Annotated in this window: 95 protein-coding genes and 1 tRNA gene (2 of these 96 running past the window's edge); 60 read left to right on the top strand and 36 right to left on the bottom strand. The window is 70.9% G+C overall.

Annotated elements, in window-relative coordinates; all coding sequences use genetic code 11:
* The 7 genes from WME90_RS26595 to WME90_RS26565 all read left to right on the top strand — a co-directional run.
* On the top strand, window positions 1-142 hold the final stretch of the coding sequence (locus WME90_RS26595; RefSeq protein WP_437274803.1) for a PQQ-dependent sugar dehydrogenase. Its footprint begins 1346 nt before the window's first position; the window shows 142 of its 1488 coding nt (coding positions 1347-1488); its start codon lies off the left edge, out of view; it ends in the stop codon at window positions 140-142.
* A gap of 235 nt (window positions 143-377) precedes the next feature.
* A complete protein-coding gene (locus tag WME90_RS26590) occupies window positions 378-569 on the top strand; it encodes a hypothetical protein (RefSeq protein WP_437274802.1) in 192 nt (63 codons plus the stop codon).
* A complete protein-coding gene (locus tag WME90_RS26585; RefSeq protein ID WP_437274801.1) occupies window positions 566-2785 on the top strand; it encodes a hypothetical protein in 2220 nt (739 codons plus the stop codon). The genes WME90_RS26590 and WME90_RS26585 overlap by 4 nt, the downstream gene beginning before the upstream one ends.
* A gap of 162 nt (window positions 2786-2947) precedes the next feature.
* Window positions 2948-4456: an FAD-binding oxidoreductase gene (locus WME90_RS26580; protein ID WP_437274800.1), complete on the top strand. Its 1509-nt coding sequence runs from the start codon at window positions 2948-2950 to the stop codon at window positions 4454-4456.
* Between the two features lie 4 nt (window positions 4457-4460).
* Window positions 4461-5000 carry a crossover junction endodeoxyribonuclease RuvC gene (gene ruvC / locus WME90_RS26575; protein WP_437274799.1) on the top strand — a complete coding sequence of 180 codons (540 nt, stop codon included), beginning with the start codon at window positions 4461-4463 and terminating at the stop codon, window positions 4998-5000.
* A gap of 278 nt (window positions 5001-5278) precedes the next feature.
* A complete protein-coding gene (locus tag WME90_RS26570; RefSeq protein WP_437274798.1) occupies window positions 5279-5968 on the top strand; it encodes a LolA family protein in 690 nt (229 codons plus the stop codon).
* A gap of 751 nt (window positions 5969-6719) precedes the next feature.
* Entirely contained in the window at window positions 6720-8165 is a 1446-nt protein-coding gene (locus tag WME90_RS26565; protein WP_437274797.1) for a PrsW family glutamic-type intramembrane protease, read from the top strand.
* Between the two features lie 200 nt (window positions 8166-8365).
* On the opposite strand, the gene WME90_RS26560 is transcribed toward WME90_RS26565, so the two are convergent.
* Window positions 8366-8947 carry a serine O-acetyltransferase gene (locus WME90_RS26560; protein WP_437274796.1) on the bottom strand — a complete coding sequence of 194 codons (582 nt, stop codon included), beginning with the start codon at window positions 8945-8947 and terminating at the stop codon, window positions 8366-8368.
* A 342-nt stretch (window positions 8948-9289) separates the two neighbouring features.
* On the opposite strand from WME90_RS26560, the gene WME90_RS26555 reads away from it, so the two are divergent.
* From WME90_RS26555 to WME90_RS26525, 7 genes are all read left to right on the top strand, one after another.
* Window positions 9290-9997 (top strand): response regulator, encoded by a 708-nt coding sequence (locus tag WME90_RS26555; protein ID WP_437274795.1) that lies wholly within the window; start codon window positions 9290-9292, stop codon window positions 9995-9997.
* Window positions 9998-10174: 177 nt separating this feature from the next.
* Window positions 10175-10945, top strand: coding sequence for an energy transducer TonB (locus WME90_RS26550; RefSeq protein WP_437274794.1), 771 nt, complete (start codon window positions 10175-10177; stop codon window positions 10943-10945).
* Window positions 10946-11002: 57 nt separating this feature from the next.
* Window positions 11003-11713, top strand: coding sequence for a MotA/TolQ/ExbB proton channel family protein (locus WME90_RS26545; RefSeq protein ID WP_437274793.1), 711 nt, complete (start codon window positions 11003-11005; stop codon window positions 11711-11713).
* On the top strand, window positions 11664-12125 hold the full coding sequence (locus tag WME90_RS26540) for an ExbD/TolR family protein (protein ID WP_437274792.1): 462 nt from the start codon (window positions 11664-11666) through the stop codon (window positions 12123-12125). The genes WME90_RS26545 and WME90_RS26540 overlap by 50 nt, the downstream gene beginning before the upstream one ends.
* Window positions 12126-12135: 10 nt before the next feature.
* Window positions 12136-12567: an ExbD/TolR family protein gene (locus tag WME90_RS26535; protein ID WP_437274791.1), complete on the top strand. Its 432-nt coding sequence runs from the start codon at window positions 12136-12138 to the stop codon at window positions 12565-12567.
* 204 nt (window positions 12568-12771) lie between these two features.
* The gene (locus WME90_RS26530; protein WP_437274790.1) at window positions 12772-15708 is read left to right on the top strand and encodes a TonB-dependent receptor domain-containing protein; all 2937 of its coding nucleotides are present in this window, start codon (window positions 12772-12774) and stop codon (window positions 15706-15708) included.
* A gap of 101 nt (window positions 15709-15809) precedes the next feature.
* Window positions 15810-17216: a T9SS C-terminal target domain-containing protein gene (locus WME90_RS26525; RefSeq protein WP_437274789.1), complete on the top strand. Its 1407-nt coding sequence runs from the start codon at window positions 15810-15812 to the stop codon at window positions 17214-17216.
* Between the two features lie 117 nt (window positions 17217-17333).
* Here the strand turns inward: WME90_RS26525 and WME90_RS26520 are convergent, their stop codons facing one another.
* Window positions 17334-17981: a hypothetical protein gene (locus WME90_RS26520; RefSeq protein WP_437274788.1), complete on the bottom strand. Its 648-nt coding sequence runs from the start codon at window positions 17979-17981 to the stop codon at window positions 17334-17336.
* Between the two features lie 206 nt (window positions 17982-18187).
* Here WME90_RS26520 and WME90_RS26515 point away from each other — a divergent pair, with 206 nt between their 5' ends.
* Complete coding sequence (locus tag WME90_RS26515) at window positions 18188-19576, top strand: sigma 54-interacting transcriptional regulator (protein WP_437274787.1); 1389 nt, start codon at window positions 18188-18190, stop codon at window positions 19574-19576.
* Between the two features lie 977 nt (window positions 19577-20553).
* The gene (locus WME90_RS26510) at window positions 20554-21858 is read left to right on the top strand and encodes a GRAS family protein (RefSeq protein WP_437274786.1); all 1305 of its coding nucleotides are present in this window, start codon (window positions 20554-20556) and stop codon (window positions 21856-21858) included.
* A gap of 178 nt (window positions 21859-22036) precedes the next feature.
* Here the strand turns inward: WME90_RS26510 and WME90_RS26505 are convergent, their stop codons facing one another.
* The 4 genes from WME90_RS26505 to gltB all read right to left on the bottom strand — a co-directional run bounded on the left by WME90_RS26505 (window position 22037) and on the right by gltB (window position 29666).
* Window positions 22037-22447: a hypothetical protein gene (locus WME90_RS26505; protein WP_437274785.1), complete on the bottom strand. Its 411-nt coding sequence runs from the start codon at window positions 22445-22447 to the stop codon at window positions 22037-22039.
* A 174-nt stretch (window positions 22448-22621) separates the two neighbouring features.
* Window positions 22622-23617: an MDR/zinc-dependent alcohol dehydrogenase-like family protein gene (locus WME90_RS26500; protein ID WP_437274784.1), complete on the bottom strand. Its 996-nt coding sequence runs from the start codon at window positions 23615-23617 to the stop codon at window positions 22622-22624.
* Window positions 23618-23626: 9 nt separating this feature from the next.
* Window positions 23627-25066, bottom strand: coding sequence for a glutamate synthase subunit beta (locus WME90_RS26495; RefSeq protein WP_437274783.1), 1440 nt, complete (start codon window positions 25064-25066; stop codon window positions 23627-23629).
* Window positions 25059-29666, bottom strand: a complete 4608-nt coding sequence (gene gltB / locus WME90_RS26490) for a glutamate synthase large subunit (protein WP_437274782.1) — start codon at window positions 29664-29666, stop codon at window positions 25059-25061. The genes WME90_RS26495 and gltB overlap by 8 nt, the downstream gene beginning before the upstream one ends.
* 227 nt (window positions 29667-29893) lie before the next feature.
* Here gltB and WME90_RS26485 point away from each other — a divergent pair, with 227 nt between their 5' ends.
* Both WME90_RS26485 and WME90_RS26480 read left to right on the top strand, forming a co-directional pair.
* Window positions 29894-30739 carry a metallophosphoesterase family protein gene (locus tag WME90_RS26485; RefSeq protein WP_437274781.1) on the top strand — a complete coding sequence of 282 codons (846 nt, stop codon included), beginning with the start codon at window positions 29894-29896 and terminating at the stop codon, window positions 30737-30739.
* Window positions 30740-31480 (top strand): 4'-phosphopantetheinyl transferase family protein, encoded by a 741-nt coding sequence (locus WME90_RS26480; protein WP_437274780.1) that lies wholly within the window; start codon window positions 30740-30742, stop codon window positions 31478-31480.
* Between the two features lie 126 nt (window positions 31481-31606).
* Here the strand turns inward: WME90_RS26480 and WME90_RS26475 are convergent, their stop codons facing one another.
* Window positions 31607-33235 (bottom strand): metallophosphoesterase, encoded by a 1629-nt coding sequence (locus WME90_RS26475; RefSeq protein ID WP_437274779.1) that lies wholly within the window; start codon window positions 33233-33235, stop codon window positions 31607-31609.
* Window positions 33236-33506: 271 nt separating this feature from the next.
* Between WME90_RS26475 and WME90_RS26470 the strand changes: the two genes are divergently transcribed.
* The 5 genes from WME90_RS26470 to WME90_RS26450 all read left to right on the top strand — a co-directional run bounded on the left by WME90_RS26470 (window position 33507) and on the right by WME90_RS26450 (window position 39619).
* Complete coding sequence (locus WME90_RS26470; RefSeq protein ID WP_437274778.1) at window positions 33507-34736, top strand: YncE family protein; 1230 nt, start codon at window positions 33507-33509, stop codon at window positions 34734-34736.
* Entirely contained in the window at window positions 34733-35488 is a 756-nt protein-coding gene (locus WME90_RS26465; RefSeq protein WP_437274777.1) for a c-type cytochrome, read from the top strand. The genes WME90_RS26470 and WME90_RS26465 overlap by 4 nt, the downstream gene beginning before the upstream one ends.
* Window positions 35485-36174, top strand: coding sequence for an endonuclease III domain-containing protein (locus WME90_RS26460; protein ID WP_437283661.1), 690 nt, complete (start codon window positions 35485-35487; stop codon window positions 36172-36174). The genes WME90_RS26465 and WME90_RS26460 overlap by 4 nt, the downstream gene beginning before the upstream one ends.
* A 166-nt stretch (window positions 36175-36340) precedes the next feature.
* Window positions 36341-37402 carry a 3-oxoacyl-ACP synthase III family protein gene (locus WME90_RS26455; protein ID WP_437274776.1) on the top strand — a complete coding sequence of 354 codons (1062 nt, stop codon included), beginning with the start codon at window positions 36341-36343 and terminating at the stop codon, window positions 37400-37402.
* 555 nt (window positions 37403-37957) lie between these two features.
* The gene (locus WME90_RS26450; protein WP_437274775.1) at window positions 37958-39619 is read left to right on the top strand and encodes a protein kinase domain-containing protein; all 1662 of its coding nucleotides are present in this window, start codon (window positions 37958-37960) and stop codon (window positions 39617-39619) included.
* Window positions 39620-39694: 75 nt separating this feature from the next.
* Here WME90_RS26450 and WME90_RS26445 read toward each other — a convergent pair whose 3' ends face one another.
* A complete protein-coding gene (locus WME90_RS26445; RefSeq protein ID WP_437274774.1) occupies window positions 39695-40387 on the bottom strand; it encodes a BON domain-containing protein in 693 nt (230 codons plus the stop codon).
* 307 nt (window positions 40388-40694) lie between these two features.
* On the opposite strand from WME90_RS26445, the gene WME90_RS26440 reads away from it, so the two are divergent.
* Both WME90_RS26440 and WME90_RS26435 read left to right on the top strand, forming a co-directional pair.
* The gene (locus WME90_RS26440; protein ID WP_437274773.1) at window positions 40695-42488 is read left to right on the top strand and encodes a MutS-related protein; all 1794 of its coding nucleotides are present in this window, start codon (window positions 40695-40697) and stop codon (window positions 42486-42488) included.
* A gap of 49 nt (window positions 42489-42537) precedes the next feature.
* A complete protein-coding gene (locus tag WME90_RS26435; protein WP_437274772.1) occupies window positions 42538-43521 on the top strand; it encodes an aldo/keto reductase in 984 nt (327 codons plus the stop codon).
* A 16-nt stretch (window positions 43522-43537) separates the two neighbouring features.
* Here the strand turns inward: WME90_RS26435 and WME90_RS26430 are convergent, their stop codons facing one another.
* Both WME90_RS26430 and argG read right to left on the bottom strand, forming a co-directional pair.
* Window positions 43538-43897 (bottom strand): phage holin family protein, encoded by a 360-nt coding sequence (locus WME90_RS26430; protein ID WP_437274771.1) that lies wholly within the window; start codon window positions 43895-43897, stop codon window positions 43538-43540.
* 264 nt (window positions 43898-44161) lie between these two features.
* The gene (gene argG / locus WME90_RS26425; RefSeq protein ID WP_437274770.1) at window positions 44162-45514 is read right to left on the bottom strand and encodes an argininosuccinate synthase; all 1353 of its coding nucleotides are present in this window, start codon (window positions 45512-45514) and stop codon (window positions 44162-44164) included.
* A 270-nt stretch (window positions 45515-45784) separates the two neighbouring features.
* Here argG and WME90_RS26420 point away from each other — a divergent pair, with 270 nt between their 5' ends.
* A complete protein-coding gene (locus WME90_RS26420) occupies window positions 45785-46612 on the top strand; it encodes a GNAT family N-acetyltransferase (protein WP_437274769.1) in 828 nt (275 codons plus the stop codon).
* Between the two features lie 471 nt (window positions 46613-47083).
* On the opposite strand, the gene WME90_RS26415 is transcribed toward WME90_RS26420, so the two are convergent.
* The 3 genes from WME90_RS26415 to WME90_RS26405 all read right to left on the bottom strand — a co-directional run bounded on the left by WME90_RS26415 (window position 47084) and on the right by WME90_RS26405 (window position 52905).
* Window positions 47084-49237, bottom strand: a complete 2154-nt coding sequence (locus WME90_RS26415; RefSeq protein WP_437274768.1) for an anthranilate synthase component I — start codon at window positions 49235-49237, stop codon at window positions 47084-47086.
* Window positions 49238-49328: 91 nt separating this feature from the next.
* Window positions 49329-51527: a chorismate-binding protein gene (locus WME90_RS26410; RefSeq protein ID WP_437274767.1), complete on the bottom strand. Its 2199-nt coding sequence runs from the start codon at window positions 51525-51527 to the stop codon at window positions 49329-49331.
* A 97-nt stretch (window positions 51528-51624) separates the two neighbouring features.
* Window positions 51625-52905: an isochorismate synthase gene (locus tag WME90_RS26405; protein ID WP_437274766.1), complete on the bottom strand. Its 1281-nt coding sequence runs from the start codon at window positions 52903-52905 to the stop codon at window positions 51625-51627.
* Window positions 52906-53630: 725 nt separating this feature from the next.
* On the opposite strand from WME90_RS26405, the gene WME90_RS26400 reads away from it, so the two are divergent.
* The 3 genes from WME90_RS26400 (at window position 53631) to WME90_RS26390 (ending at window position 56934) form a co-directional block, all read left to right on the top strand.
* On the top strand, window positions 53631-55037 hold the full coding sequence (locus tag WME90_RS26400) for an ABC transporter substrate-binding protein (protein WP_437274765.1): 1407 nt from the start codon (window positions 53631-53633) through the stop codon (window positions 55035-55037).
* A gap of 87 nt (window positions 55038-55124) precedes the next feature.
* Window positions 55125-56057: a carbohydrate ABC transporter permease gene (locus WME90_RS26395; RefSeq protein ID WP_437274764.1), complete on the top strand. Its 933-nt coding sequence runs from the start codon at window positions 55125-55127 to the stop codon at window positions 56055-56057.
* Window position 56058: 1 nt separating this feature from the next.
* On the top strand, window positions 56059-56934 hold the full coding sequence (locus WME90_RS26390) for a carbohydrate ABC transporter permease (RefSeq protein ID WP_437274763.1): 876 nt from the start codon (window positions 56059-56061) through the stop codon (window positions 56932-56934).
* A gap of 25 nt (window positions 56935-56959) precedes the next feature.
* Here the strand turns inward: WME90_RS26390 and WME90_RS26385 are convergent, their stop codons facing one another.
* Genes WME90_RS26385 through WME90_RS26375 form a run of 3 tightly spaced genes read right to left on the bottom strand, consistent with a single transcriptional unit; the run spans window position 56960 to window position 58559 of the window.
* Window positions 56960-57496: a hypothetical protein gene (locus tag WME90_RS26385; protein ID WP_437274762.1), complete on the bottom strand. Its 537-nt coding sequence runs from the start codon at window positions 57494-57496 to the stop codon at window positions 56960-56962.
* Entirely contained in the window at window positions 57493-58122 is a 630-nt protein-coding gene (locus tag WME90_RS26380; protein ID WP_437283660.1) for a DUF4166 domain-containing protein, read from the bottom strand. Before WME90_RS26380 ends, WME90_RS26385 begins: the two co-directional genes overlap by 4 nt.
* Window positions 58123-58181: 59 nt before the next feature.
* The gene (locus tag WME90_RS26375; RefSeq protein ID WP_437274761.1) at window positions 58182-58559 is read right to left on the bottom strand and encodes a hypothetical protein; all 378 of its coding nucleotides are present in this window, start codon (window positions 58557-58559) and stop codon (window positions 58182-58184) included.
* A 271-nt stretch (window positions 58560-58830) separates the two neighbouring features.
* Here WME90_RS26375 and WME90_RS26370 point away from each other — a divergent pair, with 271 nt between their 5' ends.
* The 5 genes from WME90_RS26370 (at window position 58831) to WME90_RS26350 (ending at window position 65091) form a co-directional block, all read left to right on the top strand.
* Window positions 58831-59976, top strand: coding sequence for a hypothetical protein (locus tag WME90_RS26370; protein ID WP_437274760.1), 1146 nt, complete (start codon window positions 58831-58833; stop codon window positions 59974-59976).
* Window positions 59976-60698: an RNA polymerase sigma factor gene (locus WME90_RS26365; RefSeq protein ID WP_437274759.1), complete on the top strand. Its 723-nt coding sequence runs from the start codon at window positions 59976-59978 to the stop codon at window positions 60696-60698. The genes WME90_RS26370 and WME90_RS26365 overlap by 1 nt, the downstream gene beginning before the upstream one ends.
* The gene (locus tag WME90_RS26360) at window positions 60695-61867 is read left to right on the top strand and encodes a hypothetical protein (protein ID WP_437274758.1); all 1173 of its coding nucleotides are present in this window, start codon (window positions 60695-60697) and stop codon (window positions 61865-61867) included. Before WME90_RS26365 ends, WME90_RS26360 begins: the two co-directional genes overlap by 4 nt.
* Window positions 61868-62333: 466 nt before the next feature.
* Window positions 62334-64169 (top strand): hypothetical protein, encoded by a 1836-nt coding sequence (locus tag WME90_RS26355; protein WP_437274757.1) that lies wholly within the window; start codon window positions 62334-62336, stop codon window positions 64167-64169.
* A 277-nt stretch (window positions 64170-64446) separates the two neighbouring features.
* The gene (locus WME90_RS26350; protein WP_437274756.1) at window positions 64447-65091 is read left to right on the top strand and encodes a hypothetical protein; all 645 of its coding nucleotides are present in this window, start codon (window positions 64447-64449) and stop codon (window positions 65089-65091) included.
* A gap of 67 nt (window positions 65092-65158) precedes the next feature.
* On the opposite strand, the gene WME90_RS26345 is transcribed toward WME90_RS26350, so the two are convergent.
* Window positions 65159-70099, bottom strand: a complete 4941-nt coding sequence (locus WME90_RS26345; RefSeq protein ID WP_437274755.1) for a translocation/assembly module TamB domain-containing protein — start codon at window positions 70097-70099, stop codon at window positions 65159-65161.
* A 365-nt stretch (window positions 70100-70464) separates the two neighbouring features.
* Entirely contained in the window at window positions 70465-70629 is a 165-nt protein-coding gene (locus WME90_RS26340) for a DUF1328 family protein (RefSeq protein WP_012237660.1), read from the bottom strand.
* 458 nt (window positions 70630-71087) lie between these two features.
* On the opposite strand from WME90_RS26340, the gene WME90_RS26335 reads away from it, so the two are divergent.
* The 3 genes from WME90_RS26335 (at window position 71088) to WME90_RS26325 (ending at window position 73231) form a co-directional block, all read left to right on the top strand.
* A complete protein-coding gene (locus WME90_RS26335; RefSeq protein ID WP_437274754.1) occupies window positions 71088-72395 on the top strand; it encodes a DUF362 domain-containing protein in 1308 nt (435 codons plus the stop codon).
* A 163-nt stretch (window positions 72396-72558) separates the two neighbouring features.
* Window positions 72559-72825, top strand: a complete 267-nt coding sequence (locus WME90_RS26330) for a hypothetical protein (RefSeq protein ID WP_437274753.1) — start codon at window positions 72559-72561, stop codon at window positions 72823-72825.
* Entirely contained in the window at window positions 72806-73231 is a 426-nt protein-coding gene (locus WME90_RS26325; protein WP_437274752.1) for a type II toxin-antitoxin system VapC family toxin, read from the top strand. The genes WME90_RS26330 and WME90_RS26325 overlap by 20 nt, the downstream gene beginning before the upstream one ends.
* Window positions 73232-73376: 145 nt before the next feature.
* Here the strand turns inward: WME90_RS26325 and WME90_RS26320 are convergent, their stop codons facing one another.
* Window positions 73377-73817, bottom strand: coding sequence for a hypothetical protein (locus WME90_RS26320; RefSeq protein WP_437274751.1), 441 nt, complete (start codon window positions 73815-73817; stop codon window positions 73377-73379).
* A gap of 376 nt (window positions 73818-74193) precedes the next feature.
* Window positions 74194-76245, bottom strand: coding sequence for a B12-binding domain-containing radical SAM protein (locus tag WME90_RS26315; protein ID WP_437274750.1), 2052 nt, complete (start codon window positions 76243-76245; stop codon window positions 74194-74196).
* Between the two features lie 166 nt (window positions 76246-76411).
* Here WME90_RS26315 and WME90_RS26310 point away from each other — a divergent pair, with 166 nt between their 5' ends.
* The 4 genes from WME90_RS26310 to WME90_RS26295 all read left to right on the top strand — a co-directional run bounded on the left by WME90_RS26310 (window position 76412) and on the right by WME90_RS26295 (window position 82610).
* Window positions 76412-78307 carry a DUF2169 domain-containing protein gene (locus WME90_RS26310; protein WP_437274749.1) on the top strand — a complete coding sequence of 632 codons (1896 nt, stop codon included), beginning with the start codon at window positions 76412-76414 and terminating at the stop codon, window positions 78305-78307.
* A gap of 215 nt (window positions 78308-78522) precedes the next feature.
* Window positions 78523-80661: a type VI secretion system Vgr family protein gene (locus tag WME90_RS26305; RefSeq protein ID WP_437274748.1), complete on the top strand. Its 2139-nt coding sequence runs from the start codon at window positions 78523-78525 to the stop codon at window positions 80659-80661.
* Between the two features lie 216 nt (window positions 80662-80877).
* Window positions 80878-81360 (top strand): DUF6484 domain-containing protein, encoded by a 483-nt coding sequence (locus WME90_RS26300; RefSeq protein WP_437283659.1) that lies wholly within the window; start codon window positions 80878-80880, stop codon window positions 81358-81360.
* The gene (locus tag WME90_RS26295) at window positions 81357-82610 is read left to right on the top strand and encodes a TIGR02270 family protein (protein ID WP_437274747.1); all 1254 of its coding nucleotides are present in this window, start codon (window positions 81357-81359) and stop codon (window positions 82608-82610) included. Before WME90_RS26300 ends, WME90_RS26295 begins: the two co-directional genes overlap by 4 nt.
* Before the next feature lie 123 nt (window positions 82611-82733).
* On the opposite strand, the gene WME90_RS26290 is transcribed toward WME90_RS26295, so the two are convergent.
* The 6 genes from WME90_RS26290 to WME90_RS26265 all read right to left on the bottom strand — a co-directional run bounded on the left by WME90_RS26290 (window position 82734) and on the right by WME90_RS26265 (window position 87678).
* On the bottom strand, window positions 82734-83501 hold the full coding sequence (locus tag WME90_RS26290; protein WP_437274746.1) for a hypothetical protein: 768 nt from the start codon (window positions 83499-83501) through the stop codon (window positions 82734-82736).
* A gap of 20 nt (window positions 83502-83521) precedes the next feature.
* Window positions 83522-84103: an imm11 family protein gene (locus WME90_RS26285; RefSeq protein ID WP_437274745.1), complete on the bottom strand. Its 582-nt coding sequence runs from the start codon at window positions 84101-84103 to the stop codon at window positions 83522-83524.
* Between the two features lie 9 nt (window positions 84104-84112).
* Window positions 84113-84940: an AHH domain-containing protein gene (locus WME90_RS26280; RefSeq protein ID WP_437274744.1), complete on the bottom strand. Its 828-nt coding sequence runs from the start codon at window positions 84938-84940 to the stop codon at window positions 84113-84115.
* Complete coding sequence (locus tag WME90_RS26275) at window positions 84937-86031, bottom strand: hypothetical protein (protein ID WP_437274743.1); 1095 nt, start codon at window positions 86029-86031, stop codon at window positions 84937-84939. Before WME90_RS26275 ends, WME90_RS26280 begins: the two co-directional genes overlap by 4 nt.
* Window positions 86032-86096: 65 nt before the next feature.
* Window positions 86097-86570: a DUF4150 domain-containing protein gene (locus tag WME90_RS26270; RefSeq protein WP_437274742.1), complete on the bottom strand. Its 474-nt coding sequence runs from the start codon at window positions 86568-86570 to the stop codon at window positions 86097-86099.
* Window positions 86571-86595: 25 nt separating this feature from the next.
* Window positions 86596-87678: a DUF2169 family type VI secretion system accessory protein gene (locus WME90_RS26265; protein WP_437274741.1), complete on the bottom strand. Its 1083-nt coding sequence runs from the start codon at window positions 87676-87678 to the stop codon at window positions 86596-86598.
* A gap of 235 nt (window positions 87679-87913) precedes the next feature.
* Here WME90_RS26265 and WME90_RS26260 point away from each other — a divergent pair, with 235 nt between their 5' ends.
* From WME90_RS26260 to WME90_RS26215, 10 genes are all read left to right on the top strand, one after another.
* On the top strand, window positions 87914-88948 hold the full coding sequence (locus WME90_RS26260; protein ID WP_437274740.1) for a synaptic vesicle VAT-1 family membrane protein: 1035 nt from the start codon (window positions 87914-87916) through the stop codon (window positions 88946-88948).
* 611 nt (window positions 88949-89559) lie between these two features.
* Complete coding sequence (locus WME90_RS26255) at window positions 89560-90543, top strand: extracellular catalytic domain type 1 short-chain-length polyhydroxyalkanoate depolymerase (protein ID WP_437274739.1); 984 nt, start codon at window positions 89560-89562, stop codon at window positions 90541-90543.
* A gap of 165 nt (window positions 90544-90708) precedes the next feature.
* The gene (locus tag WME90_RS26250) at window positions 90709-90987 is read left to right on the top strand and encodes a hypothetical protein (RefSeq protein WP_437274738.1); all 279 of its coding nucleotides are present in this window, start codon (window positions 90709-90711) and stop codon (window positions 90985-90987) included.
* 293 nt (window positions 90988-91280) lie between these two features.
* Window positions 91281-91613: a transcriptional regulator gene (locus WME90_RS26245; RefSeq protein WP_437274737.1), complete on the top strand. Its 333-nt coding sequence runs from the start codon at window positions 91281-91283 to the stop codon at window positions 91611-91613.
* Entirely contained in the window at window positions 91610-92170 is a 561-nt protein-coding gene (locus tag WME90_RS26240; protein ID WP_437274736.1) for an RNA polymerase sigma factor, read from the top strand. Before WME90_RS26245 ends, WME90_RS26240 begins: the two co-directional genes overlap by 4 nt.
* A gap of 328 nt (window positions 92171-92498) precedes the next feature.
* Window positions 92499-93164: a DUF4145 domain-containing protein gene (locus WME90_RS26235; RefSeq protein WP_437274735.1), complete on the top strand. Its 666-nt coding sequence runs from the start codon at window positions 92499-92501 to the stop codon at window positions 93162-93164.
* 163 nt (window positions 93165-93327) lie between these two features.
* Entirely contained in the window at window positions 93328-93909 is a 582-nt protein-coding gene (locus tag WME90_RS26230) for a hypothetical protein (protein WP_437274734.1), read from the top strand.
* A 379-nt stretch (window positions 93910-94288) separates the two neighbouring features.
* Window positions 94289-95401, top strand: coding sequence for an IS1 family transposase (locus WME90_RS26225; RefSeq protein WP_437274733.1), 1113 nt, complete (start codon window positions 94289-94291; stop codon window positions 95399-95401).
* A gap of 39 nt (window positions 95402-95440) precedes the next feature.
* Window positions 95441-95614, top strand: a complete 174-nt coding sequence (locus WME90_RS26220; RefSeq protein WP_437274732.1) for a hypothetical protein — start codon at window positions 95441-95443, stop codon at window positions 95612-95614.
* A 290-nt stretch (window positions 95615-95904) separates the two neighbouring features.
* Window positions 95905-96858 carry a hypothetical protein gene (locus WME90_RS26215; RefSeq protein WP_437274731.1) on the top strand — a complete coding sequence of 318 codons (954 nt, stop codon included), beginning with the start codon at window positions 95905-95907 and terminating at the stop codon, window positions 96856-96858.
* Between the two features lie 120 nt (window positions 96859-96978).
* On the opposite strand, the gene WME90_RS26210 is transcribed toward WME90_RS26215, so the two are convergent.
* The 5 genes from WME90_RS26210 to WME90_RS26190 form a co-directional block, all read right to left on the bottom strand.
* A complete protein-coding gene (locus WME90_RS26210) occupies window positions 96979-97329 on the bottom strand; it encodes a DUF5615 family PIN-like protein (protein ID WP_437274730.1) in 351 nt (116 codons plus the stop codon).
* Window positions 97330-97578 carry a DUF433 domain-containing protein gene (locus WME90_RS26205; RefSeq protein ID WP_437274729.1) on the bottom strand — a complete coding sequence of 83 codons (249 nt, stop codon included), beginning with the start codon at window positions 97576-97578 and terminating at the stop codon, window positions 97330-97332. It abuts the gene before it with no gap.
* Between the two features lie 75 nt (window positions 97579-97653).
* Window positions 97654-98148: a hypothetical protein gene (locus WME90_RS26200; RefSeq protein ID WP_437274728.1), complete on the bottom strand. Its 495-nt coding sequence runs from the start codon at window positions 98146-98148 to the stop codon at window positions 97654-97656.
* A 334-nt stretch (window positions 98149-98482) separates the two neighbouring features.
* Window positions 98483-99217: a sigma-70 family RNA polymerase sigma factor gene (locus WME90_RS26195; RefSeq protein ID WP_437274727.1), complete on the bottom strand. Its 735-nt coding sequence runs from the start codon at window positions 99215-99217 to the stop codon at window positions 98483-98485.
* On the bottom strand, window positions 99214-99522 hold the full coding sequence (locus WME90_RS26190; protein WP_437274726.1) for a hypothetical protein: 309 nt from the start codon (window positions 99520-99522) through the stop codon (window positions 99214-99216). The genes WME90_RS26195 and WME90_RS26190 overlap by 4 nt, the downstream gene beginning before the upstream one ends.
* 209 nt (window positions 99523-99731) lie before the next feature.
* Here WME90_RS26190 and WME90_RS26185 point away from each other — a divergent pair, with 209 nt between their 5' ends.
* The 4 genes from WME90_RS26185 to WME90_RS26170 all read left to right on the top strand — a co-directional run bounded on the left by WME90_RS26185 (window position 99732) and on the right by WME90_RS26170 (window position 103611).
* Window positions 99732-101312: a serine/threonine-protein kinase gene (locus WME90_RS26185; RefSeq protein ID WP_437274725.1), complete on the top strand. Its 1581-nt coding sequence runs from the start codon at window positions 99732-99734 to the stop codon at window positions 101310-101312.
* Between the two features lie 285 nt (window positions 101313-101597).
* Window positions 101598-101867 carry a hypothetical protein gene (locus WME90_RS26180; protein ID WP_437274724.1) on the top strand — a complete coding sequence of 90 codons (270 nt, stop codon included), beginning with the start codon at window positions 101598-101600 and terminating at the stop codon, window positions 101865-101867.
* Entirely contained in the window at window positions 101864-102988 is a 1125-nt protein-coding gene (locus WME90_RS26175) for an AAA family ATPase (RefSeq protein ID WP_437274723.1), read from the top strand. Before WME90_RS26180 ends, WME90_RS26175 begins: the two co-directional genes overlap by 4 nt.
* Window positions 102985-103611 (top strand): hypothetical protein, encoded by a 627-nt coding sequence (locus tag WME90_RS26170; protein ID WP_437274722.1) that lies wholly within the window; start codon window positions 102985-102987, stop codon window positions 103609-103611. Before WME90_RS26175 ends, WME90_RS26170 begins: the two co-directional genes overlap by 4 nt.
* Before the next feature lie 88 nt (window positions 103612-103699).
* Here WME90_RS26170 and WME90_RS26165 read toward each other — a convergent pair.
* The 3 genes from WME90_RS26165 to WME90_RS26155 form a co-directional block, all read right to left on the bottom strand.
* Window positions 103700-103771 (bottom strand) — tRNA-Thr (locus tag WME90_RS26165).
* Between the two features lie 48 nt (window positions 103772-103819).
* Window positions 103820-104863 carry an alpha/beta fold hydrolase gene (locus tag WME90_RS26160; protein ID WP_437274721.1) on the bottom strand — a complete coding sequence of 348 codons (1044 nt, stop codon included), beginning with the start codon at window positions 104861-104863 and terminating at the stop codon, window positions 103820-103822.
* A gap of 102 nt (window positions 104864-104965) precedes the next feature.
* The gene (locus WME90_RS26155) at window positions 104966-105727 is read right to left on the bottom strand and encodes a peroxiredoxin (protein WP_437274720.1); all 762 of its coding nucleotides are present in this window, start codon (window positions 105725-105727) and stop codon (window positions 104966-104968) included.
* Window positions 105728-105805: 78 nt separating this feature from the next.
* On the opposite strand from WME90_RS26155, the gene deoC reads away from it, so the two are divergent.
* The 3 genes from deoC (at window position 105806) to WME90_RS26140 (ending at window position 109321) form a co-directional block, all read left to right on the top strand.
* On the top strand, window positions 105806-106759 hold the full coding sequence (gene deoC, locus WME90_RS26150) for a deoxyribose-phosphate aldolase (protein ID WP_437274719.1): 954 nt from the start codon (window positions 105806-105808) through the stop codon (window positions 106757-106759).
* Window positions 106760-106823: 64 nt separating this feature from the next.
* Window positions 106824-108350, top strand: coding sequence for an aldehyde dehydrogenase family protein (locus tag WME90_RS26145; RefSeq protein ID WP_437274718.1), 1527 nt, complete (start codon window positions 106824-106826; stop codon window positions 108348-108350).
* A gap of 131 nt (window positions 108351-108481) precedes the next feature.
* Window positions 108482-109321, top strand: a complete 840-nt coding sequence (locus tag WME90_RS26140) for an aldehyde dehydrogenase family protein (RefSeq protein WP_437283658.1) — start codon at window positions 108482-108484, stop codon at window positions 109319-109321.
* 107 nt (window positions 109322-109428) lie between these two features.
* Here WME90_RS26140 and fmt read toward each other — a convergent pair whose 3' ends face one another.
* A complete protein-coding gene (fmt, locus tag WME90_RS26135; RefSeq protein WP_437274717.1) occupies window positions 109429-110361 on the bottom strand; it encodes a methionyl-tRNA formyltransferase in 933 nt (310 codons plus the stop codon).
* A 77-nt stretch (window positions 110362-110438) separates the two neighbouring features.
* Window positions 110439-111263: a formylglycine-generating enzyme family protein gene (locus WME90_RS26130; protein WP_437274716.1), complete on the bottom strand. Its 825-nt coding sequence runs from the start codon at window positions 111261-111263 to the stop codon at window positions 110439-110441.
* A 459-nt stretch (window positions 111264-111722) separates the two neighbouring features.
* On the opposite strand from WME90_RS26130, the gene lon reads away from it, so the two are divergent.
* Entirely contained in the window at window positions 111723-114176 is a 2454-nt protein-coding gene (gene lon, locus WME90_RS26125) for an endopeptidase La (RefSeq protein ID WP_437274715.1), read from the top strand.
* A gap of 204 nt (window positions 114177-114380) precedes the next feature.
* Window positions 114381-115343, top strand: the 5' portion of a protein-coding gene (locus WME90_RS26120) for an FHA domain-containing protein (RefSeq protein WP_437274714.1). Its footprint extends 183 nt past the window's final position; the window shows 963 of its 1146 coding nt (coding positions 1-963); it begins with the start codon at window positions 114381-114383; its stop codon lies beyond the right edge, outside the window.

Here is a 115343-nt window from a genome sequence, read left to right as displayed (position 1 = left end):
CGCGCCGAACGCTCCGGCATTCGCGCGTCAGGGCAACCTGCCGACCTTCAACGCGCTCACCGCGATCGTCGAGGACAACGACGGCGAGCTCTACTTCATCGCGAATCGCAACAGCCTGGTGAAGGTCGTTCCCGGGACCTGACCGAGCCTGTCCAGGGCGCGGGGGCGGGAGCGCCTGCGCCTCGCGCCCGGCCCTGGATCCAGCGCGCGATCGTCGGCGCGTGGGCGCCCACACGCGCCCGCTCCGCCTCCGCCGACACTGCCAACCCCTGCGCTGCAGCCGTCGCTCCGCCTCCGATGGCAGCGGACGGCGCGCCCCCCTTTCGAGCGCCCTGTGGATGTGCTTCGCTTGCGCCGCTCATTTCAGGAGGAGCCCCATGAAGAACATCTTGACAGTGCTTGTGGCGCTCGGCGCCGTTGGTCTCTTCGGCTGCGAGGGCAAGCCCCAGGCGACGCCTGAGGCGAAGCCCGCGGCCACCAGCGAGGCGGCGAAGCCCGCGCCCAAGGACGAGCCGGCGAAGGCGGCGCCGGCCGAGACCGCGAAGCCGGCGAGCACCGGCGGCTGGTGATCGGCGCGGCGGCTCGGCCCGCTGCCCCGCGGCGCAGGCGCACGGTCGCGGCCCGCGTCGCGCTCGCGCTTGCGCTCGGCCTCGCCGCCGTGGCGTGCGACGGCCGCCCCGCGCCGCCGGTCCAGGGGGGGGCCCCCGATCCGGACCCGCTCGATCCGCTGCGTCGCTTCGAGGCGGCGCGCCGCGCGGCGGCCGATTTCTCCCGCGTCCCCAGCTCCGACCGGCTGTTCGGTCCCGACCCGATCGCGCTCCGCCACTTGGATCCGCTGGGTCGCCCCGCCGCGCCGGGCGCGCCCGCGCTGCTCTCGCCGCTCCGTGGCCGCGACGCGCTCGTCCTGCTCGACGCGTCGCTGCGCGAGCTCTCCCGCGCCCCCGCTCCGGCGTCGCCGACAGGGGTCGCGGTCATGCCCTCCGGCGAGATCTTCGCGAGCGGCGAGGCGTCGCCCGCGCTCTTCCGGTACGCCGTCCGCGGCGCCTCGCTCGAGCCCGCCGGGCGCATCGAGCTCGCGGGCCTCCTCGGCGTCCGAGACGTCGCGGCCGGCCCGGAGGGCGTCCTCTACGCGCTCGACGAGCGCACCGGCACGCTCGTCACGCTGCGCCCCGGTCACGCCGGCGCGGACGGGCGCATCGAGGTCGAGCGCTGGGACGAGCCGATCGGCGCTGGCCCATTCCGCGTCGTGCGCCTCGCGCGTCACCTGATCGTCGATTGCCTGCTCGACCACACGCTCGTCGTGCTCCCGGTCGGCGCCGACGGCCGCCCGCTCTCGGGACGCGCGGCGCGCATCCGCCACGACGGCCCGATCTGGAGCTTCGACGCGCTCGAGACGGGCGGCGCCGATGGCGCGCTCCTGCTCGCCGCGGGCGGGGTCGAGGATCACCCTCTCGACCGGACCGGCGGCTCGTTCGGTTACATCGACTCGTTCGTCTTCCTCTACCGCGTCGCCACGGGCGCCCGGCCCGAGGTGACGCGGCTCTCGGCCGTGAACGTCTCGGAGCTCGGCGTCCTCACCCCGAAGGCCGTCGCGCTCTCGGCGATTCCCGGCTCCAGCGACGTGCGCGTGATCGCGACCGGTTACGGCGGCGATCGCCGGGCCGAGCTCCTCTTCCACCCCACGGAGTCCGGTCTCGCGGGCGCGCCGGAGGTCTCCACGCGCCCGCTCGCACCCGGCGTCGCCGCCATGGCCGCGCTCGGCGGCGGCGCCTTCGCGTACGCGAACCCATTGCTCGACGCGTGGCTGCTCGACGCGGGCGACGGCGCGGTCGCGAAGCAGCCGGTCCGGGATGGCGGCGAGGACGCCCGCTCCGACGAGATCCGCCTCGGCGAGGCGCTCTTCTTCACGTCGCTGATGGCCCCCTGGAACAGGACCGACGGCCCGCTCAGCCGGTTCACGTGCGAGACGTGCCACTTCGAGGGCTACGTCGACGGCCGCACGCACCACACGGGCCGAGGCGACGTGCGCGCCACCACGAAGCCGCTGCTCGGTCTGTTCAACAACCGCCCCCACTTCTCTCGCGCCCTCGATCCGGATCTCACCACGGTGGCGGACAACGAGTTCCGTGTCGCCGGCGCGCTGAGCGGCCACGACCCGTGGTTCTCGATCTCGAGCGAGGGCGCGCCGTGGCTCGCCGATCTCGGGCTCGCCGACGCCGGGCGCTCCGCGCGGCCGCCCGAGGCGCTCCGCAGCGCGCTCATGAGCTTCCTGATGGCGTTCTCGCACCGCACGAACCCCGCCGTCCTCGGCCGCACGGGCTTCACCCCGCTCGAACGCGACGGCGCCCGGGTGTTCCGGGACCGCTGCGCGCGCTGCCACGCGCCGGTGCTCCTCAGCGACGACCCTGGCTCCGCGGTGCCGTTCGAGCGCTGGGAAGAGCTGGTGCTCGCGCCCGAGGGCGCGATCGTGTGGGGGAGGGCCGGATACGAGAAGACCGGCGTCGTGCCGTACGTGCACGAGGACGGCGCGCGGGTGCCGTCGCTCCGGCGGCTCTACAAGAAGCGGCCGTACTTCACGAACGGCTCGGCGAAGACGCTGCGCGATGTGCTCGAGCGGGCGCGCTTCGACGACGCGGGCGGCCGCATCGCCGGCGAGCGGCGCGGCACGGCTGCCGCCGCCGCGCCGGGCGCTTTCTTCCACGACGGCGCGCCCGTCGACGAGGGCCTCGCCGCGCTGGACGCCGGCGCGATCGAGGCGCTGCTCGCCTTCCTCGATCTGCTCTGAGCGGGCGGCGCATCGCCGCGCCTGGAGGCAGGTCGGTAGACAGAGGGCCCGCCGTGCGGAGCGCTCGGGCGCGTGTGCCCGGATTCCCGGCGGGCGCCAGCCCCGAGGCCGCCCGCGCGGATCCCTCCAGCATCGCCGCGCGATCCGCGGTAAATGGGGGAGATGCGACGTCACCCCACGTTCCCCCGCCCGTCGGCGTCGGCCATCGACAAGGCGCGCCGGCTCCTCGAGCGCGCGCTCGGCCCCTCGAAGGTCATCACGTCGGCCGAAGGGTGCGCCGCTTATGCGGGGGACGAGTCGGATCAGCCGCCGGTGAGCCCGGATGCGGTCGTGCTCGCGTCGTCGGCGGCCGACATCGAGAAGGCGGTGAGGGCGGCGAGCGAGGCGGAGGTGCCGGTCGTGCCGCGCGCCGCCGGCAGCGGCAAGTCGGGCGGCGCGGTGCCGGTCGGGGGCGGGATCGTCATCGCCACGATCGGCATGAGCTCCATCAAGGAGATCAGCCGCGAGGAGCAGATCGCGGTGGTCGAGCCGGGCGTCATCCTCGCCGATCTGCACGCGGCGGTGGAGGCCGAGGGGCTCTTCTACCCGCCCGATCCGAACTCGCTCAAGATGTGCGCGCTCGGCGGCAACATCGCCGAGAACGCCGCCGGTCCGCGCGCCTTCAAGTACGGCGTCACGCGCGAGTACGTGCTCGGGCTCGACGCGATCCTCATCGATGGCACGCGCCTCCGCACCGGCCGGCGCACGGTGAAGGGCGTGACGGGGTACGACGTCACGGCGCTGCTCGTCGGCAGCGAGGGCACGCTGGCGATCACGACGGAGGCGACGCTCCGGCTCATCGCGAAGCCCCCGTCGGTCATGACGCTGCTCTGCCTGTTCCCGGACGTGCGCGCCAGCGGGCGCGCGGTGAGCGCCCTCGTCGCCGCCGGCGTCGTGCCGCGCTGCCTCGAGCTGCTCGATCGCCCCACGCTCGACGCGGTCCGCGCGCGCGGCGTCGGGGTCGACGAGCGCGCAGGCGCGATGCTCATCATCGAGGTCGACGGCGAGCCCGCGGACTGCGAGGTCCAGGCCGAGCGGGTGGGGGAGGTCTGCATGGACGCCGGGGCGCTCGACGTGCTCGTCGCGCAGGACGAGGCGCAGCGCGAGCGGCTCTGGGAGGCGCGCCGCCAGCTCTCGCCCACGACGCGCGCCATGGCGCGCTATAAGATCTCGGAGGACGTCGTGGTCCCGCGCGACAAGATCCCGGCGCTGCTCGACGAGGTCGCGGAGATCTCGGCGGCGACCGGCGTCCGCATGCTCACGTACGGCCACGCCGGGGATGGCAACCTCCACGTCAACCTGCTCTGGAACGAGCCGGACCTCGTCCCCCAGGTGGAGACGGCGCTGTCGCGCCTGTTCCGCGCGGTGATCGGCATGCGCGGCACGCTGAGCGGCGAGCACGGCATCGGGACGTCGAAGGCGGAGTTCCTCGCGCTCGAGCAGTCGCCGGAGCTCATCGCGATCGAGCGCAGGATCAAGGCGGTGTTCGACCCGAAGGGCCTGCTCAACCCGCACAAGATCTTCCCGCGGCGCGCGCTCGAGGCGGCCGAGCGAGGCGAGCGCGACGGGGGATCCGAGCGCTCGCCGGGCTTCCCGACCCACGTCACGGCGCCCTCGCACGGGGCCTGCTGAGCCGATGCGGGTCCTCGGCATCGATCCCGGCTCGCGCCACCTCGGCTGGGGCGTGCTGGTGCGGCAAGGCACGCGCATCGAGCACGTCGCGCACGGCGTCATCGACATCGACACGAGCGGGACGTTCGCCGGCCGGCTCGTGGAGATCGACGACGAGCTCGGGAAGGTGATCGCGTCGCACGCGCCCGACGCGGCGGCGGTGGAGAGCCTGTTCTTCGCGAAGGACGCGCAGAGCGCGGCGAAGCTCGGTCACGCGCGCGGGGTCGTGCTGCTGCGGCTGGCGCGGGCCGGCGTGCCGATCTCGGAGTATCCGCCGGCGCTGGTGAAGCGGACCATCGTCGGCCGGGGCGCGGCCGAGAAGGCGCAGGTGGCGCAGGTGATGACCGCGGTCCTGCGCCTCGCTGCGCCCCCTCGGCCGGACGCGGCCGACGCGCTGGCCATCGCGATGACCCACCTCAGCGCCGCGGGCTTCGCGGCCGCGCTGGCGGCGTCGGGCGCGCCCGTCCCGCGCCGAGCCCGGCCGCGACGGGCGCGCGTCGGCTGAACGTCGGTCGACGCGGGGTTGCACGTGGGGGACCGCCGGGCGCGGCGCCTCGGTTGCGTGAGGGCTGGCTGGCGCGGCCTGGGCGGTCCGGGCGCACACACCGTGTGCTATGGAGCCTGCATGGGACGCCCCCACGCCGCGTCCAACATGAACATGTGCGGCGCGCCCCGGCTTCAGCGAGGGCGCGGCTGCCAGGGAACCGGCGGAGAATCGCCGGCATCCCTGTCGCCGACGAGCAGGGGCGACACGCCTCTGGACATCAAAGGAGATCGGGAAGGATGACGCGAACCTCACTCAACCGCCTCGCCGCCGCGTGCCTCATCGGGCTGACGGCGCCCCTCACGGTCGTGCTCGCGACCGCCGGCGAGTCCCAGGCCGCGGGTCCCACCGCCGAAGAGCTCGGCAGGCGCGTCCAGCAGTTCTACGACTCCACGAAGACCTTCAAGGCGAGCTTCACGCAGACCTACACGATCAAGGTCCAGGACGTGAAGAAGGTCTCCACCGGCAAGGTGACCTTCGAGAAGCCCGGCAAAATGAGCTGGATCTACGACGCGCCGAACGGAAACCGGGTCGTCTCCGACGGCGACACGATCAAGGTCTACGAGAAGGACAACGAGCAGATGTTCGAGACCCCGGTGAAGGGCTCTCAGTACCCGGCGGCGCTCGCGTTCCTCATGGGCAAGGGGCAGCTGACGAAGGATTTCTCGCTGCGCCTGCTGGATTCTGGGCAGATGAAGTTCGAGGGCGGCTATGTCCTCGAGGGGACGCCGAAGGAGGCGACCCCTGCGTATCAAAAGATGCTCCTCTACGTGGACGGGCAGACCAACCAGGTCCGCCGCGTGCTGATCCTCGACGCTCAGGGCAACCGGAACCGGTTCGATTTCACGTCGCCGGTCGTCAATCAGCCGGTCGCGAAGACCGAGTTCGATTTCACGCCCCCGCCGGGCACGCGCGTCGTCCGCCCCTGACGGTTTTCAGCCACGTTTCCGACGCGGAGAAGCTGTCGCCGCGTCACCCCGCCGACAGCCCGCGGAAGCGGAGCGTCACAGCCCCCTCAGTCCCTGCGCTCCTCAGCCGGCGGCGCGCCGCGCCAAAGCTGCTGGGATATATGCCCGGCGCGTCCCCGCCGTGGTAGAAATATTGCGTGATACTTCGATCCTGCGGGCATGAGCGGCAGCTCCGAGGCTGTCGTCGCCCGACACGGATCGTCACCGCTGCTTTCGGCTCCACGCGCGCGGCGGGGATTCGCCTCGGCTGAACGGTCACCCGCGTTCACGAGGATTTCGCGAGAGCGCTCGATCTATGAACAACCCCCACGGACATCGTCCCGATTCCCCAGGCGTGCCGCAACAACCCCGGCCGGCGGAGCGCCTGAGCGAGCGCGCGCAGCCTGGGGGCGGGCAGGTCGCTTCGGGGTATCCCGCGCAAGGTGCGGGGCAGAGCCCGATGGGACAGCCGCCGTTCGGGCAGCAGGGCTACGGGCCTGGGCCGCAGGGGCACGCGGTTGTGCACGCGCCGCAGGGGTACGGGCCTGGGATGCAAGGGCACGCGGTTGTACAGGCGCCGCAGGGCCACGGGCCTGGGATGCAGGGGCACGCGCATGCGCAGGGCTACGGACCTGGGCCGCACGGACACGCGCATGCGCAGGGCTACGGACCTGGGCCGCAGGGGCACGCGCATGCGCAGGGGTACGGGCCTGGGCCGCAGGGGCACGCGGTTGTGCACGCGCCGCAGGGTTACGGGCCTGGGCCGCAGGGACACGCGCATGCGCAGGGTTACGGGCCTGGGCCGCAGGGACACGCGCATGCGCAGGGTTACGGGCCTGGGCCGCAGGGACACGCGCATGCGCAGGGTTACGGGCCTGGGCCGCAGGGGCACGCGCATGCGCAGGGTTACGGGCCCGAGCCGCAGGGGCACGCGTACGCGCAGGCGCCTCAAGGTTACGGGCCTGGGCCGCAGCGGCACGCGCATGCGCAGGGCTATGGGCCTGCGCCGCAGGGGCACGCGCAGCACCACGCAGGCTACCCAGCGGTCGTTCGGAGGCTCGATCCCGACCGCCGGCTGCGCATCGCCGGGCTGTGGCTGTGGGCCGCCGGCCTCATCGCGGGTGCGGTCCTCAACGTCTTCTTCACGCTCCTCGGCGTGATCGAGTCCGGCGGGAGCATGCTGGGAGCCATGCTCATCGGGGCGCTCTTCGCGTTCCCTCCGCTCGCCCTCTACCTCTTCGTCCCGATGGTCATCGATCGGTACGATCCCGAGCCGTGGTGGTGCCTGCTGATGGCGTTCCTCTGGGGCGCGCTCGCGGCGACCGGCTTCTCGATCCTGATCAACACCGGCGTCCATGTCGGCGTCTCCAGCAACTTCGGCGAGTCGATCGGCGAGCTCGTCAGCGCGTCGGTCAGCGCGCCGTTCGCAGAGGAGCTCTTCAAGGGGCTCGGCGTGTTCGGCTTCTTCTACTTCCTGCGCCGGGAGTTCGACGGCATCGTCGACGGCATCATCTACGCCACGTTCTGCGCGCTCGGCTTCGCCGCGGTGGAGAACGTGCTCTATTACGCGCGCGCCTCGATGCAAGGCCAGGACGCGCTCGCCGGCACGTTCGTCCTGCGGGGCGTCTTCACGCCCTGGCTCCACCCGCTGTTCACGTCGATGACCGGCCTCGGCTTCGGGCTCGCGCGGGAGTCGTCGAAGACCTGGGTGCGCGTAGCGGCCCCGATCGGCGGCTACCTGCTCGGCGTCGCGCTGCACGCGGTGTGGAACTTCCTCCCCACCGCGCTGGGGCGCGCGATGGGGGACATCTTCATTCCGTGGCTCCTGCTCTGGCTCTGCTTCGTCGCGACGTTCTTCGGGATCATCGTGGCGCTTGTGATCCGCAAGGGCTGGGTGATCCGGGATCATCTGCGCGATGAGGTCGCGCTCGGCATGCTCACCCAGGACGAGCTCGAGCTCGTTTGCTCGCCGATCGGCCGGCTCCGGTGCACCCTGGGCTGGCGCGGCGCCACGGGGCGGAGCTTCATCCGCGCCGGCGCGCGGCTCGCGCTCAGCAAGTGGCACACGGCGCGCGCGATGCAGGGGCGGAACCGGACGCTGAGCGCCGATTTCATCGGCCCGCTCCGGCACGAGATCGCGCAGCTCAGGCAAGAGCTCCTAGCCCGATCCCCCCGCTAGAGCGGCGGTCCCCCGCGTCGGAGACGAGCCCACCTCGACGTTTTCGGTGCTCAGCGCCCTTTCGTGCGCTTCCGCGCCGAAAACGCCGATCTGGGCCCGTCTCCTGTGCGGGTGACCGCCGCTCTGGAAACGCAAGCGCCGCGGTGGCGGCCGGGGCAGCTGCGCGAGGTGTTGATCGGAGGCGCGGCCGTGGCGCCGGGTCAGCTGCGCGAGGTGTTCGTTTCGTCCGTGGCAGGGCGCGCGGCGGGCTGGGCGGCTCGATCCTCGCGTCGCTGCACGGGCTTCGCAGGGATGCCCACGACCGTGGTGTTCGGCGCAACATCGTGCACGACCACGGCGTTGGCGCCGATCTTGGCGCCGTCGCCGACCGTGACACCGCCGACGATCTTCGCCCCAGCGCCGATGAAGAGGTCGCTCCCGAGCACCGGTGTCTGCCGCCGATCGGCGCCGATCGTCACCTGATGCTCGATGAGCACGTTCGATCCACCGCGGACGTTGCCGTTGATCACGACGCCGTTCGAGTGGATGAGCACGAAGCCCGGCCCGAAGTCCGCTCCGCGCCCGATGACGCAGCCGCCGGCCAGGTTGGTCGCCTTGTTGAGCACCATCTCGAGCACCGGCATCCGGTGGGCTCGCGCGGCCTGCGTGAACCGGTAGAGGACCATCGCCGCCGTGCCGTCCGTCGCCAGCGTCTTCAGGATGGTCGGCAGTGGATCGCTGCCGTAGCACCATGTGGCCTTCTGGCGCACGTCGGCCGCGATGAGTCGCAAAGTTCGCAGCATCCCGACGAGACTAGCGCATCTCGCCCCGCCCGTGCGGACCTTTCGCAGCGCGCACGGGCGCGCGACAGCTCGTCGCGCGCCCGCCGCGTCTCGCCGTCTGCGCGTCTGCGCGTCTGCGCGTGTGCGCGTGTGCGCGTCTGCGCGTCTGCGCGTCTGCGCGTCTGCGCGTGTGCGCGTGTGCGCGTCTGCGCGTCTGCGCGTCTGCGCGTCCGTGCGACATCTCGTCGCGCGCCCGCGCGTCCGCTGCGCCCGCGTCCCCGTGCGGTCTTTTCACTGCCGCACCGCCCTGTTGCCATATGGTCATCGGTCCGTCACATCGCTCGGGTACACGCGCTCTTCACCATGGCGCGGATTTTAGTCATCGAGGACGAGCCGGCGCTCCAGAAGGTGCTCGATTACAACCTCAGGCAAGCCGGGCATGAGGTGCTCCTGGCGGGGCAGGGGGGTGAGGGGGTCCGGTTGGCGCTGGACCAGCGGCCCGATCTCGTCCTGCTCGACCTCATGCTGCCTGACATCTCGGGGACCGAGGTGTGCCGCGCTCTCCAGCAGAGCGAGGACACCCAGCGGATCCCCGTGATGATCGTCTCGGCCCGAGGGGACGAGGTCGACCGCATCGTCGGCTTCGAGCTCGGCGCCGTCGATTACGTCGTCAAGCCGTTCAGCGTGCGAGAGCTCGTGCTGCGAGTGCAAGCTGTCCTCCGCCGCGCGAAGTCCTCCGAGGACGGGGAGCGGAGCATCGAGTTCGGGTGCCTGCGGATCGACGAGGGCGCTCACCGCGTGTGGGTCGAGCGCGAGGAGGTCGAGCTGACGCTCCTCGAGTTCAAGCTCCTCGTCGCGCTGTACGAGGCGCGCGAGCGCGTGCAGACGCGCACCGCGCTGCTCGATGGCGTCTGGGGCATCGACGTGAGCATCACGACGAGGACCGTGGACACCCACGTCAAGCGGCTTCGTGACAAGCTGCGCCGTGCGGGCGATTACATCCAGACCGTCCGCGGTATCGGCTATCGATTCGCCGCCTCCCCCGATCTCCCCGAGAGCCGCAGCGCCTGAGCGTCCTGCCGGGCGAGCACGACAATCGTTGCCCCACCGTCACCGGGTCGCAACGACGGTCAGTGTACCGTGCAGACGGTGATTCACATGCTGGGCGATACCGTTGGAGCCGGCCGGTCCATCTCATGAGGTCCAGTGGAGCTCTGGTGTTGTCGCCAGCGGGCGCCGGGAGCCGCGATGCACCTTGAGACGTGGAATGCGGGGGAGGCCGATCCTGACCGGGTGAAGCGCCTCGCGATCGGGTACGCGGCAGGGCTCTTGCTGTTCGCGGCCATCGCGCTGACTGCAGCGCGCCTGAGCGGCGCGATCGCGCCTCCTCCGCCCGAGGAGGAGGTGGTCGACGTCAAGCTCGCTACGCGGCTCCCTGACGCGCCGCCCCCCGCGCCGGCGCCCGCGCCCCCGCCGCCCGCCGCGGAGGCTCCGGCGCCTCGTCCCGCGGCGCCTAGGCGCCCGGCGCTCGTCGCGCCGACGGCGGTGCCCAGCGAGGCGCCGGCGGAGGCGGACCCGGGGCAGGCCAAGCCGAGCGACGACGACACCTACGGAGAGCCGGGAGGCGTACCGGGCGGCGTGCCCGGCGGGGTCCCCGGCGGCACGGGAACGGCCGCCGTGGCCGCGCCACCGGCGCCGCCAGCACCGCCTCCTCCGCCACAGCCGAGGGGGCCGATTCACCTCCCCGAGAACGCGACGCCGCCGGTCGCGCTCTCCAATTCGCTCCCTCCCATCCCTGAAGCGGCGCGGAGCGCGGGGATCGAGGCGACGGTGGTCGTCAGGTTCGTGGTGACCGAGACGGGCGAGGTCACGAACGTCACCATCGTCCGCGGCCATCCGCTGTTCAACGACGTGGTGCTCGCGACGGTGAAGACGTGGCGCTACCGGCCGGCGATCCACGAGGGGAGGCCGGTGTCGACCTTCAAGACGGTCAGGATCCCGTTCAAGGCGAAGAGATGACGTCGAGCGCGCGGCCGCGGACGCGGCCTCTCGCGAGAGGAACGAAGGAGGTTAGCCATGATGCAGTTTGATCTCGGGCACATCTGGGCGACCATGGGGCTTTTGAGCAAGCTCGTGGCGTTCGCCCTCGTGCTCATGGCGCTGGCGAGCGTCGCCGTCGTGGTGGAGCGGCTCATCGCGCTCGCGCGCCAGGCGTCGGAGACCCGGCGCTTCGCGAAGGAGGCGCGGCCCGTGATGGAGGCGTGGGACACCGCGCAGCTCGTCTCGATCGCCGACGGGTACGGGCGCTCCGCGCTCGCCCGGCTCGTCGGCGCGGCCGTGCGCCGCTTCCAGCGCGCCGTCGAGGCTGGCGAGGGCGGCGTGCCTCCGGTGGAGCTCGCGCGCCGCGAGGTGTCGCGCCGTCGGGAGGCGATCTCCGCCGACTTGCGCCGCGGCCTTTCGGTGCTGGCGACGGTGGGCTCGGTGGCCCCGTTCGTCGGGTTGCTCGGCACGGTCGTCGGCATCATCACGGCCTTCCAGACCATCGCCTCGACCGGCTCGGGCGGCCTCGGCGCCGTGAGCGCCGGCATCGCCGAGGCGCTCATCGTCACCGCGCTCGGGCTCGGGGTCGCCATCCCGGCGGTGCTTTGCTTCAACTACCTCACCACCCGCATCGCCGCGGTGGAGCTCGCGCTCGAGCGCAGCGCGGGTGAGCTCATCGACGAGATGGAGAACGAGCATGGGCGTTCGAGCGGAGAGCAGTCGCTCGGGTCGGCAGCAGCCGCCTGAGCCGGAGATCAACGTCACGCCGCTCGTCGACGTGGTGCTCGTGCTCCTCATCATCTTCATGGTGATCGCGCCCCAGATGGAGCACGGCGAGCGGGTCGAGCTCCCGGCGGTGTTTCAGCCGGATCCGAAGTCGAAATCGAAGCTCGATCCGATCTACGTGACGATCACCGGCGCAGGCACCGTGTTCCTCGAGAAGGAGGCCGTCGCGGATCTCGGGCTGCTCGGCGAGCGGCTGCGGGCCATCCGCGCCGCCGAGCCGGAGCGCCGGGTGGTCATCAAGGGCGACTCCTCGGTGAGGTACGGCCGCGTGAGGGAGACCTTCGCGTTGTGCCAGGAGGTCGGCTTCGCCGGGATCTCGCTGCAGGTGAGCCAGCGGGGCGGCGGGGCGTCAGCGGAGCCGGAGGAGGGATAGCGCCGTGGGGATGAGCGTTCCGCAGGGCGGTGGCAAGAAGGGCGGCGTCGCGCCGAGCATGAACGTGACGCCGCTCGTCGACGTGGTGCTCGTGCTCCTCATCATCTTCATGGTCGTGACGCCGCTGCTCGCGAAGCAGTTCTGGCTGAACCTGCCGAAGAAGGACGACACCGCGAGGCTCGCGCCGCCTCCCATCGACGCCGATAAGCCCGTGGTGCTCACGGTGGACCAGCGCGGCGTCCTCCGCATCAATCAGGCCGAGGTGCAGCGCGCGGAGCTGAAGGAGCGGCTCGCCCGCATCTTCGCGGCGCGCTCGGACAACGTTCTTTACTTCGACGCGGATGACGAGGCGGTCTATGCGATCGCCGTGGAGGCCATGGACGCCGCGCGCATGGGCGGCGCCAAGACGATCGCCGTGCTGACCGAGAAGCCCGCGCGCTGAGCCAGCGCAGAGGCCCGATGAGGCCGAGTCGAGGCGCGCGCGGGAGCCGCCGCGCGCCGCTCGAGCGCGCGATCGCGGCGGGGTGCACGGGAGAGGGCGGTGGGGAGCTGGCTCTCCGCTCTCCTCATCAGACGGGCGCGGGTGCGCCCAGCCATCGAATCGAAAGTCGCGCCCCGGGCTCGGAGCGCGCGAAGGGACAGGTGCATGATTCGCAGAAGGATCTCGGGGGTAGTCGCAGCGCTGGTGACACCGCTTTGCTGGGGGGCCACGGCCCTCGCGCAGGGCGACCCCGGAGCCGCCGCGCCGCCGCCGGATGGCGCGGCGCCCCAGGCCGGCGGCCCTGCGGCGGAGGACGCCGCGGGGCTCGACGAGCCGAGCCCGTCGCGCCCGCCGCCCGCGGGGAAAGGCGTGGTGTGGGGCGTCGTCACGGACACCGCCACGAAGGAGCCCCTGCTCGACGCCCAGGTGTCGGTCGTCGGGACGAAGCTCAAGGCCATCGCAGACCTCGACGGGCGGTTTCGCCTGGAGCTGCCGCCGGGGACCCATCAGCTGCGGGTCTGGTACGAGGCGCACAAGCCTCAGCGCGTGCAGGACGTGCGGGTGACCGCAGGGCAGGTGATCCAGGTCGATGTCGGCCTCGATCCAGATCAGCAGACAGAGGAGGTCATCGAGGTCGAGTTCGAGCCGGAGCGCGCGAGCGTCGCGGCGCAGCTGCTCATCCGGAAGAACGCGGCCCACGTGGGCGACGCCGTCGGCGCGAAGGAGATCGCCAAGACACCCGATCGCAACGCCGCCGAGGCCGCGAAGCGCATCGTCGGCGCGACCGTGGTCGACGGCAGGTACGTCTACGTCCGCGGCCTGGGCGAGCGCTACACGAACGCGCTCCTGAACGGCGCCCCGCTGCCGAGCCCCGAGCCCGACCGGCAGGCCGTCCCGCTCGATCTCTTCCCGTCGCTGGTCCTCAGCGACATCACCGTCGTCAAGACGTTCACGCCCGATCTCCCCGGCGACTTCGTGGGCGGCTCGGTCCAGATCAACACGCGCGAGCTCCCGACCGAGTTCCTCTTCCAGGGATCGCTGTCGCTCGGGCTGAACAGCCAGGCGACGTTCCGCGATCGCCTGAGCTACGAAGGATCGAGCACCGACTGGCTCGGGATCGACGGCGGCGCGCGCGCGCTCCCCCGCGAGATCCCCGATTACAAGGTGGTGCGGCTCGGCTCCAAGCCGGGCGGCGGCACCATCTCCAGGGACGAGATGACGGCCTATGGACGGGCGATCAACTCGTCGATGGCGACGAAGCGGTCGTTCACCCCGCCCAACGGGAGCGGCAGCGTGGTCGTCGGCGACACCCTGAAGCTCGGCGGCGAGCAGCGCCTCGGTTACATCGCCACCCTGAGCTATGGCCGGAAGTTCGCGCCGCGCGCTGACGAGCACACCGGCACCTTCGAGCCCGATCCTCTGGGCGGCGAGCCTGAGCGCACCATGGACGCCAGCACCGGGAGCATCCGTGATCAGGTGTCCTGGGGCACCTTCGCCAGCGTCACCTACAACCCGGATCAGAACCACAAGGTGACGATCACCGGACTCCACAGCCGCTCGTCGGAGGATCTGGCCAGCGAGATCAGCGGGGACCCTCTGGACGGCAGCAGCGCGTTTCGCGACACGCAGCAGCGGTTCATCTCGCGCGCCCTCACCCTGGGTCAGCTCCAGGGGGAGCATCGCTTCGGAGCGCTGGACGGCGGTAGTCTCGACTGGAAGGCGTCCATCTCCCGCGCGTCCTCGGACGAGCCCGATACGAGGGAGACCGTCTACATCCGGGACGATGCGAGCGGCGCCCTCTCGTGGGACGAGGGCACGCTGAGCGGCGCCCACTTCTTCAGCGATATGACCGACACGAACTACGGCGGGCAGCTCTCCTATACCCAGCCCCTCGTACGCGGGGACACCCCGACCCGGCTGAAGTTGGGCGGTCTGTTCAACCTTCGAGAGCGCGAGTTCAACGCGCGCCGGTTCCGGTTCAAGCAGCGCCCGGGCTCGGACCCGACGATCCTGCGCCAGGAGCCGGGCCAGCTGTTCTCCGACGAGAACATCGGCACGGCGCTCGAGCTCGAGGAGATCACGCGCGAGACCGACTCCTATACGGCGAACAGCGATCTCTACGCCGGTTACGTGATGACGGACGCCGCCATCACACGATGGCTCCGCGCGGTGCTCGGCGCCCGGATCGAGGCTTCCACGCTGTCGCTGAGGGCGTTCGACAGGTACTCTCCGGCGAGCCCCGAGATCGAGGCCGACAGCGATAAGGTCGATCTCTTGCCTGCGGCCAACATGATTATCAAGGCGAGCCCGAGCTCGAATGTCAGGCTCGGCGTGTCCAAGACGCTGGCTCGACCCCAGCTCCGCGAGCTCAGCCCGACCTTGTATCAGGAGGGATACAGCGGGCTGGAGGCGCGAGGCAATCCGGAGCTCAGGCGGACGAGCGTCGTGAACGCCGATCTCCGCTTCGAGATCTTTCCGACCGCCGGCGAGGTGGCCGCGGTCAGCGTCTTCTACAAGCACTTCCAGGATCCGATCGAGGAGATCATCGTCCCCAACAGCGGCAGAGGCAGGCTCAGCTACGTGAACGGAGACGCTGGTTATGTGGCCGGGGTCGAGCTCGAGCTCAGGAAGGGCCTGGGCTTCATCGCCCCGCTGCTGCGGGAGGTCACGGCGCTCGGAAACATCACGCTCGTGCAGTCAGAGGTGACGGTCGACCCCGAGGACACCGAGGGAGGGGTCACCATCCAGAGCAACCCGACGCACCCGCTCCAGGGGCAATCCCCCTTCGTCGTGAACCTAGGGCTCGACTACGCCAGAGAGTCGACCGGGACGAGCGCCCGGCTCCTCTACAACGTGTTCGGCGCCCGGCTCAAGAGGGTGGGTAAGAGCGGGCTGGCGGACGAGTACGAGCAGCCACGGCACCAGATCGATCTGACGGTGGCCCAGCGCCTCGGCGAGCACATGGAGCTGAAGCTGGCCGGCGAGAACCTCATCGACGCGCCCGTCCGCGTAACCCAGGGCAGCGACGACGATGAGGGCAAGATCGTCAGCCAGTACAGCGTCGGGACGACTGTGACGTTGAGCGCTGCGTTCACCTACTGAGCAGCTGCCATTGAATCGTCACGCGGCGCTCGTCGCGAGTTTTCCTGCATACGCCATGTTGGGGAAGGAGGTAGAATAAATTGCGTACATTCAAATTGGGCTTGGTTTGCGCCTCGGCGCTCTCCGTCGCGGCGTTCGCCGCGTGCGGCGATGACGACACGGTCTCTCCGGTCACGACCAGCACCTCGTCCACGAGCAGCTCCGCCAGCGGCGGCGACGGCGGCGGTGGCGGCGAGGGCGGCGGTGGCGACGGCGGCGGCGGTGGCGATGCCGGCGCCGATTGCTCCACCCCGGTGGAGGTCAGCGAGGCGATCACCGCCAGCACGAAGTGGACCGCCGACAAGTGCTACCTCATGAAGGGGATCATCTTTGTCGAGCGCGGCGCGACCCTGACCATCGAGCCCGGCACGAAGATCATGGGCGAGAAGGTGAGCCTCGCCACGCTCGTCGTGAAGCCCGGCGCCAAGATCAACGCCAAGGGCACGGCGAGCAAGCCCATCGTGTTCACGAGCCAGGGCGAGAAGGGTGATCGCGCCGCCGGCGACTGGGGCGGCGTCATCCTGCTCGGCGAGGCGCCCGTCAACGTCGAAGGCGGCAAGGCCACCGTCGAGGGCATCACCGGCGAAGGCACCGAGTACGGTGGCGACAAGCCGGCGGACAACAGCGGTGTCCTCGAGTACGTGCGCATCGAGTACAGCGGGATCCTCCTCTCCCAGGACAATGAGGTCAACGGCCTCACCTTCGCCGGCGTGGGCTCCGGGACGACCGTCGATCACGTGATGGTGCACCACACCCTCGACGATTGCTTCGAGTTCTTCGGCGGCACCGTCAACGCGAAGCACCTCATTTGCGCGCAGAACGGCGACGACGGCTTCGACTTTGACCTCGGCTACACAGGCAAGCTCCAGTTCCTCGCGCTCCAGCAGGATCCGTCCGTGGCCGACGAGACGAACGGCTTCGAGAGCGATAATGACGCCGACTCGTCGGCCAACACGCCCGTCACCGAGCCGACGATCTACAACGCGACTCTGTGCGGCAAGAACAAGGACGTCGACAAGCAGCAGTACGGCATGCTGCTCCGCCGCTCGACCAAGGCCCACATCTTCAACACCATCGTGACCGGCTTCGAGGCGGGCGTGGATCTCCGCAACGAGCTCACCGAGGTCGAGCTCGCGAGCTCGATCTTCTCCGGCAACATCGAGGCGAACATCGCCTACGAAGAGACCGACGCCAACGCAGCGACCGAGTCGAAGCTCGATGACGACGACGACGCTGGTCAAGACGAGATCGCGTGGTTCGAGGGCGAGGCGACCAACAGCGCCGAGGATCCTGGGCTCGCCGACTGCTTCGCCGCCACGCCCGACTTCCGGCCTGCGGCCACGCTCGCCGAGAACGCGGCGAGCCCGCCCGATGACGGCTTCTTCGATGCGGGAGCGAAGTACATCGGCGCGTTCAAGGCCGATGACACCTGGGCTACGGGCGCCTGGGTCTCGTTCGACGCGAACTGACGCCGCGCCGTCCACGCCGGGCGACGGGCGGACCGGATCCGTAGCGATAGAAATGACGAAGGCCGGCTCTTCAGCCGGCCTTTATCGTCTCGAGCGTCACGACTCCGCCGCAGGCGCTCAGCGCACCCGCGGCGTAAACCCGGACACGCTGCTCCGATGCTCGCCGCATACGCCTCGCGCGTCCGGGGTCTCCTTGAATGACACCCTTCCGCACACCTCGCAGATGCACAGGTGTGCGCGATAGAACTCCCTATCGAGCAGGATGTCGGCAGCGAGCAAGCTGAGCACGATGTCGCCGAGGAAGTCGATCTCGCGCGGCGAGGCGACCCAGACGGGACGGCCGCCGACCGCCGCCCGGCGGACCCTGCCCCCGTAGATCGCGGCGTTCAGGAAGCGATCGTCGGCGACGGGCGCGATGAGCCCCCGGAGGGCCGCGATGATGCGCCCGCGGGCCTTGTGGATCAGCTCCTCGAGGCTGCTGCCGCCGTCGGCCCGGGGATCGAGCATGACGGGCGTCGCCCCGGGCTCGCGCACGATCTGGGGGCGCTTCATCAGGCCCGGGGTCACGAGGTGGTCCACGAACCAGTCCTGGAGGTCCTTCGGCGTCCACTCGGACGCCGGCCACTCCAGGAACTCGAGCGCGCCGCGGAGGCCGGAGATGCTCTGGAGGCCAGGGTGGGTAGGGAAGCTCGGCAGGGTGCGGGATGTGTGCAGACGCCGGGGCGAGCGGCGGCTCGCTTCGTCGATGTTGCGGCCGGAACCCATGTTCACCTCGGAGGCGGACCCCCGGTCCCGATGGATGCGAGCTCTTGCAGAGGCCACCATACCGAGGGAACAAGCACAACTTGTGCCGAACTTGGCGAACGGGGCGACCTGGATTTGCTGGGAGTTCTGCCCAGAGGGCGCCTTCGGGCCTTTCGGATGGCCGGCCACTGGCCGGCCAGGTTCTTCAGCGGGTAAGATTACGCCCGATGGACCACTCCACCGTCCGCGTCTCGGTTTCACCGGAGCCCTCGGTCGCCGAGCCTGTTCCCGGCATCGTCCTGATCTTTTCGGGCGATCAGCCGCGATGCGCTCCTATCCCGCTGGATCGCGGCTCGGTGGTGCTGGGGCGTGGAGGCGTCGGCGGGGTGCCCCTCATGGACGACTCGCTCATGTCGCGGCGACACGCCCGCATCGCGTACGACGGGGGCGCGTGGACGGTGGAAGATCTCGGCAGCACCAACGGGACGTCGGTCAACGGCGAGCCGATCCGCGGCGAGGTGCGGAGGGAGTCGATCCAGGTCGTCGGCGCGGGGACGTCGGTTTTCCTCGCGCTGAGCGACATCCGGAGCTTCGCGCGCGGGGGCGTGCGCGTCGAAAAGGAGAGCGTCCTCGGGCCGAGGCTGCAGCTGTTCTACGACACGATCATCCGCGCCGCGGCCGGGGGAGACAGCCTCCTCGTGACGGGCGAGAGCGGCACGGGCAAGGAGCTCGCGGCGCGCGCCTACCACGAGGCGGGGCCGCAGGCGCGCGGCCCGTTCGTCGCGGTCAACTGCGCGGCCATCCCGGAGGGCCTGGCGGAGCGGCTCCTCTTCGGCGCCAGGCGCGGCGCTTACTCCGGCGCGACGCACGACACCGAGGGCTATGTGCAGGCCGCCCACGGAGGGACGCTCTTCCTCGACGAGGTGGCGGAGCTCGACGCGGCCGTCCAGGCGAAGCTGCTGCGGACGATCGACACAAGGCAGGTGCTCGAGCTCGGCGCCGTCGCGCCTCGCCCGGTGCAGATCCGGATCTGCGCCGCCACGCACGACCTCCGCGCCCGCGTCGCCCAGGGCCGCTTCCGGGACGACCTCTACTACCGCATTGGCCGGCCCGAGGTCCGGCTCCCGCCGCTCCGGGAGCGGATCGAGGAGATCCCGTGGCTGCTCGCGCAATGCGCAAAGGCGGTCGGCGCGGCCGCCCAAATGGCGCCGCCGATGATTCACCATTCAATGATCATCGCGTGTGCGCTGCGCCGCTGGCCAGGGAACCTGCGCGAGTTCGTCGGTGAGGCGCGGCGCGCCGTGACGCGCGCCCTCGACGAGGGGCGGCGCACGGTCGAGGCCAAGGATCTGGACTCGCTCGCGGGCGTCGGGCTGAGCCCGGAGTCGCTCGAATCGCACGCCCGGCAGACGGCGGGCGATGTGCGACCGGCGCGCGCAGCGCAGGCGTTGCCCGAAGATGAGATCGCCGAGGCGCTTCGCCTCGAACGAGGCAACGTGTCTCGCGCGGCCACCAGGCTCGGAGTGCACAGGAATCGAATTCGACGCTGGCTCGAGAAGAACGGCGTCGATCGCTCCCACTTCGCCGAGGGAAGCGACCTGTCCGACAACGACTGAGCCGCTGGCTCCCGCCGTCGCATGCACAAGTACAGGAGCACGTCAATGGTGCCGCGACGTCGCTGGAGAGCGCTCGCCTCCCTGCGGCCTTGCGATGACCACGTCTCGCCCGGCGTAGGCTTCTGAGCCCGAGAGGGCGGCCGTTCCATACATCACCTCCAGCAAACGCTTTGTTCCTTCTGAAGACCAAGGGGCCCTCGCGGCGCTGTTTCTCGGGCGAAGACGCGCGCTCGTCGCAGGGTTGCCTCCATCTGGCGACGCAACGTGGGCTCGATCGAGCGAACGCCCATGTATAGGGACTTTACAGAGCTCGTTATGCAGGTTGTAATGTGGTCTGTAAGCCCCGTCCCCGGCGAGGAGCTGTCACGACCACGGTCAACTCAACGAGTCCGGCGCGTGCTCGCCACGTTGGAGCCCGCGATGTACCCTGATGAGATCACCGCTGAAGTGTGCCATGCGCCGCGCGCGGCCGGCGCCGCCGAGGCAGCGATGCCCGCCTCGGCGAGGCCGCGCGCCTCGCGTGCCGCGCGCGCGCCGGGGCCGGCGGGGACTTCCGCCTGCGGCGCGATCGCGGTCGCTTCGTGGATGCCTACGAGTGCCTACGTCTGCCGCCAAAAGACACGCTCGGACGGCGCGCGGAACAAGAGGACGAGGGCGCGACGCACAATGATGATCTTGGGCTTGACCGGGCGGGCGGCTTCATCGATGTACAGAGAGTTGTCTGTCGGGTCTCCGTGCGAGCTCAGGCCCCGTCGCGTCACGGGCGGGCGCTGCGCTTCGCGGCCTTGCCGCGGGCGCCCGGCTGCCGAGCGCCTGCTCCACGCTCGCCGTCCGGCTCTCCCTCAGCGACATCTGCAAACATTGAAACCCCAGGCTCCTGCGAGGTGGGCGATGTCATGCGTTCGCGCCTGAAATCGCCTGCTCGCGGAGCGCCCAGCCAGGACGGCGGGCTACCTGCTTGAACAGCCCTGGACACCATGAACGCGACCCGTAGACACGTATCGGCCGAAGAGGCGCCTCTCAGCCTACGAGCGCACATCGAGGGGCCCACCAGCTCGACCGCGTCCAGCCCAGGGCAGCAGCCGAGCTCGGGGACCCGACAGACCCACTCGCGTCGCCGCCCGTTCCTGAGCCGCCTCCTCGCGGCGGGCGAGGCGATCGACGCGGGGGATAGCGAGCGCGCCAGGGCGCTCGTCGAGGGCATCCTGCGGGCCGAGCCGGATACGGGGGACGCGTCCGAGCGCATTTCAGGCGTGTTCGGCCGGGCCCTCCTCGCCCGTCTGGACGGAGATCGCTCCGGCGACGGCAACCTCTACCTGCGCAGCGCTGGGCCGCGGGACATGCTCGCGGCGTTTCAGCTGCTCGTACACGCGACGCCGCTCATCCGGTTCGGCTACCTCAGCGCGAACGCGGCGATCGTCGAGGCGTTCCAGGACGAGGGGGAGATCCATGTCATCGACATCGGCGTTGGCGGCGGTACGCAGTGGCCATTCCTGCTACACCGGTTGGCGACCCGGCCTGGCGGTCCTCCGCGGGTCCGGCTGACAGGTATCGACTTGCCGTGCCGGGGCCCCGATCCCGAGCAGCGCCTGCGCTGGGCGGGCGCGTACATCGGGGGGTGGGCGGAGCGGCTGAAGGTCCCCTTCGAGTTTCACGGCGTCGCGTCGTCGGTGGAGCGCGTCGACTGGAGCCGTATCGCGTCCCGCTCTACCGCGCCCATCGCGGTCAATGCGGCGTTCGCGTTGCACCATGTGCCGGACGCCTCGGTGCACGCGACCGCGAACCGCGACACCATCCTCACGAGGATTCGCGCCCTGTCGCCGCGCGTGCTGACGCTCATCGAGCCGGACGTGGAGCACAACGCGCTCCAGTTCCTCCCGCGGCTGTCGGAGGCGATCGGCCATTATTATGCGGTGTTTCAGGCGCTCGAGGCGCTGCTCCCGCCGCACATCGCCGCACGGGAGACCATCGAGCAGGTCTTCTTTGGACAGGAGGTGATGAATGTGGTGGTGGGCGAGGGGGCTGCGCGGGTCGAGCGGCACGAGCGCCGGGGCGCCTGGCAGCGCCGCCTCCGCATGAACGGCTTCGAGCCGGTCCGCGTCTCGCCGCACGAGTCGCTGGTCCGCGGAGCGCTCCGCCTGAGCCAGGGGTTCGATGTCCGGGGGGATGAGCCCGCGCTCCTGCTGATGCGCAACGGCGTGTCCATCGTGGCCGCGTCGGCGTGGCGTCCGCGGCAGGTCCCGCCGCCATCGCGATTCATGTCAGGCCTGTTCCGCCGCTAGAGCGGCGGTCACCCGCTTCGGATACGGGCCCACCTCGGCGTTTTCGGTGCTCAGCGCACAGGAGTGCGCTTCCGCGCCGAAAACGCCGATCTGGGCCCGTCTCCTGTGCGGGTGACCGCCGCTCTGCTCGGCATGGTGCAGAGGGGGGCGGAAAACGCTGTTGAGCGGCTCCTTGCTCTCAGCGCTTCAGGAGGGCGAGCGCCGCCCAGAGGACCAGCGCGCCGATCGTGAGGCCCGCGAGGGTGAGCCACAGGGGGCGGCGCCTGTGCAGCGTGAGTTCCCAGAGAGCGCGCTGGCGCTCTGGCGTGCGAACGCCCTCGGCTTCGGACCGGGTATCGTGAAGGGGGAGCGGGCTCAGCCCCTCGCGTCTCACGATATCGAACAGCAACGAGCCGCGCGCCTGGGCCCGCGCGAGCTGCTCCAGCACCTCCCGGCGACAATGAAGGCAGAACGTCGACGCATCCTCTTCGATGCCGACGAGGCCGAGCTCCCGTAGCCGCTGCTGCTCCCAGCTCTCCCTGGCTTGCCGCCCCTCGTTGTGCGCGTTCTCCCGGCCGTCGTCGCGGTGTGGGCTGTCCTTGGCGCTCATCGCAGCTCCTGATCGGGGCCGCAGCTCGCGGCTCCCTATGAGGATCTATTCCGGTCAGCCGCGTGAAATTCTCAGGCAATGCGCTCAGCGGCCACGCCGGGATGGCGCTCAGCGGCCACGCCGGGCTGGCGCCGGCAGGCTACCGAAGGGGGGCCGGCCAGCTCTGCGCCGAGCTCAGCGGGTCACGAGCACCTTGAGGGCGCCTGGCGCCGCCGCGGCGGCCAGCGCCTCCACGGCGCGGTCCAGGGGGAGTCGGGCCGATACGAGGGAGCGGACATCGACGGTGCCGGCCTCGAGGGCGCGCAGCGCTGGCCCGAACAGCCCGCAGCGCGACCCGACGACGGTGATCTCGTTGATGACGAGCTCCGCGAGGTGAACGCTGGAGAGCCCGGCGACCGTGCTCTTCAGCACGAGCGTGCCCCGAGGCCGGGTCGCGCGGACCGCCCTCACGAACCCCTCGGCGGTGCCCGTGGCCTCGACCACGAGCTCGGCCGGATCTCCCGCCCAGGCGCCCTGGGGTGGCGAGGCGCCGGCGTCGGCCTGGCCCGAGGCCTCCGGGCGAGCGAGCTCGGTCGAGATGCCCTGCGCGCGCAGCAGGGCGAGCTTCTCCTCGTGCTTGCCGACCGCGAGGACGCGAGCGCCTGCCTGGTGGAGCACCTGCGCGATGAGCAGGCCCAGCTTCCCGTCGCCGAACACGAGCGCCGATGTGCCCGGCGCCACACGCACCTGCTCCAGGATCTCGAACGCGGCCGCGAGCGGCTCCGCGAACACCGCCGCCTCGTCGTCGATCCGGTCCGCCACGGCGTGGAGGTTCGCCACCGGCACCGCGACGCGCTCGGCCAGCGCGCCGTCGGCGCCGACGATGCCCATGACCGCGCGCGTGGGGCAGTGCCTGCCCAGCCCGCGCGCGCAGGCGTCACAATGACCGCAGGCGAAGTTGATCTCCCCCACCACGCGGCGGCCGCGCCAGGCGGCCGGACCCTCCACGACGTCCCCGACGAACTCGTGTCCGAGCGTGCCGCGGAAGCCCATGTAACCTTTGATGATTTCGAGATCCGTGTTGCAGATCCCGGCGCACCGCACCTCGACCACGGCCATGCCGGCCGTGGTCGAGGGTGGGTCGCGGTCGATGACGCGCGCCGCCGTGCCGTCCCAGACCAGCGCTCGCACCGTCGAGCTCTAGCCCGCCGCGAGCGCCAGCCGGCGCTTCGCCGGCTGCATCAGGTACGCATCGACCGCGTCCGCGGCCTTGCGCCCCTCCGCGATGGCCCAGACGACGAGGCTCTGGCCGCGCGACATGTCGCCGGCGGCGAAGACGCCCTCCACGCTGGTGCGCCCGCCGTGGGCCTTCACGTTGCCGCGCTGGTCCATCTCGACGCCGAGCTGCTCGAGCAGCCCCTCGCGCTCGGAGCCGACGAAGCCCATCGCGAGCAGGACGAGCTCGCACGGGATCTCGAACTCGCTCCCCGGGACCGGCACGAACTTCCCGCCTTCCAGCTTCACCCGCACCGCCTGGAGCGCGCGGACATGCCCGCGCTCGTCCCCGAGGAACGCCACGGTCGATACCGACCAGTCGCGCTCGCCGCCCTCCTCGTGTGAGGACGACGTGCGGAGGATGAGCGGCCACGCGGGCCACGGGTTGGTCAGCGAGCGCTGCTCGGGGGGGCGGGGGAGGAGCTCGAGCTGCGTCACGTGCGCCGCGCGGTGGCGGTGGCTCGTGCCGAGGCAGTCGGAGCCGGTGTCGCCGCCGCCGATGACGACCACCCGCTTGTCCGTCGCGAGGATCGCCTCGCCGTCGGGGATCACATCGCCGGCGACCCGCTTGTTCTGCTGGGTCAGGAAATCCATCGCGAAATGGACGCCCTTCAGCTCCCGGCCGGGCACCGGCAGGTCGCGCGGCCGGCGCGCCCCGCCGCACAGCACGACGGCGTCGTACTGCTCGCGCAGGGCGTCGCCGGTGATGTCGACGCCGCAGTGGACGCCCGTGCGGAAGGTCACGCCCTCGGCCTGCATCTGCTCCATGCGCCGGTCGATGAGGTGCTTCTCCATCTTGAAGTCGGGGATGCCGTACCGGAGCAGGCCGCCGATCCGGTCGTCGCGCTCGAAGAGCGTGACGTCGTGCCCCTTGCGCGCGAGCTGCTGCGCGGCCGCGAGCCCGGCGGGCCCCGAGCCGATCACCGCCACCTTCTTGCCCGTGCGCTGCTTCGCGATGACCGGCGCGATCAGGTTCCGATCGAACGCGCGATCCGCGATCGCGCGCTCGACGTTCTTGATCGTGACCGGCTTGCCCTCGATGTTCAGCACGCACCCCGCCTCGCAAGGCGCGGGGCACACGCGCCCGGTGAACTCGGGGAAGTTGTTCGTCGCGTCGAGCGACGCGATCGCCTCGGGGAGGCGCTCGCGGAACATGTGGTCGTTCCAGTCGGGGATCAGGTTCCCGAGCGGACACCCGTCGTGACAGAACGGGATGCCGCAGTCCATGCACCGCGCTGCCTGATCGCGCAGCTCGGCCTCGGGGACCGGGAGCTCGAACTCCTGCCAGTCGTTCAAACGCTCGGAGACGGGTCGCTTCTTGATGTCGACCCGCTGGATCTCGAGGAAGCCTCGTACCTTACCCATGGGCGGCCGACCTCTCTCCCGTGCTCAGGGGACCCGCGTTGGCGGGGATGTAACGTCCAGTGGAAACGTAGGGGGTGGAAGGGGAAAGGAGGGCCACGAGCCTGTCCGACCCGTCCGCCCCGTTCGTCGCGGGCGACGCCGCGGCCTCCAGGGCGCGCCGGTACTCGCTCGGGACGACCTTGACGAACTTCGAGAGGACGGCGTGCCAGGAGTCGAGCAGCTCGATCGCCTTCCGGCTGCCCGTGCGCCGCACGTGCTCCTCGAGCAGCGCCCGCACCGACTCGGCGTCGGCCGAGGTCATCGTCTCGAGCTGCACCATCTCCTTGTTGCAGCGCGCCTCGAAGAGCGCGTCCTCGTCGAAGACGTAGGCGAGCCCGCCGCTCATGCCGGCCCCGAAGTTGCGGCCGGTGGTGCCGAGGATGATCACGGTGCCGCCCGTCATGTACTCGCAGCCGTGGTCGCCCACGCCCTCGACGACGGTGGTGGCCCCGCTGTTCCTGACCGCGAAGCGCTCGCCGGCGCGGCCGTTGAAGAACGCGCGGCCGCCCGTCGCGCCGTACAGCACGACGTTGCCCACGATGACCTGGTCGTCCGGCCGGAACGGCGCCTCGCGCGGCGGCCGCACCGCGACGACGCCGCCCGAGAGGCCCTTGCCGACGTAGTCGTTCGCGTCGCCCTCGAGCTCGAGCGTCATGCCCCGCGAGGCGAAGGCGCCGAAGCTCTGGCCGGCGCTGCCGGCGCACTTGACCACGATGCTGTCCTCGGGGAGCCCGGCGCCGCCGTGGCGGCGCGCGATCTCGCCGCTCAGCATCGCGCCGAGCGTCCGATCCGAGTTCCTCACGCGGGTCTCGATGACGACGGGCGGCCCGCCGTCGATCGTCGCGCGCGCCTTCTCGATCAGCTTGAGGTCGAGCACCCGGTCGAGCTTGTGGTCCTGCGGCTCCACGCAGTGGGTCGGGCTCGTGAGGGCCTCCTTCGGGCGGTACAGCACCTCGGAGCAGTCGATCTTCCTCGCCTTCGCGTGGAGCCCGGTGCTCCGCTGCACGATGCAGTCGGAGCGCCCGACCATCTCGGTCAGCGTGCGGAAGCCCAGGCGCGCCATGATCTGCCGGAGCTCCTCCGCCACGTAGAAGAAGAAGTTGATGACGTGCTCCGGCGCGCCCGTGAACTTCTTGCGGAGCTCAGGGTCCTGCGTGGCGATGCCGACCGGGCAGGTGTTGAGGTGGCACTTGCGCATCATGATGCAGCCGGTCGCGACGAGCGGCGCCGTCGAGAAGCCGAACTCCTCGGCGCCGAGCAGCGCGGCGAACGCGACGTCGCGGCCCGTCATCAGCTTGCCGTCGGTCTGCACGATGGCGCGGCCGCGGAGCCCGTTCATCACGAGCACCTGGTGCGCCTCGGCGAGGCCGAGCTCCCACGCGACGCCCGCGTGGTGGATCGACGTGAGCGGGGAGGCGCCGGTGCCGCCCGAGTCGCCGCTGATCAGCACCACGTCGGCGTGCGCCTTCACGACGCCCGCGGCGATGGTGCCGACGCCCGCCTCGGCGACGAGCTTCACGCTGATGCGCGCCTTCGAGTTGATGTTCTTCAGGTCGAAGATGAGCTGCGCGAGATCCTCGATCGAGTAGATGTCGTGGTGCGGCGGCGGCGAGATCAGCGTCACGCCGGGCGTCGAGTGGCGCACCTTCGCGATCACCGCGTCGACCTTGTGGCCCGGGAGCTGGCCGCCCTCGCCGGGCTTGGCCCCCTGCGCCATCTTGATCTGCAGCTCGTCGGCGTTGACGAGGTACTCGGCCGTGACGCCGAACCGCGCCGAGGCGACCTGCTTCACCGCGCTCCGCTTCGAGTCGCCGTTCGGCATGCGGAGGAAGCGCACCGGGTCCTCGCCGCCCTCGCCGGTGTTCGACCGCGCGCCGATGCGGTTCATCGCGATCGCGAGGGTCTCGTGCGCCTCCTTCGAGATGCTCCCGAAGGACATGGCGCCGGTGGCGAAGCGCTTGACGATCGAGGCGGCGGGCTCGACCTCCTCGAGCGGCACCGGCGGGCCCGCGGGCTTGAAGTCCCACAGGCCGCGGAGCGACATCGGGTGCTCCTGCTGCTCGTTGATGACGGAGGCGTACTCGGCGTAGCTCTTCGCGTCGTCGAGGCGGACCGCCCGCTGGAGCGACGCGATCGACTGCGGCGTCCAGAGGTGCCGCTCGCCGGACACGCGGAAGTGGTGGTGGCCGCCGACGTCGAGGTGCGCGCGCGCCCGCTCGCCGAACGCCGCCTGGTGGCGCGCGAGCGACTCCTCCGCGATCTCGCGCAGCCCGACGCCGCGGACGCGCGACGCCGTGCCGGTGAAGTACGCGTTGATGACGACCTGATCGATGCCGATCGCCTCGAAGATCTGCGCGCCCTGGTAGCTGGAGAGCGCGCTGATCCCCATCTTCGACATGATCTTCAGGATGCCCTTCTTGAGCCCCTTCACGTACCGCGAGCCCGCCGCGGTCGGCGAGAGGTCCGCGCCGAGCGTCTTGTCGCGGCACATCGCCGCGATCGACTCGAACGCGAGGTACGGGTTCACCGCGCCGGCGCCGTAGCCGATGAGCAGCGCCATGTGGCCGACCTCGCGCGCCTCGCCGGTCTCGACGATGATGCCCGCGCGCGTGCGCGTCCCCTCGTTGATGAGGTGGTGGTGCACGGCGCCCACGGCGAGCAAGCTCGGGATGGGGGCGAGCGTCTCGTCGATGCCGCGGTCGCTCAGGATGAGGATGCTCGCGCCGTCGGCGATCGCGCGGCTCGCGTCCTTGCAGAGCTTCGCGATCGCGGCGCGCAGGTTGTCCTCCGGGTCGCCGTCGACCGGGAAGTACATGGGCAGCGTGGCCGCGCGGAAGTCGGGGAAGACGTTCTTGCGCAGCTTCGACAGGTCGTCCTGCGTGAGGATCGGGTGCGGCAGCTCGAGCATCCGGCACTGGCGGGGCGTCTCCTCGAGGAGGTTGCCCTCGCCGCCGACGCAGCTCACGAGCGACATCACGATCTCCTCGCGGAGCGGGTCGATCGGCGGGTTCGTGACCTGCGCGAACAGCTGCTTGAAGTAGCGGAAGAGCAGCTGGGGCTTCTCGGAGAGGACGGCGAGCGGGATGTCGATGCCCATCGAGCCCACCGGCTCCTCGCCGAGGGTGGCCATCGGGCCGAGGATCATCCGCAGGTCCTCCTCGGTGTAACCGAAGGCCTGCTGCAGGCCCCGGAGGTCCGCGTGCGGGATGGTGTAGAGGCTCGGCACGTCCTCGAGGGCGCGCAGGTCGATCTTGTTCTCGGCGACCCACGCCGCGTACGGCTTCTGCGTCGCGACGCGGCGCTTGATCTCGTCGTCGCTGACGACGCGGCCCTCGGTCGTGTCGACGAGGAACATCTTGCCCGGCTGGAGGCGCCCCTTCTGGATGACGCGGGCCGGCTCGATGTCGAGCACGCCGAACTCGCTCGCGAGCACGACGAGCCCGTCGCTCGTCACGACGTACTTCGCGGGGCGCAGCCCGTTCCGGTCGAGCGTCGCGCCGATCAGCCGTCCGTCCGTGAAGCACAGGGCGGCGGGGCCGTCCCAGGGCTCGATCAGACAGCCGTGGTACTCGTAGAACGCCTTCTTCTCGGCCGACATGTCCGGGTCGAGCGCCCAGGCCTCGGGCACCAGCATCATCATCACGTGCGGCAGCGAGCGGCCGCTCGCGAGCAGGAAGTCGACCACGTTGTCGAGCGCGGACGAGTCGGAGCCGCCCGGGCGGATGATCGGCTTGAAGTCCTCGATCGCGTTCGCGAAGACATCGCTCTTCAGCAGCGCCTCGCGCGCCGACATCCACGCGGTGTTGCCGCGCACGGTGTTGATCTCGCCGTTGTGCGCGATGATCCGGTACGGGTGCGCGCGCTCCCACGTGGGGAACGTGTTCGTGGAGAAGCGCGAGTGCACCATCGCGAGCCGCGAGACGGTGCGCTTGTCGGACAGATCGGGGTAGAACGCCGCGACCTGCTCCGCGAGCATCAGGCCCTTGTAGACGACCGTCCGCGACGAGCAGGACGCGATGTAGAAGTCGTCGGCGTTGGCGGCGCGCCCGGCGCGCTTGCGGATCGCATAGAGGACCTGCTCGAAGGACTGGCGAGGCGCGACCCTGCCGATGAACAGCTGGCGGATCGCGGGGCGCGAGTCGCGCGCGATCGGGCCGAGCGCCGCGTCATCGATGGGGACGTCGCGCCAGCCGAGGACGCGCTGTCCGTGGTGCACGACCGCGGCCTCGAGGATCGCCTCGCACTGGCGGCGGCGCGACGGGAGCTGCGAGAAGAACACCGTCGCGACGGCGTAGTCGCCAGGAGCAGGCAGCGCGATGCCAAGGGCGGCCAGGGACGCGGCGTACAGCTCGTGCGGGATCTGGAGGAGCACGCCCGCTCCATCGCCGGTGCAGGGGTCGCATCCAGCGGCGCCGCGATGGGTTAGATTTTCGAGGATCTCGAGCGCTTGGCAAACGACCTCGTGCGTCGCTTCACGGCGGAGCGTGGCGACGAATCCGAGACCGCATGCGTCGTGTTCGAAAGCCGGATCGTAAAGACCTTGTCGTTGGGGCAGAGGCATGGTGCTGACTTCACACGCGCGTAGCACAAGTGGCACAAGGATTGGAGCCCAAGTTTAATGCGGCGCGCCAGGAGCCGCGGAACCGGGCGTAAAATGGGGAGCGGTCTCGCCTCGCCCGGGGGCGCCGCTCCGCCCGGCGGCGGCGCTCGGCAGTGGACGCGCGTCGCCGACCGTGGTGTGGGTGGGAGCGACCGGCCTGCCGGTCCGACCTCCGGCGCGGTATTCGGATGAAGCTCTTCGCACTCAGCGATCTCCACGTCGGGTATGCGGAGAACCGGTGGGCCATCGAGCGCATGACGCCGCGGCCGAGCGACTGGCTCATCCTCGCCGGTGATCTCGGGGAGACGGAGCAGCACCTCGTCTACGTCCTCGAGACGCTGGGCCCGCGGTTCAAGCGGCTCGTGTGGACGCCGGGCAACCACGAGCTTTATACGATGCCGAGTGAGCGCGGCGGTCCGCGCGGCCAGGCTCGCTACGAGCGGCTGGTCGAGCTGTGTCGGAGCCGCGGTGTGCTCACGCCGGAAGACCCCTACGTGGTCTGGGACGGCGAGGGCGGCCCGCACGTGCTGGCGCCGATGTTCCTGCTCTACGACTACAGCTTCCGGCCGGACGGCGTGCCCGAGCGCGACGCGGTGGCGTGGGCCATGGAGAGCGGCGTCCTCTGCAGCGACGAGGAGCTGCTCGACCCGGCCCCCTACGGGAGCCGGCCGGCGTGGTGCCGGGCCCGCCTCGCGGCGACGGAGGCCCGCCTCGACGCGATCGAGGAGCACCCCACGGTGCTCATCAACCACTTCCCGCTACGGGAAGAGCTCGTGCGGCTGCGGCACATCCCGCGCTTCTCGATCTGGTGCGGGACGCGGCGCACGCACGACTGGCACACGCGGTTCCGCGCGCGGGTGGTCGTGTCAGGGCACCTCCACATCCCTCGCACCGACTGGATCGACGGAGTTCGTTTCGAGGAGGTGTCGTTCGGTTATCCGCGCCAGCGGCCCGCGGAGCTCAGCGTCGACAGCTGCCTGCGGGAGATCCTGCCAGGGCCGCGAGGCGCGGCTTTGCCGAGGACGAGGGAGTAGATGCTCTCGATCGGTCCCGGCGCCGCGCACCTCTGGTACGTCTTCTCCGATCCGGTCCGCGACGAGGCGCTGCTTGCTGCGTACCACCGGCTGATGGCGCCGGACGAGGCGGAGAAGCAGGCGCGCTTCCTGTTTGCAGAGAACCGGCACGAGTACCTGCTCACCCGCGCCCTCGTGCGCACGGTCCTCTCGAAGTACGCGAGCGTCGCGCCCGAGGCGTGGTCGTTCGTCCGGAACGAATATGGTCGCCCGCAGATCGCGGGGCCGCCGGGCGTGCCGCCGATCCGGTTCAACCTGTCCAACACGCGGGGGTTGATCGCCTGCCTGGTCGCGCTGGATCGCGACGTGGGCGTCGACGTCGAGGACACCGAGCGCTCGAGCAGCGCGGTGGACATCGCCGATCGCTTCTTCGCGCCCGGCGAGGTGAGGGCGCTGCGCGCGCTGCCGCCGGAGAGGCAGCGCGCGCGCTTCTTCGAGTACTGGACGCTCAAGGAGTCGTACATCAAGGCGCGCGGGATGGGGCTCGCGATCCCGCTCGATCAGTTCTCGTTCCACCTGGACGACGGGCCGGCGATCGGCATCTCGTTCGATCCGCGGCTCGCCGACGACCGCTCGGCCTGGCAGTTCGCGCTGTACCAGCCCTCGGCGCGGCACACGATGGCCGCCGCGATCCGCAGCGGGGGCGGGCCCCCGCTGACGATCGAGCTGAGGGAGACGGTGCCGCTGCTCGACGGGGGATGAGCGGCGGCGGGGATGAGTCGCATGCGGCCGCCCCGAGGCGGCGCCTACGCGCGCAGCCCCCTGCTTCCCTGGCGGCCGCCGGCGGGCGGGGCCAGCGCGTCCGCGGCCTGCGGGCGGCGCGCGAGGTCAGTCCGGCCGCGCGAGCGAGAGCTCGACGTTGCGCCACGAGGGCTCGCCGCGGCCGTCGCTGCCGAAGCCGGAGGTGATGTCCACGATCGCTCGGCGGCGTCCCTCGGCGGCGATCGGGTCGTCGTCGGCGGCGTAGTCGAGGGCGGCGCCCCGGATGGCGACGAAGCCGTTGTCGTCGTCCCAGATCTCGATGACGCGGACCTGATGGGGGTAGTCGGCGAGCGCGGAGGTCTCGAGCTCCCAGTACGCGTGCCCGCCGGCTGGCGAGACGCGGGTCACCCGGTGCACGTGGGTGTGCCCGGCGAGGTGGAGCAGGACGTTGTCGTAGCCGCCGACGAGCGCCTGCCACGCCTCGACGGCGAGCGCGCCGGGCACGGCGGGGGTGCCCGTCGCGGCGAAGGAGCCGTCCCCGAGCGAGCTCGACGCATGATGAGAGGTGAGGATGACCCACCGGCGCTCGCGCTTCGCGCGGTCGAGCGCGGGAAGGATGAACCGATCGACGTCGTCCTGGAGGATCACGCCGTTCGGCCCGCCGGTCTCAGCGGCCGTGTCGAGCACGATGACGCGGAGGGGGGAGTCCTTCACGTCGAACTCGTAGAACGCTTTGCCGTACGTCCGCTCGTCGGGCCCGATCCCGTGGCCGTCGCCCGTCGCCGCGACGTGATCGAGCAGCTCGGGGCGGCTCAGGAGCGCTCTTCTCGGGTCCGGGACGACCTCGCCGGTGATCACCGGACCGCCGGGGAGAGACCAGTCTCGCGTCCCGCCGTCCGAGGTGCTCCCCGTCGCGAGCTCGGCGCGGGTGGCCACCGGGAAGTTCCCCTGGTGCAGGACATCGTGGTTGCCGGTCACCCATCGCCAGGGCATGAGCAGCCCCTCGGCGAAGAACGGATCCTTGGGATCGTTGTCGGGGCCCGGCACGGGGTCGTCGTCAGCGCCCGAGTCGCACTCGACGCGCTCGGCGCCGTCGAGGATGGCGGTGAACCACGCGATCTCGTTCGTCTGTGCGCTGTCGGCGTTGTCGCCGCCGAGCAGGACGAAGTCGAGCGGCGTGCTCCGGTGGAGCGCGTTGATCGTCCGGACGGCGGCGTTGAGGATCCGGCACTCGTGCCCTTCCTGCGGGCGGAACGCCGACGCGAACACGCCGGGCGAGTCGAAGATCGCCAGCCGGGCGGGCGACTCGTCGTCTGCGAGCTGGGTGTCGGCGAGGTGGACGAACCGCGTCAGCAGCCTCGGTCGCTCGCCGCGCGGTGGCGGCGGGGCGTCGTCGATCGTCGCCGACGCGAGCGGCTGCCCCGGACCGAGCTCGAGCTCACCGTAGCCCTCCGCGAGCATCTGCTCGATCTCCCCCGGGACAGCGGGGCTCCTGTCCGGTGGATCGGCCACCGCGACGCGCGGCGCCCAGGTGCGATCGGTCGTCAGCGGCGGCGCGTCGCGGAGCGCTGGCAGCGGTACGGGCGCGGGGAGCGGCGCCGGAGCGACGGACTCCTCCCTCGCGCAGGCCGAGATCGCAAGGCACGCAAGGAAGCAGAGCGCGCAGAACGTTGCAGCGCGACCTCGGCGCCCTCGCGCGATCAGCCTCCGACCGTGCTCCTCCCCCGCGATGCCCACCGCTCGTGCCTGGCTCATCGCTTCCTTACATGACAAGACAACAGCGCCTGGACAAGAAATGTTTACTCCGGCGGTATCCTTGGAGTCGAGGGAGCAGCGCCGACCTGGAAAGCGAGAGAGTCTGGAACGCCTGTGGTGCGTCCTACGTCGCTCGGCGTGGCGCCGCGGAGCGTCACGTCGATGCGCACGAGCGAGCCGAGCCGTGGTAGGGCGGAGCCGCGGCCTGCGCGCCGGCTGCTGCTAGGATGCGTCGCGTCCGGGGCTCCGGGCGCCTCTGCCGAGGTCATGCATGGTCATCACGCGATTCCTGGGGTGCGTTCTCGCGGCGGCCGCGCTGGCGAGCTGCAGCGCGCCCGACCCCATCCTCGAGACCCATTACGGTGCATATGAGGGGGAGGCCTATCCGGATCGTCGTCCCACGATCGTCGTCCCGGAGGGGGGCATGGGTGTGGTGACCGATAGCCGCTCCGACACGATCTCCCTCATCTCGCTCGCCACGGGGGAGCGCTTCGGCGTTCACCCCGTGGGCCGCGATCCCGTGACGATCGACGGGCCGCACCACGCCGCCATCGACGCGCAGGGAAACGCGCTCTATATCGCGCTGTCGTACCCGCTGCTCGCCGGCACGGTCGGTCCCCATGCGAGCCACGGCGAGAGCTCGGTGGCCGGCTATGTCCAGAAGCTCGCGCTCGACGACATGCGCGTCCTCGGGCAGGTGCGCGTCGAGCCCAACCCGGGTGACATCTCGATCTCCGAGGACGGCCGCCGCGTGGTCGTCTCCCATTACGATCTCAAGCGCGCGCTGGACAATCGGGGCAACCTCGAGGCGCAGCGCTCGTCCCTCGCGGTGATCGATCCCGAGCAGATCTCGGGCTCGGCCGAGCCGGTGCTCATCCCGGTCTGCATCGCGGCCCACGGGATTGCCCTCTCGCGCCCGGACGGCGCCCGCGCCTACGTCGCTTGTTATGGCGAGGACTCCCTCGCGATCGTCGATCTGACCGACCCCGACGCCGAGGTGGTGCTCGTGCCCGTCGGGCCGAGCCCAGGCCAGCTCGACCCGTCCTATGGGCCTTACGCTGCCGTCATGTCCCCGGATCAAAAGACCATCGCCGTGAGCAACACCAAGAGCAAGGATGTGCGGTTCTTCGATGTCGAGTCCGGGGCGTTCGCCGATCCGGGCTCGATCGTGACGCTGCTCGGCGCGCCGTACTTCGTCGCGTGGACGCCAGACAGCGGCCGCCTCTACGTGCCGACTCAGGGGCCCGACGCGATCGCGCTGATCGACGTGGCCGGAGGGAACGCGGAGCTCGCCTACCGCGATCTCGGCGGTGAGTGCGACAAGCCGCACATCGCGAACTTCGACGGCGGCGACGGGCTCTTCGTCGTCTGCGAGGGAGATCAGACAAGGACCCCCGGCAGGGTGCTCAAGCTCGATCCAGAGACGCTGGAGACGGTCAGCGACACGGAGGTGGGCCTCTATCCCGACGCGTTCGTGCGCGTCGCGGCGGAGGCGCCGTGAGGGCGCCCTTCGGCCCTGCGGCCGCGCTCGCGTGCGCGGCGCTCCTCTGCGGCTGTCCGGGTGATCCCGAGACGAAGGTCGTCGACGCGACGGCCGTCGAGCACGGCGCGGCGCTCTTCCGGGACCCGTCGATCGCCGAGACGAGCTTCAATCACTATGCTTGCTCGACGTGCCATGAAGCGATCGCCGGCGATGCGGGCGACGCCATCCTGCCGGGCGCCCCGCTCGCCGGCGCCGTCGATCGCCCTCATTACTGGGGCGGGCAGGAGGTCGAGCTGCTCGGCGCGATCAACCATTGCCTCTATTACTTCATGACGAAGGACCTGCCATGGACCGCGGACGATGAGGCGGCGCAGGCCATCTACGCGTACCTGGAGTCGCTTCCCAGCGATGGAGACGCGACCGAGGCCGTCCCGTTCACGGCGGTCTATGCGCTGAGCCAGCTGCCGGCCGGCGACGCCGGAGCGGGGGAGAGCATCCACGAGCGCGCCTGCGCCTCGTGTCATGGGCGGGCCCATTCGGGGGAAGGGCGGCTCGTGGCGCGGGCGCCGGCGCTGCCCGACGCGACGCTCGAGGAGCACCCGCTCGGCGAGTACACGGAGGCCGAGCGGCGGCTGGTCTTCATCGAGAAGGTCCGGCACGGCGGGTTCGTCGGCTACGGCGGGCAGATGCCGCCCTTCTCCCGCGAGGTCCTCTCCGATGAGCAGCTCGGCGATCTGCTCTCGTTTTACGGGCTGCCTTGGCCCCCGTGAAGCGCGCCGAGAAAGCGGCGAGGATCGGCGAGATCCTCGATCGATTGTACCCGCACCCAGCCATTCCGCTGGCCCATGACGATGCATATTCGTTGCTCGTCGCGGTGATGCTCAGCGCCCAGACGACGGACAAGATGGTCAACGCGGTGATGCCGGCGCTCCTCGCGCGCGCCCGGACGCCCGCGGCGATGGCGGCGGTGCCCACCGAGGAGATCGCGCAGCTCATCCGGCGGATCGGGTTCGCGCCCACCAAGGCGAGGCACCTGAAGGCGCTGAGCGAGCGGATCACGACAGAGCACGGCGGCGTCGTCCCGGCCTCCTTCGAGGCCCTGGAGGCCCTGCCGGGCGTCGGCCACAAGACGGCCTCGGTGGTCATGGCGCAGGCCTTCGGCCACCCCGCCTTCCCCGTCGATACCCACATTCACCGGCTCGCGTGCCGCTGGGGGCTATCAACCGGAAGGAACGTCGTCGAGACGGAGCGCGACCTGAAGCGCACGTTCCCCCCCGAGCAGTGGAACAAGCTCCACCTGCAGCTCATCTACTTCGGCCGCGAGCACTGCCCGGCGCTTCGCCACGACATGACCGGCTGCCCCATCTGCAGCTGGGCCGCGCCCCGACGAGGATCGCGGCGCCAGGCGACCACCGAAGAGCGGCTGCGGGTACTTACGCCGCCAACGCGGCGGTAGGCTATCGACGCAGCCGGGGTCCGTCAAGCAGGGCGCAACGTCCCGGCGGCCTCAGGAACGCCGTCGTGGGCGCGCGCCGCGCTGCGGCGCGAGGCCGCCGCGCGCGGCCGTGGAGGGGGTGCGGTTCCCGGTCGCCGCGGGCGTGCGGTTCGAGTAAGGCACCTCTGTGACAAAGATTGGATTTGAGATCATCGGGACGGGCCACTACGTGCCCGGAGAACCTGTCACCAACGACGACCTCGCGCGGGTGATCACGACCTCCGACGAGTGGATCTACCAGCGCTCCGGTATCCGCCAGCGCCATTACGCGCCGGATGGCGTGGGGGTGAGCGATCTCGCGTGCGAGGCGGCGAAGCGCGCGATCGCGTCGGCGCGCATCGCGCCGTCGGAGATCGATTACATCCTCTTTGCCACCATGACGCCGGACTACATCTTTCCCGGCTCAGGGGCGCTGCTCGGCGCGAAGCTGGGCATTCCCGGCGTGCCCGCGCTCGACATCCGGCAGCAGTGCGCCGCGATGCTGTTCGGCCTCCAGACGATCGACGGGCTCATCCAGACCGGGGCCGCCAAGACCATCCTGTTCGTGGGCGCCGAGGCGCACGCCGGCTTCATGCCCTGGGAGGACTGGGGAGCGCTCGACCCGAAGAATGGCCGCTCCGCGACGCCGGAGGCGCGGGCGCACGCCGACCGCCACCGGAACCTCGCCGTGCTGTTCGGCGACGGGTCGGGCGCGCTCGTCCTCCGCGCGACCGATCGCGACGCGGGCTTGCGCGGCAACAAGATCTGTTCCGATGGACGCTTCGCCGAGCTCCTCTACGTGCCGGGCGGCGGCTTCCGCTCGCGCCCGTACTGGAAGCAGACGTCGTTCGAGGAGGACGCGCATATCCCCCGCATGGACGGCCGCGAGCTCTTCAAGTTCGCGGTGACAAAGCTCCCGGCGACCGCGCGGGAGCTCTGCGCCTCACAAGGCCTCGCGCTCGAGCAGATCGACGTGTTCCTGGCGCACCAGGCGAACGGCCGGATCAACGAGCACATTCGCAAGGACCTCGGCGTGCCCGTCGAGAAGCTCCCGAGCAACATCGAGCGATTCGGCAACACGAGCGGCGCCACCGTGCCCATCCTCATCGACGAGGAGATGCGCGCCGGAAGGCTGAAGAAAGGGCAACTCGCCATGGTGCTCGCGCTCGGGACCGGCGTCCACTGGGGCTGCGCGCTCTGGAAGCTCTGAGCCGCTGAGCGGCGGCGCCTCGCTCGCCGGCGCCATCGTCGTCGTCATCCTCATCATCCAGCTGCCGGGGTCGCACCCGACGCATTGCGTCCGGTGCGGAACGTTGCGGGATTTTTGTGCGATCGTCTCGAGACGGATTGCGCGCGGCGTAGCCCTTGTTACGTTTACATCAACGCCCGCAGCGGACCCCGTGTCTCCAATGCGATCACCTGGCGCGGGCGCTACCGGGAAGGGAGTCTCCTTAGGGCTCGGTTGCACGGCCCCTCCCCGGCGAACGGCGGATGGCGCACGCAGCACGCAACGCCACGTGACGCCCACGTAACGCGCAGCACGTGATGCGAAACACGTGGTGCGCATCACGTGACGTACGTGCGCTGGTGTGGTGTTCCGAAGTGCGCGTGAGCGTGTGTGTTCGAATGTCGTCTCCTGACGTTCCTGCTCATACGGTGCCGGGCTATTTGCTTCATCGGAGCATGTTCTCTTTGATGGCGAGGACGCAAACTCTTCGTGTTGACTTGGACGCGCAATTGTTGAATTTTGCACACTGAGGTGAGTGTGATCGGAGAACGCGGAGCGTCGATCCTGAGAGACACGCCGACCCAGCTCGGGCTCGGCCGGTATCGTCCCATTGCGAAGCTCGGCCGCGGCGGGATGGCGGACGTCTTCCTCGCGATGGCCCACGGGCCCGCCTCCGTGAACAAGCTGGTCGTCATCAAGCGTCTCCGCAGCGGCGCGGACGAGGAGGATCGCCAGGTCCTCATGTTCATGGACGAGGCCAAGCTCTCGGCGCGCATGAACCACCAGAACGTCGTCCAGACCTACGAGGTCGGCAGCGATCGGGACGGCTACTTCATCGTGATGGAGTACCTGGAGGGCCAGCCGCTGAAGCGCGTCATGAAGGCGGCTGTCGATCGGGAGTCAGGCACGGGCGGGCTCGTCCGCGGCACGTGGATCCGGATCGTCGCCGAGGTGCTGCGCGGGCTCCATTACGCGCACGAGCTCTGCGATTTCGACGGCCGGCCTCTCGGTATCGTGCACCGCGACGTCTCGCCGCACAACATCTTCATCACGTACGACGGCGCGGTGAAGCTCGTTGATTTCGGCGTGGCCAAGGCCGTCGTCAACGCTTCCAGCACGGAGAGCGGGGCGTTCAAGGGCAAGCTCACGTACATGGCGCCCGAGCAGGTCACGGCGGGCAAGACGGTCGACCGCCGGGCGGACATCTTCGCGGTCGGCGTCGTGCTCTGGGAGCTCCTCGCAGGGCGGAGGCTGTTCGAGGGCGATCAGATCACCGTGATGCACCAGCTCCTGCTGGGGAAGATCCCGCGGCTCTCCACCGTCGTGCCGGGGATCCCCATCGCGCTCGATCAGATCGCCGCCAAGGCGCTCGATCGCGAGCCGTCGAAGCGCTTCGCGACGGCGCAGGAGATGTGCGATGTGCTCGATAACTACCTTCAGTGGTCGGGCGAGGACGTCCGCAGCGAGTTTCTCGGCGCCTGCATGCGGGGGATCTTCGCCGAGAGCCGGGCTTCCATACGCCAGCAGATCAAGGCGCAGATCGAGCGGGTGGCGAGCGCATCGCTGCTGAGCGACGCCTCCAGCGCGGTGACGATGAGCGGCATCGGCCTCGCGATGGCTCCCTCGAGCTCCGGCTCGAGCAGCAGGCTCCCCTATGTCGGCGAGTCCAGCAGCCGCTCGGGCTTCGAGCGGGCTTCGGGCGCGGAGCGGGCTTCGGGCGCGGAGCGGGCGGCGGGCGTCGAGCGGCCCAGGGCCCCCGTGAGCGACTCCGTGAGCCTGCGAGCGACCACGACGGTGCCCGCGTCCAGCTCGAAGCGCGGCTACCTGGTCGGCGCGGCCGGCCTGGCCGGGCTGGTCGCGCTGGTCGGGGGCGCGGTCCACGTCGCGAGCATGGGCGCGCCCGTCCACGAGACCCCTGCGGCTGCGGTCGCCGCGCGCGGCGCGGAGGCCGTCGAGAAGAAGCCCGACGAGGGACCCAAGGTGAGCGTGGTGATCGCGAGCGACCCGCCCGACGCGACCGTGAGCTGGAAGGGAAAGACGCTCGGCAAGACGCCGCTCAAGACCGAGCTGCCCGTGGGCACGCAGGTCGTGGTCGTGTCGAGGTCCGACTGCTTCGATGAGACGCTCATGCTGGCGCTCTCCCCCGCGGAAGCGGTGGAGCGCTCCGTCAAGCTGCGTCCCAAGGACTTCGCGCGGTAGTGAGCTCGGCGATGCATCCGCCCGTCGTCGGCGACCGGATGCACCGCAGCGGCTAGCTAGTCGGCCTCGCGGCCGTCATGAGCCGTAATGGATGTAGGAGATCACCTTGGTGACGCCCTTGGCGTCCAAGGCCTCCTTCACCGCCTCGGTCGCCTCCTTCACGCTGGCGACGTTGCCTTGCAGCGTGACCACGCCGTCGCGCACCGTGACGTGCAGCTTCTTCACCGCGTCGTGATCGCTGTCCGCGAGCTCGCCGCTGACCGCGTTGCGGAGCGCCTCGTCGGACGGGCGCGCGCCGGTCCCCTTCGCCTCCTTCGTCGCGATGACCGAGCCGTCGCGGCCGAAGGTGACCTGATAGTCGTCGTCCTTCGCTGCCTTCGTCCATGCGTCGTGCGCCATTGCGGCGTCGTTCTGCTTCTTGGCCCCTTCAGCCTGGCCCTGCTGCGGAGGCTGCTGCGCGGCCTTGTCCTTGGGAGCGGCAGGCGGCGCCGATTGCGGGCGTGCGCCCTGGTTGTCCTTGAGCGCACCGGTCTGCTCGCCGACCCTGTTCATCTGGTTGTTGACATCGTGGCCCGCCTGGCGCCCTCGCTCGGCGAGCTGCTCTGCCTTCTGGCCCACGCGCTCGGCCTGCTCACGCGCCTCCTTGCCGAGCTGCTGGCCCTCCTGGGCGAGCTGCTGTGCCTTGTCGCCCCCGCGCTCGGCCTGCTCGCGCGCCTCCTTGCCGAGCTGCTGACCCTCCTGGGCGAGCTGCTCTGCCTTGTTGCCCACGCGCTCGGCGTGCTCACTCAGGTCCTTGCCGGGCGCCTTCGGGCCCGGAGGAGGTTCGCCTCGCCTGATGGTCTGGTCTCCAGGCTCGCGGACCGCTCCTTCAGCTCTCTCACTCTCGCTCCGGCAGGCCGTGCCGGCGAGGGCGAGCGCGAGGAGGGTTGGGCCAGAGAACCAACGTATTCTGCTCATCGTGCAGCGATAGCTCATGGTGCCTCTCTGGGCGGACACCGAGGCAGACGTCGTGCCAGGAACGCGGCCGTTCTCGGCCGCCCGGGAACAACGGCGCGGCGCGCGTGTCGATGGGGTCATGCCGAGACCCTCCCTGGCCACCGCGCAGCGGCGGCACCGGACGCCGGACGAGCGCTCCGGCCCGACGCATCGTAGGCTCGAGGTCGTGAGCGCGGCGTCGCCGGAACCCGTCCTGCCTGACGCCCCGCCCGGACAGCGCGCGGCGCCCGATCTCCTCTCGCACCGGCCGGCGCTCCGGGTCGACGCGCGGGCGGTCAAGGAGTCGCTGGCGTTCGCGTTCGCGGGCGGCGCGCCCGCGGGGGCGTTCGATCGGCACGTCGAGTCGGCGTCGCTGCCCGCGTCGACGTGGGACCCGTCCCGCTTCGCGCAGCACGTCTTCCTGCGCGAGCTCATCGTGGGCTGCCTCCAATTCACGAGCGATGGGCGCACGTACATCCCGAGCCCGGCGCTGCTCGGCCGCGCCCTCTCGCAGCCGCCGAGCGATCGCGACACGGTCGAGCTCCGGCGCGCGATCTTCCGGGAGCTCACCGCCTCGGAGGCGCAGCGCCGCGATCTCGAGCGCGCCTACGCGGCGCTGCGCCGCTGGGTGGACCAGCTGGAGACGATCCCCATCTCTCGCCGCGAGGGAAGCCGGCGCCGGCTGGACATCCTCGCCGCCGCGAAGGAGGCGTTCGACGCGCTCGCCGACGGCTTCGCGGGCGCCCGCTCGGGCCTCTCACGGCTCTCCGCGTTCGGCGCGGCCGTGCGCGAGACCGAGGCGTACCGCCGCCTCGCGGATCTGCTCGCCTACGACGAGGAGATCGCGACGCTGGATGTCCGGATCCGCGTCGGCTCCGACGGCCATGTCCGCGATCTTCGCGCCCTGTCGATCCGCGAGAACACCGAGAACCGCTTCTACCAGTCGCCCCTCGGGCGCCTGGTCGCGAAGCTCGTGATGCTGTGGCGCGGGTACCGGTTCAGCGACGACGAGCTGCTCACCCGCTACGTCAACGACGTGTTCGACGGCGTCGAGGACCATCTCGTCGCGCTCGTCCAGCTGCTCGGAGATCTCGAGTTCTACCTCGCCGGCCTCGCGCTGCGCGAGCGCGCCCGCGCGGCCGGGCTCTCCGTCTGCCTGCCCGAGCTCGTCCCGCCGAGCTCCCTGGGCGGCGCGCGCGGCGAGGCGCCCGGGCGCGAGCTCAAGGGGCTGTTCAACCCGCTCCTGCTCGCGAGCTCGGCGAGCACGGTCGCGTGCGACATCGTGACCGATCACCACGACGCGACGGTCATCGTGACCGGGCCGAACTCGGGGGGGAAGACCCGGCTGCTCGAGGCGCTCTCGCTGGCCCAGATGATGGGGCAGGCGGGCTTCTTCGTGCCGGCGGCGGAGGCGCGCCTCTCGCCGTGCCACGGGCTCTTCGTGTCGCTGATCGAGCAGGCGCAGGCGGATCAGAGCGAGGGCCGCCTCGGGATGGAGCTCCTGCGCATCCGATCGCTGTTCGAGGCGATGCAGGTCGGCGACATGGTGGTGCTCGACGAGCTGTGCTCCGGCACGAACCCGTCGGAAGGGGAGGAGATCTTCCAGCTCGTGATCTCGCTCCTCTCGGAGCTACGCCCTCAGGCCTTCATCACGACGCACTTCCTCGAGCTCGCGGCGCGGCTCGAGCGGGAGCGGCCGGTCGATCGGCTCGTGTTCCTGCAGGTCGAGCTCGACGCGCAGCAGTGGCCGACGTACCAGTTCGTCGACGGGGTCGCCCGGACGTCGCTGGCGCACCGGACGGCGGCGCGGCTCGGGGTCACGCGCGAGGAGCTCGTCGCGCTCGTCGAGCGCAGCAAGCGCGCTCACCTCCGCCGCGCGGTCGAGCCCGCCTGAGCGCTGTCACGCTCGCTGTGGCGGGCGAAATCTGGTTGTATGCGCCGCCATGGACTATCGACCTCTTGGCAGGACGGGTTTCCGCGTCTCGTCGGTGAGCTTCGGGGCTTGGGCGATCGGGGGCACCTGGGGCGACGTCGACGACAAGGACTCGCTCGCGGCGCTGCACCGGGCCGTCGATCGCGGCGTGAATTTCTTCGACACCGCGGATGTGTACGGCGACGGCCGGAGCGAGCGGCTGCTCGCGCGCCTCAGGCGCGAGCGGCGCGAGGAGATCGTCATCGCGACGAAGGTTGGCCGTCGGCTGAGCCCGCACACGTCGGCCAGCTACGACGAGGCGAACCTCACGGCGTTCATCGAGCGCAGCCTGAAGAACCTCGAGACGGACGCGCTCGACCTCGTCCAGCTGCACTGCCCGCCCACGGACGTCTATTATCGGCCCGATGTGTTCGACGCCCTCGATAGGCTCGTGAAGGCCGGCAAGATCCGGTTTTACGGCGTCAGCGTCGAGCGGGTGGAAGAGGCGCTCAAGGCCATCGAGGTTCCCGGCGTGCAGTCGGTGCAGATCATCTACAACGTCCTCCGGCAGCGCCCGGCCGAGCTCTTCTTCCCCGAGGCGAAGCGCCGGCAGGTGGGGATCCTGGCGCGACTGCCGCTCTCTTCAGGGCTGCTCACCGGCAAGATGAGCGCAGCGACCCGGTTCGCGGCCGACGATCACCGCAATTTCAACCGCGAGGGCGCCGCGTTCGACAAGGGCGAGACGTTCTCGGGCGTCGACTACAACCTGGGCCTCGAGGTCGTCGAGGAGCTCCGCCCGCTCGTGCCCGTCGGCGTGAGCATGGGCGCGTGGACGATGCGCTGGATCCTCATGCAGGACGCGGTGACGTGCGTGATCCCTGGCGCGAAGCGGCCCGATCAGGTGGACCAGAACGCGAGCGCGGCGGACCTGCCGTCCTTGCCGCAGGAGACCATGGCGAAGATCCGCGAGATCTACGACCGGCGGCTCCGGCCTGTGGTTCACCAGCTCTGGTAGGGGCCCGGACGGGGGCTCACAGGATGCGCGGCAACAGCCACCCAGCGAACGAGATGAGGGCGGCGGTGCCGAAGAGCGGCCCTAGCCCCCGGATCTCGAAATCGTCGATGAGCTTGTCGGTGGCGTAGAGCAGCACCGAGTTCACGACGAGGCCGAACAGGAGGTACGCCAGGCCCAGCGTGAGGATGGCGGCGGGCAGGAGCGCCACAGCGACCAGGAACTTCACGAGCCAGCCGAGCAGGAGGTTGAGGAGCGTGAACACGGCGGCGACGACGAGCGCCGTCTGGGTCCTGCGGATCCGCACGCCGGGCAGGATCTTCGTTCCGACGAGGACCGCGATGCCCGCGGCGAGTGCCTGGATGATGAGCGTCTTCATGACCACCTCCCTGGGCCGGCACCGCTCCTGGCGGGCCGGGGTTCGCACCTTCCTGGTGACCCAGGTAGGTGCCGGGCGCAACCTTACCCGGCACGGCGGGAGGCGCTCGCCGCGGCCCGCGCTCGGACTTCCCCTGCGTCTTTGCTCGGTTTTCGCCCTGGGCCGGGCAGGTGGGCCGCCCGGCCGCCACGCGCCGCGCGACGCGCGGCGGGGCACGTCGCGAGCGGAGCCGGCGCGCCGTCCCCGCTCAGCCGCCGCGCCGGCTCACTCCTTCGGCTTGTCGCCGCCGAGCAGCTCGCCGATGGCCGGGGCGCCGCCCGGGCCGAGGGCCTGCGTGCTCTCGATGAGGTGGATCAGGAACTGGCGGTTGTCCGTCACCGAGAGGTTCTGGAGCTCGAGCGCGCCGATGCGATCCTCGGGGGTGAAATACGCCTCCTCGACCTTCTCCATCGAGAGCTTGTGCGGCGCATAGGCCATGTAGTCAGCGCGCGTGTTCAGGATGTTGTAATCGTCGCCGCGGCGCAGCTCGAGCGTCACCTCGCCGGTCACGCCGGGGGCGATCCAGCGCGAGAGCGCGTCCTTCAGCATCATGGCCTCGGGGTCGTACCACTTGCCCTCGTAGAGCAGGCGCCCGAGGCGCCTGCCCTGGGTGAAGTACACGTCGAGGGTGTTCTCGTTGTGAATCGCGGACAGGAGCCGCTCGTAGACGGCGTGGAGCAGGGCCATGCCCGGCGCCTCGTAGATGCCGCGGCTCTTCGCGTCGATCACGCGGTTCTCGATCTGATCGCTCATGCCGAGCCCGTGGCGGCCCCCGATCCGGTTGCACTCGACGAACAGCTCGAACAGCGAGCCGAAGCGCTTGCCGTTGATGGTCGTCGGGACGCCGCGCTCGAACCCGAGGGTCACCGTCTCGGCCTCGATGGCGACCTCCGGCCGGAAGGAGGCGACGCCCATGATGGGCTGGACGATCTTGATCCCGGTGTTCAGGTGCTCGAGATCCTTCGCCTCGTGCGTCGCGCCGAGCACGTTGGCGTCGGTGCTGTACGCCTTCTCCGTCCCCATGCGGTAAGGCAGCCCGTGGCGCTCGAGGTACTCGCTCATCTCCTTGCGCCCGCCGAGCTCTCCCACGAACCTCGGGTCGAGCCAGGGCTTGTAGATCTTGAGCGAGGGGTCGACGAAGATGCCATAGCGGTAGAACCGCTGGATATCGTTGCCCTTGTGCGTGCTGCCGTCGCCGAAGACATGGACGTCGTCGTCGCGCATCGCGCGCACGATCGCGGTCGTGGTCACCGCGCGGCCGAGCGGCGTGGTGTTGAAGTACTTCTTGCCGCCCGTCGAGAGGTGGAAGGCTCCGCACTGGATGGCGAGGATGCCCTCGCGGACGAGCGCCTCGCGACAGTCCACCAGCTTGGCGGAGACCGCGCCGTGCTGCAGCGCGATCGGCGGGATGTCGCCGGGAGAGTCCTCGTCCGGCTGCGCCAGATCCGCGGTGTACGCGTGCACCTTGAGCCCGTTGCGCGAGAGCCACGCCACCGCGCAGCGCGTGTCGAGACCGCCCGAGAACGCGATGCCGAGGTGGGTGCCCGCCGGGGGGAGTGAACGGAAGATCCTACTCATGGCGGCGCAGCATAATCGCAACGCCCGCGAGCACGCGAGCGGAGATCGCGGGGCGGCGGAGCCCCGGACGGCGGCCGTTGGCGGAGGTCGCTCGCGCGCGCCGCCGGGCCGGCGCGGCCGCGCGACGTCGCCCGCGAGCGTGGTCTTCGGCCCGGTCGGAAGCGCGCTGGTCTCCAGAAAGGGCGCCGAGCGGGGCTCATCGGACTAGGATGGAGGACACCGTGTCACGCTAGCTCACGCGAGCTCTGCTCGCAGATGAGGTGCAAGTCCATGCCGAAGCTGTCGTACGCCGAGATCGCCCGGATCGAGGAGCGCCGGCTGGCGGTCGGCACCGCCGCCGTGGTCGGCTGCGCGGAGCCCATCGCGGGCGGGTCGATGGCCTTCGATGGAGATGGCTCCTGGGGCAACTTCGCTGTCGGGCTCGGGCTCGACGGGCCCGTCACCGGCGAGGACCTCGATCGCCTCGTGGCGTTCTACGCGGCGCGCGGCGCGGAGCCGCGGATAGAGGTCTGCCCCTTCGCGCACGGGTCGCTCTTGCGCGGCCTCGCCGAGCGCGGGTTCGTGCTGCGCGAGTTCGAGAACGTGCTGGCGCGCGAGCTCGCGCCGGACGAGGACCTCCGCGCGCTGGTGCCGCAGGCTGGCCCCGAGGGGCTGGAGATCGTGCGCATCGATCCTGGCGACGACGCGCAGGTCCGGGTGTTCATCGACGTCGCGACGAGCGGCTTCCGGCCTGCCGACGCGCCGCTCTCGCCGGCGCTCTTCGAGATCACGCGCCGCCTGGTCGCGCACCCCGGCTGCGACTCGTACCTGGCGCTCGTGAACGGCGAGCCTGCGGGCGGCGGCAGCGTGGAGGTCTCCGGCGAGGGCGCCGCGCTCTTCGGCGCCTCGGTGCTCCCCCGCTTCCGCGAGCGCGGCATCCAGCAGGCGCTCATCGTCCGCCGCCTGGAGCGGGTGCGCGAGCGGGGTTGTCACCTGGCCTGCATCAGCGCGAGCCCCGGTATCCCCACCGAGCGCAACGCCATGCGGCTCGGCTTCTTCATGGCGTACAGCAAGGGGATCTTCACGCGGCGGAGCGAGAGCTCAGAGGCGCCTGCCTGAGCCCCTCCCGGGCGCCGCTCCCAGGCTGTGCCCCGAGCCGCTCCCGCGGCGCGCCCCTTTCAGTCGTGCAGCGCTGCTCTTGCAGAAGCGAAACGAACCGCCCCGGACATCCATGCGAAATGCGCGACCATGACGGAAGTGCGCCATGGCACGTCTCATGCTGATATGCCGGTTCAGCGTCGCTGGCGTGGCCTTTCCCCCCCCGAGGCCCCGGCGGCGCTTTTTCATTTTGTGGCCTGAAGCGCTCGCGCGCTCATCGCCTTTCGGCAGCCCCTTTCGCCGGCCAAGAGCACTCGACTCCAGCGCAGCGTCCGGCTCCGAGCCATGGAGTCCGCTGCTCCGCGCAGGGGGAGGGCCGATGTTGCGCTGGTCATGAGGCCGACGTCGGACTCCGAGGGAGGGAGTCCTCCACGGACTCCCGCCCTCGGGGCCGGGCCCCCCGGATCCCGCCCCGAGCGCCTGCTACCCGCTTTACCGCCCGCCCCCCGGCCGCAGCTCGGTAACCGCGTTCCTCACGAGCCGGAGCCCCACGTTGTCGTCCTGCGACAGGATCGACTCCGGATGGAACTGCACGGCCGCGAGCGGCAGCTCCGTGTGCTCGATCGCCATCACGACCCCGTCCTCGGTCTCGGCCGTGACCCTGAGCGATGCGGGGAGCGCGTCGCGCAACGCGTAGAGCGAATGGTAGCGCCCCGCGCGGAACTCGCGCGGCAGCCCGTCGAAGATGCGCCCGCCGAGCACGCGCACGTTCGAGGCCTTGCCGTGCATCGGGTAGTCGAGGATGCCGAGCTTGCCGCCGAAGTGCTCGACCATCCCCTGCAGGCCGAGGCAGACGCCGAAGACCGGCAGCCGCCGCTCGAGCAGCGCCGCGAGCGTCCCCGAGAGATCGAAATCGCTCGGCGAGCCGGGGCCGGGCGAGAGCACCACGAGATCGGGAGCGTAGGCGTCGAGCTCCTCGTGAGGGAAGCCGGCGCGGAGCGTGACCACCTCGGCGCCCGTCTGCCGGAGGTAGTTGGCCAGCGTGTGCACGAAGGAGTCCTGGTGATCCACGAGGAGGATCTTGCGGGCGCCGCCAGCCACCGGCTGGATGGCCGTCGTGGCCGGCGTGGGGCCGCCGCGCGGCCTCCGGATCGCGTCGAGGAGCGCCGACGCCTTCACGTGGGTCTCGCGCTCCTCCTCGTCGGGATCGGAGTCGTAGAGCAGCGTCGCGCCGACCCGGACCTGGGCCACGCCGTCCTTGAGCCGGATCGTGCGCAGCGTGAGCCCCGTGTTCATGCTGCCGTCGAAGCCGACGATCCCGACCGCGGCCCCGTACCACGCGCGCGGCGAGCGCTCGTGATCCTCGATGAACTGCATGGCCCAGGCCTTCGGCGCTCCGGTGACCGTGACGGCCCAGGTGTGCGCCAGGAACGCGTCGAGCGCGTCGAAGCCCTCGCGCAGGCGGCCCTCGATGTGATCGACCGTGTGGATCAGCCGCGAGTACATCTCGATCTGCCGGCGCCCGATCACGCGGACGCTCCCAGGCACGCAGATGCGGGACTTGTCGTTGCGATCGACGTCGGTGCACATCGTGAGCTCCGACTCGTCCTTCGCGGACGCGAGCAGGCGCGCGATCTGCGCCGCGTCGGCGATCGGGTCGCTGCCGCGCGGGATCGTGCCCGAGATGGGGCAGGTCTCGACGCGATCGCCCTCGACGCGGACGTACATCTCCGGCGAGGCGCCGATCAGGTACTCGGCGTCGCCGAGGTTCATCAAGAAGCCGTAGGGCGCCGGGTTGCGCTCGCGCAGGCGGTGGAACAGCTCGGTCGGCGCGACCGGACACGGCTCGTAGAGCGTCTGCCCCGGGACGACCTCGAAGAGATCGCCCCGCTTGAAGGACTCCCGCGCCACCCGGACGAGCTCGGCGTACTCGCCCGGCGCGTACTCGTTCTGCGGCGCGTGATCGGCGCCGACGTAGGCGCGCGTCGCGCCCTCGCGCGGCAGCCCGTCGGTCGAGCGATCGCCGAACGTGAGCTCGTAGCGCGTGCGCGTCGCGCGCTCGCGGCGATGGTCGACGGCGACGATCTCGTCGGGGAGGTACAGGACGAGATCCCGCTGATCCGCCGGCCGCTCCAGGCGGAGGCGGATGGGCTCGAACTGGAAGGCGAGATCGTACGCGAACGCGCCGTAGAGCCCGAAGAGCGGATCGCCCGGGACCCCGAAGAGCTCGATGAGCCGGCGCAGCACCGAGAAGATGGACGGCTGCCGGCTGCGCAGCTCCTCCGGCACCCGCTCGCCCGGCGGCCGCACCGCGCCGACCACCTCGTCGCCGCGCCGCTCGAGCGCCGCGATCGCGTCGAGATCCCGGAGCGCCTCGTCGATGGCCGGTAGGATCACGCGCCCGCGCTCGTTCAGCGCGGTGAACCGGAAGTCGCGGCCCCGGGAGACGAGCACGAGCGGCGGATCGACGAAGCCGATGTCCCAGCGCGTGTACCGGCCCGGGACCTCGTAGCTGGACGCCAGGACCACGCCGAGGTGGCTGTCGAGCGCCTCGACGATGGGCTGGATGGCGCCGTCGACGGCCAGCTCCTCGACCGTCCGTCGCACCGCGACGCCCCTCCGCGTAATGTTGCTCTCTCGTTTCACGACCGCGTCTCCTTCTGTGCGACGAGTATACGCGGTGCGGCATGCGCGCCGTACCGGCTTCTTCGCCGCGTGTACGTGTCCGTCGGGTGCGTCATCCGCGCTGCGCGCTCGCCGCGTGCGCGTCCCGCGCGGACGCTCGGCCGACGTCCGCGGCGCGCTCCGCGAGGTAGATGGCGCGCAGCAGGGGGAAGCTCTTCACGAGGACCTCCTCGTACTCGGCCTCCGCGCTCGACTCCGCGACCACCGCGCCGCCGCTGCCGAAGCTGAGCCCTCGGCCGTCCGCGACGAGGGTCCGTATGGCGATGTTCACGTCCATGGGGCCCTCGTACGCGAGGTACCCGATGGAGCCCGTGTACACGCCCCGCGTGCGCCGCTCCAGCGCGTCGATGATCGCGATCGTCCGGTGCTTCGGCGCGCCCGTGATGGACCCGCCGGGGAAGCACGCCTCGAGCGCGTCGAGCGCGCCCTTCCCGTCGCGCAGCGCGCCCGTGACGACCGAGGAGAGCTGGAGCAGCGTCGCGTGCTCCGTGATCCGCTGCAGCGCCTCGACGTCGATCGAGCCCATGGAGCAGACCCGGCTGAGGTCGTTGCGGACGAGGTCGGTGATCATGAGGAGCTCGGAGCGATCCTTGTCGCTGGTCGCGAGATCGCGGCGCAGGGCGAGGGTCTCTTCCTCGGTGGCCCCCTTCGGTCGGGTCCCCTTGATGGGCTCGCTGCGCACCCGCCGCTCCCTGTCGACCGCCAGGAACCGCTCCGGCGAGGACGACAGCACGGCGCCGCCCGGCAGCTTGAGGTAGGCCGAGAACTGCGCGGGGTTCGTGCGGCGCAGGACGCGGTAGAGGGCGAACGGGTCCAGCGAGGTCGGCGCGTGGAACTCGTTGGTGAGGCACACCTCGTACGTCTCGCCCTCGCGGATCTCGCGGAGGATGGCCTCGACGGCGTCGATGTGCTCCCGGCGCGAGAGGCGCGCCGCGTGCGTGACGCGGTCGACGAAGCCCTCCGGGACGGGCGGGAGCAGCGGCTCCGAGAGCGCCGGGAGGCGCCGGAGGCGCGCCGCGATCTCGTCCAGCCACGGCTCGGAGGAAGGCGACGCGGGCGGCGCGGGCTCGCCCGCGTCGATGGCGCACGCGTACACGGCGCGCTCGATGTGGTCGAAGGCCAGGAGCCGCCGCGCGATCATCATGGCGCTGTCCGGGAGCGCGCCGCGCGGGTGGGCGGACGCGCCGAAGCCGAGGTGCTCCTTGAGCTCGTAGCCGAGGTAGCCCACGAGGCCGCCGGTGAAGTGGAAGGGCAGGCCGCTCGGCTCGAGCGACACGGACGCGAGCTCCCGCCGGAGCGCCGCGAACGGGCTCCCCTCGGACGTGGTCGGGGTGAGGACCTCGGCGGGGCCGCCGCCGCTCCACCGCGTCACGGCGGCGCCGTGGCTCTCGATGGCCTCGGTCGCGCTCCCCATGAACGAGAAGCGCCCGTCCCGTCCGGTCGCGCTCGAGTCGAGCCAGAACGCATAGGGGGCGGCGGCGAAGAGCCCGGCGAAGGCCCGCTCGGGATCGACCCACGGGAGCCGGAGGTGACGCACGCGCCCGCGTCTCTGCGCGCCTGCCGGCGCGACCGGCGAGGGGGCGAAAGGAGCGCCTGCCAGAGCGCTCGGCGCGCCCGGCACGCGCGCGCCTCGGTGGTGCGCCGCGCGCCTCCGGCCGCGCGGCGTGCTCAAGGCTATATTTATGAAATTGCTGATGATTCTCTTGCCGTGCTCGGTGCCGATCGACTCGGGGTGGAACTGCACGCCGTAGAACGGCCGGTCCTTGATCTCGAGGGCCATGATGAGCCCGTCGCCGCGCGTCCGCGCGGTCACCTGGATCTCCGCCGGGAGCTCGCCGTCGCCGACGATCAGCGAGTGGTAGCGCACCACGTTGAACGGGCTGGGCACGCCCTCGAAGAGCCCGGTGCCGTCGTGCTCGATCTCCACGATCTTGCCGTGCATGACCCGCGGGGCGTGCTGGATGCGCCCGCCGAAGCGCGCCGCGAGCCCCTGGTGGCCGAGGCAGACGCCGAGGATCGGTGTCTCGGCGAGCGCCTCGATCACCTCGGCGCAGACGCCGAAATCGGCCTGGCGCTCCGGACGGCCGGGGCCGGGCGAGATGACGATGCCGTCGAGCTCCAGGCCCTCGATCTCGGCGAGCGAGAGGGCGTCGTTCTTGACGATGATCGGCTCCTCGCCGCTCACCTCCCAGAGGTACTGCCCGAGGATGTGGGTGTACGAGTCGTAGTTGTCGATGAGGAGTATCTTCACGGCGAAGCTCCCCTTGAGGCGCGCGCCGAGGCCGTCGACCCGGGCGAGCCGGCGCGGAGGCCGGCATGGGTGAGCCGCCCCGGCGGCTGCCTCGGCATCAGGGGCGGATGATGGCCGCGAGCATGGCCTGGAGCTTGAGCTGCGTCTCGACAAGCTCGGCCTCCGGGCTCGAGCCGGCGACGACCCCGACGCCCGCGACCATCCGCGCGCGCGCGCCGTCGACGGTGGCGCTGCGGATGCCGATGAACCAGTCGCCGTCGCCGCGGGCGTCGACCCAGCCCACGAGCCCCGCGTAGAGCCCGCGCCGGATGCCCTCGTTCGCGCCCAGCCAGGCCTCCGCCGTGTCGCGCGGCGTGCCGCACACCGCGGGCGTCGGGTGAAGCCGCGCGGCGAGCGTGAGGGCGTCCGGCGCCGCCTCCGCGAGGTGGCCGTGGATCGGCGTGCCGAGGTGCATCACGTTGCGGAGGCTCAGGATCGACGGCTCGCTCGGGACCTCGAGCGACGCGCACTCCGGCGCGAGCGCGGCGGCCACGGCCTCGACCACGAAGCGGTGCTCGCGCTGGTCCTTGGCCGATCGCCGGAGGACGTCGGCGAACCGGCGGTCGGCGTCGACGTCGGCGGAGACCGCGTAGGTGCCGGCGAGGGGGTGCGAGGAGACGGCGCGCCCGCGGCGAGAGAGCAGGAGCTCGGGGCTCGCGCCGAGGAAGCCGTCGACGTGGAAGATCGCGCACGACGGGTAGAGCGCGGTCAGGCGGCGCAGGACCTCCTCGACGACGATGGGGCGGTTCGCCTCGACGTCGACCGCGCGCGCCACAACGACCTTGGAGAGGGCCCCCTGCTGGATGTCGGCCACCGCGCGCGCGATGCGCCCGCACCACTCCTCGTGCGGGAGCGCCGAGCGGAGCGTGAAGCTGTCGGGCGAGCGCCGGTGGCCCTCGGCCCGCACCAGGTGCGGCGCCGGCGCGGCGCCCTCGCCGATGGTGGTGACCCACGCCGTCCCGTCGGGCGCCGCGCCGACGATCTGGGCCGGCACGACGAGCGCGGCCGGCTCTGTCCGATCGAAGGGCAGGGCGCCGAGCGCCACAGGGCCGCAGCCCGGGCGGCCCACGGCGTCGTCGACGTCGATCGAAGCGAGCGCCTCCTTGATCCACGCCACGCCGCCCTCGATGCCGTGCGGCAGCTCCAGGCGCGCGGCGACCCCGTGCGCGACCAGCTGCGTGCCGGGGTGCAGCCAGACGCGCGCGCCGTCTCCCATGAGCGACGAGATGCCGCCGGGCATCTTCGCGAGCGTGTCGGCGTCGAGCCGGAGGGTGCGGGCGACGAGCCGCGCCGCCTGGCGGGGGGCGTCGGCCGAGGAGGAGAACGTCAGGGGAGTCATGCACCGCCGTGCGCAGGCCGGTTCGGGCTCGTCCTGCTCGGCAGGACCAGCCTGGAGCCAGCAGGCCACGAGCCCGCGGCACCGTGCCGGATCGCGAGCGCCGGCCACGCAGCATCGGCTCTACCGCCTCCGGAAAGGCTCCGCAAGCGCAAAGCAGCCTACGTTCGCAACGCGCGTCAGCGCACGTGACGCGGCTTCTGCCGCTGAAATTGCGCTTCGATACGATCCGAACGCGCCGGCGCGCAATGCGTGCGCGGGCTATCTCGGCGCAACGAAGGTGCGTCGCGTTTCCTCGCCTCTCACCTCGTCGGCAGCGCGCGTCGTGATGCCTTTCGCCGCCAGCGCGGACGTCTCGTCTCACCTCGCCGCCAACGCGCGTCGCGTCTGCGCGCGGCGCATCGCGCTTCGCGCCACGCGCCTTCGCCACGCGCGGTGTGCGGCGCGCCGCGCCGTCTGCTGTGTTGCGGGTGTGCGCTGCCAGCGATCAGCGAGCAGAGCAGTGCCGAGCAGCGCGCGCTCCGTCCCGTCTGTGATCGACGGCTCTTTCCTGGGGTTTTTACTCCCGGAGAGCCGGCGCGATCCCTTGCCCCCGAACGCGCATCTGGTCGATGCTGCCGCGGGCACTCGCCCTTCGCGGCGCTCTCGTGAGCGGCGCGTCGCGATAGGTCTGCCCGCTACCGGGAATGCGGAAATTCTCCAGAACAGAGCTCAGAAAGGATCCTGCGATGGACCCCACTCGGCAGCATGATCTCCGCGCATGGCGAACCGCGGCGCTGCTCCTCTTCGGCCTCGTCGTCGGGCTGTGCGCCTGCCGAGGAGACAAGAGCCCGCCTGCCCGCGAAAACCGCCCTGCCGCCGCCACGACGGCGGCCGCGGTGGCGGAGGCGCCGGGCGAGAAGGCGATCAAGACGCAGCCTCCCGCCGTGCAGAACGCCGCCGAGGCCAAGCGATACGCCGGTACCAAGCTCAAGTATTACAGCGAGCCGGTGGGCGTGGGCGCCGAGCTCGACAGGGTGATGGTCGAGCAGTTCCAGAAGGACACCGGCATCGAGGTGACGATCATCCCCCGTCCCAAGGACGCGACCGAGACCTACTCTGTCTACCAGCGCCTATTTCAGGCCCAGTCCGGGGACGTCGACGTCATGATGCTGGACGTCATCTGGCCCGGCGCCTTCGCGCAGAACCTCGTCGATCTGAGCGAGAAGCTCGGCGAGGCGGCGAAGCAGCACATCGAGAGCATCGTCCAGAACAACACGGTCGACGGCAAGCTCGTGGCGATGCCGTGGTTCACCGACTTCGGGCTGCTCTATTACCGCACCGATCTCCTGGAGAAGTACGGCTATCAGAAGCCGCCGGAGACATGGGACGAGATGGAGCAGATGGCGAAGAAGATCCAGGACGGCGAGCGGGCGACGAGCCCGAACTTCGTCGGCTTCGTCTGGCAGGGCAAGGCCTACGAGGGGCTGACCTGCAACGCGCTGGAGTGGATCGCCTCCCACGGCGGCGGCGCGGTCATCGAGGAGGGCAAGATCACCGTGAACAACCCGAGCGCCCAGAAGGCGCTCGCGCGCGCCAAGGGCTGGGTGGGGTCGATCTCCTCCGCCGGCGTGACGAGCTACGAGGAGGAGGACGCGCGCAACACGTTCCAGGGCGGGCACGCGGCCTTCATGCGCAACTGGCCTTATGCCTACGCGGCGGGCAACGCGGAGAAGTCGCCGATCAAGGGCAAGTTCGCGGCGGGCCCGCTTCCGCACGAGCCCGGACAGAAGAGCGCGGGCACCATCGGCGGCTGGCAGCTCGCCGTCTCGAAGTTCTCGCCGAACAAGGACGCGGCGATCGAGTTCGTCCGCTACATGACGAGCCCGGAGGCGCAGCGGTTCCGCGCGACCGCGGGCTCGTTCCTCCCGACGATCCGATCGGTGCAGCAGGACCCCGAGGTGGTCAAGTCGCTGCCTTTCCTTGCGAACGCGAAGGACATCGCGCTCGTGCCGCGCCCCTCGAACAGCACCGGCGCCCGGTACAACGAGGCGTCGATCGCCTTCTTCCAGGGGGTGAGCCAGGTCCTGCAGGGCAAGGATCCGAAGCAGGTGCTCGGGCAGGTGGAGCAGCGCCTCTCGCGCGCGCTCCGCTGATACCGCGCTCGCGCCGCTCGCCGCCCGGCGCCGCGGCGCGCCCCACGAGATCTCCCGGCCACACCACCTCGCGAGAACCGACATCCCATGATCACGCCGGCGAACCCAGAGGCCACGAGCGCGGCGGCCCCGAAAGACCACCCATCGCTCGACGCGCGGCGACAGCGGCGCGCCTGGCTGTTCCTCCTGCCGACGCTCGCGGTCGTCGCGTTCATCGCCCTCTACCCCCTCGCCCAGACGTTCTACCTGAGCTTCACGAACGCGCGCCTCGGGGCCGGGGAGCCGGCCAGGTTCATCGGGGCGCAGAACTATGTCGATCTCGTGCAGGACGGCTTTTTCCACGACGCGGTCCTGCTGACGGTCCTCTTCACGGTCGTCACCGTGCTCGGCGAGCTCTCCCTCGGGCTCGGCATCGCGCTTGTCGTCAACTCCCGCTTCAAGGGGCGCTCGGCGGTGCGCGCGGCCATGCTCATCCCCTGGGCCATTCCGACCGTCATCTCGGCCCAGATGTGGAAGTGGATGTACAACGACGTCTACGGGGTCTTCAACGACCTGCTCGTCAACCAGCTCGGCGTCCTCGACCGCAACGTCGCCTTCGTCGCCGATCCTTCCGTGTCGTTCTGGGCCGTGGCGCTCATCGACGTCTGGAAGACGACGCCGTTCATGGCGCTCCTGCTCCTCGCCGGGCTGCAGCTCATCCCGGCCGATCTTTACGAGGCCGCGCGGGTCGACGGCGCGACGGCGCTCCAGCAGTTCACCCGGATCACGCTGCCGCTCCTCAGGCCCTCGATGCTTGTCGCGCTCATCTTCCGCACGCTCGACGCGCTGCGCGTGTTCGACGTGTTCTTCGTCATGTTCGGCAACCGGCCGGACATGCAGACCATGGCGACGTATGCCCAGCAGACCCTGGTCAGCGTCTCGAACATCGGATACGGCTCGGCGATCTCCGTCGCGCTCTTCCTCATCATCGCCGTGTTCATCATCATCTACCTCGCGGTGTTCCGCGCCGAGGAGGCGTGAGATGAACGGCTCTCCGGGAGGCGCGGGGCGGCGTTCGCTGGGGCAACGCGCATTGCGGGCCCTCTTCTACCTGCTCGTGGCCGCGGTGGTCGTGTTCACCGTCTTCCCGTTCGTCTGGGCGTTCGTCTCGTCCATCAAGCCCGACGACGAGCTCTTCACGACCCCGGTCCGCTACTGGCCCGACCGCGCGACGCTCGACAACTACCGCCTCGTGCTGGCGAACGGCGAGTTCCAGACGGCGCTCCTGAACAGCGTGATCGTCGCCGTCTCGGTCACCGCCGTGTCGCTCGCCGTCGGCTCGCTGGCCGCCTACTCGCTCGGGAGGTTCCGGTTCCGCGGCCGCAGCGCCGTGCTCTACGTGGTCCTCGGGATGACGATCTTCCCGCAGATCGCCGTCCTCGGCGCCCTGTTCGAGATGATCAACTTCTTCAAGCTGTACAACCAGCTCCCCGCGCTGATCCTGACGTACCTCATCTTCACGCTCCCCTTCACCGTGTGGGTGCTCACCGGCTTCATGAAGGCGATCCCGCGCGAGATCGAGGAGGCGGCGTACGTCGACGGCGCGACGCACTGGCAGGTGTTCACCCGGGTGATGCTGCCGCTCTCGGTCCCCGGGATGGCGACGACCGGCATCCTCGCCTTCATCGCCGCCTGGAACGAGTTCCTGTTCGCGCTCTCCTTCACCCAGACGCCGGACAAGCGCACCGTGACCTACGCGATCCAGGCGTTCTCGACGACGAGCAGCGGGCTCTACGAGATCCCCTGGGGGCAGACCATGGCGGCTTCCGTCGTGGTGACCGTGCCGCTCGTGGTGCTGACGCTGGTCTTCCAGCGGCGGATCCTCGCGGGGCTCACGGCGGGCGCGGTGAAGGGCTAAGGGCGCGTCGAGCGGCGCGGGCGGCTCACGCGCGCCCCCACGGGAAGCGGAGCCAGGGAGGGCCGTAGGCGGCGCCGAGGTCGCGCAGGCCCGAGAGCAGCACGCCGGCGGCCATGAGCGGCAGGATCACGCGGAGCGGGAGCGGCGCGTCCCAGCGGGAAAACCCCGTGGGGCCGTGCGCCCAGCGCCAGAGCTCGGGGACGAGGTGGGCGAGCGCGGCGCCGTAGACGATGCCCATCACGGCGTGCATCACCCGCTCTCCCGGGTAGACGCCGCCGAGCGGCCTCCGGACCGTGTCCTCGACGACGAAATCGCGGAGCGTGATCGCGATCTCCGCGAGCAGCAGCGCCGCGAGCGCCCACGCGGCGAGCCCCTCCCAGCGCACGAACGGCAACGACGCGAAGAGCACCGCGTACAGGAGATCGCGCGCGCCGTGGAGGACGAGCTCGGGCGCCGTGCCGGGCACGCCGCCGGGCAGGCGCGCGCGCCACTCGTGGTAGTAGAGCGTGTCGAAGGCGCCGAGCGCGCCCTGCACGGCGAGGAGCACGAGCGCCGTGATCACGCGCGGGGCTCCAGCGCCGGCCGCGCGGCCGACTCCGGCGCCGACCCGCCGGCGCGAGCCGAGGGCGCCTCTTCCGCTCCGCCCGCCACGCGCCCCTCGTACGCGACGAGAAGCCCGGCGATCGGCGCGAAGATCCGGACGTCGACGTGGACCTCGTCCCGCAGCGGCCCGGCACGCCCCTCGATCCGCGGGGCGAGCCACCGCGGCAGCGGCAGCCCGAGGCCGCGGAGCCCGAGCGTCGACCGCACGTGCTCGAACACAAGCGCTCCGCCCTCGGCGTGGAGCCGGAACCAGCACTGGACGAGGCCGAGGCCCTCCACCAGGAGGTCACCGGAGCGCCACTGCGCGGAGTGGAGCGGGCGATCCCCGAAGGCGCGGAGCCACCGCTCGCCGTCGCCGGCCGGCTCGACGGTGAGCGTCACGGTGACGTCCTCGCCCGCCTCCGGCAGGCGCAGCAGGGCGGCGAGCAGGCGCGCCGCGAGCCCCCGGCCGCGCCGAACGCGGAAGCGACCGCGAGCGCGCGCGCGGCCCGCGTGGAGCCGCTGGACCGACGGCGCGAGCGCTGCCCATGCGGCGCCGAGGAGGGCAGGGTAGAGGCCAAGCGCTGGGACGCCCCGCGCCGCGATCGCGCAGGACGCGGGAGCTCCCTTCTGCGGACGGCCCGGCTCCCCGGCGGAGCCGAGCGTCAGGCGTCCTCCGGGAGCATCTCGCGCGGCACCGCGGGGCTCCTCGGGGCGACGGCCGCGTCGGCGAGATCGCGGATCTTGACGATGAGCGCGTCCTCTGCGTCGCCCCGCGCCTCCTCGCAGTACGACCGGATCTGCCAGAGCAGCTTGCGCGTGCGGCGCAGCTCGAAGACGAGCCATCGGGTCTCCGGTCGCGCCTGCTGGGGGTGGCGCTCCAGCTCGATCTCGAGCTCGCGGATGCGCTCCTCGATCTGCTCTCCGGTCGGGAGGATGCGGCCGTTCCCGTGGCAGTCCTTGCACAGATAGGGGCCGGAGTCCGTGTTGATCTCGCCTTCACCGTAGCAGCTCGCGCACGTCACCAGCTCGTAGGAGTTCATGGGGCGCCACTCTATCCCATCCTGTGCGGCGCTCGCGACCGGTGTCGCCGCGGCGCCGTCGCCCTCGCCGCAGGGGGGCGCGCTCTCTGGCACGGCGAGCGGTGGCGCCGCCGTCGTGGCGCGCGCGCCGTCGCGAGCGCGCAGGCCCTCCGCGGCCGACTTGCCCGGCCGGCAGGGGGCCTCGCCCTCGCGGCGATTTCGCCCAAGCCGAGGGGGGCCTGCGCGTCCTAATTCCGCTTGCGCCGTTCCTTGCGGTAATGGGAGGCATCCTGTGACCTGCCCTCATCCCTCGCGTCGGGGCGCGCTCCGCGTCCTGGCCGTGTGCGCCTTCTCCCTCGGCTCGCCGAGCGTCGCTCTGGCCGCGCCGCCGCTCCCGCGGCTCGCGGTCCAGCGGGCGCCCTCCGCGGCCGACTGCCCGGACGCCGCATCGCTCGCCACCGCGGTCGAACGCGTGATGCAGAGGCGGGCTCTCGACCCCGTGAGTACCGGCGGCCCCGCAGCCGGCGCCGCCGACATGCCTGGCGAGACGGCCGCGAACGCGGGCGATACCCCCGCGAACGCGGGCGGTCCCGTCGCGAGCCCGGACGGGGCGCCCGAGCTCGAGGTCCACTTCCTCCACGGCGACGCCACCTACACCGCCGTCCTTCAGGCAGGGGGTCGCACCCGGCAGCTCTCGTCCGAGGTGGGGGCGTCCTGCGGCGAGCTCGTCGAGGCGGTGGCGCTGACCATCGCCATCCTGCTCGACAGCGATCCGCTCGTGCCCGCTGCCGTTGCGCCCGCGCCGGTCGCCGCTGCGCCCGCGCCCGCCCCTGTCGCGCCTGCGCCGGCTCCCGTCGCGCCCGCGTCGCCGCCTCCTCCTCGGGCGGCACGCGGGGACGTCGCGATGGAGCTCGGCGCGGCGCAGACCGTGGGCATGCTCGATCCCTTCCGGGCGGCCGCGATGGCCGACGTCTCCCTGAGGCGCCGCGCGTGGTCCGCCGGCGTCGGCGCGGTGTGGCTGCCCCCCAAGGACACCGAGCTGGCGCCGGGCGTCGTCTCGCTCGAGCTCGTCGCCGCCACGGCGCGCGGCTGCGCGACGATCGCCGGCGACCTCGACGGCCTCCGGCTGTCGGCCTGCGCTGCGGCCGTGCTGGGCGCCGTCTACGGCTCCGGCAAGGGGTTCGCCCCGGACCGCGAGGCCTCCGCGCCCTGGTTCGCCCTCGGCGGCTCGGCCGTCGCGGAAGGGAACCTCCTTGGCTCGCGCGCGCTGGGCTGGTCCGCGCGCGCGACGCTCCTCGCGCCGGTCGCGCGGGCGCGCTTCACGGTCGAGCGCCCCGCGGGCGGCGAGATCGGCGCGGCCCTGATGAAGGACGTGGCGCTCGATCCCTCCCCGGTGGGGCTGCTCGTCGGTTTGAGCGCCCGCGTGTCGATTTTTTGATGGCGAGCCACGGGACCGTCCACGGAGGTGATGGGCATGGCGAGAAGCGGCAGGACAGGATGACCTTCGGAGAGGTCTATGCGCAGCACTTCCGGTTCGTGTGGCGGTCGCTACGACGCCTCGGCGTGCCCGAGAGCGACGTCGCGGACGCGGTCCAGGACGTGTTCCTGGTCGTCCATCGGCGGCTGTCCGAATTCGAGGGTAGGTCGAAAATTACGACCTGGCTTTACAGCATCTGTTTTCACGCCGCCCGTGACCGGCGCAAGCTCGCGCACATGAGGCGGCGCGCTCACGACGACGAGCCGCTGCTCGACTGCGCCGATGACCGGGCCGACGTCGGCGCGGAGGCGGAGCGGCGGCAGGCGCTCACGCTGCTCGAGGCGATCCTCGACGAGCTGCCCCTCGAGCAGCGCGCCGTCTTCACCCTCTTCGAGCTCGACGGCATGGGCGGCGAGGAGGTCGCCGAGCTGCTCGACGTCCCGCTGGGGACCGTCTACTCGCGCCTCCGCCTCGCCCGCGATGCATTTCGCCGATCCGTGGCGCGCCTGAAGGCGCGCGACGAGTTCCACGTGGGCGGGGCTCGCGTCATGCGGTCGCAGCCCGTACTGAAGGCGGCGGGCGTCGAGCGCGCGCCGGTGCCCGAGGGGCATCCCTCGGTCGTCCTTCCGGTGCCGGAGGTGGAGCGGCAACCCGTCTGGAAGCGCGCGGGAGGGGAGCGATGAGCGATCCGGTGCGCTGGCTCGACGCCGAGGCGGGCGCGCTCGAGATGGAGCGCGAGCTCCTGCGCGCAGCGCCGTCGGAGGACCCGCCCGACGGGGCGCAGGAGCGGGTGTGGGCCGCGATGGCCGCGCAGATCGGCCTCGCCGGAGCCGCCGCGCTCGGAGGGGCTCAAGGCGCCGCGGGAGGGGCGCTCCCGGTGAACGTGGGCGGCGCGGCGAGCGCGGGCGGCGCGGCGAGCGCAGGCGGCGCGGCGAGCGCGGCCGGCGCGGGCGCTGGCCAGATCGCCGCGGTCGTGTCCGCGGGCAAGGTGGTGTCCGTCGCGGCGGGCGCGGGCGGCTTCGCCGGCGCCTCGGGCACCGCCGGCGTGGCGGCAGCGGCAGGCGCTGCGGGGATCCTGAAGGCGATGCTGGTCGGCGCCGCCTGCGGGTGCCTGGTCGTCGCCGGCTATGCAGTCGTGGCCCCATCGAGCGAGGCGCCGCCGGCTCGGGTCGTCGAGGCCGCGGCGGCCGTCGCGGCGCTGGCGCCTGCGACGGCTTCGTCGCCGGAGGGCCGCGGACCTGCGGCGCACGCCGCGTCGGCGCAGCCGGCAGAGGCATCGCCGCCCGCGGAGCCGCCGCCCGCGGAGTCGCCGCAGCAAGCCGAGCGGTCGCTGCCTTCCACGGCGCATCCGCCGGTTGCGGCGCCGCTGCCGGATAGGGCGCCCGCGCCGACCGCACCCCGCGCGCTCGCGGCGCCCGCGAGGCCGAGCGCGCCGTCGCTGGAGGGCGCCGCGAGCGCGCCGTCGCCGGAGCGCGCCGCGAGCGCGCCATCCGCGGCCGAGGCGGACGTCCTCGAAGCCGCACCCGCGCCGGAGGCTGCAGGCGCCGCCCTCGGCGCGGAGGGCGCGTCGAGCCCGGCGCTGCGGGAGAGCCGGATGCGCGAGGAGCTGATGCTCCTCGGCGACGCGCGCGCGGCGCTCCGGCGCGGCGACGCCGCCGGCGCGCTGAGGATCGCCGAGCAGGCGCGGCTCCGCTTCCCCGGCGGCGCGCTGGCGCAGGAGCGCGAGGCGCTCACCATCGAGGCGCTCTGGCAGAGCGGCGATCGCGCGGCCGCGGCGCAGCGCGCGTCGGCGTTCCTCATCGCCTATCCGTCGAGCCCGCACGTCCCTCGCCTCCGCTCCTTCACCCCCTAGAGCGGGGCTCTCCCGCTTCGGATACGGGCCCATCTCGGCGTTTTCGGTGCTCAGCGCACTGGAGTGCGCTTCCGCGCCGAAAACGCCGATCTGGGCCCGTCTCCTGTGCGGGAGAGCCCCGCTCTGCGATTTGCGGAGGGCGATTTGAGGGAGGGGGGAAGAGGGAGGGGGGGAAGAGGGGGCGTTGAGAGTCGGTGTTTTTTGAAATGGGAAGAGGGGCGGGCGTCCCTTCACGTTCGGTCACTGCCGGTGTTGGACGGCGCGTCGCGGCACCGTGCAAGGAGGAATTATGTCATCGAGGCTATCAAGAGCACTATCGCCCTTTCTCGTCCTGAGCGCCGTCTCGCTCGCAGCATGTCAAGTCGAGGTCTCCCTCGGCGGGGCGACCTCCAGCTCCAGCTCCAGCTCGGGAGTCGGCGGCGCAGGCGGCAGCGCCGGTGAAGGCGGCAGCGATGGCAGCTGGAGCGTGGCTGTCTCCACCTCCGTCGGCTCTGGCCCCGTAGGCGCTGGCGGCTGGGAACCGCCGGAGTTCACGCCGGACAAGGTCGATCTCCTCTTCGTGGTCGACAACTCCGGATCGATGGCGGACAAGCAGTCCGTGCTGCGCACGGCGCTCGCCGACTTCGTCGTCGGCATGACCAACCCACCTTGCGTGGACCCGTCCGGCAACTCACCGCCCGTCTATCCCGAGAGCGGCTCGATCGCATGCCCCGCAGGCACATCGCGCGTGCGCACCCCCGTGCTGGACATGCACGTCGGCGTCATCAGCAGCAGCCTCGGCGGCCACGGGTCGGGCGCCTGCCAGGCGGCCACGTCCCCTTCGAACGTCGACATGGGCCACCTCCTCGCGCGCTCCACGGAGTCGTCGGCCGTGAACGACCTGCCGACCTACCAGGATCGTGGCTTTCTCGTGTGGGATCCGGCCGGAAGCCACGCCCCCGCAGGAGAGTCCGATCCGATCGCGTTCACCGACAAGCTCGCCGACATCGTGGCAGGGGTCGGGCAAGCCGGGTGCGGCTTCGAGGCGCCACTGGAGAGCTTCTACCGCTTCCTCGCCGATCCCGAGCCGTATGACACGATCGAAGTGTCGCCGACGACCGAGGACATTACACTGACGGGGATCGACGCGACGATCGTGGCGCAGCGGAAGGCCTTCCTCCGGCCGGACTCGCTCCTGCTCATCGTGATGCTCTCCGACGAGAACGACTGCTCGATCAGGGACGAAAGCAAGAACTACCTCGTCGCCGAGACGGGAAACGGCTTCAGGATGTGGCGGCCGCGGAGCGAGTGCGCCGCCAACCCGAACGATCCGTGCTGCAGGTCCTGCTCCCAGAGCCAGGCCGGTTGCCCCATCGATCCGGCCTGCACCGGCCCCGATGGCCACCCCGCCAGGCTCACCTCGGCGGAAGATCCGGTGAACAGCCGGTGCTGGGACCAGAAGCGCCGCTTCGGGTTCGACTTCCTCTACCCGATCGAGCGATACACCCAGGCGCTCACGGAGCCCTGGTTGGTGTCGCGAAGCGGAGAGTTCGTGCCGAACCCGATCTTCTCGGATCTCGACCTCTCTGACGCCAACACCCGGACCCGAGGGCCGCAGCATGTCATGTTCACCGGCATCGTCGGCGTGCCGTGGCAGGACCTCGCGCGCCAGAACGAGCTGGGCGAGCCCGATCTCCTGGGCGGCCTGAACCAGTTCGGCCAGCCGACCGGCGGGCTCAAGAACGCCGCCGAGCTCGCCGACCCGCCGTCCGGCACGACCTTCAGCAGCACCTGGGACGTCATCATCGGCGAGCCGTCGAACCACGTCGCGCCCGCGGATCCGCTCATGATCGAGTCGATGGCGCCTCGCTCGGGAGCGAACCCGTTCACCGGTGAGCCGACCGTCCCGCCGAACGCCACGGGCTGGAACGCGATCAACGGCCGCGAGTACACGATTCCGCTGGGGAGCACTGGAGATCTCCAGTACGCCTGCATCTTCAACCTCCCCGACGGGGCCGAGCGTGAATGCGCTGGCAACGTCCAGTCGTGCGATTGCAGGGGGATCGGCGGCCAGATCAACGACAACCCGCTGTGCAAGCCTGCAGGCACGAGCGACCAGGCGGACCCCGGGGATCGGTCCACGACGCAGGACCATGCCAAGGCCTACCCGGGCATCCGCGAGCTGCAGCTGATCCGGAACCTCGGGGAGCGCGGGGTCGCAGGCTCGATCTGCCCGGCGCAGCTGACCGACACCTCGTCGGCTGACTACGGCTATCGGCCGGTCATGAACGCCGTGCTCGACCGGCTCTCCACCGCGCTCTGACGCGTGCGCTCTGACGCGTAAACGCCGCCATCGACGCGGCCCGCGCAGGGGCGGCGCACGAAATGCATGCGCCGCCCTTGCGCTCGCGCGGGCAACGACTTCCGCCTGCGCCAGCGGACCCTCTCCTCAGGCCATTGGCACAACCGCGACACAGCAAGACACCGCGATCGCGGTGCCCGCGCCGAGGACCGCGCGCTCCGCCCGAATTGCGTCCGCTTCCCGTGGCACCGAAGCTGCTTCATGGTGGGGTTCGGACAAACGCAACGCGGAGGTTCTGATGCGCCACAAAGGGCTGGCTCTCTTGCTGATCGTGATCGGGCTCGTGGGCTGCGACAGGGACGACGGCGGCGACACCGGAGGGCCGCCGGATCCGCCCGGATCAGAGACGTGCGGGGGGTTCCTTGGGACGAGCTGTCCCGACGGGCTCGAGTGCATCGACGATCCGAGCGACGACTGCGACCCGGAGCACGGCGGGGCGGACTGTCCGGGCGTGTGCGTCGACGAGCCGACGACGACGATGTGCGGGGGATTCGCGGGGTTCCCGTGCCCCGAGGGGCTCGAGTGCGTCGACGATCCGAGCGACGACTGCGACCCGGAGCACGGCGGGGCGGACTGCGGCGGCATCTGCGTCGAGCCGAAGCCCAACCCGCCGATGTGCGGGGGCTTCGCGGGGTTCCAGTGCCCCGAGGGGCTCGTATGCATCGACGATCCGAGCGACGACTGCGACCCGAAGCACGGCGGAGCAGACTGCGGCGGCATCTGCGTGGTCCCCGAGCCCCGGCCGACCGCGTGCGGCGGCATCACGGCGCGCCCGTGCCCCGAGGGGCTCACCTGCATCGACGATCCGGGTGATGACTGCGACCCGGCGATCGGCGCGGACTGCGGCGGCATCTGCGTCGCGCGGACCACGACCCGGCGCTGAGCGCGCAGCCGGCGCCAAGGGAGAGGCGCCGTCCTGGCGGGCGAGCGCCCCCGCCGCGCGACGGCGCTCAGTAGCGGTGCTGCCAGAGCAGATCCAGGCTCGTCGCCGGGTTCACGCCCGTCGCCATCGCCGCCCGCACGGACCAGTCCCGGCGGAAGCGCCACTCCAGGCTCACCTCGGTGCGCGCCTGCGCGCCGGTGTTGCCGCCCGCCGAGCCTGGCCCCTGTCCTTGCCCCGTCGTCCCCGCCTCGTAGCTCGCGCTCGCGGTCACCTGCTGCCCGAGCTGGTAGCCCACGGTCGTCTTCAGCGCGCCTTCTTCGGTCGTGCCCAGCTTCGTCTCGAAGTTCCGGAGCGGACCGATGCTCTGCAGGATCATGTTGATCTGCGCGGACGCGAGCCCGGTCCCCACGCCGGCCGCGACCCCGCCGGCCGCGCTGCCGCCGCCCGACCCGGCCTCCCCGGTGGACGCGCCGCCCGCCAGCGTCCCTGCCGCGAACTCCCTGCCGAGCAGGAGCTCGGCGATCACCTCGTTCTCCGGGCGCGGCGGCTCCGAACGGAAGGTGATCTTCTCCTGCGTGATCGGGTTGAGCTGCCCCACGTAGTCGATGTAGATGCGCGTCCCCTCCCGCGTGTCGTGGAACGCCGTCACGTTCAGGAACGGATTCGACGGATCCCCCTGCAGCGCGACCACGCCAGGCTCGATCTCGAACTCCTTGCCGAGCACCTCGAGCTTGCCCGACAGGATCTTCACGGTGCCCCGGATCTCGGTCTCCTCCGCGACCTTGATGCGGAGGGGATGGGCCCGATCCCCCGACAGCGAGGCCTGCACCATGTCGCCCTCGATGCCGATCCTGCCCAGGTGGACATCCATGAGGATCGGCGCGCCCTCCGCGCCCCGCTTCGCCCGATCCGGCGGCTCGGCCGGCGCTCGCCGCGCCTCGTAGTCTTTCTGGCTTAGCGGCGCCGACGTCGTGATGTCCGGGTTCTCGCCGAGCGGCTGCACGCTCCGCCCGATCGTGGGCGGCAGCGCCAGATCGAGCGTGGGCACGTCGACGCGGACGGCGGTCTCCTCCTCCCGCTTCTCCGCCACGAGCGTCACCCTGCCGCGCACCTCGCCCAGCGGGACGCCCTCCAGCGCGATCGGGAGGGCCCGCCCCCTCGGGATCGCGAGCTCGGCGCGGGCGCTCCGGAACGCGAATCCTTCCATCTGGAGGGTCGCCTTCCCGCGGACCTGACCGCTGCCCGCGTCGGCGCGGAGGTCGTCGATCCGGAGCTCGCCGGAGGGGCTCGCGGTGACGCGGAACGAGGCGTTCTCGAACGGCTGGCCGATCGTGGCCACGTGGACGAGGCCGCCCTGGAGGCGCATCGCGCCGGAGAAGCCCGCCTGCGCGCCGAGCCCGAGCCGCACCTCGCCGTCGAGCGTGCCGTCGAGCCGGTTCACCGAGCCCTGCACGAACGGCTCCAGCGCCGCCAGGCGGAAGCGGTCGACCGCGAGCGACACCGAGGCGTTCCGGTCGTCGGTGAGCGCCGGGATCGCGTTCGCCTCCCACACCACGGGCGCCTCGGCCTTGGCCTCGAGCCGGCCGCCGTCGCGCCCCGCGAGCCGCACGCTGGCCACGGCCGCGGTGCGCCCCGCGCCGCCCGGCGGCGCGATGTCGAGCGACACCTCGGCGGTCTCGTACCGCGCGTCAGGGCCGAGCGTGAGGCCCGGGAACTGGAGGTGCGCCCTGACCTCGGGCGCCGCTTCGAACAGCCCGCGCACGGAGACCTCACCGCGCGCCTGGCCGCCGATCTGCAGGTCCGCGAGGACGGGGACCTCCGCGAGCGGCAGGTCCGCGATCTTCGCCTCGAGGCTGCCGTTGCTGAAGCGCCGAGCGGAAGGGGCCCCGCCGAGGAGGGCGGCGGCGTCCGCGCCCACCTTGGCCTTCGCCGTCATGTAGGTGAGCGGGCCGCGGAACGCGTAGGCGTCGAGCGCGGCGTCGCGCCCGTCATAGACGAGCAGCGTGTCGAGCCGGAGCTTGCCGAGCAGCGACGGGCCCACGTTGCCGCTCACGTTCGCGGCCGTCGCGCGGGCCACGAGCCGGGGCTCGGCGAGCTTCCCCGCGAAGTACACGTCGAGCCCTGCGGAGCCGGAGAGCACCGGCGTCCGCTTCCCGAAGGCGGCGAGCTCGGTGAGATCGTTGAGCCGGCGGCGCGGCACGCGGAGGTGCGCCGCGATCGGGGTCCGAGGGAGCGCCGCGGCCGGATCGGCGAGGAGCGCCGGCAGATCGGCGTCGAGCGCGGCCGAGAGCTCCGCGACGAGCTGGCGATCGAACACCGACAGCGTGACGTGGGCGTCGCCCGTCTTCGCGTCGAGATCGCCGGCGATCCGCGCGTCGAGCTTCCTCGACACCCACGCCGGCGCGCCCGTCTGCTCGTCGATGGGCCCCGCCGCGCGCAGCCCCTCCGTGCGGACAAGGAGGCTCTGCACCGACGGGAGCCGCTCTCCCGCCTCGCGCGCCACAGCGAGGCGCGCGGTGAGCCGGCCCGCGAGCTCGCTCAGGGCGAGCGGGACCGGCGACGCCTGCGCCAGGCACCCGAGCTGCCACGCGTCGGCGTCCATGCGGGCCGAGCCGGCGACGGTCTGCCAGGTGCGCCCGGAGAGGAGCGGCCCGCGCAGCCTCGCCGCGCTCCCGTCGACAAGGACGCGCGCGATGGCGCCGTGACACACCGGAGGGGGCGGCGGCTTCGGCCGCGCCTCCGGATCGCCGATCGTGGCAACCGGCTCGCCGGGCGTCGCGCCCTCGCGCAGGGCCTCCCGCGACCGCGCGGGCGGCGGCTCGGGCGGCGCGAGCAGCCGGACGAGGCCGTCCGCCTTCAGCGCCTCCCCGTCGAGGCGCGCCGTCACGTTCATCGAGAGCCGCGGCGCCACGCCCGGCACCGAGGCGTCCTCCAGCTCGACAAGCACGCGCCCCGCGCGGCGCGCCCCCCGGCCGTGCACCGACACGTCGAGGTTGGCGACGCCCCCGACCCCGAGCCGCACCCCGGCGATGTCGGCGATGCGCCCGAGATCGATCGCGGTGCCGCGGAGGTCTCCCTCGATCTCGTCCCCTGCGAGCGAGAGGCTGCCCTCGAGCTCCCCCACGCCGTCGCCGCGCAGCGTGAGCCCGCGGAGGGCGATCCCGCGGTCCCACGCGACGCGGGCCGCCTGCGCGGTCATCTCGTCCTCCCCCCGCGCCATCTCCACGCGGAGCCGGCGCGCCTCGCTCCGCGGGAGGTCGAGGTGGGCCGAGGCCGTGATCCGGCGCTCGTCGCTGGCCAGCGACACCTGGACGCGCGGCGCGGTGACGGGCCCTGCGGCGGTCGCCGCGACGCGGCTGAACACGTACTGCTGCGCGCGGAGGTCGGCGCCCCGGAACGCGCCGTCGATCGTGAGCTTGTCGAGGGGCCCCGTGGCCTTGGCCCGGACCTCGCCGCGCCCGAGCTGCAGATCGGACCCGACGCGGAGCCCGGCGACGCGCACGGTCGCCTTGGCGTCGAGCGTCTCGTCCTTGAGCGCGCCCTCGACGTGCAGCGCGGCGCTGCCGTGGATGCCGCGCGGGACGTGCTGCACCGCGCTGAGCGACGGGATCTCGCTCTGCGCCTCGAACTGGAGCACCCCGTCTTTCGAGCGGGCGACGCTCGCCTCGATGGGCGCGCCCGGCTCGTGGATCGTCGCCGCGGCCCGCAGCGCGCCGCGCTCGAGGGTCGCGCGCGCCTCGGTCGCCGGCACGCGCTGCCCTGCGACGAGGAACGGCGCCGTCCTGGCCTCGGCGACGACGCGCGGCCCGCCCTCGTCATCGAGGTGGATCACCCCTTCAGCCTCCGCGCTCACCCGCGCGGCAGGCGCCGTCCCCGCGAAGGCGCGCGGGTCGAGCTTGTCGATCCGCACCTCGGCCGTGATCTGCTTCGGATCGAGCGCGTCGAGCCGGGCGCGGGCGGTGATCTCGCCGGTCACGGCGTCGTCCGTGACGAGCGGATCGAGGACCGCGACGTGCGCCGTGACGGCCAGGTCCGAGAGCGCTCCGTCGGCCGTGACCAGCACCGAGAGCGGCCGGGCGAGCGGCGCGCTCGGGTCGATCGCGAGGGCCGCCTCGGGCGTCACCCGCGCGGACGAGACCCGCGCCGAGAGGCGCTCGTCCTTCAGGGTCCCTTCGGCCGTGAGCGGGATCGCGCCCACGCTCCCCTCCAGCTTCGCCGTGAGCTCCATCGGCGCGTCCGCGGGCACGCTGACGTCCCCGGAGATGCTCGTCGCCTCGACCGGGACCGGCAGCAGGCGCCGCTCCGTGATGCGCACGCGCTCGAGCGCGTACCGGCTCTGGCCCGCGACGACGACGCCGCCCGCGAGATCCTCGATCGTCGCGTCGATGGGGCTCCCTGGCGCGACGGTGCCGTGGACCGCCGCCCGATCCAGGACGACGCGCGACAGCTCGAGGCGGAGCGGCCGCTCGGCCTCGGCGGGCCGCTCCGCCTCGGCGGGCGTCTCCGGCTTCGGCGTGAACGCCTCAGCCAGGGTGAGCGCGCCTTGCTCGTCCTGCGCGAGCAAGACGTCCGCGTCCGCGACCCGGACGAGCGGGATGGTGACGGCGAGGTCGCCGTCGCCGAGGAGGAGCTCCGTCGCGATCGAGAGCGCGTTGAAGCCGGCGTGGACGCCGCTGACGCGCAGCAGCTCGGTTCCGTTCGGGTGGCTCACCGTCACCCTCGAGACGTCGGCGGTGAAGAGGCCGAGGCGGTCGATGTGCGCGATCTCGATCCGCCCCTCGAGGCTCGATCGCAGGGTGTCGTTGACCAGCTGCCTTATCAGGTTGCGGGTCGACGCGGTGTTCAGGTGAACGACCGCGCCGACCGCCGCGGCCGCGACGAAGACCCCGCTCAGGCCGATCACGGCGGCCGACACCGCGGCGGCGCGGGCGAGCGCCCGGCGAAAGCGACCTTGCCGGTGCGGCTCGCCCGCGCCGGGCGCGGGAGGGATGACGGGAGTCTCTGGCATATCGCCTATGGGCCGCTCCGAGCGCGCGGGAAATCGTGGCCGGGGACCTCGTGAGGCGGCGGCGCCGGGATCTCCTGCGTGTGCGTGGGCGCCGGCACCTCGGGCTGGTGCCTCGTCCCCGGATCCCCTCCGGGCCGCTCTGTCCCCGGGAGCTGGATCTCGCGGTCCGGCGACGTGCGGCCGGGCGAGCCGGGGCTCTCCGGCGGCTCGCCCGGGGGGCTCGCCGCCGGCTTCGGCGCGCCGGGCTTCCACGGTTCACCGTTCGGCGCGCTGTTCGGCGCGCCGGTCGACGCACCGTTCCTCTCAGTCCTCTCAGGGTTCCGCGGTTGCGACGCGTTGTTCATGGCCTCCACCCTGTCCTTCCATCATGCCGGCATGCGTCGCCCGAGCGCGAGCGAGATCACGGCGAGCACCAGGAACGCGACGAACAGGATCTTCGCGATCGATGCGGCGCTCGCGGCGATCCCGCCGAAGCCGAAGATTGCGGCGATGATCGCGATGATGAAGAAGGTGACAGTCCAGCCGAGCATGATGTCCTCCAAGGGGGTCTCAGAGGTCGCTCCGTTGTCTTCGTGGAGACGACCTCAACGTGGTTCCTGATCGCGGCTGTTCGCCGCTGTTCCGTGCTGTTCCTCGCGATCGTGATTGCAGCCTCCGTGCCGGCGGGCGGCAGAGGCTGTCGGCCGGCGCGTTCCCCCGGATCTTCTGGGCGGCGCGAGGCGGCCGGCGTCGAGATCGGCCCAGCCGCTTCCGTCCTGGCGCGCGCCCGCGCCTCGCGGCTGAGGCAAGATGCCTCGATCGTGACAGGGTGGACCTGCGCGGGCGCGGAACGCGGAGCGCGGACGTGCGGAGGTGACGCGCGGACATGGAGAGCGCGGGCGCCTGCGCCGCGCTGCTCCGTGTCGACCGCGCCTGCACGGAGGCTCCACGCGGACGCCCCGCAACTTCCCGGAACGGGCGACTCCGGACGGGCTATAAGGACCTGGCCATGCCGAAATCGAAGGTCGCTGTGATCCGCACGTCGCCTGCGACGGTGCTCTCGGACTACCACCGGCTGATGAACCTGGCCGGTTACCAGGATGTGGTCGCCAAGGACGCCGACACGGCGCTCAAGGTGAACATCTCCTGGCACTTCTTCTACCCGAGCTCATCCACGACGCCCTGGCAGCTCGAGGGGGTCATCCGGGCGATGACGCAGGACGGGTACTCGAAGGACCTGATCCACGCCTGCCACAACCGCACGGTCGTCATCGACGCCCACCTCGGTGAGCGCGAGAACAAGCAGATCGACGTCGTGCAGGCGCACGGCCTGCGCAACGTCCACCTCTATGAAGGGGAGGAGTGGATCCCGATCGGGGACGCGGTCGGCGACCTGCGGAAGAAGTTCCTCTGTCTGAACGAGGTGTACCCGAAGGGGTTCTCGATCCCGAAGCGCTTCATCGGGGAGAACATCATCCACCTGCCGACGGTGAAGACCCACATCTTCACGACGACGACGGGCGCGATGAAGAACGCGTTCGGCGGCCTCTTGAACGAGCACCGGCACTGGACGCACCCGGTGATCCACGAGACGCTCGTCGATCTCCTGATGATCCAGAAGAAGATCCACCGCGGGGTCTTTGCGGTGATGGACGGGACGTTCGCGGGGGACGGCCCCGGGCCGCGCTGCATGGTGCCGCACGTGAAGAACGTGCTGCTCGCGTCCTCGGACCAGGTGGCGATCGACGCCGTGGCGGCGAAGCTGATGGGGTTCGACCCGCTGCGCGATCTCAAGTTCGTGCGGCTGGCGCACGATCTCGGGCTCGGGACGGGCGACGTGCGCGACATCGAGCTCGTGGGCGACGTGGACGCGGCGAACGAGCAGTGGAATTTCGATGGACCGTTCAAGGAGATGACGTTCGCGTCGCGCAATCAGCACCGCATCTACTGGGGTCCCCTCAAGAAGCCGGTGGAGTGGTCGCTCAAGACGTGGCTCGCTCCCTGGGCCTACGTCGCGTCGGTGACGTATCACGACATGTTCTGGTACCCGCGTTACGCGAAGGAGAAGATGGCCCCCGTGCTGGAGAGCCCGTGGGGGCGGCTGTTCGCGAACTGGGGCAAGGTGCAGCCCGACGCGGCGGGCCGGGGCTACCCGGAGGTCGGGGAGGCGAGCCACGACCTTGTCCGGAGCGGGGTGAAGCACTTCCTCGAGGGCATGCGCCTCGTGGGGATGGCTGTGGCGGAGTCGCCGGAGCTCATGGTCCGCAAGCGGGCGCGCGCGCAGGCGGCCGGCGGGGGCGGGGCGGCGGCGGTGTAGGAGGCGGGGGACGCGCCCTCCGCCGGGGAGCGGCCGCGGGCGCGCAGATGGGCGCCCGCGAGCCCTCCACGCGGGGGCTCGTCTGCACGCGGAGGGGGGAGCCCCTGTGCCCTCGGATCAGGGTACGCTTGGCCGTGGTTCGTGTGAACAGGAGGTCCGCCCCGTGACCAGCGTGGAGCAAATTTTCCAGGCCATCCAGGGCCTGCCGGTCCAGGATCGGCTCCGGCTCATCGAGCGTGTGGTCCATGAGCTCGCGGATGGCTCCGCCAGCGAGGGGGTGCCACGTGCGACCGAGGCAGCGTCCTCCCTGATCGGGCTCTTCGCCGACGACCCCGAGGCCGTCGATGCCATGATGGAGGTTGTCCAGGAGAATCGTCGCTCTTCCAGGCTGCGCGACGTGGAGGAGGAGGATGAGCAGGGCTCTCCTTGACACAGACATCCTGTCCGAGATCACAAAGGCCAGGAGCCCAGCTGTCGTCGACCGCGCGCGCTCGTACCTCGCCGCCTACGGCCGCTTCACGTTCTCCGTCGTCTCGGTCATGGAAGTCGTCGCTGGCTACTCGCAGCGGCGAGCCGACCAGAAGACGAGGCGGTTCTTGGAAATGGCGCACCGGAGCGAGATCTTGCTCCTCGATGCGACCGCGGCCGAGCTCGCTGGTCGCATCCTGGCCGACCTGCGGATGGCCGGCACGCCGATCGGCGTACCGGATACGATGATCGCCGCGACGGCGATTCATCATGGGTTGCCCCTCGTGACAGGCAACACGTCCGATTATAGTCGTGTGCAGTCAGCCGGTTACCCGCTGGTCCTGGAGAACTGGAGAGAGCCGGCATGATTTTGACCATCGCCGCAGATCATGGGCTCATCCGTTACGCCACCATGCCCGCCCGAGGGCAGGCCGTCGGCGGGAGGTCGGGGCGACGGCGGTAGGGCTCGGGGTGGGCAGCCTCAGGAGCGCCGCCTGCGAGCCGCCGCGCCGGTCAGCCGATGCCGCCGCCCCAGCCCGAACCGTCCGAGCGATAACACGCGTAATTGTAGCCGATCTGCCCCGGTACCCCCCTCTCCGAGTAGTTCGTCGTCAGGTAGTACGTCATCGCCCAGCCCCATTGGCCGAGAGAGTACGAGTAGCCGTACGCCCAGGCGCCGTTGTTGCTGATCGACTGCACGTAGAACTTCGAGACGCCGTTGAACGGACCGGTGTACATCGTGCCGATCGTCGCTCCGCCGGCCGAGCTGCGGAGCGTGAGGGACTCGGCGCAGGCGGCGTTCACCGCGCCGATCGTCACCGCCTGCTCGGCGACGCCGGTCTGCTCGTCGACCCCCGCGTCGTCCCCCGGCTCCGATGAGGAGTCCACGTCGACGGCGCACCCCGCCAGCGCAAACACCGAGCCCAGGATTGCGAATGCGTTGAAAATTTTCATGAATTGACGCCTTTGATATCGACCGCGTGACGATCCGCACGCGGCTTTCCCAAGCAAGCGCGCCGAAGGCGCATGTCCTATCGACTCCCGGAGCCACCTCGTGTGCTTCGCTGACTCGGGGGCTCGAGGGCGACGGACCTCCAACGTGGGACTTTAACCGATCGTGAAGGCGCGTGGGAAGCTGATTCGATTCATCGCTTGTGTGCGACGACAGGGCGCTTGTCGCCTCATTTGCCTCACGTTGGGCGACATTGTCGTTGAGGCGCGCGGCCAGGCAAGCAATGACAGCGCAACGTCAGCGGCGCCATGAATCGATGCGAGACGGCGAGCCGTCGAGTGACGCGTCGTCGAGCGCCGTTTCTGTCCGGCCAGAGGCTCAGCGTGCCGCGCTTGTCGCGTGCGACGGCCGTCGCCCCGACGTCACGGTCGGCGCGGCGCCTGCGACGAACCTGACGCGCACGGGCTTCGGCCGGAGCGGTGGCAACGACCGGGCGAGCCGCTCGTAGGCGTCGCGCCCCACGCGTCGCTCTTCGTAGACGAGCGTCGCCCAGATCTCCGCCTCGCGCGCCTCGGCGTGCTCGGCGGCGCGCGGATCGAAGCGCAGCCCGCGCTCGATGGCGCTCGCCCCGGGGATGCCGTCGTCGGGACGGCGCGCCGCGCGATCGCGGAAGACGCCGGGGCCGAAGCGGTCGTACTGGAGGATCGTGTGCGCGGTCGACACCGCGCCGGCCCACGGATAGCTGCGCAAGGTCCAGCCGCGCGACAGGTCGGAGAGCCGCGCGTCGACGTCGGCGCGCTCGGCGTCGGTCTTCCACGTCTCCCGCGGGACGAAGAACAGGCCGAGCCCGAGCTCGTCGCCCTCGAGCGCGAACACCTCGTCGATCCCGAACCGCTCCGGCGTTTGCGCGACGAGCGACCCGTGCGTCAGCCCGAACTCGCCGACGATATAGACCGCGAGCGCCTCCCGCCGAGCGCGCAGGAAGTCGAGCGTCGAGACGGCCTCGGCGTGCGTCTCGGTGGGGAAGTCCGTGAAGCACATCGCCTCGGCGGCCACGCCTGCGGACGCGAGGTGGTCGATGACGTCGGAGACGACCTCGACGGGCGCGCCCTTGTCGATGAGGCCGAGGACGCGCGGAGACGCGGACTCGACGCCGAGCGCGCACGCGACGGCGCCCGCGCGGCGCAGCACGTCCGCGCGCTCCCTTGTCAGGTACTTCTCCGGCTTGAGGTCGGTGGCCCATCGCACGTCGAGGCCGGCGTCGAGGATCGCCTGCGCCATCTTCACGAGCGTCTTCGGCGCGACCGAGTCCTGCGACAGGTAGAAGTGGCGTGTGCCGTGCCGCGCGGCGAGGGCCCCGAGGTGCGCGACGATGGTCTCGACGGCGCGCTCGCGGTACGCCGCCGTGCCGACCTCCGCGAGCCCGTAATGGCAGAAGGTGCATTTGCCCCAGTAGCAGCCCCGCGTCGGGTCGTACGGGAGCACGAGCGCCGGCGCGAGGTACGCCTCGAGCGGGAGACCGTCGAAGTCGGGCGCGGGGAGCGCTTTCAGGTCCTCCATGCCGTGGCCGGACATCCAGCGCGCGCCCATCAGGCGATCGCGCACGACGACGTTCGGCACGTCCCGGAGCGGCCGGCCCTCGTCGAGCGCGCGCGCGAGCGCGAGGAGGGTGTGTTCGCCCTCGAACAGGCACGCCGAGTCGAACGGGCCGAGCGCGCGCGAGAGCCGCTCGCCCGACAGCCGGAGGAGCAGCTGCGTCACGCCGGGGCCGCCGCACGTGACGTGTGCGCCGGGCAGCGCCTGCTTGATCTTGTGCGCGAACGCGTACGCGGGCTGGAGCTGGCCCGGGAAGCACACGGAGATGCCCACGATGTCGGCGCGCGCGTCGCGGAGCCGCGGCACGAGCGTCTGCTGCACCCAGGCGTCGAAGGGATCGTGCTCCGGCCGGCTCGACCGGGCGATCTCGTCCATCGACGTGAGGCCGAACGGCGTCCGGTACGCGGTGAAGTCGAGCTTGAGCGGGTGGTGTGTGGCGGACACGACGCCGAGCGCCGCCTCGATCGTCGCGACCGCGCGGGCGTAGGCGTCCGGATCGTAGAAGGCGTCAGGGGAGCGGAGCGTCGCCTTGGCGAGGTCCACCGCATCCGGGGTGGCGTGCGCGTCGCCGCGGGCGCGGGCGAGGGCGAGGTACTCGAGCTGATCGGCGTGCGGGAGCGAGGCGCGGCGGTCGAGCTCGCCGAGGCGCGCCTCGAGGCGGTCGCGGAGGCCGGCCATGCGCTGCGGCGTGAGGAGCGCGTCGAAGGCCTCGACGTTCGCGTCGATGGGCAGCACCTCCACGCCGTTCGCGCGGAGAAAGCCGGTCAGCATCGGCACCGCGAGGTAGGGGGCCGTGGGGTCGCAGGTCGGCGGATAGACGAGCGCGATGCGCATCGGGGCGGCGGTCTAGCACACCCGGGGGCGGAGCGTGGGGTCGCCTGGCTGCGAGCGCTGGGCCGGCGCTCGACGACAGGGCACAGGGCTCTCATCGAGCCTCGAGCGACCGCAGCCGAACCCGATAGAAGCCGGGATGGCCGTGAGGCATGATGTCCCGGCTTCGATGACCCCACCGACGCAGCACGTCGCGATCGCCGCCCTCGGCCCTTCCGCCGTCGCGACGCTCACCTGGCTCCTGCGCGGCAAGCTCCACGTCACCGTCGTCGTGAAGGCGACGTTCGCGCTCGTCCCCGAGGGGCGCATGTCGCTCGTCGCCCCGGACCCGATCGCGGCGGATGAGCGGCTGGATCCATCGGGCCAGCGGCTCCAGGCCGGGAGCGATCTCGCGCCGTACCTCGAGCAGTGCGGCGTCGTGGTGACGGGCCATGCCGACCTGCCGCCGGGCTTCTCGTCGCCGCACGCCATGGTCCGGCTCACGGTCGTGCAGGACGGCCAGGTCCGCATCGACAAGCAAGCGTTGCTCGACGGCTCCGCGCGCGTCGGGCCGGCCCGCTCCCACGTCCGCATCGACGGCATGGGGCCGCTCCCCCGCACCTCGCCGCTGCGCAGCCGGCTGCTCGGCGCCGCTGACGCGCGCCGCCTTCAGGGCTCGCTGCTCGAGCTCCCCGAGGGGCTCGACTGGAGCTACTTCCAGGCGGCGCCCGTGGATCAGCGCATCCCCGTGCTCCGCGGCGACGAGTGGATCGTGCTCGGAGGCATGATCGCGCAGCGGCCCAAGCTCCGCACGCAGCTGCCCGAGGCGCGCGGCGCCGCGCGGCTGTACCGCCAGCGCCTCGCCGCGCCGCGCGCCGGGGAGCCGCTCTCTCTCCGCGCCGACACGGTGCATATCGACGTGGATCGGCGGCGCTGCTCGGTTGTGTGGCGCGGCCATGCCCCGGTCGAGGTGGCGGAGCTCGAGTCGCTCCGCGTGCTCGCGGGCGTGGAGCTCCCGGCGCAGCCGATCGCATGGGCCGATCCGTTCGCCGCCGGCGGCGCGCCCGCCGCGCGCGCCGCGCCCTCCGGGCCGGCCTTGCAACCCAGCGTCAAGGCCAGCACGCTGGACGGCACCAACCAGCTGAGCCCTGACGAGGTGGCCAGGGTGCTCGCGGCGGCGGCGACGCCGTTCGGCGCACCGCGACGGCCTTCTGAGCCGGGGCGCTCGGCGGCGCCGGCCTCGCTGCCGGCTGTCGCTCCGCGAGCTGCAGCCGCCGCGCCCGCGCGGCCCGGCGGCGTCCGCGAGCTGCTCGAGGAGACCACCGGGCTCGACGCCGAGGACGCGGCGAGGGCGGTCGCCGCCGCCGCGACGCCGTTCGACGCGCGCCGCACGCCTTCCGAGCCTGCGCGCTCGGCCGCGACGGCGACATCGCAGCCTGCCACCGCCGCGCGGTCTGCAGCCGCTGCGCCCGCGCGGCCGGGCGGCGTCCGCGAGCTGCTCGAGGAGACGGACGCGCTCGGTCCCGAGGAGGCGGCCAGGGTAGTCACCGCCGCGGCGATGCCGTTCAGCGCGCCCCGCGGGGCGTCGGAGCCTGCGCGCTCGGCTGCGCCGGCGGCACCGCTGGCCGCCGCCCCGCGAGCGCTCGCGGCCCCGCCCGCGCGGCCCGGCGGCGTCCGCGATCTGCTCGAAGAGACCACCGCGCTCGATCCCGAGGAGGCGGCGAGGGCGATCGCCTCTGCCTCGACGCCGTTCGGCGCCCGCCGAGCGCCGGTCGCCGCCCCTGCCGAGCCTGCGCGCCAGGCAGCGTCATCGAGCGCGTCTCCAGCGCCCCCTGCGCCGCTCTCGCCACCGCCCCCCGCTCCGCTCTCGCCACCGCCCCCTGCGCCGCTCTCGCCATCGCGCCCTGCGCCGCTCTCGCCACCGCCCCCCGCGCCGCTCTCGCCAGCTCCCCTCGTCGCGCCATGGGCCCCGGCGGCGCCGCCCATCGTGCACCCGCCGGGCCTCGTCGATGCGAGCGCGCTGCCGGAGGGGCTCGGTGCTCAGTTCCTTGCCGCGATGGCGGATGCGGGGCTGCTTCACGGCTGACCCCACGCGGAACATGTCGAAGCGTGCGGAGGACGCGCCGCGTCGGCTCGCGTGCCTGTCGCCCGCGCCGAGATCGCGTCTGCCTGCACAGCGGCGTCTCGCTGGCATCGAGCTCAGCCGTCCATTGCGGTCGAGCGGTCGCAGCATGTAGGATGGCTCCGGCTGAATGCTGCCCGCGGTCTGTCCGCGAGCACGCGCTGAGCAGGGGAGAGGCCATGCACTCGTTTCAGGTCGACGGGCTGGAGCACGAGCTCCGTGTGACGCGGTTCGAGGGGCGCGAGGGCATCTCCGAGCTCTTCCACTTCGATGTGCTCGTCGCGTGTGCGAGCAGGGACGTCGCCTTCGCAGACGTCGTCGGCAAGAAGGCGCTGCTCACCTGGCAGGTCGGCGACCAGCCCCGGCACCTCCACGGCGTCGTCGCGAGCTTCGAGCAGGGCGAGGAGGGCAAGCGCCTCACGGCCTATCACGCCACGGTCGTACCCGACGTCACCCGCCTCAAGCACCGCAGGAACAGCCGCATCTTCCAGGCGCTCTCCACCCCCGAGATCATCGAGAAGGTCCTGCGCGCGGCCGGCATTTCGAGCGACGGCTACCGCTTCGTGCTGAGCGGCTCTTATCGCCCGCGGGAGTACTGTGTGCAGTACCGGGAGAGCGATTTCGCCTTTGTGTCGCGCCTGCTCGAGGAGGAGGGCATCTGTTATTTCTTCGAGCACGACGAGGGCGGTCACGTGCTCGTGTTCGCCGACGGCCCGTCGGCGCACGGGCCTATCGCGGGGGAGAGCACCGTCGTGTTCCGGCCGCCGCTCGGCGCGCTCCACCAGAGCGAGCACGTCTCCCGCTTCCGGTATACCGAGCGGGTGCGCTCCGGGAAGGTGACGCTGCGCGACTACAACTTCAAGAAGCCCAGCTTGTCGCTCGAGAGCAACGCCCAGGCCGACGCGGACGACGATCTCGAGGTCTACGACTATCCCGGCGACTACGACGCGCCCGGCGCGGGCTCGAGCATCGCCAAGATCCGGCTCGAGCAGCTCCAGACCTCGCGCAGGACCGGCAACGGCGAGAGCGCCTGCTCGCGCTTCGTTCCTGGCCAGACCTTCACGCTCGCGGAGCACGCGCGCGACGATCTCAACCGCGATTATCTGCTCGTCTCCGTGCACCATGAGGGCCACGAGCCCACGGTGGACGTCGTCTCCGATGGCGAAGCCGCCGCCTACAGGAACCGGTTCCAGGTCGTGCCGTCCGATGTCCCCTTCCGTCCGCAGTCGGTGACGCCGTGGCCGACGATCAAGGGGATCCAGACGGCGATCGTGGTCGGCCCTGCGGGTGAAGAGGTCTATACGGACGAGCACGGCCGCATCAAGGTCCAGTTCCACTGGGATCGTGAGGGCAAGAAGGACGCGCAGAGCTCCTGCTGGATCCGCGTGAGCCAGATCTGGGCGGGCTCCGCGTGGGGCGCGGTGTTCCTGCCGCGGATCGGCCACGAGGTGGTCGTCGACTTCCTGGAGGGCGATCCGGACCGGCCGCTCGTGGTGGGGAGCGTCTATCACGGCACCAACGTGCCGCCGTACGCGCTCCCTGCGGAGAAGACGAAGAGCACAATCAAGTCGAACAGCTCGAAGGGCGGCGGGGGGTCGAACGAGCTCCGGTTCGAGGACAAGAAGGGCTCGGAGGAGATCTTCCTGCACGGTCAGAAGGACTGGAACATCGCTATCGAGCACGACAAGAAGCAGTGGATCGGGAACGACGAGGCGCTCGAGGTGGACCACGACCGGAGCAAGGTCGTGGGGAACGACCAGAGCGAGTCGATCGGCGGCAACAAGAGCATCGACGTCGCGAAGAACCACACGGAGAGCATCGGCGAGGACGAGAGCCTCTCGGTCGGGGGCAACCGGTCGGTCAGCGTGGACGGGGATCACACCGAGTCGGTCGGGGGGAGTCAGTCGATCGACGTGGGCAAGGACCAGAGCGCGTCGATCGGCAAGAACAAGAGCGAGACGGTCGGCGGATCGAGCTCGGAGAGCGTGTCCAAGGGCAAGTCGACCGACGTGGACGAGGGCTACACCGTGACGGTGGGCAAGGACATGACGGTGACCATCGGAAAGAGCTCGAAGGAGGAGGTGAAGGAGAAGAAGACGATGATCATCGGGGAGAAGCTCGCGATCCAGTGCGGGGACGCCACGGTCACCATCGAGAAGAACGGGAACGTGACCGTGCAGGGGAAGAAGATCACGGTGAAGGGCGACGGGCCGATCCGGGTCGAGGGGAAGAAGCTCGACGTGAAGAGCGAGGGGGCGGTGAACGTCGAGGCGTCGGGGAACGTGAAGATCAAGGGGAGCAACGTGGGGGTGAACTGAGGCAGATCGGGCGATCGCGGGCGCTTCGGGGATGAGGGGGAGCAGAGGAGCTGGGTGATGAGAGACGACGGGCGGGCACCGGCTGCGGAGCCGAGCGGCGAGGCGATCCTGATTGAGGAGGCGGAAGGGGAGGCTGCGGCCGCCTGCGGGGAGGTGGCGGGCGAGGGCGGGGAAGATGCGGAGGCGATCGAGGGGGCGGAGGGGCTCCTCGAGCTGGTGGTCGCGGCGCACGAGGCGCGCGTCCGGGCGGAGGCCGAGAATGCCGGGCCGATCGAGGGGGTCGTGGTCGGGCGGATCGTCGGGTTCGGGCAGAACGGCGAGCCGCTCGTCGAGGCGGCTGTCCTTGGAGAGGAGGCGCGCGGGGGTATTCCTGCGCGGGCGATGACGGCGCTCGGTCCCGAGGACGAGGGGCGGGAGGTGGCGCTGCTTTTTGAGGGGGGCCGGCGTGACAGGCCGGTGGTGATGGGGCGGATGCATGTGGCGGGGGAGAGCGCGAGCGCCGTCGAGCGCGCTGGGGCGACGGCGACCGCGGATGGCGAGCGGCTTGTGTTCACCGCGGAGAAGGAGATCGTGCTCCAGTGCGGGAAGGCCAGCATCACGCTGACGCGCGCTGGGAAGATCTTGATTCGGGGCGCTTATCTGCTGACCCGGTCCTCCGGCGTGAACCGGATCCAGGGTGGCTCGGTGCAGATCAATTGATCTCGACGATCGAGGCCGAGATCTTCGAGCAGCACGCCTCGGAGGCGGCGTTCCTGTGGTCGTACCGGGACGCCGCGGCGGTGGATCCGCTCTACGATTTGCAGAGCCTCGGTGAGCTGGACGAGCGGCTGGAGGCGCACGTCGACGGCCTGCGGCTGGCTGGCGATGCGGGGTGGGCGATCTGCAAGGGCGCCATCGACGAGGAGGAGCCGGGGAGTTTGTTTGCGCCCATGGTGCTCGCGGTGGAGCGGCGGGATCTGAAGGGCATCGCTCAGGTGCTCGACGTGGGCGGCGGCGTGCCGGCGCTGGCGCGGGCGATCGTGTCGGCGCTGGGGTGGATCAGCTTTGACAAGGTGCGGGGGATCCTTCCGGGGCTGCTCTCACGCCGGGTCGGACCGGAGCTGCACCGCATCGGGATCGCGGCGTGCGCCGTCCACCGGCAGGATCCCGGGGCGGCCTTGGGATACGCGGTGATGTCGAGCGATCTGCGGTTGAGGGCGCGGGCGCTGCGCGCCGCGGGGGAGCTCGGGCGGGGGGATCTGCTGGACGAGGTGCGCGGAGCGCTGGGCAGCGAGGACGAGGCGTGCCGGTTTGCGGCGGCGTGGTCGGCGGCGTTGCTCGGCGATGCGGCGGCGCTGAGGGTGCTCGGGACCATCGCGGATCGTGGAGGACCGTTCGCGGAGCGGGCTTGCGCGATGGCGATGCGGAAGATGGATCCGGGCGTGGCGTCCAGCTGGCTGCGCGCGGTCGCCGGGACGATGCGGGGGGCGCGCGTGGCGCTCGCGGGGGCGGCGGCGCTCGGGGATCCGGCGCTCATGCCGTGGATCATCGAGTGCATGGGGACGCCGGAGCTCGCGCGGATGGCGGGCGCGGCGTTCACGATGATCACCGGCGTGGATCTCGAGGAGGCGAAGCTTCGGGGGACGCGGCCGCCGGGATTTCAGGGCGGGCCGAGCGACGATCCGGAGGACGAGGATGTGGCGATGGATCCGGATGAGAGCCTGCCGTGGCCGGACAGGGAGAAGATCACAATCTGGTGGGGGAGCCGGGGGAAGGAGCTGAAGCGCGGGACGCGGTACCTGATGGGGAGGCCGATGCTGGCCGAATGGCTCGAGGAGGTGCTCCGCAAGGGGACCCAGCCGGCGCGGGCGGCGGCCGCGGCGGAACTCGCGCTGCAGGGGCCAAGGCGCGGCGTGGTCGAGGTACGTGCGCCGGGGATGCGGCGACGACAGGAGCCCGGAGAGCGATGAGTCGTGGCGCTGGCTCGCTCCAGAGATGGATCGGGCAGAGCGCTGAATGCTGATCTTACGCCGTGGCGTCTGCAGCAGCGGCGCGCGGAGCGCTCAATAGGGCGTACGCGCTCATCGCGTTGGCTAGCCCAGCGCTCGCCACACGTCCGGGTCGAAGGGAAGCGGAGCGGCGCGACGCGCCACCTCGGGCACGTGCTGGTATGTCCCGCTCAGGCGAAACCCTTTCTCATCAGCGAGCCGGAGCAGCGCCAACCCCTCGCTCGAGAAGTACCGTAACCATGACCATACCTCCTCCGGCAGCGCGCCGCGCGCGATCGCCCCCTCGACGTTGTCGGCGCGGCGGTCGAGCAGAGCACGGAGGCTTGAGTCGAGCAGCCCCTCGTCGCCCTTGACGAACGCGAGACAGATATCCAATCGAGTTCGATCGGCGCCTTGCAGGGCCGCCTCGCAGCGAGCCAGGGTAGCTTCGGACTCGGCCGGGCTCGCGCCCAGGAAGAAGTGCTGCATCAAGAACTCGATGTAAAGAAAGTCCTCCTGGTACTCGCGATCGGCGTTCCAAGCCATACGACTGTGCGCTGCGATTCGGCTGGCGCAACCCCATGCGCCCGCCCCGATGGCGTCAAGCAGCGGCTTGGCCTGGCTGGTGATCTTCTCGTCCTCCGGAGCTCTGGGCAGATAGTAAAGGAACGCTCCGCCGCTTCGCATCAGATCCTGCTGGAAGCGTCGCACCTGCCCGAGCAGCAACAGCGTGCAGACGGCGCGTTGCCGGAACGCCGCGCAGAGCTGCTGCGCTCCGGTCCAGCTCAAGCTTCCCTGGATGAGAGCCGAGACGCCTCTCTCGATGTACGAGGTGGCGTTGTCGATGTAGGCCTCAAGATACGCCGAGCTCACCGTCAACCTCGCCCTGCCGTCTATACCAGCTCGATCTCATTGAAGACGAAATTCGTGAAGCGCTGCGCGGCGATCTCGTCCACCAGCGCGCCGCTGAACACGTATCTGCTGGGGATCTCGCGCACCCGGAACAGCCCCGGGGCGCCCGCCAGCTTGCCTCGCTCCAGGACCATCTTCGGAACGTCGATAACGTTACCGCTTCTGGCTCGCTTGATCACGGACCGCGTCGTGTCCAGGCAGTCCGTCGACCCGAGCGGGTTCAGGAAGACGTAGTCCTCGCTTCGGGGGCGCGCGCGGTGATCATGGAGCACGAAGGGGATGACCTCGAGCTCGCCTGCGCGATGACGCTGCACGATCTCCGCGACATTTCTGTGGACCGCGAGGTACCTGCCGGTGTTGCCCAGGAACGAGGACAGCTTCAGCCCTGGGTAATCCTTGCCAAAGCTCCAGGTGAGGACCGTCGCCTCCGTCATTTTGCCGCGCAGCGGCTCGCCCCGGGCGAGCCGGTACGTGGAGGGGCCGACCCCCTGGGGCTCCTCGCTCATGAAGCAGTACTCCCCGCGTCCGTGGTCCGCCAGCGTATTTAGCAGGAAGAATCTCATCGCCAGTACCTACATGGAGAGGTTGAAGACCGACTCGGGAAGTGCGTTGATCTTGCCGGGCTCTGTCTTCGTGCTCCGACGACCCTTGGCGTACTCGATGATGTTCCCGTACAGCTCACCGGAGATATCCTCGAGGTTTTCCTTCAGATCGGCGGGCTGGGGCTCATCGTGAGGCTCCCCATCCCTCACCTGCTCGGCGATGTCCTGGTAGGGTCTCATCGCATTCATCACGTGGTCGCGCACCTTACCGCTATACTCCGGGTGATCCCCGCAGTGGGTCGGGAGCCCGGTCTTCCTCGCGTCCCTGTCGCGCGAGGGGAGTATCAGCATATTGTCCATGTGATTGATGTTGTACTTCTCCTGCAGAAGCCCCTTGGCGATCAGATCGACGAGCTGCGGGGCCGGCTCCGCGACGGCGAGGATGGAATTCCTGAGCACTGCAGTGGGTAAAACATGGTGCACCTGGTTCGCGTACGGAGCGTATCCGGTGGTGAAGTTCTTTGCGACCACGACCTGCTTCGGGATCTCCTTGCCCGTCTTGGTCCTGGAGTTGTACGGCTTATGCCGGGAGACGATGATGCCGGCCTTTCCCTGCTCGATCGCGCTCACCGCTGCCCCGCCCCACCCCGTGCCGCCGAGGTGGCATTCGGGGTCATGGGAATTGTAGAGCTCCCGCGCCGGTGATTCCTCCGCTTTCGCCAGGCCCTGCCACCGGTAGGAGCAGCTGTTTCCCTCCTCGTAATAGCCGATATGCCCGCGCAGGCAGGCGCCCCCTTTGTACTCGGATGCGGTGTTATGCAGCGCTTCGAACGCCTCGTAGAACTTGTGCTTGGTCATCGGTCAGAACCCTGGATCACGAGCGCCCCGACTTCACCCGACTCGGAGCTGGACACCACGAGCGCGCTGCGCGCAGCGGCGTAGCCGCGCTGCAAGGCGTGGGCGGCGCACGCAACCGCCACGGCGCCGCTCGCCGCGCCTGTGTCTCCCGTCGAGGATGCTGGCAGGACGAGCCGGGTGGCGCCGAGGAGCCGTGGCGAGAGCTGCGCCGCTGTCGCGCCGAAATGGCTTGCTCGCCACGGCTCGCCGTTGAGGTCGGCAATGAGGTCTCCGGCGAACGGCGCCTGCACGCACGCCTCATTTAACGCCGTCTCCACGGCCGTGGCGAGGGCGCGCGGCCGGCCGCTCGCCCCGAGGCGCAGCGGCGTCTGCTCGTCTCCCACGACCGCGGCCACGATCGTAGCACACAAGGACGCCCCGCGGCGCTCGGCGGCATCACGCCGCTCTAGGAGGAGCGCGCCCGCAGCTTCGCCAGGAGGGAGACCGATGGGGTTTTCCTGGCCTTTCAGGCGACCTGCGGCGGCGAGCCACTCCAAAGACGCCATGTCGAGCCACGAGTCTGCCGCGATCACCAGAACCCGCTCCAGCGGGGGCCGAAGCAGTCTTGAGGTGTCGGCGATGGCGCGGAGCACGCCGCGATGCCCCTCGGAGATGACTGTTGCATGAGCAGCAGAGACGCGCCCACCCACGGCCTCGAGCAGCGGCGTCACGTAGCTCTCGAAGATGCGGTCGGATTGGCAGTGCGCCTGGTAAGCGAAGCGTTCCTCGTCCAGTGCCGGGGTCACCACGGCGAGCCTGGTGTGCTCCCAGAATGAGGCGTCATCGCGCGACGGAAGTCTGCCGGCGCGAGAGAGACCCTCGAGGGCACAGGTGGCGAGCTGGAGCCAGCGCCCGACACCGCTGAAGCCGTCGGTGAGCCCTTCAACGGCGTGTCCGAGGAGGGGGAGCGGCTCGTGGGAGTCCGGGTCGAGCAGGGAGAAGTGGGGGAGCGGACTCGGTCGTGACAGGCCGGCGCGAATCGCCGCCGTCGCGGTCATTAGATCGCGTCCGACGGAGCAAGCGAGGCCAGCGGCAGTGAGGGTCAGCTGCATGAACCGGTCTTCCAATCGAGTGGACCCCTAAGCCCTTCAGGGCCGTGCAGGCGACGGCGCGTTCGTTAACCTATCTTCTTCTCACACGCACCGCAGAGCCTGTCCGGAGGCGCCTCGCCGGAGGGGATCACCACCACCGGCCCCTGCATCACCGGGAACGGCGGCGTGTTCTTGTCGTTGTGCAGCATCAGATCGAACGCCCGCGCCACGTTCTTCCCCTCGAACTTCACGTCGAACGAGAAGTTCACGAACTCCGCTTTCCCCTTGGTCTTGCTCGACGCGATCCCGCCGAGCGAGCCGGCCTCGTCCCCGGTGCTCGTGCTGAAGTTCGAGTCCTTGACGCAGACCGACTCCCCGTCGCACTTCACCTTCTTCGTGCCCTTGGCCGTGTCGCCGCTCTTGGCGATGTTCGGGTAGGGGATCGGCAGGGGCGGCGCTGGCGGCGCCGGGGTCTTGCAGACGTCCGGGAATGCGATGGTGATCCCGCTGCTCTTCGCGTGGACCACCGACATCATGTTCACGCCTACCGTCACGCCCATCGCCGTCTCCTCGAGATGCCAGCGTTCACTGAGGTCGAGCTCCCTCTCGGGACCATCCCGAGGGGACCTGTCTCCGGACAGCGCCCAGATCTTCCTCGATCGCGATCGTGCGCACGTCGTGCGGCCCATCCCGCAGCGCGACGTGCCCTCGGTACAGCAGCAGCACCCGATCAGCGTCGGTGTCCACGACCACCGTATCGAGCCGGAGCTCCACCGACGCGTCGTCCTGCTGCACGAGTCCTACTCGGCACCTCGGCGCGCTGAGCCCTGGCAGCCGGAACGAGAGCCTCCCGAACGGCGATGTGTTCTCCACGAGCACCGGCTCGTCGCCCCTCAGGTACCCCGGCGCCACGAGCCCCTTCGAGGCTGCGTTGAAGAAGCGCCGATCGAAGTCCTTCGGGAGGAGCGGCATCCGCTCCTTCGACCACGCCTCGTCGTAGGTCCCGGCCAGCGCGGCTCGGGGCTGCCAGTTCGACGAGACGAACCCGAGGCCGGCCGGCGCAACCACCTGACCGTAGCGCTGCAGAAGGTCGTTCGGGTCCTCGATGTTCGGTAAACGGAGACCCTCCTCGACGGCCCCGTTCGGCGCGCGAAAGCCGATGCCCACGGGGTTCCTGGGCTCGAGCGCGTGCTTCGCCGGATCAGGGTGGCTCCGATCCCAGCCGCCGAAGGCGTGCTCGTAGTTGAGCGGGACGCGATCGAACGGCCGTGGTCGCGAGGGGACGAGCCCTCCCGGGCTCTGCACCCACGCCCGATCGCCGAACACGCGCACGGCCTTCCCGACCGGACCGACGCGGAATACCACCTGGAGCTCCGGTACGGCATGGCGCGGCGCCTGCGCGTGGCCGATCAGGACCACGTCCGTGGCGGGCTTGAAGAAGGCGAACGCCGGCTCGATCTTGTAGCTCGACGTGGCGGCGTCGGCCCCCCACAGCTCACCTGCGAGGCTCGGCGGAAGCTGCTGCTCGGCGCGCTCGAGGCCGCGCGCGGGGTGCAGGTCGAAGGTCGCCTGTACCAGCACGACGAGGAGCGGGCGGCTCTCCTCGTCGGCGAGGAGGACCGGCTCGAGGGCAAACGGCGTCGTATTGTCGATCGCTGGATGCCCCATGCGTTGAAGGATCTCCGATCGGCCAGAACGGCGCAATAGCTTCAGGGTGGCTTTCCTTTTCCGCCAGCCGACTCAGCGCACCACCCCGAGCGCGCCGCTGCAGCTGCCGGTGAACCCGCGAGCGCTGGAGAGGCCCGCTTTGCAGCGCTTCCCCGTCCCGATCGGTGTACAACCGCCATCGCCGTCTCCGAAGTGCCCGATCCGTGGTGAGGCCACGTCAGCCAAGCAGGTGCCCATGCGCAAGATCGTCGTCCACGAGCCCGGCAGCCACGACAAGCTCCGCGTCGAGGAGCACCCCGATCCGGTCCCCGCGCGCGGCGAGGTGCTCGTCGACGTGCGCGCGGCGGGCGTCAACTACGCCGACTGCGTCGTCCGCATGGGCCTCTACGAGTCGGCGAAGAAGTACGTCGGCTGGCCGATCACGCCCGGCTTCGAGTTCGCCGGCACCGTCGCCGCGCTCGGCGAGGGCGTCTCCGATGATCTCGCGCCGGGAGCGGCCGTCTTCGGCGTGACGCGGTTCGGCGGCTACGCCTCGCGCATCTCGGTCCCGCGCCACCAGGTCTTCCCGTTGCCCGCTCGGCTCACGCCGGAGGAGGCGGCCGGCTTCCCGGCGGTATTCATGACGGCCTACTACGCCCTCTTCGAGCTCGTGCGGCTGCGGCCGGGGATGGCCGTTCTTGTGCACTCGGCCGCCGGCGGCGTGGGCAGCGCGCTCGTGCAGCTCGGCAAGATCGCCGGCTGCCGGGTGGTCGGCGTGGTGGGCGCGGCGCACAAGGTCGAGACGGCGAGGCGCCTCGGCGCGGACGCGGTGATCGACAAGAGCAGCGAGCCGCTCTGGGGGGCGGCGGAGCGGCTCGCGCCCGAGGGCTACGACGTGGTCCTCGACGCGAACGGCGTCGAGACGCTGCGGCAGAGCTACCGGCACGTGGCCTCGGCCGGCAAGCTCGTCGTGTACGGCTTCCACACGATGCTCCCGCGGCAGGGGGGCCGCCCGAGCTATCCGAAGCTCGCTGTCGACTTCCTGCGGATGCCGCGCTTCAACCCGCTCGATCTCTGCAACGACAACAAGAGCGTGCTGGCCTTCAACCTCTCGTATCTCTTCCACAGGACGGAGATCCTGCGCGAGGCCATGGAGCGGCTCCTCGGCTGGGTGGAGGAGGGGCGCCTTGCGGCGCCGCCGGTAAGGACCTTCCCGCTGGAAAGAGCCGGCGAGGCGCACCGGGCGATCGAGTCGGGCAGCACCGTGGGCAAGCTGGTGCTCACGCTGTAGGGCGGCGGCTGCCGGAGGGGGCGAGGGGCTGCCGCTTCCGCGCGGGCGCCAGATCGAGCTCGCGCGGCACCTGGAGCGACCCCTTCTACGCGCAGGGCGGCCGCGTGCGGTCGTCGTTGCGCCCTCCAGGGCGGCGTTCGGCAGGCGCGCGGGGCGGAGGATGAGCGTGTCGGCGCCGGCACCGAAAGGCCATGAGCCATCTCGCCCAGAGCGGCTGTGGCGCGGGTTCGTCCAGGCAGGGGCTGCAGTCGAGCGTTTCTGGGGAAGACGGATGCGGACGTTCGTTCTCGGAAACCTCGATTTGAGAAATAAGGGTATAGCTGGACAACTATCATTGCCCTGGTAGCGTAGCGCCGTCGCGACGTGCTGCGGCGTATTCCTGGCCCGCAGCCCCGAGGGGGAGCGCGTTTGAGCGTCATGGAAGCGTTGATTTGTCCGGGGGCCCTGCTGCTCGGTAAATGCCGTGTGAAGGGCGTCCTCGGGAAGGGGGAACGGGGGTCGTCGTGGCGGCACGCCACGTCGATCTCGACGAGCTCCGCACGATCGAGCTCCTGCTGCTTTCCGGAGGTAGGTGAATGGATCGCATCGAGTGCAGGAAAGGATCTTCCTTGATGGTGGCCGCCGCCATCCTCGCTGGCTGCGGATCGCCGGAGCCCCTGGGGACGGCCGCGGAGCGCGCCGTGGCAGGCGAGCCGGGCAGCGCCCGCGAGCCGAGCCCGGCTGGAGACATCTGGATCCACGTGGCGAGCGGCGAGCGCGACCGCGCGGCCCTCCTGCACGTTCCGAGCTCTCTTCAGAACAAGAAGAAACGCGTCCCGCTTGTGCTCGACTTTCATCACTTCAATGGCACGCCCGAGCGCGAAGCGGCGCTCTCCGGCCTCAGCGCGCTGGCGGACGAACGAAGGCTCCTGGTCGCCTATCCCGCGGGTATCGGCGGGACCTGGAACGCGGGCCAGTGCTGCGGCGAGGCGTGGGAGAATCACGTCGACGACGTGGCCTTCACACGAGATCTGATCGACGCGATCTCCGCAGAGCACAGCGTCGACCCGAGCCGCATTTTCGTGACCGGCATGTCCAACGGCGCGCTCATGGCGCACCGCCTCGGCTGCGAGCTCGCGGACAGGATCGCGGCGATCGCCCCGATCGCCGGCGTCCTGCACATGCCGCCGGAGATCGCCCCGATTGCCGGCGTCCTGCACGTGCCGCCGGCGACCTGCGCGCCGGTACGCCCCATCTCCGTCCTGCATGTGCATGGGACCGCGGACATCGTCATTCCTTACGGCGGAGGCCAGGGGCAGGTCCCGGTTCCGGTGCCGGGGATCCTCGAGTTCATCTCCGTGGCCCAGAGCCTCGCTGTCTGGCGCGATCGCGACGGCTGCTCCGATGTCTCACACCGTACCTATGCGCATGGCGATACCACCTGCAGGGCCTGGTCGATCTGCGCTGACGAGGTCGAGGTCGAGCACTGCGCGGTCGAGGGGGGCGGGCACACGTGGCCCGGCGGAGGGGATCTACCGCCGGTGTTCGGGGAGAAGAGCGAGACGTTCCACGCGAGCGAACGGCTGCTCGATTTCTTCGAGGAGCACCCGATGTGACGGGCGAGCCTGCCGAGCGGGGGGCCTGTGCTCCGCGTCCCAGGCGCGGCGATCCGCGGAAGGAGGAGGCCAAGGCTCGGTCGCATGGCGCCCTGGGTCTCCTCCCGCCGGCCGGAGCGCCGCCACGCGGTAGCCGCATGGGCCTGTAAGCTGTAGGATCTGCTCGTGAACGCCGACGCCGAGCTCCGCGACCTTGCCGCCAGGTACGTCTGGTGGCAGCCGCCCGAGGTCGCCCTCGCCCGCCCGCATCACTTTCTCTGCCAGGTGATGACGCTCGGAACGGCGGAGGACGTGAGGGCCGTGCGGCGCGCAATGGGCGACCATGCCTTATTGGACGCGCAGGATCACGCTCCCCCGGGCGTGATGGACCCGAAGTCCTGGAACTACTGGCACCTCTTCTTCGGCCGCCGACCTCCGCCTCTGCCGGAACGCCCGCTGCCGTGATGCGCTCCCCTTGAGGGCTTCCTTCTGCGCAGCGACCCAGGGAGACTCCGGGGAGAGCTGAAGCTCTGGGCGGAGGCTGTCGAGAGCCGCCGGGGAGAGCTGAAGCTCTGGGCGGAGGCTGTCGAGAGCCGCCGGGGAGAGATGAAACGGTGGTGGCCTTCTTTAAAGAAGACTGGCCCTGTTTGACTCCGACCGTCGCGTGAGCGGCTAAGTTCGGCCGGAAGTAGTGCAGCCCGCGGCGACTGCAATCGCCCGGGCTGCGTGGCCGAACCCCGCTTCCACGGAGTCCGACAGTGCAGCTATACCTGATCCCACCGGACGGAGGGCAAGGCGGACGTGTACCCACACGGCGCCGCCACTTCGTCACCCGTTCCCTCACCGAACCCGAGCGCAATCGCCTCCGGGCGGCGCTGAAGAACCTGCGAGCCGCGTACGGCACGTGGGCATGCCTCGCCGAGGTGATGGGCATGCCGACCCGTTCGATCCGCGCGATCGCCTCGGGCCAGTTCGCCGGGTCGCCCGGCACCGCCATGCGCGCCGCGCGTGCAGCTGGAACCACGATCGAGCGTCTTCTGGGCCGCCCCGTCGCCGCAGACCGCTGCCCAACCTGCGGGAGGAGCGGGTGAAGCGCCCGCGGAAGGGGGCCGGACGCCCGCCTGCCGCACGACATCCCCGGAAGAAGCCGACGATGGAGGCGATCCTCGCGGAGCGCGGCCTCGTCCTCGCGACGCTCGCCGGCATCCCGAAGCGCGACCGCCGCGACGTGGAGGCCGAGGTGTTGCTCAACGCCTGGAACGCCGTCCGCCGAGGGATGTACAGACCAGACCCGCGGGACAAGCCCCGGGATGCGCTCCGGAAGTGGCTCCACGGCATCGCGTGGCGCCTCGCCTCGCACTACATCCACAGCGCGTGGGCACGCCGTGCCGTGATTCATCCGAGCCCCCTCGGGTTGCTGCGCGAGCCCGTCGGCGTCGACATGCACGCCCAGATCGAAGCGCGCGAAGTGCTCGACGCCATGGCCAGCCTGCCGGGCTGGCAGCGGGACGCGCTCCTCTCCGTGGACGACCCGGAGAGCCTTGCCGCCTACGCCCGACGGCGCCGGATGAACCCGCACACGGCGGCGAGTCGGCTCCGCATCGCCCGCGAAGCGCTCGCCTTGCGGCTCAAGCGCTGGCGCCGGTAAACCGCCTCTCCCCGCCATCATATCGCGCACCTCTCCCTCACCACGCAACATCCTGAACACACGACACTGAACTGGTGTCTGGCTACAGTTGCGACAGCCGGAATGCGAGGCTCGCGTTTCGTCACCTCCCGGCATCGCCGTCATGAGTCGCGCGCCTGTCAATGCGGGAGCACACGTACAGCCCGCATGAAGACAACACCGCAAGCACGCCAGCCTGCACAGGATTTCTATAGCGGATCTCTTTGACATACGAGGCGCATGCGCCGACACACTGCAATACAATGTTACGCACTCTGGCAAACTCAATGTCCATTAGATACATCAAGCGGTGGCAGCCATGAAATTAGAGAGAATTGAGAAAAATTTTACCTTGCTCCTCAGCGAGGGTAACGCCGTGCTGGGCACGAAGCACGGCGACAGGCATGAGCCCGAAGTGGATGCGCAAGCCAACAGAAAATGGATCACCAGCGCGCTCGCCATGCTTCGCTCAGTATTTGGCGAGAAAAGCCCGCACTTTGCCGCCGCAAAGGAGCTTGAGTCCAAGCGTGCAGCATGGGACCACAGCCTGGCAAATGAAATGTATGGAGTGCTTAGCTCCGCTTTTGATGCGTGGGACCGTGGATACGTCTTCGACATTAAACAGCTTGCCGAGGCAGAAGTAGAGGCCAGTCTCATGGATCAGGCGGAGGAGCTCTTGTCGAAGAACTACTATCAGCCTGCGGCGGTCCTCGCTGGCTCCGTTCTTGAGCAACATCTGCGATCGATGTGTCCCAGTCATGACGTTGACCCGATTGGCGCCAACGGTAAGCCGCTGACGCTTGAGCCCCTCAATGGCGCGCTTCGTAAAGTCGACGCGTACGATGCGAACACGCAAAAACTCATAACGTCGCTTGGCGGCATCAGGAACAGCGCCGCTCACACTGGAACTGCAACGCCAGACGAAGCCCGCAGAATCGTGCAGGAGGTCCCCGGGCTTTGTAGCCGCCTCCGCTAGGACATTGCCCGTCCTTTCGACCCCGCTTCTGCTCGCTTCCGAGCGGTTTCCCCGTCTCCGCCTCGCCTGCCACGACCTGAACGCCTGACGCTGTACGTGCGTCGAGTTACACAACGAGCAGCGAACGTGTAGGTCACGTAGTCCGGAACAGGAGGGACTGCCCATGGCGAGCAAAGAACTAATCGACGCGATCAAGGCCCAGGGCGAAGCTGTCGCCAACATTCACGAGGAGCGCGCGGCGAAAAAGGCCGCGAACGACGCCGCAGTTGCTGCCGCCGCACAGAAGGCAGAGGAAGCAGAGAAGGCCCGAGCGGATCGCTTGAAGGCGATTATCGCATTGGTTCTGCCGGTCATTTCGGACATTGCCCATCATTTTCAGGCAGCCAACCTCGCCCCCAAAAAGGAACCGATCGACACGACTACGAAAGACGGTCATACGACCGTCACGGCGTTCTACCGACTTACATACGCCCATGCTGACAAGCGCGTCAGTGCCCCGCTGCGTGTCGGCGTCACGTTTGGGTGGTTCGATGTCGGCTCAGAGGTTGACGCCGAGCGGCGTGTTTTGTGGATTGGCGGGACACTGCTCGTGAAGTCCGATGAGCAGGACGAGTGGAAAGAACTGGCGCAACGCAACAGGTTGCCAAAGGACATTTCCGAGCGCATTGGCTTCTCCAAGGTGTCTGCCGATACGATCGAGGAAGCCGTTAAGCGCACGGTTGCCCACTATAGATCATCAGAGTGACCTCTCTCGCGCCGAATCTTGGCGACGTGTTCGCCCTGTTCTGCAATGGCGGCCCGCAGCCGATCCCAGCTTGACGGCTCCAATTTGAGCCCGGCAAGCGCAGGGGACTGCGGGACCACGACGCGACCGACGAGGACCTCGAACTCGGTCACGACGCGCCTCCAGTCGCTATGACATACCCCGTCCTGTCGGCATCTGCCGAGCGCCCTTCTGAGCGGTTTTCCTCGGCAAAACCGCTATAATCAGAGGACCTTAGACGAAAGCGCCCCGCCTCCGGTTGCGACCCGAAGGCAGGGCGGCAGAAGCCGAGCGGTGCGACCCGTCCGACGTCCTGGCAGACCGGATCGTGGGCCCTCCGCCGGGGAAAGGCAAGGGTCCCGTGGCGAACGTGCTCCCGGCCGAGAAGCGCCTGCGTGTGCTCGCGGCCTTGGTGGACGGCAACAGCGAGCGCGCGGTCAACCGGATGACCGACGTCAGTCGAGGGGCGATCGGCCGCTTCGGCCTCGCGCTCGGCGCAGGAGCGCAGCGGCTCCACGACCGGCTTGTGCGTGGGCTCCGATGCGAACTGGTCCAGGCCGACGAGGTGTTCTCCTACGTCGGGAAGAAGCAGGCCCGGGTGACGGGCGCCGATGCGCCTGGCATCGGCGAGACGTACTCCTTCACGGCCTTGGACACGGCCTCGCGCCTCGTCATCGCCTGGCGCGTAGGCAAGCGCGACATGGACACGTGCAGCGCCTTCATCGCCGACCTTCGGGCTCGACTCCTGGTGATGCCGCAGATCACCACGGACGGATTTGCACCGTACATCGCCGCTGTAGCGGCGCACTTCGGGCTCAGCGTCGACTACATGCAGACTGTCAAAAACTACCGCACCGGCTCCTACCGCGGACCGGACCACCGGTACGAGCCCCCGCGGGACCCGTTCATCACGAAGCACACCGTGTTCGGCACGCCGGACCCCAAGAAGGCTTCCACGGCGTACGTGGAGCGCTTGAACGGCACCACGCGCCATCTGCTCGGCCGCATGCGTCGGCTCTCGTACGCCTTCAGCAAGAGCCCCGAGCACCACAGGGCGGCCGTGGCCCTGCACTACACCTACTTCAACCTGTGCTGGACGGTGCGCACGCTGCGTGTGACCCCCGCGATGGAGGCCGGACTGACAGGGCACATCTGGAGCCTGGAGGAGCTCCTGGACGCCATCCTGTCCGAGCCGCCCGGCGAGAAGCCGCAGCGGCAGCCCTTGGAGCACCGGCAGCCCGATGCACCCGCCAGGGTGTTGCCCGGCGGTCGTGGCTTCCTGCGGCTCGTCACCGCGCCAACGCCCGCACTCCGCCGTCCGACCGTCCAGCCGGACCCGCCGCCCGTCGCGCCGGTTACGCCCGCTCAAGACGCACCTCCGGCCGACTCGCCGCAGTTGGATCTCCTGTCCTGGCGACCGAAGCCGAGGGGCCCCGAGCAGTTGTCGCTCTTCCCCGAGCCGCCGCCCGAATGAGGGCCACTTTTGCGGCGGGCGCAAAGAGAACCACCACCGATGAAACTCTGGGCGGAGGCTGTCGAGAGGCTCCCGGGAGAGCGGAACCTCTGGGCGGAGGCTGTCGAGAGCCGCCGGGGAGAGATGAAACTCTGGGCGGAGGCTGTCGAGAGGCTCCCGGGAGAGCGGAACCTCTGGGCGGAGGCTGTCGAGAGCTGTCGAGAGCCCTGCTAGCCTCTTTTTCTTGTACTAACGGACCTCCGCGCAAGCAGGGCCCGTGCCCGCCGGGGCCGCAAAGAAATCGACCGACCCAGGTCGATTTTCGTGACCCGATAGGGGTCGCGCTCCCGATTGATCTCCTCGACGGGACGGAAGGACGCCGGGCGATGGATCCCCTTCGCGCGACGCGCTCGGTCCCGGTGGCCCTTGTCCATCGTTCGCTCGCGCGCCTGCGCGGCGCCGCGACGGCTCGGGTCGAACGCAACCAACACCCTCCCTTTCGAGGAGATTTCAGGAGGAGAGATATGCCTGCTGTGACGAAGTCGAAGAAGCGCTCCGTGTCCGCCGCCGCCTCCGGAGAGCCATCGTACGCTCCGCCCATCTACGATCCCGCGGCCGGCAAGAAGGCGCTCGAGGCGCTCGCCCCGGAGCTCGACCGGCTCGCCGAGGCCGAGCTCATCACCGTGAGGGCGGATGTCGAGGCGGGCACGTATGCGGCCCTCGGCGTCGTCGGGTTCGTGTCCTCGCCCGACGTGCGCGCGCGCTTCGCGCGGCTGCCCCGGGAGGAGTTCGACGTCACGAACGTCGACGAGCTGGAGCTCACGTGTTTCGCCGTGCTGTACGCGCTCGCGGAGGCCCGGGCCGCCGGCGCGCTCGAGACGGAGGCGCGGCTGCCGATCGCCCTTGTCACCGAGGCGCTGGAGGTCGAGGCGCGCATGCAGGCGCTGTGCGAGTACCAGCTCGCGGACGACCCTGCGATCAAGCCGGAGCTCGACCGGCTGCGGCCGGGCACCGGGCACCGCGACCTCGCGAACGATCTGCTCGGCTACGCGCGGATCTACGAGCTGCGCGCCGACGTCGTACGGGCGGACCCGAAGCACTACCGGGCCGACGACGCGGCGCGCGCGCGGGAGCTGGCCGGGGCGATGATCCAGAAGCTCTCGGCGGCGATGACGCCGAAGGGCCGGCAGGCCTTCGATCGGTACGTGCGGATCTGGACGCTGCTCTGCCTGCGCTACGACGAGGTGCGGGCCGCAGCGCTGTGGCTGTGGCGGAAGAGCTCGCGCATCCAGGAGCGGTTTCCGTCGCTGTTCGCGGTGGGCAGGCCCAACTCGGGCCGGTCGCCGAGGAAGGAGGCGCCGAAGGGAGGCGAGGGGAACGGGCGCGGTGATGGCGGAGGCGGCGGTGGGAGCGGCAGCGGGGAGGAGCCGGGGGCAACTCCTGTCGTCCCGGAGCTCGTGACGGAGAGCCCCGGCTGAGCTCGTGAAGGCGCTGCGCTGCGCGCTCCCGGTTCGTGCGCAGCGCGGCGGCGAAGCGAAGGACCTCTGGGCTTCCCACCCGCGACGCGTCGTTCTGCAGACGGAGCCGCCTGACCGAGGCTACGGGCGGACGATGCGGATCGACGCGTCGCCTACCACGACGAACGCATCGGCGAGGTCGGCGGCATGGTGTGCGAGAAGGCGCTGCAGGGCGGCGATCTTGCTGACGCTGCGCTCGTCCGCGAGCCGGAGCAAGACCACGCCCCGATGCGGTTGGCGGGAGCGGAACACGCGCTCCCCGAAGTCCCTATCGTTGGTGATCAGGATCCGGTCCTCGCGGACGGCCATTGCGAGCACGCTGGCATCGTCCAAGCCGCGGGCTCCTTCGTAGACCGAGAAGACGTCGTGCTCCTGGTCCCGCAGCCAGCTCGCCACGCGCGGCCCGGTACACTCGTCCACGAGGAACCGCACTCAGCTCGCTTCCCTCAAGCTCGGCAGGAACGACGTCTGCTCCAGGGAGCGGCTGGCGAAGAGCAGGCAGGCCTGGATATCTTCGCGGCTGAGGCCTTGGTACTCCTCGAGGATCTCGTCCACGGTCGCGCCACGGGCGAGCAGACCCAGGAGGAATGGCACGGTGAGCCGAGTACCGCGCACGACTGGCTTCCCATCCATGATCTCGGTCTGGGTGGTGATGCGCTCGAGCAGGCTCTGGTCTGTCATGTTCCCTCCGACGACTCCAGCGTAGCAGGAGAGGGCAGGATCGAGCCGCAGCGTTCACTCACCGGGGCGGACGATTCATCCCTCTGGCGGCTGGGCTTTTGCAGCTTCGAGCGCAGCCACATCGGCGAGGTCTTGCGGCCTCCCTGCCGCGCGCTTATTTCGCAGCAGATCGGCGAGGCCGAGGAACGGACAGAGGAGATCCGGCGCAAGGGCGATCTCGACGCGGTTCGGCCACGCTTCTTCGAAGCGGAGCCCGCTCGTGTGGGTGAGCACGTCGATGCGCTGGGGGGGAATGCCGATCTGCAGCCCCACGCCCGGTGTCTCGAGGTCGCGCTCGACGAGGCCCTGGAGAGGCGCGCCGAAGGCGCGCAGCGCCACCATGACACGCGGCGCGTTGTCCTTTGTCGCATCGACCCAGACGTCGAGGTCCTTTGTCGCCCGCGGGCGGCCGTGAAGCGCGACCGCGTACCCGCCCACGATGAGGAAGCGCGCCTCAGCTGCGGATAACTCGTACAACAGATCGCGAAAGTCCGGGCTCAGCGGGGGGAGCATCGGGGTGGGCAAGGGCATGCATCTCCTGGCTCAGCGCCCACGCGGCAAGGACGCGCTCGGCCGGCGACATCTGCGCCCAGAAACGAGCGTCCGCGTCGGCTTCGCCTTCCGGGTCGTTCCGGAAGATCCGTGTTTGCCAGTTTGCCCGCGCGAGCCGCCGTGCTTGGGCGTCCTGCATCCGCCGATCGTACCGCACGCACGTGCTGCGTGCGAAGGCGGATGGGCGCCGGCACGTGTGCGATTTCCGGGGAGGCCGAACGGGGGCCGATCGAGGAAGGAGGCCATGAAGGGAGGCGAGGGGGACGAGCGCGGCGGGTCTGCGTCGCGGGCTCGTCCTCGGGAGCTCCCCGGCTTACCCCGATGTCGCGCCGGAGAGCCCCACCCGATCCGGCGCGCCGGCAACGCCCTGCGCGCGCTCCCGGTCCGCGCGAAGCGCAGCGGCGAACCGCTCGTGGGCCTCTGCTCCGCGCCGCTTCGCGGTCCGCTCCGAGCAGCCGAGCGCCGCGCCGATCGCGTGCCAGCTCCGCTCCTCGACGTGGTGGAGCACGAGGATGCGCCGCGCCTCGTCCGGGAGACGCGACAGGGCGGCTTCGACCGCGCGGATGGCGCGCTCGTACGTGGCGCGGAGCCGCTCGCCCTCGTCGCCCTGCGCCGTCAGCGCGCGGCCGACGAGGCCGAGCACCGCGGCGGCCGCGACCTGATCGGCCATCCCATCGGCCTGCGCGGTCGTCTCGGCGTCGCCGTCGGCGAGGACGTCGCTCGTGTCTTGCACCGCCTCGGCGGCGTCGTACCCGTCCTCGCGGGCGGTGCGCCAGTGCTTCGACTCCTGCCGCAGCGCGTCCGACAGCGCGCCGTCGACGCGCCTCCACGCGTAGACCTGGAAGGGGACGCCGCGGGCGGGATCGTAGCCGAGCGCGGCGTCGTGGAGCGCCTGGAGCGCGGCGGAGCGGAGATCGTCCGCCACGTAGTGCGCGCGCGTCCGCCGGAGGAAGTGGCCGCAGAGCTTGTCGGCGAGCGGCACGGCCTCCGCGACGAGCGCCTGCTGCTCAGGGCTCAGAGGCCTCCGCGGAAGGGCGCCGTGGCTCATCGGTCGCGGCCTTGCCCGCGCTTCTTGGCGGCGCTCGCCTTTGCCGCGAGCCGCTGCGCCGCCTCGGCCAGCGCCGCGGGCTCCCGCCGCTCGATCTCGCCGCTCGAGGCAGGGGGCGTGCGCGGGCGGAGCCGGTCGACGAGCGGGGCGGCGACGGGGTGCGTCGCGAGGAAGCGCTCGGTCAGCGCGCGCAGCGCCTCGAGATCGTCCTCGGGCAGGAGATCGGCGTACGGCGCGACGGCGTGCGCGACGCGGGCCTCGAGGGTCGGATCGCCGTCATCGGGATCGGGGCGTGGGCTCGACATCGGGCTCCGGGGCGCGCGGCCCGCTGGCGCTTCATGCGCTCGGCGCGCTTCGCGCGATGGACAGCCGAAGCTACCTTTCCCGGAGAGGGTCAACAAGGGCAGAGCAGCGATGACGGCCGGGGCGCGCGCTCTCTCGTCCGCCGTCCGCCGTCCGCATCGTCCGCAGGCTATCGTCTATCATCAGGTGCTGCGAGGTCGGGGGTCGCGAGGTGACGAGCGTCGATGAGCCGCTGAGCCCCGGAGCGCTGTTCCAGGGGCGCTTCCTGATCGACCGCCTCCTCGGACGCGGCGGGATGGGCGAGGTCTGGGCCGCCCTCGACACGGCGCTGGAGCGGCCGGTGGCGATCAAGATCATCCGCCGCTCCCTCGCGGGGGAGGCGCGTTACGCCGAGCGCTTTCTCCGGGAGACGAAGCTCGCGGCGCGGGTCGCGCACCCGAACATCGTGCGGCTGTACGACGCCGGCAGGGCCGCGGACGGGCGGCTCTTCATGGTGATGGAGCGCGCCTCGGGCGTCCCGCTGCGGGAGATCATCGCGGGCGGCGCGCGGCTCGATCCGGTGCGCGCGCTCCACTACGCGATCCAGATCGCGGACGCGCTCTCGACGGCGCACGAGGCCGATCTCGTGCACCGCGACGTGAAGCCCGAGAACATCCTGGTGAGCGACGGCGTGCGCGCGCGGCTCGTCGACTTCGGCGTGGCGAAGGACGCGCGCGGCCCGGGCCTCGGGCTGACCGGACAGGGGAGCGCGGTCGGCACGTCGCGCTACATGGCACCGGAGCAGATCGCCGGGAGCGCCGTGGACGCGCGCGCGGATCTGTATGCGCTCGGCGTGGTCGTCTACGAGATGCTCGCGGGGGCGCACCCGTATGCGGTGCTCGACGAGGCGTCGGGCATCGGCGAGACCGAGATCCTGGCGGCGCACGTACACATGGAAGCGACGCCCCTGCCGGAGGTGCTGCCGGGGTGTCCGGAGGCGCTGTGGAGCGCGGTGGCCAGGTGCCTCGCCAAGAGGCCCGAAGAGCGGTTTGCGCGGGCGGCGGAGCTCGCGGCGGCGCTGCGCGAGGTGGCGCGGATCGCGGTGACGGCGGAGAGGGCGCTCGGCGACACGAGCGCGCGGCAGCTCCTGAGCGAGGCGGCGGACGCGGCGAGGGAGCGGGCGATGCGGGTGCAGGAGCGGGCAGCCCGTGGGCAGCGGAGGGCGAGGCAGGGGGAGTCGGTGCAGGTGGCAGCGCCGCCATCGGGGCAGAGCTTGGCGCTCGGGGGCGCGCCGGCGGGCACGGATGGCCCGAGCCGGCTGGCGATGGTGCAGCGGTTCAAGCTGGAGCCGGCATGGGGGCTGCGAGGAGCGAGCGTGCGGACGGGTAGCGCGAGCGAGGATGCGGCTGCCGGGGCGCAGCTGCCGGGGCCGGTGCTGCCGGCAGCAAGGGGTGCAGTGGCAGGGCCGGCGCCCGGCGAGGGCGGGAGCGCGACCGAAGCCGGTGCGGGAACCCGCCTGGTGGTGAGCACGGAGCGGTGGGAGAGGGAGGCTGCTTCGGTAGCAGGAACGGGGACGCTGGTGAGCACGACGGAACGGTGGGAGGGGGCAGCGGCTATCACGGCGGTGGCGCCAGGGAGAGAGCAGCTGGCGAGGACGGAGCCCTGGGATGCGGCAAGGGCTGGCGCCGGAGCGTCAGTAGCGCGTGCGGGATCTCCGCGGACGAGGTGGGGGCTCGTCGTGCTTGGGGTGCTGGCGCTCGGCGTGGCCGCGGCGCTGCTTGCTGCCGTGATGCTGGCTCTTGCTCAGGCGTGACGCATCGCCGTCGCCGGCCTGCGACTTCACTCGCCTGCAGCGCGCTCCCGCGCGGCGCCTGGGCAGGTGTCGCAGCAGAAGTCAGGCATTTCCGACGTCCACGAGCAGCTCCTCCTCGGACATGCGACCGGTGTCGCCGCCGTAGTCCGTCCCGTGCCCCTGCATGCCCCGCGGGTGCAGCGACTAGCAAGTGTGGCGCAACCACGGCTTCGCTCGCTGGCGGGCTGTGCATCGAGAGTCCAGGCTCCACATCCGCGATTCCTGGCGTACTCTTCGTCCCCGCCCATGCCCAGCAAGCGCCAGGTTCTCGACCTCCTGTCCCGTGACGAGCGCGTGGAGCTCGCCGGCCGCCACGATCTGCGCGTCCAGGAGGGGCGCTTCAAGGCCCAGCTCGCCGACGCGCTCGACGGACGCGGGCTCTCCCTGACCGAGCTGCTCGCCGGTGTCTCCCGCGAGCGACTGAAGGAGCCCTGCCGTGGCTTCAATCTGCGGACGGCGAGCGCGCACGTCCTTCAGAGCGGGCGAGCGGCCGACGCCCAGGTGGAGCTGCGATGATTCACACCTTCTACGCTCGGAACTACGGCTGCCTGGTCGATACCGAGGCCTCGCTGACCCCGCTTCATGCGTTCATCGGCCCGAACGATAGCGGCAAGAGCACGCTGCTGCACGGTGTGCGGACGGTGGTGCAGTTCGCCGGATCCGGGTTTCAGCAGGATAATAAGGGTAGATGGGAGCCGTTTGATCCCTACCTTCCCACACTGCCTTCATCCCAGGAGCTACCTCAAACCCCGCACGACATCCTGCTCGAGTGCGGGGTCGACGGGGGCTGGTACGCTATCAAGACGGGGCTGCGAGGTCTGGAAGACCGTGCCGGCGAGCGGCGCAGCAGCGATACATCTCTATATCGTGACCGTTCGAGTGATCCTCGGCCCAGGAGATGGCTCGACATCGGCACCGGCACCGTAGCGCAGGAGGGCAAACATCCATCCGAACAGCAGATCCTGAGCCAGCTCCGTCAGGCGAGGCTTGTTCGCTTCGACCCTGATGCGCTGCGTGAGCCAAGCGGCCTGATCCCCGAAACGCAGCCGGTCGGATTCGTTGACGACCGGGGTTATGGTCTGGCCGGCATCTACTTCGCCATCCGCAACCGCAACGACGATGCTTTTCCCCGCATCGTCGACGACGTTCGCCGCCACTTCCCGACGATCAAAGGCCTTCGGGTCAAGGCCGTAACGAGCAGCAAGGTCGTCCTGGAGGTCGAGCTCGTGAATGGCGCACGGGTGGAAGCCGCTCGGCTCAGCGAGGGCCTCCTCTACTATCTCGCGTTCGCCGCGCTCCGCTACATGGACCCGGTCTCGCTCCTGCTCGTGGAAGAGCCCGAGAACGGCCTGCATCCGGCGCGCATCGCCGAGGTCATGCGCATCCTCCGTGCCATCGTCGAGGAAAGCGGCACACAGGTCCTCATGGCGACCCACAGCCCGCTCGTCGTGAACGAGCTCAAGCCCGACGAGGTGTCCGTCGTCACCCGCACCCCCGAGGAGGGCACCCGGGTCAAGCGCATCAAGGATACGCCCGATTTCGAAGAGCGCTCCAAGGTCTACGCGCTCGGTGAGCTGTGGATCGCCTATGCCAACGGCGAGGACGAGGCGCCGCTCCTCGAGGGCACCGAGCCTTGATCCGCGTCATTCTCGCCGGTGAGGGAAAGAACGAGCTCGGCGGTTTCGCAGTCGAGCCGAGCTTCCGCGACGACGAGCCCGAGCCCGGTGTGGTTGAGGCGCTGCTCCGGCAGGTCCGTCCCGAGGGCTGGAAGGTCGTGGACGCCATCCTCTGGAAGAACATCCCCAAACTGCGCGTGGGTATTGGTGGAAAGGGCGAGGAGCTCAACGTCCAGCGCGCGTTCCACCATGCCAAGAAGCGCGGGTGCGAGGTCTTTGCGTTCACGCGCGACCGCGACAAGGCGAAGTTCGCCCACCGCGAGGACGGCATCGAACGGGCGATCGAAGGGCTGGGCAGTACCGCTCACCAGCAGCCGGCTGTCGTTGGCGGTGTCGCCATCGAGAAGCTGGAGTCGTGGCTGGTGGCCGTCGCCGGCCACCATGGCTCGGAAGGCATGCGCAGGCCGCAAGAGAGGCTTGCCGAGCTCGGCATGGACGAGAAGGACACCGCCGCCATGGTGCGCCTCGTGGAGGAGAACGGCGTGACCAACATCCCGGCTGACGCTCACTCGCTGCGGCGATGGCTCGAGCGCGCGCGGCAGGCGTTCGACGAACCCACGTCGAAGCGCGTTGAGTCCGCATGAGATCGAGGAGGTAGCCCCCCTCCATCCAGCGGTGACAGCGCGTCACCTGCTCACCCACAGGCGAGCGAACACGCTGGCATTCCCTTTGAGCCACCTTCGGGACTTGAACCCGAGACCTACGGTTTACGAAACCGTTGCTCTACCACTGAGCTAAGGTGGCATGCCTCTCGTCGAGGAGGCGCGGAGATTACCCACTCGCTCTGCCGAGTCAAGCTCTTTTATTTCCGTCCCCTAGCGACCTCGTCGCCTTTGCTGCTCCCGCAGCGCCCGCCGCTACCCCGGCTTCGGCTGCTTCCGCTCCTTCCACGGTTCCGGCCACGGTTCCGGCCACGGTTCCGGCCACGGTTCCGGCTCGCTGGTCCGACGCGTCCCTGGCGCCGCCCCCCGCGGCGAAGAACTCGCCCAGCCGCTCCGCCAGCTCCCTCGCCGCGGACCAGTGCATCATGTGCCCGGCCTCCGGCAGCTCGACGTGCTCCGCGCGCGCGAGCCTCGCCACCCGCTCCGCCTCGTCCGTCGGGTGCCACCCGGACGGGCCGCCGCTCACGATCAGCGTCGGGCACGTGATGCGGTCCAGGAACCCCTTGAACGCCTCCACCTGGAACAGCAGCGGCGACGTCGTCCGGTGCATCGGATCGTGCGCCCACGCGAGCCCGCCGTCCGGCTCCTCCCGCGTGAGCAGCGGCGCGCGCGTCGCCAGCACGTCGCGCGGCACGTGCGGGTGGTTCGCCACGAGCCGCTCGATCGCGTCCTGCATCGACGAGAGCTTGCGCGGCGTCCGCTCGAGCCCCGCCATCTGGCGCAGCCACGCCTCGAGGCGCGCCACGGCGACCTCGGGCCCGTTCGCCGGCGGGCCCATGCCCTCGAGCAGCGCCAGGCGCTCGACGCGGCCGGGGCACGCGCCCGCGTAGTACACCGCGACCGCGCCGCCCATGGAGTGGCCCACCACGCCGAGCCGCGCCGGCGCGAGCGCGTCGACGAGCGCCGCGACGTCGGCGATGTAGTCGGGGAAGTAGTAGTAGCTGCCCGCGCCGACGCGGGCGCTCCGGCCGAAGCCGCGCAGGTCAGGCGCGACGACGTCGTGCCCCGCCCGCGCGAGCGGCTCGGCCACGAGGTCCCACGTGCTCCCGGCGTCGAGGAAGCCGTGGAGCAGCAGCAGCGTGAGGCCCGTCGGCTGTGCGCCGTCGTCGCGGAAGCGATGGACGCACAGACCCAACCCGTTGGTGTTCCAAATTTCCGACGACCTACGCACCACGCGCGTGCTCCTGTGTGCCGGTGATCCCGTCAGCCCTCCGCGCGGCGCGTGCGGTCCGCGCGCGACCCGCCGGCGCCCCTGCGCCGCGTGCGCGCGCGTGCGTCACCGCTTCGCCGGCGAAGAACCTTTCGCCGGGGGCGTCGCGGGGGCCGCCGGGGGCAGCATGGTCCCCGTCGCCACCGGAGCCGTCGTGGCCGGCTCCGCCGCTCCCGCAGGCGTCGCCGCGGGCGCCGCCCCGGCGCCCGGCGCCGCGGTGTCCGCGCCGGCCGGCGCTGCGCTGCCCGCCGCTGGCGCGACAGGGAGCGCGGCGCCCGTGAGCTGCGCGGCGTCCTTCAGCACCTCGTCGGCGTGCACGCCGGGATCCACGTCCGGATAGACCTTCGCGATCTTGCCGTCGGGATCGACGAGGAACGTCACGCGCGCCGTCGTCCCGAGCCGCATCGGCACGCCGAACGCGGTGGCCCACGTGTGCTCGGTGTCGACGAGGATCGGGAACGGCAGCCTGTGCTCGGTCGAGAACGCCTCGTGCGACTCGCGCGTGTCGGAAGACACACCGAAGACCTGCACATTGGCCTGCTTGAAGCGATCCCACGCGTCACGGAACGCGCACGCCTCCTCGGTGCAGCCCGGCGTCCCGTCCTTCGGATAGAAGTACACGACAACGGCCCGACCCCGCTGGTCGGAGAGCCGCTGGATCGCGCCGTGCTGATCCGCAGCGAACACGTCGGGCGCCGTCGCGCCGACCGGGAGCAGCCCTTGTCCACCATCGGGTCGCTCGGCCGCGCCGCAGCCGATCAGCGAGGCAAACGCAAAGACGACAGCAAGAACGACAAAAACGACGGCAATCGGGAAGCGTCTCTTCATCGGAGCGCCACGTTAGCACGCACTCGGTGGGATCGATCCGACGCTTCTGGTACGTTCCCGCGCCGGGAGACGAGGCCGATGGCGAATCTCGGAAACGACGGCGGCGCCGCGCCCGGCGTGGTGCGCCAGGGCAGGGGGGTCACCTACCCCGATTTCTCTTCGCCCACCGTGGATAAGGTCATGGTGGAAGAGCGGGCAGCCGGCCTCGGCAAAAGGAGCATCAAGGGCCCCGCCAAGGTCGCCGGCCTCAAGCTCGCCATCTCCATGATGGATCTCACCACCCTGGAGGGGAAAGACTCCCCGGGAAAAGTGGAGCAGCTCTGTCAGAAGGCGCTTCGGCCCCACGAGCGCGCGGACATCCCTTCCTGTGCGGCGGTGTGCGTCTATCCCAAGCTGGTGTCGGTCGCCAAGCGAGCGGTCGCGGGTTCGACCGTCAAGGTGGCCAGCGTGGCGACAGCCTTCCCGAGCGGCCTCTCCACGCTCGCCGTCAAGCTCGAGGACGTCCGCCAGGCGGTCGAGCTAGGCGCGGACGAGATCGACATGGTGATCGACCGCGGCGCGATGCTCGCCGGCGAGCACCGCGCGGTGTTCGACGAGATCGCCGCGACAAAGGAGGCGTGCGGGCGCGCGCACCTCAAGGTGATCCTGGAGACGGGCGAGCTCGGGACCTACGACCGCGTCCGCAAGGCGAGCCAGCTCGCGATGCTCGCGGGCGCCGACTTCATCAAGACGTCGACAGGGAAGATCACGCCGGCGGCGACGCCCCCGGTGACGCTCGTGATGCTGGAGGCGATCCGCGATCACGCGCAGGCGACCGGCCGGCGCGTCGGGATGAAGCCGGCCGGCGGCATCCGCACGGCGAAGCAGGCGCTCCACTACCTCGTGCTGGTCAAGGAGACGCTCGGCGACGCCTGGCTCACGAGCGACCTGTTCCGCTTCGGCGCGTCGACGCTCCTCAACGACGTGCTCATGCAGCTCGAGAAGGAGCGGACGGGCGTCTACCAGAGCGGGGATCATTTCAGCAAGGACTGACCGCGCGGGGAGGGCGGGCCTGCGTCGGTGTTCAAGGCGCGGTCGCGGGCGTAGAGTGCGCGGCATGAGCGACAACAGCACCGCCGCGGCAGGCGGCGACGGGAGCTCGACGCGGGAACCGAGCGCCGCGCGCGACGCGGCCGTCGTGTTCGGCGACGCCTGGCGCTACGCGCCGGCGCCCGAGGGGCGCGATCACGTGAAGATCGCGCCGCGGTACGACCTCTTCATCGGCGGGGCGTGGCGCGCGCCGGCCTCGGGCCGCTACCTCGACAGCATCAGCCCGTCGACCGAGGAGAAGCTCTGCGAGTTCGCCGAGGCCTCGGAGCAGGACGTCGATCTCGCCGTGCAGGCCGCGCGCGTCGCGTACGAGAAGCGCTGGTCGCGCCTGCGCCCGCTCGATCGCGGCAAGTACATCTACCGCATCGCGCGGGCCATCCAGGAGAAGTCGCGCGAGCTCGCCGTCGTCGAGTCGCTCGACGGCGGCAAGCCCATCAAGGAGTCCCGCGACGTCGATCTCCCGCTCGCGGCCGCGCACTTCTTCTACTACGCGGGCTGGGCGGACAAGCTCGACCACGCCTTCCCGGGGCGCGACCCGCGGCCGCTCGGCGTCGCGGGCCAGGTGATCCCGTGGAACTTCCCGCTGCTCATGGCGGCGTGGAAGCTCGCGCCGGCGCTCGCCGCGGGCAACACGTGCGTCCTCAAGCCCGCCGAGACGACGCCGCTCACCGCGCTGCTGCTCGCGAAGATCGTCGAGGAGGCGGACCTCCCGCCCGGCGTCGTCAACGTGGTGACGGGCGCCGGCGGGACGGGCGCGGCGGTCGTCGGCCACCCCGGCGTCGACAAGGTCGCGTTCACCGGGTCGACAGAGGTCGGCAAGCGCATCCAGCGCGCGCTCGCCGGGACCGGGAAGCGGCTCACCCTCGAGCTCGGCGGCAAGGCCGCGAACATCGTGTTCGAGGACGCGCCGCTCGATCAGGCCGTCGAGGGCATCATCGGCGGCATCTTCTTCAACCAGGGCCACGTCTGCTGCGCGGGCTCGCGCCTCCTCGTCGAGGAGAGCATCCACGACGCCCTCCTCTTCAAGCTGCGCGAGCGCATGGCGACCCTGCGCGTCGGCGATCCGCTCGACAAGAACACGGACGTCGGCGCGATCAACTCGCGGGCGCAGCTCGCGAAGATCGAGGAGCTCGTGGCCGCGGGGGAGCGCGAGGGGGCCGCGCGCTTCTCGGTGAGCTGCGCGCTCCCGCAGCGCGGCTTCTGGTTCGCGCCGACGCTCTTCACGGGCGTCGCGCAGTCGCACCGGATCGCGCGCGAGGAGATCTTCGGCCCGGTGCTCTCGATCCTCACCTTCCGCACGCCCGAGGAGGCGATCGAGAAGGCGAACAACACGATGTACGGGCTGTCGGCGGGCGTCTGGACGAGCAAGGGCTCGAAGAGCTTCTGGGTCGCGCAGCGCCTCCGCGCCGGCGTCGTCTGGGCGAACACCTTCAACAAGTTCGATCCCAGCTCGCCGTTCGGCGGCTACAAGGAGAGCGGCTTCGGCCGCGAGGGCGGGCGCCAGGGGCTGCTCGCCTACCTCGAGGTGGACTGATGGCGCTCGGCAACCAGGACAGCGGCGGCGACGAGGGGCGCGCGTCGATCGGCGATCGCGCCGGAGCGGCCGCGCTCGACGCGCCGCCGGGCGAGGCGCTCGCGCGGGTCGGCGTGCGCAAGGCGTACAAGATGTTCGTGGGCGGCGCGTTCGTGCGCTCGGAGTCCGGGAGGTACACGCAGGTGCGCGATCACGGCGGCGCGGGCGCGGTCGAGAACATCCCGCGCGCCTCGCGCAAGGACGGGCGCGACGCGGTCGTCGCGGCGGCCGGCGCGCTCGGCGGCTGGTCGGCGCGCACCGCGTACAACCGCGGGCAGATCCTCTACCGCCTCGCCGAGATGCTCGAGGCGCGGCGCGCCGAGCTCGCGGCCTCGCTCGAGCGCGGCGGGCAGGCCGCCGGCGCCGCCGAACGCGAGGTCCTCTCGACGATCGATCGCGCGGTCGCCTACGCGGGCTGGGCCGACAAGTACCAGAGCCTCTTCGCGAGCCTGAACCCCGTGTCCGGCCCGCACTTCACGTTCACCGTGCCCGAGCCGATGGGGGTCGTCGTCATCGCGGCGCCGCCGCGGCCGGCGCTCCTCGGCCTCGCGGGCGCGCTCCTGCCCGTGATCACCGCCGGCAACACCTGCGTCGTGCTCGCGAGCGAGGCGGATCCGCGCACGGCGCTCGTCTTCGGCGAGGCGCTCGCCACGAGCGATCTGCCGGGCGGCGTCGTCAACGTCCTCACCGGCCAGCTCGCGGAGGTGCTGCCGCACCTCGCCGCGCACATGGAGGTCGCCGCGCTCGATCTGCACGGCGTGGACGCGGCGCTGACGAAGCGCCTCGAGGAGGCGGCCGCGGCCAGCGTCAAGCGGGTGCGCGCCCGCGCGCTCGGCGAGGCGGAGTGGTTCGACGACACGGCGGCGACGTCCCCCCGCTGGATCGAGCGGTTCGTCGAGATGAAGACGATCTGGCACCCGGCCGGGCCGTGAGGCGGGCGTCGCGCGCGGCGCTCTTCTACCGATCGCACCGATCGCACCGATCGCACCGGTCGCACGGGTCGCACCGGTCGCCGTGAGGCGGGCGGCGCGCGCGGCGTTCAGCGACCGAGCACCATCCCCGTCTGGAGCGTCCGCCCGGCGACGAGGTCCGCCGCCGCGAGCGGCTTCCGCCCCTCGGCCTGGGCGCGCACGAGCTGGATCGCGCCCGCGCCGCAGGCGACGATCACGACGCTGCGGCTGGCCATCACCACGGTCCCCGGCGGCGCTCCGGCGTCGGCCTCGCTCTCGACGCGCGCGGCCAGCACCTTGAGCGCCTTGCCCTCGATCGTCGTGAACGCGCCCGGCCACGAGGTCATCCCCCGGATGTGGTCGTGGATCTGCCGGGCGCTCCGGTCCCACCGGATGCGCCCGTCTTCCTTCTTCAGGAGCGGCGCGTGCGTCGCCGTCTCGTGGTCTTGCGGCGTCAGCGCGAGCTCACCGCCCACCGCGCGGCCGAGATCCTCGCGCACGACGCGCGCGGCGAGCGCCCCCAGCTCGATCGCGAGCTCGTCGGCGGTCGTGTCCGGGCCGATCGGCGTCCGGTGCACGGCGTAGACGGGCCCCGTGTCCATGCCCTCGTCCATCTGCATCAGCGAGATGCCCGTCTCGGCCTCGCCCCCGACGATCGCCCACGTGATCGGCGCTGCGCCGCGGTAGCGCGGCAGGATCGACGCGTGCAGGTTCATGCAGCCGCGCCGCGGCGCCTCGAGCACCGCCTTCGGCAGGATGCGCCCGTAGGCGATCACCAGCGCGACGTCGGCCCCTGCGCCCGCGACCCACGCGGCGAAGTCGGGCGTGCGGACCTTCTCGGGCTGCACCACGGGCAGGCCGAGCTCCATCGCCTTCACCTTCACCGGCGGCGCCTTCAGCTCGAGCCCGCGGCCGGCCGGCCGATCCGGCTGACAGACGACGCCGACGACGTCCGCGATGGACGCGAGCGCCTCGAGCGAGGGCACGGCGATGGCGGGGGTACCGAAGAACAGCGCGCGCACGCCCTGGCTTCTAGCAGGACCTGCGCCCCGCTTGTCGCCTTCTTCGCGCGCGGCGAGCGCCGCCGCCGCGGCCCGGCTCAGGGCCCGGGCGGTGGCCGCCCGCCGCGCTCTTCTTTCTCCTCGCGCGCCGCCGCGATGCCCGCGGGGCGGGGATCGGCGCAGCAGCGGAAGCCGGTCTCGTAGAACACGAACTTCGGCTCGTGCGCGTCGTTCGTCCCGCGGCAGCCTGTCCACGGCTTCGCCCAGAAGCCGCCCATGAGCGCGCCCGGCCACCTCCGGCCGCGGCGCGAGGCGACCCACTCCTCGACGTTGCCCATCATGTCGAAGATGCCGAAGGTCGAGGCGCACCCGGGATGGGAGCCGCTCGGGGCGCCCTGCCAGAGCCGCTCCACCTCGCGCTGCGCCACCTCGCCGGAGGCGCCGAGCTTGCGCTCGTCGACCGGCCGCCAGGCCTTGCCGCTGTTGCAGACCGCCTTGTCCACGCGCCAGCCGTAAACGAGGGGCCGGCGCTCGGGGCCCTCGCACGCGAGCTCCCACTCCTGCTCGGCGCACACCCGCTTGCCGCGCGCGGCGCACCACGCGGTCGCCGTCTCGAACGACTGCATGACGAGCGGCTTCGCCCCCCGCTGGTTCGGGGCCTCGAACTGGTCCATGCAGACGGAGATCTCGGTCGCCGCCCCCTCCTCGGCCGTGATGCCCTCCCAGTAGGCGAAGCAGTGGGTCGCCTTGCCGCTCTTGACCGGCTCGACGCAGACGTGCTGCACGTCGTCGCGGTGCGTGCCGCTGACGAGCCTCATGTCCGCCGGGCACGCCGGGCTGGGCCCTGGATCGAGGGACGGCGCCGCTGGCAGGCCGAGCATCGCGATCGCGAGCGCGCCGAGGCCGAGCAGGGGATCGATCATCGTTCAGCGAGGTCCAGGGGGTCGCTCCGTGCCGGGCGCCACCTCGGCCTGGCCGCGCCGTGCGCGGGCCGGCGACGGCGCGGCGAAGGGGAGGTGCGCCTCCTCCGCCGCGGAGGACCCTGCGTTGCGTCGCGCGTGCGCCATGCGGCATGCGCGCCATGTCAGACGCCAGGTACCAGGCGACGAGCGAGCGCTGCAGGTCGGAGCTGACCCGCAGCGTATCCTCATTCAAAAAAATGGCCAGGGCTGTGGCACGCGGCATGCGCCGTGTCTATGGTGAGTTCCCGTAGCCTCGCGGGCTGTCTTCCACCAAGAACTGCCAGCAGGGCTCCGCGTTGCACCATCCGTATCCGTCTGGATGCAAGCCAAGATGACCGGGGCGCGCGGTGGCCGCGCGGCCCGGCTGCGTGTTGATGAAGGGGTTTACCTCCCCCGGTCGGGTGCCTAGAGGAGATCGCCATGTCCGAGAAAAAGAACCCGCCGATGCCGCCGCGCTCCGAGGAAGAGGTCGTCTTCGGCGACGAGCTGCCGGTTCTGCCGATCCGCAATGCGGTGCTGTTCCCGGGCGCCGTCGCGCCCTTCGATGTCGGCCGCGAGAAGTCGGTCGCGCTGGTGGAGGATGTCGACAACCTCCCCGGCCCGGTCATCGCGATCTTCGCCCAGCGCGATCCGTCGACCGACGATCCCGGGGCCGAGGATCTGTACCCGATGGGCTGCGCCGCGCGCGTGCTGAAGGCGCTGAAGCACAGCTCGGGCAACTACTCCTTGATCTTGCAGGGCCTCACGCGGATCCGGCTCGACAGCGTCACGGCCCACACGCCGTACCTGCGCGCCAAGATCCGCCGCATGGACGAGCCGGCGACGGAGGACGTCGAGGCGGAGGCGCTGGCGATGAGCCTGCGCGACATCGCGAAGCAGGTCATCCAGCTGATGCCGGAGCTCCCGCGCGAGGCGGGCTCGCTCATCGACTCCATCCAGGCGCCCGGCGCGCTCGCCGATCTCGTGGCGGCGAACCTCGACGCCCCCGTCGAGGAGAAGGCGCAGCTCATCGAGACGATCGACGTCAAGGAGCGCATCCGCAAGGTGCTGCGGCTGCTCACGCGGCAGCTCGAGATCCTGAAGATGCGCGAGCGCATCAACTCCCAGATCAAGGAGGAGATGGGCAAGAACCAGCGCGAGTACGTGCTCCGCCAGCAGCTCAAGGCCATCAAGGAGGAGCTCGGCGAGGACGACGGCGATCAGGGCGATCTCGACGGGCTCGAGGATCGCATCGCCAAGGCGAACCTGCCGACCGAGGCGGAGACCGTCGCGAAGAAGCAGCTGAAGCGGCTGCGCACGATGCAGGTCGGGTCGGCCGAGTACACCGTGGTGCGCACGTACCTCGACTGGATCCTCGACGTGCCCTGGACGCAGTCGACGCAGGACAACCTCGACATCGGGAGCGTCCGCAAGGTCCTCGACGAGGATCACTACGGCCTGGAGAAGGTCAAGAAGCGCATCCTCGAGTACCTGGCCGTCCGCAAGCTGAAGCAGGACAAGAAGGGTCCGATCCTCTGCCTGCTCGGGCCTCCCGGCGTCGGCAAGACGTCGCTCGGCCGGAGCATCGCGCGCGCCCTCGGCCGCAAGTTCCACCGCGTCTCGCTCGGCGGCGTGCACGACGAGGCGGCGATCCGCGGCCACCGGCGCACCTATGTCGGCGCGCTCCCTGGCCAGATCATCCAGGGCATGAAGAAGTCGGGGACGATCAACCCGGTCTTCATGATGGATGAGGTCGACAAGATCGGGCACGACTTCCGCGGCGATCCCTCGGCGGCGCTGCTCGAGGTGCTCGATCCGGAGCAGAACAACACGTTCGCGGATCACTACCTGGAGATCCCGTACGACCTGTCGCACGTGATGTTCGTCGCGACCGCGAACGTGGCCGATCCGATCCCGCCGCCCCTCCGCGACCGCATGGAGATCCTCGAGATCCCCGGCTACACGCGGAAGGAGAAGCTCGCGATCGCGCGGCAGCACCTGCTCCCGAAGCAGCTGTCGGAGCACGGGCTCACGACCGAGCAGCTGGAGGTCACCGACAAGGCGCTGGAGGAGATCATCGATCACTACACGCGCGAGGCCGGCGTCCGGTCGCTCGAGCGGCAGATCGCGGGCGTCATCCGCGGCGTGGCGGTGAAGGTCGCGGAGGGCGACACGCAGAAGCGGCGCGTCGACAACGAGGACGACCTGCACGAGTTCCTCGGCCCGGCGAAGTACACGAGCGAGGTCGCGGAGCGCACCGCCGAGAGCGGCGTCGCGACGGGCCTCGCGTGGACGAGCGTCGGCGGCGAGATCCTCTTCATCGAGGCGACGCGGATGTACGGCACGGGCAAGCTCCAGCTGACCGGCCAGCTCGGCGACGTGATGAAGGAGTCGGCGCAGGCGGCGCTGTCCTTCGTGCGCAGCAACGCGGCGAGGTTCAGCATCGCGAAGGACTTCCTCGAGAAGAGCGATCTGCACATCCACATCCCCGCCGGCGCGATGCCCAAGGACGGGCCGAGCGCGGGCGTGACGATGTTCACGGCGCTCGTCTCGCTCCTCACCGGGATCAAGGTCCGCCACGACGTCGCGATGACGGGCGAGATCACGCTCCGCGGTCGCGTGCTCCCGATCGGCGGCCTGAAGGAGAAGGTGCTGGCGGCGCACCGCGCCGGCATCAAGCGCATCATCGTCCCCGAGCGCAACCGGGCGGACCTCGAGGAGGTCCCGAAGGAGGTCGTGGACGAGCTGCAGTTCTTCTTCGTCAGCCGGATGGAGCAGGTCCTGGAGGCCGCGCTCGAGCGGCTCCCCGAGCCCGCGCCCGTGACCGAGGAGTCGAAGGACGGCGAGAAGAAGGACCTCGAGAAGTCGGAGAAGAGCTCGATCGCGAGCAACTGAAGCGACCGACGAGACCGACGAGCGTCGCCAGCGATCGCTGAGCGATCCGTCTCCGGGGCGCCGCGCGGCTCGAACGCGCGGCGCCCTTTTTCGTGCGCCTTTCCGTCAAGAGGGCTCGCGCCCACGGGCGGCTTTCGCCTCGACGGATGTCAAGCGAATCGGTAGCCTCGTGGACGCATGAGGCCGTGTCCGAACTGCGCGTGGATGCTCAAGGAAACCGACGCTGCCTGCTCGATGTGCGGGACGAGCGTGGCGGGCGCAGCGCCCGGAGCCTCCGTTCCGGTCGCGCCTCCGCCGGTGCAGGCGGGCGCTGGCGCCTATGCTCCGCCTGGCCCGCCGGGCTATTCAGGGCAGCCAGCCGGCTCCGGCTATGGCGGCGCGGCGTCGCCCGGCTACGCGGCGGCGGGCGGCCAGGGCGCCTATCCGCCTCCTCCTCAAGCGTTCGGGGTGGGGGGAGGCGGGCTCTCGGTGCCGGCGTCGCCAGGGGGAAGTGTCGCCTTTTCGGCGGGCGGGGAAGCTGCCTTTCCGGTCTCTCCCTGGGCCCGAGCGGCTCCTTCCGCCGGGCTCACATCGCAGCCGGCGGCTCCTCCGATGAACACGCCGGGCGTCCCGCCGGCCCAGCCGGCGATCGGGTCGCCGGGCCCGGGGATGGTGCCTGGCGCGTCCCTTGGAGGCGCGATGGGGCAGCAACCCATGGCCCCGGCGCCGGTCTTCGGCGTGCCGCCGCAGATGGTTGCGCCCCCGCCGATGGTCGTGCCGACGGGGGCGTCGGGGCTTGTCGCGCCACCGATGGTGCAGGGGGGCGCGGTCGCGCCACCGATGGTGCAGGGGGGCGCGGTCGCGCCACCGCCGATGGTGCAGGGGGGCATGGTCGCGCCGCCGCCGATGGTGCAGGGGGGCGCGGTCGCGCCGCCGCCGATGGTGCAGGGCGGGGTTCCGGCGGCCGTTCAGGCCAGGGCGCCTGCGATCATCGCGCCGCCGATCGTGCAGGGCGCGGTGCCGCAGGCGTCTGCGCAGCCCGCGCGCGTGCTCGTCGGCTTCATCGTGACGTTCCAGAACGATCCCGGAGGCAGCTTCTGGCCGATGTACAGCGGCCGGATGCAGGTGGGGCGCGCCGGAGCGGACGCCGCGACGGAGATCGGGCTCGCCGACGCGAGCGCCTCCTCA

This window comes from Sorangium sp. So ce375 (assembly GCF_051473855.1).
Taxonomy (GTDB): Bacteria; Myxococcota_A; Polyangia; order Polyangiales; family Polyangiaceae; genus Sorangium.
This window is presented reverse-complemented; position numbering and strand designations above follow the sequence as displayed.

What these genes read in the sequence shown, in the direction of transcription:
- WME90_RS26430 (WP_437274771.1), bottom strand. Translation starts at nt 43,897, where the DNA reads ATGAAGACGCTCATCATCCAGGCACTCGCCGCGGGCATCGCGGTCCTC.
- WME90_RS26215 (WP_437274731.1), top strand. Translation starts at nt 95,905, where the DNA reads ATGCCTGCTGTGACGAAGTCGAAGAAGCGCTCCGTGTCCGCCGCCGCC.
- WME90_RS26350 (WP_437274756.1), top strand. Translation starts at nt 64,447, where the DNA reads ATGCGCCACAAAGGGCTGGCTCTCTTGCTGATCGTGATCGGGCTCGTG.
- WME90_RS26440 (WP_437274773.1), top strand. Translation starts at nt 40,695, where the DNA reads ATGCCGAGACCCTCCCTGGCCACCGCGCAGCGGCGGCACCGGACGCCG.
- WME90_RS26550 (WP_437274794.1), top strand. Translation starts at nt 10,175, where the DNA reads ATGCACCTTGAGACGTGGAATGCGGGGGAGGCCGATCCTGACCGGGTG.
- WME90_RS26315 (WP_437274750.1), bottom strand. Translation starts at nt 76,245, where the DNA reads ATGCGCATCGCGCTCGTCTATCCGCCGACCTGCGACCCCACGGCCCCC.
- WME90_RS26375 (WP_437274761.1), bottom strand. Translation starts at nt 58,559, where the DNA reads ATGAACTCCTACGAGCTGGTGACGTGCGCGAGCTGCTACGGTGAAGGC.
- WME90_RS26560 (WP_437274796.1), bottom strand. Translation starts at nt 8,947, where the DNA reads ATGCTGCGAACTTTGCGACTCATCGCGGCCGACGTGCGCCAGAAGGCC.
- WME90_RS26475 (WP_437274779.1), bottom strand. Translation starts at nt 33,235, where the DNA reads ATGAGCCAGGCACGAGCGGTGGGCATCGCGGGGGAGGAGCACGGTCGG.
- WME90_RS26260 (WP_437274740.1), top strand. Translation starts at nt 87,914, where the DNA reads ATGCGCAAGATCGTCGTCCACGAGCCCGGCAGCCACGACAAGCTCCGC.
- WME90_RS26180 (WP_437274724.1), top strand. Translation starts at nt 101,598, where the DNA reads ATGCCCAGCAAGCGCCAGGTTCTCGACCTCCTGTCCCGTGACGAGCGC.
- WME90_RS26395 (WP_437274764.1), top strand. Translation starts at nt 55,125, where the DNA reads ATGATCACGCCGGCGAACCCAGAGGCCACGAGCGCGGCGGCCCCGAAA.
- WME90_RS26590 (WP_437274802.1), top strand. Translation starts at nt 378, where the DNA reads ATGAAGAACATCTTGACAGTGCTTGTGGCGCTCGGCGCCGTTGGTCTC.
- WME90_RS26555 (WP_437274795.1), top strand. Translation starts at nt 9,290, where the DNA reads ATGGCGCGGATTTTAGTCATCGAGGACGAGCCGGCGCTCCAGAAGGTG.
- WME90_RS26195 (WP_437274727.1), bottom strand. Translation starts at nt 99,217, where the DNA reads ATGAGCCACGGCGCCCTTCCGCGGAGGCCTCTGAGCCCTGAGCAGCAG.
- WME90_RS26275 (WP_437274743.1), bottom strand. Translation starts at nt 86,031, where the DNA reads ATGCAGCTGACCCTCACTGCCGCTGGCCTCGCTTGCTCCGTCGGACGC.
- WME90_RS26520 (WP_437274788.1), bottom strand. Translation starts at nt 17,981, where the DNA reads ATGGGTTCCGGCCGCAACATCGACGAAGCGAGCCGCCGCTCGCCCCGG.
- WME90_RS26265 (WP_437274741.1), bottom strand. Translation starts at nt 87,678, where the DNA reads ATGGGGCATCCAGCGATCGACAATACGACGCCGTTTGCCCTCGAGCCG.
- WME90_RS26285 (WP_437274745.1), bottom strand. Translation starts at nt 84,103, where the DNA reads ATGAGATTCTTCCTGCTAAATACGCTGGCGGACCACGGACGCGGGGAG.
- argG (WP_437274770.1), bottom strand. Translation starts at nt 45,514, where the DNA reads ATGAGTAGGATCTTCCGTTCACTCCCCCCGGCGGGCACCCACCTCGGC.
- WME90_RS26390 (WP_437274763.1), top strand. Translation starts at nt 56,059, where the DNA reads ATGAACGGCTCTCCGGGAGGCGCGGGGCGGCGTTCGCTGGGGCAACGC.
- WME90_RS26510 (WP_437274786.1), top strand. Translation starts at nt 20,554, where the DNA reads ATGAACGCGACCCGTAGACACGTATCGGCCGAAGAGGCGCCTCTCAGC.
- WME90_RS26140 (WP_437283658.1), top strand. Translation starts at nt 108,482, where the DNA reads ATGTTCGTGGGCGGCGCGTTCGTGCGCTCGGAGTCCGGGAGGTACACG.
- gltB (WP_437274782.1), bottom strand. Translation starts at nt 29,666, where the DNA reads ATGCCTCTGCCCCAACGACAAGGTCTTTACGATCCGGCTTTCGAACAC.
- WME90_RS26530 (WP_437274790.1), top strand. Translation starts at nt 12,772, where the DNA reads ATGATTCGCAGAAGGATCTCGGGGGTAGTCGCAGCGCTGGTGACACCG.
- WME90_RS26405 (WP_437274766.1), bottom strand. Translation starts at nt 52,905, where the DNA reads ATGACTCCCCTGACGTTCTCCTCCTCGGCCGACGCCCCCCGCCAGGCG.
- WME90_RS26220 (WP_437274732.1), top strand. Translation starts at nt 95,441, where the DNA reads ATGAAACTCTGGGCGGAGGCTGTCGAGAGGCTCCCGGGAGAGCGGAAC.
- WME90_RS26320 (WP_437274751.1), bottom strand. Translation starts at nt 73,817, where the DNA reads ATGAAAATTTTCAACGCATTCGCAATCCTGGGCTCGGTGTTTGCGCTG.
- WME90_RS26420 (WP_437274769.1), top strand. Translation starts at nt 45,785, where the DNA reads ATGCCGAAGCTGTCGTACGCCGAGATCGCCCGGATCGAGGAGCGCCGG.
- WME90_RS26400 (WP_437274765.1), top strand. Translation starts at nt 53,631, where the DNA reads ATGGACCCCACTCGGCAGCATGATCTCCGCGCATGGCGAACCGCGGCG.
- WME90_RS26280 (WP_437274744.1), bottom strand. Translation starts at nt 84,940, where the DNA reads ATGACCAAGCACAAGTTCTACGAGGCGTTCGAAGCGCTGCATAACACC.
- WME90_RS26255 (WP_437274739.1), top strand. Translation starts at nt 89,560, where the DNA reads ATGGTGGCCGCCGCCATCCTCGCTGGCTGCGGATCGCCGGAGCCCCTG.
- WME90_RS26190 (WP_437274726.1), bottom strand. Translation starts at nt 99,522, where the DNA reads ATGTCGAGCCCACGCCCCGATCCCGATGACGGCGATCCGACCCTCGAG.
- WME90_RS26495 (WP_437274783.1), bottom strand. Translation starts at nt 25,066, where the DNA reads ATGGGTAAGGTACGAGGCTTCCTCGAGATCCAGCGGGTCGACATCAAG.
- WME90_RS26570 (WP_437274798.1), top strand. Translation starts at nt 5,279, where the DNA reads ATGACGCGAACCTCACTCAACCGCCTCGCCGCCGCGTGCCTCATCGGG.
- WME90_RS26515 (WP_437274787.1), top strand. Translation starts at nt 18,188, where the DNA reads ATGGACCACTCCACCGTCCGCGTCTCGGTTTCACCGGAGCCCTCGGTC.
- lon (WP_437274715.1), top strand. Translation starts at nt 111,723, where the DNA reads ATGTCCGAGAAAAAGAACCCGCCGATGCCGCCGCGCTCCGAGGAAGAG.
- WME90_RS26360 (WP_437274758.1), top strand. Translation starts at nt 60,695, where the DNA reads ATGAGCGATCCGGTGCGCTGGCTCGACGCCGAGGCGGGCGCGCTCGAG.
- WME90_RS26345 (WP_437274755.1), bottom strand. Translation starts at nt 70,099, where the DNA reads ATGCCAGAGACTCCCGTCATCCCTCCCGCGCCCGGCGCGGGCGAGCCG.
- WME90_RS26325 (WP_437274752.1), top strand. Translation starts at nt 72,806, where the DNA reads ATGAGCAGGGCTCTCCTTGACACAGACATCCTGTCCGAGATCACAAAG.
- WME90_RS26205 (WP_437274729.1), bottom strand. Translation starts at nt 97,578, where the DNA reads ATGACAGACCAGAGCCTGCTCGAGCGCATCACCACCCAGACCGAGATC.
- WME90_RS26175 (WP_437274723.1), top strand. Translation starts at nt 101,864, where the DNA reads ATGATTCACACCTTCTACGCTCGGAACTACGGCTGCCTGGTCGATACC.
- WME90_RS26130 (WP_437274716.1), bottom strand. Translation starts at nt 111,263, where the DNA reads ATGATCGATCCCCTGCTCGGCCTCGGCGCGCTCGCGATCGCGATGCTC.
- WME90_RS26305 (WP_437274748.1), top strand. Translation starts at nt 78,523, where the DNA reads ATGCACTCGTTTCAGGTCGACGGGCTGGAGCACGAGCTCCGTGTGACG.
- WME90_RS26335 (WP_437274754.1), top strand. Translation starts at nt 71,088, where the DNA reads ATGCCGAAATCGAAGGTCGCTGTGATCCGCACGTCGCCTGCGACGGTG.
- WME90_RS26535 (WP_437274791.1), top strand. Translation starts at nt 12,136, where the DNA reads ATGAGCGTTCCGCAGGGCGGTGGCAAGAAGGGCGGCGTCGCGCCGAGC.
- WME90_RS26340 (WP_012237660.1), bottom strand. Translation starts at nt 70,629, where the DNA reads ATGCTCGGCTGGACTGTCACCTTCTTCATCATCGCGATCATCGCCGCA.
- WME90_RS26485 (WP_437274781.1), top strand. Translation starts at nt 29,894, where the DNA reads ATGAAGCTCTTCGCACTCAGCGATCTCCACGTCGGGTATGCGGAGAAC.
- WME90_RS26155 (WP_437274720.1), bottom strand. Translation starts at nt 105,727, where the DNA reads ATGAAGAGACGCTTCCCGATTGCCGTCGTTTTTGTCGTTCTTGCTGTC.
- WME90_RS26200 (WP_437274728.1), bottom strand. Translation starts at nt 98,148, where the DNA reads ATGCCCTTGCCCACCCCGATGCTCCCCCCGCTGAGCCCGGACTTTCGC.
- WME90_RS26545 (WP_437274793.1), top strand. Translation starts at nt 11,003, where the DNA reads ATGATGCAGTTTGATCTCGGGCACATCTGGGCGACCATGGGGCTTTTG.
- WME90_RS26310 (WP_437274749.1), top strand. Translation starts at nt 76,412, where the DNA reads ATGACCCCACCGACGCAGCACGTCGCGATCGCCGCCCTCGGCCCTTCC.
- WME90_RS26470 (WP_437274778.1), top strand. Translation starts at nt 33,507, where the DNA reads ATGGTCATCACGCGATTCCTGGGGTGCGTTCTCGCGGCGGCCGCGCTG.
- WME90_RS26540 (WP_437274792.1), top strand. Translation starts at nt 11,664, where the DNA reads ATGGGCGTTCGAGCGGAGAGCAGTCGCTCGGGTCGGCAGCAGCCGCCT.
- WME90_RS26365 (WP_437274759.1), top strand. Translation starts at nt 59,976, where the DNA reads ATGGCGAGCCACGGGACCGTCCACGGAGGTGATGGGCATGGCGAGAAG.
- WME90_RS26230 (WP_437274734.1), top strand. Translation starts at nt 93,328, where the DNA reads ATGGCGAGCAAAGAACTAATCGACGCGATCAAGGCCCAGGGCGAAGCT.
- WME90_RS26145 (WP_437274718.1), top strand. Translation starts at nt 106,824, where the DNA reads ATGAGCGACAACAGCACCGCCGCGGCAGGCGGCGACGGGAGCTCGACG.
- WME90_RS26505 (WP_437274785.1), bottom strand. Translation starts at nt 22,447, where the DNA reads ATGAGCGCCAAGGACAGCCCACACCGCGACGACGGCCGGGAGAACGCG.
- WME90_RS26480 (WP_437274780.1), top strand. Translation starts at nt 30,740, where the DNA reads ATGCTCTCGATCGGTCCCGGCGCCGCGCACCTCTGGTACGTCTTCTCC.
- WME90_RS26435 (WP_437274772.1), top strand. Translation starts at nt 42,538, where the DNA reads ATGGACTATCGACCTCTTGGCAGGACGGGTTTCCGCGTCTCGTCGGTG.
- WME90_RS26270 (WP_437274742.1), bottom strand. Translation starts at nt 86,570, where the DNA reads ATGGGCGTGACGGTAGGCGTGAACATGATGTCGGTGGTCCACGCGAAG.
- ruvC (WP_437274799.1), top strand. Translation starts at nt 4,461, where the DNA reads ATGCGGGTCCTCGGCATCGATCCCGGCTCGCGCCACCTCGGCTGGGGC.
- WME90_RS26580 (WP_437274800.1), top strand. Translation starts at nt 2,948, where the DNA reads ATGCGACGTCACCCCACGTTCCCCCGCCCGTCGGCGTCGGCCATCGAC.
- deoC (WP_437274719.1), top strand. Translation starts at nt 105,806, where the DNA reads ATGGCGAATCTCGGAAACGACGGCGGCGCCGCGCCCGGCGTGGTGCGC.